The organism is Actinomadura sp. NTSP31 (assembly GCF_041951385.1).
In the GTDB taxonomy this organism is placed as follows: domain Bacteria; phylum Actinomycetota; class Actinomycetes; order Streptosporangiales; family Streptosporangiaceae; genus Spirillospora; species Spirillospora napierensis.
Map to the genome: position 1 here is coordinate 1 of NZ_JBGNUT010000028.1, position 112,431 is coordinate 112,431.

Below are 112,431 nucleotides of genomic sequence, written 5' to 3' on the forward strand. Positions count from 1 at the left end.
ACGACCACCACAAGACGGCAGGAGCGGCGCAAGCCGCTCCCACTCCGCATCAGTCAACTCGAACCGCCGCGTCACCGACCAACAACTACCGAACCGATAGATCAAGATCTATCGGACACGCCCTAGGGGGCGTCCGATAGCAGGTGGGGCGCGGCGACGGCGGAACGCCCGTACGTCCCGCGCCCCTCGTCCTCCGGCGCCTCGGCGGGGGGCGGGCCGACGAGGAACCAGCGGGCCGTCCGGACGGCGCCGACGAGGAACTCCGCGTCCGCGAGCCCGCCCACCGCGACCAGCGCGTCGAACCGCTCGTCCCCGAGCGCGGCGCCCACGCCGAGCGGCGTCCCGACGACCAGGTCCGCGGCGGGCAGCAGCGCGGCGCCGTCGGCCTCGCCGCCCTCCAGGAGCCCGCCGAGCTCCTCGATCCGCGCCATCGCGAGCCGCTGATGCCGCGCGATGGCGTCCGGGTCGTCCGCCGGGTCCGCGCCGCAGATCTCCCGGACGTTCCCGCGCGACCGCGCCTCGGCCTCCGCCGCCGACTCCAGCTCCGCGGCGTGCGCGGCGATCTCCCGCTCGCCGTCCGCGGTCCGCCGCTCCAGCGCGGCCCGCGCTTCGGCCTCCCGCGCCGTCGCCGCCTCCGCGTCCGCCCGGGCCCGCTCCGCCGCCGCCAGCGCCTCCCGCCGGGCCGCCGCGGCGGCCTCCACCCGCTCCTCGATCCCCCGCGCGGCCTGCTGCGCGGCGCGCGCCTCCAGCCCCGCCTGCGTGGCGCGGTCCACCGACTCCGCCGCGCGCCTGGCCTGCTCCTGGTGCTCCGCGCCCGCCGTCTCCCGCTCCGTCGCCAGCCACGCCAGCTCCGTCGTCAACCGCTCCTGCGCCTCCCGCGCCATCGCCAGCCGCGCCCCGCCCTCCGACACGAACCCCGCGAGCCCCTGCCGGTGCGCCTCCGCGCGCTCCGCCGCGTCCTTGGCCTCCTGCGCCCGCTTGGCCGCCTCGTCCGCGTCCCGCGTCCGCGCCCGCACCTCCGCCCGGACGCTCTTGAAGTCCGACGGCGGCGCCGCCACGTGCAGCCGCTGCGCCAGCGACATCTTCCGCCGCACCGCCGCCAGCGCCGACTCCGCCGAGACCAGCCGGTAGTAGGCCGCATGGCCCTCCGCCGACGCGTCCGCGTCCACGGCGGCCAGCCTGTCGGCCTCCTCCGCCGCCGCAGGCAACGCCTCCTGCGCCCGCGCCAGCTCGTCCTTTAGCGACGCCTCCACCTGTTGCGCGCCCTGCAACTCGTGCTGCGCGTTGCGGGCCCGCTCGTCCAGCTGCGCGCACCGCGCGTACGCCTCGTCCGCGACCCGCGTCAGCTCGCTCGCCTCGGCGCCCGCCGCGTCCGCGACCGCCTGAAGCCTGTCCGCCTCCGCCCGCGGGCCCGCGAGCTCGGCCTCCGCCTCCTGCTGGACCGCGACGAGCCGCTCCGCCTCGGCCTCCGCCTCGACGGCCCCCTGCTCCGCGCTGCGCGCCGCGTCCCGCGCCGCTTCGATGGCCCGCGCCAGCCCGTCCAGCTCCGCGTCGAGCGCCTCCTTGCGCGCGACCCCTTCCGCCTGGACCGCCGCCAGCGTCTCCGCGTCCCGCGGCCACTGCTCGAGCCACATCAGCCCGCGCCGCAGCACCCCCGCCTCGGCGCGCCACGACTGCGGCCAAGCCTCTCCGACCGGCCGCAACACCGCCCCGCGAACCCATGTCTCCGGCTGCTCGACGTCCAGCCCCGCACGCCCGCCCGTACCGTGCTCGTCGTCGTCGGGGAGCGGCGCCGTACTGCCCCCGGGCCCCGCCTCGCTACCCGGCCGGCCGGACAGTCCCTCGGGCCGCGTCACATCGACCGCGCTCCCGGCCTGCCCTTCCTCCAGACCCACCGGAGCGCTCAGGGGCGCGTCGGCGTCGCCCGGAGCATCGGGCCGATCGCCCGCCGAACCGGGCAGCGGCTGGGCGAGTGTCGTGTCGCTTGCGCCTGCTGCGGACGGCGTTTCGGCCATGTCCGAGGGCGGGACGGGTGGCGTCACGTCGGGCTGGTCGTCCGGGAGGACGGGCAGCGGTTGGGCGAGCGTCGTGTCGGTCGGGCCCGCTCCGGCTGGTGGTTCGGGCCGCGTTTCCGCCACGGCCGGCGCGTCGGGCTGATCGCCTGGCAGATCGGGGAGTGGCTCGGCGCGGGTCGCGTCCGGGGCGGCGCCCGCTCCCGGCTCGGGGAGTCCCGTCACGGGCTTGAACTCGATCGTGCCGTGGGAGCCGAAGTCCTCCCTGAACTGCACCGCCGGTCGGTCGTCCTCCGGTTCGGGCTCGGCCGGCGGCTGGTCCCGGACGACCGGCTGCACAGCCGGTGCGGCTTCGGGGACGGCCGGCAGTTTGAGCGTCCCTTCGGGTTCGGCCGGTGGGGCGAGGGGGCGGGTTTCGGCGAGGAGGGGGAGGAGGTCCGGGTCTTCCTGGAGGGTTTCGAGGAGGGCGGCGGCCTGCTCCGGGGTCGAGGTCAGGAGCAGGGTGCGTTCGCCGGCGGTCTTGAGGCCCCTGAGGAGGGCGTGAACGGTCTCGGGTTCGTCCGCCGTCTGGACGAGGCCGACCGTGCCGGTCACTTCGAGGGAGCCGGGGGCGACGAGGAGGCGGGCGAGGGTCTCCCAGTCGCCGGCGACGTGTCCGGCGCGGAGGGCGCGGAGCGCGGCGATCTGGGCGGACCAGCCGGGGCCGTCCTCGGTGAGCCGGGCCTGGAGCGCCTCGTACTGGTCGGTCAGCGGCCCGTAGACGCTCTCGACGAGTTCGCGGCCGCCCCAGGGGACCTGTTCCGTGCCGAGGGGCGGGGTCACCTCGGCGGGCGTGTCCGTCAGCGGGATCGTCTCCAGGTCGGGGCGGGCGTCGAGAGCGGTCTCGGGCACGCCGTCCGGCTCGTTGGGTTCCGTTGAGTGGTTCACCGACGCCATCCCGTCCCAGTTCGACCCCGGGGCCGTATGTGTCCCCTTCTGCCCGCGTCTAACGTCTCACATGGAAACGATCACCGGTGATCCGCGAGGACGGCGTGATGATCTTCACCGGGGCCGGGCCGCGGGTCGGGGTGGACGAGGGCGCCGGCCAGCCGGGGCAGGGCGTGCAGGAGGGCGTGCTCGGCGTCGACGGCGACGCGGTGGGCGCGGACGAGGGTGCAGGACGGGTCCACGGTGACGTCGCATTCGGCGCGGAGGCGGTGGCCGGTCCAGCGGAGCCGGACGTCGCCGACCGCGAGGACGCCGGGGGTGGCGGCCAGGGCCGTCTCGGCGCGGTCGACCAGGGCGGGGTCGACGGCGTCCATGAGGCGGCGCCAGACCTCGCGGGCCGTCTGGCCGAGGACGGCCAGGATCGCGGCCGTGATCAGCAGGCCGACGGCGGGGTCGGCCCACGGGAGGCCGAGGGCGGCGCCGCCGGCGCCGAGCAGGACGGCGAGGGAGGCGAAGCCGTCGGCGCGGGCGTGCAGGCCGTCGGCGACGAGGGCGGCGGAGCCGATGCGGCGGCCGACGCGGACGCGGTACCGGGCGACGAGCTCGTTGCCGGCGAAGCCGGCGAGGGCGGCGGCGGCCACGGCGGCGAGGTGGTCCACAGGCTGTGGATGGAGGAGGCGTTCCACCGCGGTGTACCCGGCGGCGACGGAGGAGGCGGCGACGGCCAGGACGATCACCACGCCGGCGAGGTCCTCGGCGCGCCCGTACCCGTAGGTGTAGCGGCGGGTCGGCGGGCGGCGGCCGAGGACGAACGCGATGCCGAGCGGGACGGCGGTGAGCGCGTCGGTGGCGTTGTGGAGGGTGTCCCCCAGCAGCGCCACCGAGCCGGAGAGCGCGACGACGGCGGCTTGCAGGACCGTCGTCGCGCCCAGCCCGGCGAGGGAGATCCACAGGGCGCGGATGCCCTGGGAGCTGGTCTCCAGCGCCCTGTCCGCCTCGCCCGCGTGCGAGTGCGGCCGCAGGAGGTGGCCGATGCGGTGCCGTAGCCCGTGCCGGTGCCCGTGTTCGCTCATGGGTCGAGGATGACCCGGAAATCCCGTTGCAGCACCTCGACAACAGCGACGTTCCCGCAGGTACGGGACGTGTGTCAGTGCGGGTTGGTCGCCAGTAGCTCCGCCAGCAGGTCGTCGAGGGTGACGATTCCCGTGAACTCGCCGCGCTCGCCGTTGACGACGGCGAGCTGGGCGCGGGCGCGGCGCATCCGGCTGACGGCGTCGAGGACGGTCGTCTCCGCGGTGAGGGCGGGCGCCGGGTAGGCGAGGTCCCCGGCGGGACGGTCCCCGTCCGGCTCGGTGATGGCGGCGCGGACGTGCACGATGCCGGTGGCGGCGCCGTCCGGGCCGCGCACCAGGAGGCGGCTGTGCCCGCTGGCGGTCGCGGTGCGGCGGATGTCGGCGGCGGACGCGCCCGTGTCGATGGTGGTCACCGATGAGGCGGGGATGACCAGGTGCCGGACGGTCGCCTCCCGCGCGGAGATCGCCCGCCGGAGCAGCTCGTGGTCGTGCCGCCCGATGAGGCCGAGGCGCCGGGACTCGCCGACGAGGTGGCTGAGCCGGGCCGGGTCGGTGTGGCTGTCGAGCTCGTCGCGGGGGGTGACCCGGACGAGCCGCAGCAGCCCGTTGGTCGTGGCGTTCAGCGCGGCGAGGATCGGGCGGGACACCTTCGCGAACGCGCGGAACGGCAGCGCCAGCAGCACGGCGGCCCGCTCCGGGTTCACGATCGCCCAGGACTTCGGCGCCATCTCGCCGACGACCATGTGCAGGAACGTGATGACGCCGAGGGCGCAGGCGAGGGCGGCGGCCTTCGCGCCGGCCTCGGGGACGCCGGCCGCGTGCAGCGGCGGTTCGAGCAGGTGCTCGAAGGCGGGCTCGGTGACGATCGCGAGGCCCAGCGAGCACATCGTGATGCCGAACTGGGCGCCGGCGAGCATCAGCGACAGTTCGCGGACGCCCGCGACGGCCGCCGCGGCGGGCCGGCCGCCCTTGGCGGCGGCGCGTTCGAGCTGGGACCGGTTGGCGGCGACCAGCGCGAACTCCGACGCGACGAAGAAGCCGTTCCCGATCAGCAGCAGGACGGTGATGAGCAGCGAGGTCAGCGGGTCCACGACACCTCCTCGGGGCGCGCGGCGCCGTCCGGCCCGGCGGACGCGGCGTCCGGGGACGGCGCTTCCGGGGACGGTGAGGCGGCGCAGGGCGGGTCGGAGATCTCGGGACGGTCCGCCGCGGCGGGCGCCGCCGCCGCCCGGATCCGGATCTTCTCGGCGACGCGCCGGGCGACGCTGACGACCTCCAGCCCGGCGTGCCCGGACGGGCCGCCGTGCTCGGTGTCCAGCGCGACGGTGAGGCGGTCGCCGGGGCAGGGCAGCCGGCGCAGCTCGGCCATGACGAGGCCGCCGAGGGTGTCGTAGGCGTCGCCCTCGGGCAGGTCGAGGCCGGTGAGCCGGCCGACCTCGTCGATCCGCATGCCGGCGTCGACCAGCCAGGACCCGTCGGGGCCGGTGGTCGGGGCGTCCTCGCGGGCGTCGGTCTCGTCGGCGATCTCGCCGACCAGCTCCTCGGCGACGTCCTCGAAGGTGAGGATGCCGGCGAGGCCGCCGTACTCGTCGACGACGCAGGCGAACTCCTCGCCGGACTCGCGCATCCGCTCGATGACGCCGTACAGCGGCTGGCTGCCCGGGACGAGCAGCGCGGGCCGGGCGATCTTCCCGACCGGGGTGGCCGGGTCGAGCGCGTCGTCGGCGACCTCGCGGGCGCCCGCGACGCCGATGACGTCGTCGACCTCGCCGTCGTAGACCGGGTAGGCGCTGTGGCCCGTCTCGCGGATCAGCGCGACGAGGTCGGTGGCGGGCGCGGCGGCGGGCAGCGTGCTGACCTGCGGGCGCGGCACCATCACCGCGTCGGCGGTGAGGTCGCCGAACGACAGCGCGCGGTCGAGCAGCCCGGACAGGTCGGCGGGCAGGTGGCCGGCGCTGTGCGACTTGCCGATGATGTCGCCGAGCTCTTCGAGGGTGGCGCCGCTGTGCAGCTCCTCGACGGGCTCGACGCCGACGGCGCGCAGCAGCCGTGTGGCGGCGCGGTCGAACAGCCGGATCAGCGGGCCCGCCACGGTCAGGTAGACCAGCGTGGACGCGGCCAGCGCGCGCGCCAGCGCCTCGGCGCGCGCCAGGGCGAGGTTCTTGGGGAACAACTCGCCCAGCAGCATCTGGATCAGCGTGGCCAGGACGAACCCGGTGGCCAGCGCGATCGCGCCGGTCGCGCCCGCCGGCACGCCCGCGGCGTCCAGCAGCGGCCGGATCAGCTCGGCGAGGGCGGGCTTGGCGATGAATCCGACGATCAGCGTCGTCATCGTGATGCCGAGCTGCGCGCCCGACAGCATGAACGACAGCCGGCCGATCACCTTCACGGCCCGGCGGGCGGACGTGTCGCCGCGCGCGGCGGCCTGCTCGAGCGAGGCGCGGTCGGCGGCGACGTAGGCGAATTCCTGGGCGACGAAATATCCGGTGGCGGCGGTGAGAACGATCACCGCGAGCACACCCAGCACCGCGGTCAGCATGGGGCACCGGGTCTATGACTGGGGTCCGACACCGCGGACTCACCACTCCTCTCATCTGGGCCTACCTGCGTAACGCCGCCTGGCGCGGCGAGGTTCCCGGCGCACCAGGGTACGGGCCCGGGCCGATCGTCCCACCGGCGCGCCGCCCTGTCCCGCCGGGACAGGCGCTTGTGTCGCCAAGTGTCACGGATCACACTAATTGGAGAGCGCGTGCCCGATACTTGAGCGGTCCTTTGCTCCCAGACCGCCGGAACGGGGGCGCGCACGGGGACCGAGAGAACCGAACGCGGGGCTGAGGTGGACGAGAGCGGGCCCGGGGCCGCCGCGCCCATGAGCCGGGAGGGGATCGACCATGCCCTCAGGACGCTCCAGACGGAGCGGGAGCGGATCGCGGCGTCGCTGCTGGAGCTCGACGGGCACACCGGCGTCCGGCTGCTGAGGGGCGCCCGGCTCGCCGGGGAGACGTGGCGGCGGTGGGAGGCGGTGCGGGCCCGGCTGACCACGCTGTGGCGGGTGTTCGACGCCTACCAGCTGGTGCTGGACGAGGCGTGCGCGCTGCGCGGCCGGTCGTCGCGCCCGGACGTGGCGGCGCTGGTGGAGCTGACCGGGCTGCTGTCGGGGCGGTCGGTGGAGCTGCCGGACGGCGAGATCCCGCTGGAGGACCGCACGCTCCTCGGCCCGCAGGACAGGCGCGCCACGCTGGACGAGGCGGTCGGGATGATGTCCGACGCGTACGCGTTCGTGGCGAAGGAGGTCGCGGCGGCGGACGCGGCGTGGTCGGCACTGCTGGAGCCGCTGGAGCAGGCGGAGAAGAGCTGGCGGCAGACGGCGCGGCTGGCGCACTCCCTCGACGGCACCCGCCACCCGGAGCTGGACCGGCTGGGCCGCGAGCTGACGGCGCTCGGCCGGCTGGTCCGCACCGACCCGCTGTCGCTGTGCCCCGGCGGGAGGCCCGACACGTCCCGGCTGGACCGGGTCCGCGCGTCGCTGACGTCGATCGGCGACGAGCTGGCCGGGGTCGCCCGGCTCCGCGACGAGTACGCCGAGCTGGTCGCGGGCCTCACCGAGGCCGTCGAGCGGGTCGAGGCGACCGAGCGGGCGGCGTGCGAGGCGCACGCGGCGGTGCTGCTGAAGATCCGCGCGCCGAACGTGCCGGAGCCGGCGCGCGGGCTCGGCGGCGGGCTGCGCGACCGGCTGGCCGCGCTGGAGCGGCTGCGCGAGGCGGGCCGCTGGGTGGAGATGGCCGGCGTCGTCGCCGCGCTGGAGAGCGCCGCCGCGCAGGCGCTGGAACGGGCCCGCGACGACCGGCGTCTCAGCCAGGGACTCCTCGACCGGCGGGGCGAGCTGCGCGGGCGGCTGGAGGCTTACCGCGCCAAGGCGGCGCGGCTCGGGCTCGCCGAGGACGAGGCGCTCGCCGCGCTGCACGGGCAGGCCCGGGACGTGCTGTGGACGGCGCCGTGCGACCTGCGCCGGGCGACCACGCTGCTGGCCGAGTACCAACGCGCGATCAGGGCGCGTGAGAACGGGACGGGGACCACGTGATGACCCGATGCACCCAGCCCGGCTGCACCGGCGAGGTCGGCGCGGACGGCTTCTGCGACGTCTGCGGGATGGCGCCGCTCGCCGAGCCGCCGCCCGCCGATCCGGTGAGCGCGGGGCCGGTGAGCGCGGGCCCGGTGGCCGCGCCGCCGGTCCCGGGTCCGTCCGCGCTCCCGGTCCCGGCTCCGGCTCCGGTGACGATCGTGAACGCGCCCGCGACGACGGTCGAGCGGCCGAACGGCGCGTCGGGCGCGCCCCCGGGCACCCGCCCGTCGGGCACTGGCGGGCCGGGAACGGGCCCGTCAGGCACGGGTCCGTCCGGCACGGGCCCGTCCGGCGGGTCGGGGAGCGAGCCGACCAGCGGGTCCGGGACCAGCGGGACGAGCGGATCCGGGGGCTCGGGCCGCACCGCGTCCCGGGGCGGGACGCGCGGGACGGGCTCCACCGGGTCCGCGCGGCGCGGGATGCTCGGCGCGGGCCTGGTCGAGGTGCCGCCGGTCCCGTTCCGCGACCCCGCGTCCGCGATCATGGAGAACCCGGAGGTCCCGGAGAACCGGCGGTACTGCAGCCGGTGCGGCGAGAAGGTCGGCCGCAGCCGGGACGGGCGGCCGGGCCGCACCGAGGGGTTCTGCGCGACCTGCGGGCACCGGTTCTCCTTCACCCCGAAGCTGAAGGCCGGCGAGGTCATCGGCGGGCAGTACGAGGTGCTGGGCTGCCTGGCGCACGGCGGGCTCGGCTGGGTGTACCTGGCCCGCGACCACAACGTCAGCGAGCGGTGGGTGGTGCTGAAGGGCCTGCTGGACACCGGCGACGCCGACTCCCTCGCCGCCGCGACGGCGGAGCGGGCGTTCCTCGCCGAGGTCGAGCACCCGAACATCGTCAAGATCTACAACTTCGTCCGGCACGGCGACTCCGGCTACATCGTGATGGAGTACGTCGGCGGCCGCTCGCTCAAGGAGATCCTGCTCGCCCGCCGCGAGGAGCAGGGCGACCAGGCCGCGCTGCCGCTCGGCCAGGTGCTCGCCTACGGCCTGGAGGTGCTGAGCGCGCTCGGCTACCTGCACGGCGTCGGCCTGCTGTACTGCGACTTCAAGCCGGACAACGCGATCCAGTCCGAGGAGCAGCTGAAGCTGATCGACCTCGGCGGCGTCCGGCGCGCGTTCGACGTGGACAGCCCGATCTTCGGCACGCCCGGCTACCAGGCGCCGGAGATCGGCTCGTCGGGGCCGTCGATCGTCTCCGACCTGTACACGGTGGGCCGCACGCTCGCGGTGCTGAGCTTCCCGTTCCGCGGCTACACGCGGCGGCATCTGCGCAGCCTGCCGCCGCGCGAGGAGGTGCCGCTGTTCCAGCGGCACGAGTCGTACCACCGGCTGCTGCGGCGGGCGACGCATCCCGATCCGGCGCGCCGGTTCCAGAGCGCCGCGGAGATGGCCGAGCAGCTGACCGGGGTGCTGCGGGAGGTGCTGTCGGCGGAGGACGGCCAGTCCCGTCCGGCGCCGTCGCCGCTGTTCGGGCCCGAGCAGCACACCGCCGGGACCGACATCATCGACCCCGATCCGGCGCGGAACGGGACGGCGCCGGTGCTGGCGCCGCTGGAGCCGGCCGCCGCGGCGATCGCGCTGCCCGTCCCGCTCGTGTACGGCTCCGACCCGGCCGCCGCGTTCCTCGCGGGGCTGACCGCCCGCGACCCGGGCGACCTCGCCGCGGCGCTGGCCGCCGCGCCGGTGGCCTCGCGGGAGGTGCGGTTCGCGCTGGTCCGGGTGCGGATCGAGCTCGGCGACCTGGACGTCGCCGGGCGGCTGCTGAACGAGCTGGACGCCGAGCAGCCCGACGACTGGCGGGTCGACTGGTACCGGGGCGCCCGCGCGCTCGCGGACGGCCGCGCCGCCGACGCCGCCGCCGTCTTCTCCGACCTGTACGACCTGATGCCGGGGGAGCAGGCGCCCAAGCTGGCGCTCGGGTTCTGCAAGGAGCTGCTGGGCGAGCACGTGACGGCCGGGCGCTTCTACACGACGGTCTGGCGCACCGACCCGACGCATGTCAGCGCCGCGTTCGGGCTGGCCCGCGCCTACCTGGCGGGCGGCGACCGGGCCAGCGCGGGACGCGTCCTGGACTCGGTGCCGCGCATCTCCAGCCACTATCTGGCCGCGCAGCTCGGCGCGGTCGGGGCGGCCGTGCGGGGCCGTCCGGCCGGGGAGCTGAACGCGGCGGCGCTGGTGGAGGCGGGCCGGCGGCTGCGGTCGCTGCGGCTGGACACCGAGCGGTACTCGGCGTTCGTCGCCGAGGTGCTGGAGGCCGCCCTCGGCTGGCTGCGCGCGGACCGGACGCCGGCGCAGCTGCGGCCGGAAAAGGACATCCTCGGCATCCCACTCGAAGAACCCCGACTGCGGGCGAAGCTGGAGGACACTTACCGGGTGCTCGCCAAGCTCGCGGACGGCCCCGAACACCGCCACGCGATGGTCAGACGCGCCAACGCCGTCCGCCCGAGGACGCTGTTCTGACGATGAACGCGGACAGGAACGCCGCCATGGATCCGGGCCGGGCCGTGGGCAGGTTCGCCAACGGAGCCGCGAACGGGCCCGCGAGCAGGTCCGCGAACAGGCCCGATAGCGGCGCCGGGGACCGGGACGCGGCCTGCGGCGACTGCGGGAGCTGGGCCGTCGCGGCGGACGGGTACTGCGAGGCGTGCGGGCTGCGGCAGCCGAGCGGGCACGAGCACGTCGAGGCGGAGCTGGTGGTGGACGGGCGCCCCGCCCTCGGCGCCGGCATCAGCGATCTCGGGCTGCGCCGCTCCCGCAACGAGGACGCGTTCGCGCTGGCGGCGCTGCCGCACGGCGCGTGCGGGGTCGTCTGCGACGGGGTGGCGACGGCGCCGGGGTCGGAGGAGGCGGCGCGGGCCGCGGCGCAGACGGCGGCGGCGGTGCTGCTCGACCGGATCGCGGCGGGCGCGGACGCCGGCGCGGCGACCCGCGCGGCGGCCGAGCAGGCGGGCCGGGCCGTCGCGGCGCTCGCGGACGGCGGGCGGGACGGGTCCGGGCCGGCGTGCACGTTCGTCTCGGCGGTCGTCGCCGCGGACCGGGTCACGGTCGGCTGGCTGGGCGACAGCCGCGCCTACTGGCTGTCGGCGGCCGGGTCGTTCCCGCTGACCAGGGACGACTCGTGGGCGGTGCGGGCGGTGGCGCGCGGCGAGCTGAGCGCGGAGGCGGCGTCGGCGGACCGCCGCGCGCACATGCTGACGGCGTGGATGGGCGCGGCGGCGGGCGCGTTCGACCCGCATCTGGCCTCGTTCGAGCCGTCCGGCCCGGGGCTGGTGATGATCTGCAGCGACGGGCTGTGGAACGGCGTCCCGGACGCGGCGGCGCTGGCGTCCCTCGCGCTGGCCGGTCCCGGAACGGCCGGTCCCGGAACGGCCGGTCCCGGAACGGGCGGGCCCGGGACGGGCGGGCCGGAGGCGGCCGGCGGGCCGATGGGGGCGGCGCGGCGGCTGCTGGGGGCGGCGCTGGACGCGGGGGGACACGACAACGTCACGGTGGTGGTCATCGAGTTCCCGCCGCCCGAGCCGACGACGAGGGAGCCCGGCAGATGAGCGAACGTCCCGAGTTCACGATCCGCGTGGACCAGAACCCCTACCTCCCGGCGGGCGGGCGGGAGATGCACGCCATCGTCACCGTCGAGGCGCGCTCCGCCGACGCCGACGCCGACGCCGACGCCGACGCCGACGCCGACACGGGCACCGGCACCGGCGCCGGCGCCGGCGCGGCCGGTTCGGACGCCGCGGAGGTCATCATCATCGACACCTCCGGGTCGATGTCCTACGGCGGCAAGATGGCCGCCGCCCGGCGCGCGGCGAAGGCGGCGGTCGGGGTGCTGCGGGACGGCGTGCGGTTCGCGGTCGTCGCGGGCGCGAACCGGCCCCGGATGATCTACCCGCAGGGGGAGCGGCTGGTCGAGGCGAACGCGTCCACGCGGCGCAGCGCGGCCAACGCGGTCGCGCGGCTCGACGCGGCGGGCGGCACCGCGATCGGCTCGTGGCTGCGGCTGGCGAACCGGCTGTTCGAGGGCCGGGACGGCGCCGTCAGGCACGCGATCCTGCTCACCGACGGCAAGAACCAGCACGAGAGCGACGAGGAGCTGGACGCGGCGCTGCGGGTGTGCGCGGGCCGCTTCCTCTGCGACGCGCGCGGCGTCGGCACCGACTGGGAGGTCGCCGAGCTCCGCAAGATCACCTCGGCGCTGCTCGGCGGGTTCCTGGACGTCCCCGACCCCAAGGACCTGGAGGCCGACTTCCTGGCGATGACCCGGGCGGCGATGAGCAAGCAGGTCGCGGACGTGGCGCTGCGCGTGTGGACGCCGCAGCAGGCCGAGCTGCGGTTCCTGAAGCAGATGGTCCCGGCCGTGGAGGACCTCACCGGCCGGCGGGCCGAGTCCGGGACGCAGACCGTCGACTACCCGCTCGGCGCGTGGGGCAGCGAGAACCGCGAGTACCACCTGTGCGTGGAGGTCAGGCCGGGCGACGTCGGGCGGCAGATGCGCGCCGCGTGGGTGAAGCTGGTCGCCCCCGGCTCGGAGGGCGAGGCCGAGCGGGAGCTGGCGTCCGGGAACGTCCTGGCGGAGTGGACCGACGACGAGGCCAGGTCGACGCGGATCAACGGGCGGGTCGCGCACCACACCGGCCAGTCCGAGCTCGCCGACGCCATCCAGGAGGGGCTGGAGGCCAGGCGCGAGGGCGACGAGGACACCGCGACCGCCCGGCTCGGCCGCGCCGTGGTGCTCGCCCGCGAGGTCGGCAACGAGCAGATCGCCGGGCTGCTGGACAAGGTGGTGGACGTCATCGACCCGGCGACCGGGACCGTCCGGCTGAAGGCGGACGTCGCCAAGGCCGACGAGATGTCGCTCGACACCCGCTCGGTGCGGACCGTCCGGACCCGCAAGGACGACCTCCCGCCGCACACCCCACCGGGCGCGCCGCCGGACGAGGCCGGGAGCTGAGGCCCATGCCGGTATGCCCGAGCGGTCACGTGTCCGCCGCCGACGACTACTGCGACGTGTGCGGCGACCTCATGGAGGGGGCGCCGCGCGCCGAGTTCACCATGGTCGAACGTGGCGGCGGGCCGATCGTCGAGCCCGCGGCGCGCGGCGGCGCGGCCGCAGCGCCGCCGCCGCCTCCGGAGGAGGAGGCCGAGTCCGAGACTTGCCCGGACTGCGATCTGCCCCGCAGCGGCCGGTTCTGCGAGAACTGCGGCTACGACTTCGCGACCGGCTCCGCCCAGGCCCCCGCCGAACCGGGACCCGAAGGCCCCGAAGCGCCCGGGTCGCCGGAGTCGCCGGAGCGGCCCGCGGCGTCCGGCTGGTACGCGTTGATCGCCGCCGACCGCGACTACTACGACTCGGTGATCGCGCAGGAGGGCCCCGACTCGGCGTCGCTGGAGTTCCCGCCGTACTGCCCCGAGCGCCGCGTCCCGCTGCGCGGCGAGCAGGTCAGGATCGGCCGGTTCAGCGCGTCCCGCGCGATCGCCCCGGAGATCGACCTCAGCGGCCCGCCGGAGGACCCGGGCGTCTCGCACCTGCACGCGGTGCTGCTCGCCCGGCCGGACGGCGGCTGGACGCTCGTCGACCCCGGCTCCACCAACGGCACGACGGTGAACGGCGGCACCGAGCCGATCGCGGTGAACGTGCCGGTGCCCGTCGGCGACGGCGACCGCGTCCACGTCGGCGCCTGGACGACCATCACGCTGTCCCTTCAGGAGGGCCCGCCATGACGATGACGACCGCGGATCCGGCGGCGGCGCCCCCCGAAGCCCCTCCGCCCGAGGCCGCCGCGGCGGTCGCCGCCCCGGCGCGCCGCGGCCGGCTCGCCACGTTCGCGCGCGGGCGCTGGCTGCGGACGATCCCGGGCCGGATCCGCGCGCACGTCGCGCTCGTCCTGGCTGCGCTCGTCGCGCTGCTGGCCCTGCTGACGGTCGCGGTCGGGAACGCGCGCGACTCCGTCCAGACGATCGGGCACGACGCCGGTCCGCAGGTCGTCGCGACCAGCACGCTGTACTTCGCGCTCAGCGACATGGACGCCCAGGTGTCCAACATCCTGCTGATCGGCCGGCAGCACGACCTCGGCATCGGCTACGACCGGACGCTCCAGCTGTACGAGCAGCGCCGCGCGGAGGCGGACGCGGCGGCGGTGCAGGCCGCGCAGCTCGCCGGGCGCGACCCGGCGCTGCGGCAGACCGTCCAGGACGTCCTCGACGGGCTCGGCCGGTACGAGCGGCTCGTCGGGTCGGCGATGCAGCTGAACGAGCAGGCCGGCCATCCGGCGGGGGAGGCGCCGAAGCAGGTCGTCGACGCCCACCGGCAGGCCACGGACCTGATGAAGCTGGAGCTGCTGCCGAAGGCGTACAACATCACGCTGGACACGGGCGCGCACGTCCGGCAGGCGTACGAGACGAAGCGGTCCGCGGTGCTGGCCGGGCGCGACCGGGTCGTCGCGGCCGGGGCGCTCACGCTGCTCCTGCTGGTCGTGACGCAGCTGTACCTGGCGCGGACGTTCCGGCGGCTGCTGAACCCGGCGCTGGTGCTGGCGACGCTCGGCACCGTCGCGTTCGCCGGTTTCGGCGCGGGGCTGCTGACGGCGCAGGCCGGGCACATCAAGAAGGCCAAGGAGGACGGCTTCGACTCCGTCCTGTCGCTGTCGCGGGCCCGCGCGATCAGCCACAACGCGTTCGCCGACGAGAGCCGCTACCTCCTCGACCCCGGCCGCGCCGACACCTACGAGCAGACCTACCTGGACAAGTCCCTGTCGGTCGTCTACCCCGACATCGGCGACAAGCCGCTGAACCTGGAGAACTACTACGCGGGCCTGGAGGCGAAGGTGGCGCCGTACCGGCCCGACAAGGGCCCGGAGCCGTTCCTCGGCTTCTTCGCCGACGCCGCCGGCGCCGCGTCGACCGCCCGGGAGGCCGGCGCCGTGCAGCGGACGCTGCGGGCCTACATCGTCGTCCAGCGCGACGACCAGCGGATGCGGTCGCTGGCGACGTCCGGGGACCGGTCCGGCGCCATCGCCCTGCGGATGGGGCGCACGTCCGGCGCGATCCACGACTTCGACGCCTACGACGCCGCGCTCGGCTCGCTGATCGCCGTGCACCAGGACGCCTTCACCAAGGCGATCGAGGACGCGGACGGGGGGCTGCGCGGCTGGAAGGCCGTCCCGCCGGCCGCCGCCGTCATCGCCCTGCTGATCATCGCGGGGGTCCGTCCCCGGCTGGCCGAGTTCCGCTGACCGGAGGAGACGACGACCCATGCCCGCCATCCGCGCCCGCAGGGGCACCGCCCTGGCCTGCACCGTCCTGTCCGCCGCCGGGCTGCTGTCGGCGTGCGGGCTCGGCGGCGCCGACAAGCCGACCATCGCCCACAAGCACTCGCTGACGATCGGCGTGAAGGCCGACCAGCCGAGCCTCGGCGTGAAGACGAAGAACGGGACGTACGAGGGCTTCGACGTCGACGTCGCCACCTACGTCGCCGCGCGGCTCGGCGTGCCGAAGGACCGGATCACCTGGCGCACGACGAACTCCTCGGTCCGCGAGAAGGCGCTCGCCGACGGCACCGTCGACATGATCGTCGCGACGTACTCGATCACCGCCAAGCGCAAGCGGGTCGTCACCTTCGGCGGCCCCTACTACGTCGCGCACCAGGACACCCTGGTCGCGCCCGGCGACGCCGCGGTCCGCGACGTCCGGGACCTGAAGGGCCGCAAGATCTGCGCGGTGACCGGGTCGAACTCCTGGCGGCGGGTGATCGAGGAGCGCAAGACCGCCGCGCTGCCGGTGCAGGCGCCGACCTACGGGGCCTGCATGGACGACCTGGCCGCCGGAAGGCTGGACGCGGTGTCCACCGACGACCTCATCCTCGCCGGGTTCGCCGCCGGCCACCCCGGCAAGATCATCAACGCGCCGTTCACGGACGAGAAGTACGGCGTCGGGCTGAAGAAGGGCGACCTGGAGGGCTGCGAGCGGGTCAACCGGGCGATCACCGCGATGTACCAGGACGGCACGGCCGCGCGGCTGCTGCGCAAGTGGTTCGGCGCGTCCGGGCTGAAGCTCACCACGAGCGTGCCGCAGTTCGAGGGCTGCAGCTGACCCGTCAGGACGTGGCGGACGGCAGCGCGCCGATCGCCTCCCGCAGCGTGTCGTAGATCGGGACGAACTTGTCGATCCCGGTGATCCGGAACACCCGCTGCACCCGCGGCGGCAGCGCGACCAGCGACACGGTGGTGCCGCGCTCCCCGGCGCGCCGGTTCGCCGCGACGATCGCGTTCAGCCCGGTCGAGTCGCAGAACGTGACCTGCCGCATGTCGACGACCAGGGGCTCGCCGGAGTCCACCACCTCGAACAGGGCCTCCTCGAAGCGCGCGCGGGACACCACGTCGATGTCGCCCTGCACCCGGACGAGGGTGCAGCGTTCGTCCTTCATCAGGCTGATGTCGAAGTCCATGGCCACCTCTCGCCCCGCTCCCACGGGCACCCAGGCCCGACTCAGGCGACTCCTCAGGATTGCGCACCCGTGCCCGCAATCCAAGCACTTCCCGGGATAAGGTCCGGGTCGCCCGCCCCCGTCCCGGACCGTAACACCCGGACCGGGCCCGGCGGGGGCCGGAGCCCGATGTCCGCCGGCGGTGCCGCGCGCCGGTGCCGCCGAATAACTTACCGCAGAGAAACCTACTGAGCGGTAAGAAATGGTTTCACGATTGCCGCACCACCCCAATGTGACCGAAGTCCCACCCTCGGATCAAGTCCCCCAATAGCCCGACGGCACCCACCGTGACCAGCGATTGAACCATTCCTTACCTCCGGGGCGGCAAGAAAAGCAGGTACTGACCGGGGCACGGATCGGGACAGAGGTTACAGTGGCGGTGCGAAATACAGGAGGCTGGGTGTTCTACACGTTCATGACGCGAGTGGTGCGTCCGATCCTCTGGCTGCTTTTCCGCCCCCGGGTGGTCGGCGGCGAGAACGTGCCCAGCTACGGGCCGCTCATCGTGGCCAGCAACCACCTGTCGTTCATCGACAGCTTCATCATCCCCCTCGCCGTCCCGCGCCCGGTGACCTACATCGCCAAGGCCGACTACTTCACCGGCGGCGGCCTCAAGCGCGGCTTCGTCCGCTGGTTCCTCACGAACCTCGGCCACGTCCCGGTGAAGCGCGGCGCCCGCCGCGCCGCGATGGGCGCCCTCGAACAGGCCGCCGAGGTCCTCGACAACAGCGGCGCCTTCGCGATCTACCCCGAGGGCACCCGCTCGCCCGACGGCCGCCTCTACCGGGGCCGCACCGGCGTCGGCTGGCTCGTCCTCGCCACCGGCGCCCGCGTCCTGCCCGTCGCGCTGGAGGGCACCGAGAAGATCCAGCCGATCGGCGCGTCCCGGCCCCGCGTCTTCGGCCCGCGGCCCACCGTCCGCATCGGCCCGCCGATCGACTTCTCCCACTACCTCGACCTCCCGCCCGCCAAGGCCCGCCGCGCCATCACCGACGAGATCGTCGAGACCATCCAGAAGATGTCGGGCCAGGAGTACGCCCCCGTCTACAACGAACGGGCCAACGAAGAGGAGCGGTAGCGCCGCCCTCGCTCCGCTCGGTCGGCGCGTGGGCCCCGCTCTACCCGCACGCGTGTCGATCAGCCTGCTTCCGGGGCCGAGGTCGCCGCTCGGTCAGCGTGCTTTCGGGGCGGGTCAGCCGCCGAGGCTGGGGGCCTTCTCCTTGATGTCGGCGCCCGCCTGGTTCTTGGCGTCGGACTTCAGGCCGTCGACCGCGGAGCCCACCGAGCCGATGTCCGACGGGTTCAGCTGCCCCGACTTGAACTTGCCGGCCAGCGAGCTGAACATCGCCGAGACCTTCTCCGCCGGGACCTTCAGCGCCTTGCACAGCTTCGGGTCGGCGCCGATCAGCTTGCGGGCCGCGTTCAGCCGGTTGGCGGCGAACAGCCCCGCCGCGGCGGCCTTCGCGAACGCCTTCGTCCGGCCGTCCGCGCCCTCCTTGAAGCCGCCCGCCTGGTACGGCTTCCAGATGTAGCGGTGGAAGGCGCCGAACGCCAGGCCGGCGTCCGCGGCGAACCGGGTCTTGGCGAAGTGCTTGGTCGTCTCGGTCGGGCAGGACGACGGCGACGCGGCCGGCGAGGTCGCCGCCGCGCCCCGGCCCGCGGCGACGTTGTCGGCGCTCTTGCCGTCGCCGCCGCACCCGGACGCGCCGACCAGCGTCAGCAGCAGGACGGGCAGCACCAATACTCTGCGGAACATTCTGTCTCTTCCCCCGGGTGTGCTCACGCGCCCGGTCCCGGACGCCACCCCGCGCCCTACCCAATGATCGCGGACAGTCACCGAGTGGACGCGGATCGTGGCGTCCGGGCGCCCGCCCGGTCAGCGGCGGCGGGCGGCGCGCAGGAGCAGCAGGCCCGAGGCGAACACGGCCACGGCGGTCGCCCCGTGGACGCCGAACGCCGTCGCCTTGGAGCCGTGGTGGGCGAGGACCGTCACCATGTCGCCGGCCGCGATCGTCGAGAACGCGAGCATCACCAGGCCGAGCGCCTCGCGCTTCCCGCGGGCCAGCAGCGCCAGGATGGCGAGGCCGGTGCCGAGGTCCCGGACGCCCTTGATGTTCAGCCAGGCGGCGGCGTCGCCGGACGGCACGGACGGCAGCCCGAAGCCCTGCGCGGTGCCGGTCGGGTCGAGGATGAACGAGAGCCCGACGTAGCCGATGCCGACGCCGGTGAGCAGGGCGATGCCGGCGCCGGTGCGGGACGTGCGGACGTCCTCGCGGAGCCGCCGCATCCGGGCGGCGTGGTGGCGTTCGCCGTAGAGCCGCCAGACCGCGCGGGCCGGGGCGGGCAGCCCGGAGAGGAACTCGGTGCGCTCCTCCGGCGTCGCGTCCTCCAGGACGACGCCGAGGAGCGTGAGGATCTTCGTCTTGGGGGTGTGCTCGGCGAAGTGGTCGCCTTGGGCGTTCCACTCGTCCTCGGTGAGGTGGCGCTCGGCGAGGGGCAGCAGGTGCGCCTCCTCGTCGTCCAGGTGCTCGACCAGGACGGCGCGGTGCTCGGCGAGCGCGGCGGCCAGGGCGTCGCGGCCGGCCGCGTCCGCCGACCGCGCCCAGGGCCCGGCGAGGTCGTGCAGGCGGGCGATGGTCGCGGCGACCTTCTCGTGCTGGGCCTCCATCCGCAGGACGACGTCGGCGTCCAGGTCCACCCGCGACAGCAGCAGCGGCCAGATCAGCTCGTCCTCGCCGTGGTGGTGGTTGTGCAGGCCGAGCAGGTAGTCGGAGAGGTGCGCGGTCAGCGCGCGGGCGCGGCGGCGGTCGCCGGGGCGGGTCGCGCCGATCAGCTCGGCGAGCAGGCGCGACTCGCGGCGCATGCCGCGGTGGATGACGATCATGGAGCGGGTGAAGGTGAGGGCGGTGCGGACGGTGTCGGTGCTCATGCCGGCAACGCTGCCCGCGCCGTCTTGGAACCGGCTTGGAGCACGTCTTGGAACGCGGCTTGGAGGCCGGCTCGCGTGCCGGTGGCTACGATCTGTCCGGGATGGTGCGGATTCGGGTGCTCGGGGCCTTCGAGGCCGAGGTGGCGGGCGTGCGGGCGGCGCTGGGCGGGCCGCGGCAGCGGGCGGTGCTGGCGCTGCTGGTCGCCGCGCGCGGCGAGGTCGTGCCGGTCGACCGCATGATCGAGGACCTGTGGCGCGGCGAGCCCCCGGCGCAGGCCGTCACGTCCCTGCAGGCCTACGTCTCCAACCTGCGCAAGCTGCTGGAGCCCGGGCGTCCGCCGCGCGCCCCCGCCCGGGTGCTGGTCTCCGCCGCTCCCGGCTACGCGCTGCGCCTGCCCGATGAGGCCGTGGACGCCTGGCACTTCGCCGCGCTCGCCCGGGATCCCGAGCGGCCGGCGGAGGCGCTGGCCCTGTGGCGCGGCCCGGCGTTCGCCGAGTTCGCCGACGAGGAGTGGGCGCGCGCCGAGATCGGCTACCTGAACGAGCTGCGCCTGGCCGCCCGCGAACGGCACGTCGCCGCCCTGCTGCGCGCGGGCGACGCCGCTGCCGCCGGGCCCGAGGCGGAACTCCTGACCCGCGACGAGCCGCTCCGCGAGGAGGGCTGGCGGCTGCTGGCGCTGGCGCTGTGGGGGGCGGGCCGCCAAGCGGACGCGCTCGCCGCGCTCCGCGAGGTCCGCGCAACACTCGCCGGCGAGCTCGGCCTCGACCCGACCCCCGCGCTGGCCGAGCTGGAGACGGCGATCCTCCAGCAGCGCACCGGAGCGTTCGACATCCCCGCCCCGGCCCCCGTCCCGATCCCTGAGCCCGCCCCTGGAGGGCCTGCCTTCCTGGGCCGCGACGGCGAGTTGGCCGCGCTCACCGGCCTCGCGGCCGAAGGCGGCGTGCGCGTCGCGCTCGTCACCGGCGAGGCCGGGCTCGGCAAGACCGCGCTGCTCACCCGGCTCACCGGCGTCCTGGAGCAGCAGGGCCGCCTGGTCGTGACGGGCCGCTGCCCGGAGAGCGAGAGCGCGCCCCCCGCTTGGGCGTGGACGGAGGCCCTCACCGCGCTCGACCGGCACGTCCCCGCGCCCGAGGAGGCGGCGCCGCTGCTGCGGGACGCGTCCGACGGCGAACCCCGCGACACCACCGCCGGGCGCTTCCGCCTCCACCGGGCCGTCTGGGCCTGGCTGAACGACGCGGCCCGGCGGCGCCCGCTGGCGGTCATGCTCGACGATCTGCACTGGGCCGACGCCGAGACCCTCGCCCTGCTGGCCGCCCTCTCCGGCGACGCGCCGCTGCTCGTGGTCGCCGCGTTCCGCGCCGACGAGGCCGGCACGCGCCTCACCGAGACCCTCGCGGTGCTGGCCCGCCGGGCGCCGCTGCGGCTGCCGCTGAGCGGGCTGCCGGAGCCGGCGGTCGCCCGGCTCATCGCCGCCGAGTGCGGCGGCGGTGTGGACGCGGCGACCGTCTCCGCCCTCGCAGAGCGGACCGGCGGCAACCCCTTCTACGTGCGGGAGAGCGCGCGGCTGCTCAGCAGCGAGGGCGCGCTCGTCGCGACCTCGGAGGTCCCCGAGGGCGTGCGGGACGTGCTGCGCCGCCGGCTCGCCCGGCTGCCCGAGCCCGCCGTCGCGGTCCTGCGGCTGGCCGCGCTCGCCGGCCGCGAGGCCGACGTGGACGCGCTCGTCCTGGCCGCCGACGCCGGCGAGGACGCGGTCCTCGACGCGCTCGACGCCGGGCTCGTCGCGGGCCTGCTCACCGAGCGGGCCCCGGGCCGGGTCCGGTTCGCGCACGCGCTCGTCCGGGACACGATGATCGCCGACCTCAGCGCGCTGCGCCGCACCCGCATGCACGCCCGGCTCGGCGACGCCCTGGAGCGGCTGGCCCCCGACGACGCGCCGGCGCTGGCGTACCACTTCCACCGGGCCGCGTCCGCCGCGACCGCCGCCAAGGCCGTCGAGTACGCCGTCCGGGCCGCCGACCTCGCGGAACGCCGGTACGCGCACGAGACGGCCGTCGAGCTGCTCACCCAGGCGCTGGAGTCGTTCGAGCGCCTGCCGGGCCGGGACGCCGCGGACCGCGTCGACCTGCTCGGCCGGCTGCTGCGCGCCCAGGCGCGCGCTGGCGCCGTCCAGGACGCCCGCGCCACCCGCCGGCGCGCCGTCGACCTCGCCGAGGAGGCCGGAAGCGACGACCTGCTGCTCGCGGCGTTCACCGCGTGGACGGAACCGGCCCCCTGGCAGCTGCGCCCGTACGGGGTCGTCGACGGGCACCTGGTCGGCCTGCTGTCCCGGCTCCTGGAGCGCGACGGCCTCGCACCGGACGTGCGGTGCCGCCTCCTGGACGCCTACGCCGCCGAGCTGACCGGCACCGGCGACGCGCGGGCGCGGGCCGCCGCTGAGGAGGCCGTCGAGATCGCGCGGAGCCTGGGCGACCCGAAGCTGCGCGTGCTGACGCTGTTCACGCTCTGCCGCGAGCACGACGACCGCCAGACCGGCGGCCTGGCGGCGCTCGCCCGCGAGCTCCGCGCCCTCGGTACCGAGCACGACATGCCCGCCGCGCTGTGGTCGGGCACGTTCAACCTCGCCGCCGCCGCCGTGTGGGAGGAGCGCCCGGCCGAGGTGCGCGCCCGCATCGCCGAGGCGGCGGGCCTGGCCCGCCGCTACCGGATGCCCGAGGCGGGCGTCGTCTGCGAGGTCGCCGAGGCCGCGCTCGCCGTCACCGAAGGCCGGCTGGACGAGGCGGAGCGCCGCTACGCCGCCGCCACCCGGGCCATGGCGGACCAGGGGTCGCTGCACACCGCCGGGTTCGCGCTGATCGCGCGCGCGGCGCTGGCGGTGTCGCGCGGCACGCTGGCCGGGTTCGCCGACGAGGCCGGCGACCTCGCGCCCGAGATGTCGCCGCTGACCGCCGACGTCCTCGCCGCCGCGCACGCCGCCGCCGGACGGTTCGGCGAGGCGCGCCGCCTCCACGCGTCCGCCCCGCCGATCCAGCCGGACTACTTCTTCACGATGTTCTGCACGTTCCGCGCCATGACCGTGGTCGCGCTGGGCGACGAGCGGGGCGCGGCCGAGCTGTACGAGGCGCTGCTGCCGTACCGGGACGATCCGCCGGCCGGGCTGGGGAGCCTGGCGGTCGCCCTGGCCCCGCCCGCCCGCACCCTGGCCGACCTCGCCCGCCTCGCCGGCGCGGACCCGGCCCCGCACGAGCGGCGCGCCGCGGAGCTCGCGTCCCTGTGGAATGCCCCGCAATGGGCGCCCGCGGGCTGATTCCCGCCCGGATGGGGTGCTCCTGCGGCCCGCACAGCGTGTCGTCCGGGCCGCCGGGCGGGCGTTCCGCCTAGGGTCGCGGGCATGGCGCACAGGCTCCTCCCGATCGCGGTGCTGGCGGCGGTCGCCGCCGCATCGGCCTGCGGCGGCTCCGGCGGCGCGGGCGCCGGACAGGTCCGCGGCACCGCCCGCGCCGCGCCGGCCGGCACGGGCTACACCTCCGACCAGCTCGGCCAGGCGCTGCTCCAGCAGGTCACCGGCTACCGGCGCGGCGAGCCCGACTCCGGCGAGTACGGCTCGCTGAAGGCGCTCCGCAACGCCGCCCAGGTGCGGCGGGAGACGGCGCTCGACAAGCCCGCGTGCGCGGACGCCCAGGCCGGCGGCGGGAAGGTCGCGGCGGACGTGCCCACCGCGCTCGTCACGTTCGCCAAGAGCGACGGCCAGACGGCCACGGAGACGCTGATGGGGGTCGCTGACGCCGACGCCGGGAAGCAGGTCGAGGCGCGCGTCCCCACCGGCTGCCTGACGTTCCGCACCCACCTCAGCGGCCAGTGGGCCGAGCACGAGGTCACCGAGGCCAGGCGCGGCGACGTCGGCGACGGCTCGCGGACGGTCGGCGTCGTCACCACCAGCGGCGACCAGCGCACGAATACCTGGTACGTGGTGTTCCAGGGCCGCCACTACCTCGGCACCGTCACCGTCTTCGGGCCGAACGCCACCCGCGCCGAGGCCGAGGGCCTCGCCCGCGCCTCCGTCACCCAGGCGCGCAAGATCCTCAGCTAGCCGCTTTCACCCGACCCGCGCGGACATCTAGTGTCGTGACCACGAGCGGAGGACAGGCCCCCGGGCCCGGCCGCCGAGGGCGAGGAAGACGAACACGAGCGGGGGAAGCCCTTGATCGGCAAGGAGGGCCGGGTGACCGGCAGGATCGGCCCCGGGCTGGTCGGCGAGGTCATGATCCCGATCCGCGGCGGGTCCGAGGCGTTCTACGCGCACCCGGTCGACCCGCGCGAGGAGATCACGGTCGGCACGATCGTCGTCGTGGTCGAGTACCACCCCCCGCGGACGGTGTACGTGGCGCACGCGTTCGGTTCGTGAATACTCCCCCGTAGCGGGGCGAACCGATTCCCGGTCCGCTGCGTCTACTGGGAAACGCGGACGGGACCCGCCTTCCCGGGCCGGCCGCCCGCCGAGGAGTGAGGAGGCCGCATGCCCATCTTCGCGGTGGCGATAGCCGTGGTCGTCGCCATCATCGTGTTGATCGTGCTGTTCAAGATGGTCTGGCGCGTCGCGGAGCCGAACGAGGCGCTGATCATCTCCGGTCTGGGCGCCCGGTCCAAGCCGATCGACGGGGTGGAGAGCCTCGGCTTCAAGATCATCACCGGCAAGGGCACCTCGGTGCTGCCGGGCTTCCAGACCTCGCGCCGGCTGCGGCTCGACAGCCGCGCCGCGAACCTCGAGGTCCACTGCGTGACCCAGCAGGGCATCCCGGTGAAGGTCCGCGGCGTCGTGATCTACAAGGTCGGCGACGACTTCGTGTCGATCGCCAACGCGGCCCGCCGCTTCCTGGAGCAGCAGAAGTCGATGGACGGCGCGATCCACGAGCTGTTCACCGGCCACCTGCGCTCGATCATCGGCAACCTCACCGTCGAGGACCTGATCCTCAACCGCGAGCGGCTCACCTCCGAGACCCGCGGCTCGGCCGCCGACGAGATGAGCAAGCTCGGCCTGGTCGTGGACTCGCTGCAGATCCAGGAGATCGACGACGAGACCGGCTACATCACGAACCTGGGCCGCCCGCACGCCGCCAGGGTCGCCTCGGAGGCGCGCATCGCCGAGGCCGAGCGGGACCAGGAGGCCACCCGGCGCGAGCAGGAGGCCATGCGCGAGAACGCCGCGGTGATCCGGGACACCGAGATGAAGAAGGCCGAGTACGAGGGCCAGGTGCAGCAGGCCGCGCAGCAGGCCCGGCAGGAGGTCATCCTCAAGGAGACCCGCAACGCCGAGCTGGAGGCCGAGCGGACCGAGAAGCGGCTGGAGAGCGAGGTCCGCAAGCCGGCCGACGCGCGCGCGTACGAGCAGGTCAAGCTGGCCGAGGCCGAGCGGGAGGAGCGCATCTCCTACGCGCAGGCCGCCGCGACCGAGGTGCAGCTGAAGGCGCAGCGGGAGGCGGAGGCGACCCGCATCCTCGGTGAGGCGCAGGCGGACGCGATCCGCAAGAGGGGCCTGGCGGAGGCCGAGGCGATCAAGGCGCGCGGGGAGGCGCTGGCGCAGAACACCGACGCGGTCATCGCCCAGCAGCTCGCCGAGAAGTGGCCGGAGATCGTCCAGGCCGGCGCGGGCGTGTTCGGCAACGTCGACAACATGGTCGTGCTGAACGGCGCGGAGGGCATCGAGGAGATGCTCGCCAAGGCGCTCACGCTCGGCGGCACCGGCCTCGGCGTGGCCCGCCAGCTGCTGTCCGGCATGAACGGGCAGAACGGGCACAACACGGTGAACGGGAACGGGCCGGTCCCGCCGGTCCCGCCGGTCGCGGCCCCGTCCGCACCCGACGAGAGCTGACGCGCGAGGCGAGAGCCGGCGCGCGAGAAGAGGGAGGCCCGGCCGCCGCGGCCGGGCCTCCGGCATGCCCGGGGCGCCCGCGGAGCCCGTCCGGGACGGGGGTTCCGGGGTGCCGCGCCCCAATAGACTCCAGGCATGTCCGTCCCGCGGCTCGCCGTCTCCGTCGATCTGGTCGTGCTCACCGTGCGTGAGCAGCGGCTGTCCGCGCTGCGGTGGCGGCGGGACCGGCCGCCCTACGAGGGCGCGTGGTCGCTGCCCGGCGGCTTCATCCAGCTCGACGAGGACCTGCCGGCCGCGGCGTCCCGGCTGATGGCCGAGCGGGCGGGGCTCGCGGACGTCCGGATCCACCTGGAGCAGCTCGCGACCTACGGGTATCCGGACCGTGACCCCCGGCAGCGCGTGGTCAGCGTCGCCTACCTCGGCCTCGCTCCCGACCTGCCCGCCTCCAGCCGCGCGCAGGTGCTGTGGACGGCGGTCGACGACCTGCTCGGCCACGACCGGGCCGCGTTCGACCACCGGCGGATTTTGTGCGACGGGATGGAGCGGGCGCGGGCCAAGCTGGAGTACACCTCGCTCGCCGCCGCGTTCTGCCCGCCCGAGTTCACCGTCGCGGAGCTGCGCCGGGTGTACGAGATCGTCTGGGGGACGGCCCTGGACCCGCGGAACTTCCACCGCAAGGTCACCGGCGCGGACCGGTTCCTGATCCCCACCGACCGGACGACGACGCGCGACGGGGGCCGCCCGGCGCGGCTGTACCGGCGCGGCGACGCCGAGCAGCTGCGGCCGCCGATGCTGCGCCCGCGCGCATGGCCGCGGGCCCGCGACCGCGTCCCGGAAGGTAAAAGATCGCCGGGTTGACCTGGGGTGATGTCGCGGGCATCCGGGCGGGATTGCTAGCTTGCGACCTATGAACGGTGACTCGTCCGAAGTGCTCGGCCTGCTCGTCAGGGACATCGGGGAGGCCGGCGTCGCGGAGATGGCGGGGTCCCCGGGGCTGGCGGCGGCGGTCGACCAGCACGTCGCGAGCCTGCGCGACGAGCTGGGCGAGCCGGACGAGGACGCGCTGATGGACTACCTGCGGGCGTTCGCGGAGGAGGCGTTCAACCGCGGCTGGTGGCCGGACAGCACCCGCGACTGGGAGTTCGTCCGGATCGTCGCGGTGTGCTGGATGATGCGCCAGGCGAGCACCCCCTGACGCTCCGCTGACGCCGCCCGGCGTCTCCCGCTTTGGCCGGGGACCTGGCGTATTCCGTAGTCTTGACCCCACCACCCCTGTGCATCTCTGGAGGACAACGGTGTCCGAGGCAACCACTCCGCGCTTCCGCTCCGTTCTCGACCGGTTCGTGGCCTACAAGCCGGGGAAGGTCGTGGTGTCGCCCGAGGGCCGCTCGTTCAAGCTCTCGTCCAACGAGTCGCCGGAGGGGCCGCTCCCCTCGGTGCTGGACGCGATCGGCGCGGCGGCGGCGAACGTGAACCGCTACCCCGACAACAACGCGACGGCGCTGACCGAGGCGATCGCCGAGTTCTGCGGCGTCCCCGCCGACCATGTCGCGGTGGGCTGCGGCTCGGTCGGCATGACGCAGATGCTGCTGGAGGCCGTCGCCGAGCCGGGCGCCGAGGTGGTGTACGCGTGGCGGTCGTTCGAGGCGTACCCGCTGCTGGTGTCGCTGTCGGGCGCGACGGGCGTCCAGGTGCCGCTGAAGGACGAGACGCACGACCTGCCCGCGATGGCCGACGCGATCACGGAGAACACGCGGCTGGTCTTCCTCTGCAACCCGAACAACCCGACCGGCACCGTGGTGGGGCGCGCCGAGATCGAGGCGTTCCTCGACCGCGTCCCCGCCGACTGCCTGGTGGTGCTGGACGAGGCGTACCGCGAGTACGTCCGCGACGACGCGGTCCCGGACGGGCTGACGCTGTACGGCGACCGGCCGAACCTGGTCGTCCTGCGCACGTTCTCCAAGGCCTACGGCCTGGCCGGGCTGCGGATCGGGTACCTCGTGGCGCAGCCGGAGGTGGCGGGCGCGATCCGCAAGACGTTCCTGCCGTTCAGCGTGAACTCGGTCGCGCAGGCGGCCGGCATCGCGTCGCTGGAGGCCGCGGACGAGCTGCTGGAGCGGGTCGAGCGGACGGTGAAGGAGCGCGACCGGGTCCGGGGCGCGCTGCTCGCGGACGGCTGGACGGTCCCGCCGACGGAGGCCAACTTCGTGTGGCTGCGGCTCGGCGACCGGACGATGGAGTTCTCCGCCGCGTGCGACGCGGAGGGTGTGAGCGTCCGCCCGTTCGACGGTGAGGGCGTCCGCGTCTCGATCGGCTCCCCGGAGGAGAACGACGCCTTCCTGGCCGTCGCGAAGTCCTTCCCCCACCGCAACTGACGCCGCGGACCGGGCCGTCCCGCCCCGGAGGGACGGAACGGCCCGGTCGCCGGATCAGCTCGCAGCCGCCCAGAGCTGCTCGCCGCCGCTGCCGACGAGCTGGAAGGCGGCGGTCACCGTGGCCGTGCCGGGGCAGAGGAACGATCCGCTCTGCTTGGACACGGTGCCGTTCGTGATCTGTGCCTGGGCCTGGGCGACCGAGGTGTCGGGCCGGTTCGGGTTGTCGGGGTTGTAGCCGTTGCCGGTGAGGGTTCCGGAGTAGACGCAGCTGAGACCGAAGACGGTGGCGCCGACGGTGTAGTGGGCGACCGTGATGGTGCCGTCCTTGCCGCCGGCGACGGGGGCGTAGACGACGGAGCCGCCGGTCCAGGGCAGGCTCTGCGCGGTCACGGTCACCGCGCCGAGGCTGCTGGTGCACCCGCTGAACGACGCGGACGTGACGTTCAGGGCGGTGCCGTCGGAGTTGATCGTGCCGTTCTGGATGGCCGAGGTGCAGGTGGCGTTGCTGAGCGAGGTGACGACCGAGATGTTCCCGAGGTTGGTCGCGGTGACGCCGCCGGAGTAGGCGGGCCCGGTGCTGCTGCCGCTGTGGATGGTGGTGCCGGCGGCGGACGCCGGCGCCATCGTCAGCGCGAGGACGGAGGCCGAAGCGGCTCCGACGACTGCGAGCTTGCGAATACGTGACACCAGGTGCTCCCTTCGCGTGGTGTCAAGGGGGTGGTACCGGAATTAAGCACATCTCTTCCGGCTCAAATCAAGAGCGTGACCAGATTGAGACACTCTCTGGTTTCTATTAGACCGGGAAGCCAATTAAAGAATTCGGGCATGCGAAATCACGCGCTCAGCTAATGGCGCGTTCAAGGAGGGGAGATGGCGGGGTCTGTCAATGGCGGGGTGGGAGTTCGGCCGGGCATGATGCCGTACGGCGATCACCTGCCCGGCGGTTCAAGGACCTCCGGAAGGCGTCCAGGGCGAGCGATGGCCCGTTCTGCAGGAGCCGGGCGGGGGCCGCGGACCGGCGCGGATCGGCGGCAGGCGCACCGCGGCGAACGGACCTGTCGAGTGCACGGCGCGCTCCCACGAATTCCGGATACGGCAGGAACCGTTATGTGGGCACGCGCCCAACACCGGAGGGTCGGCCGCTCGCGCGGCCGGCCTCGGCGTTGATGCCTCACGTGACCGCCATGATGAACGGCGAAAGATGATCGGTCAAGACCATCTCCGCCATGCCGGAACCCAGCACCCAAAAGCAAATTCCCGGATCCCCGCCGTCACCAGGCGAGATGCCGCTCCCCACCCCTGAAGAGCCGCCGAGCGCCAGAAAGGAAGCGCCGCCACGGACGGCCGGGCGGACGCAGGGGACTCCCGCAAGAACATCGCGGAGCGGCGGATGGGCCCCCGATCCGCCCGGGAAGTTCGAGCGGCTCCGTGCGGGCCAAGGCGAGGCGGAGGCGAATGCAGGCGATGAGCCCGTGCGGGTCCTTGAACTCGCGCAACTCTCCGTCGAGCAGCACCCAGTACGAACCGGTGAACTCGCCCGCCCACGCCGTGACGCCCGGGGAAAGGCGGCGGACCTCCGCGAGCACGATGTCCGGGTCGATCTGCGTCGCAGCCCAGGGGCTGCGGGCGCCGGCCGCGATCACGACCGCCCCCGACTGAAGCCCCGCGCAATCGCCTCGGCGAGCGCGACCCGCTGGAAGACCTGGTTCTGGACGTCGCAGAGGATCACCAGCTCCGCCACGGTCCCGGCCGTGATCTCCTCGAGGCAGCCGCATCCGAGCTGGTAGTCGGACACGCGGTCCAAGCGGCGCGCGACGAGCCGCCGCTCGATCCGCTCGGTATGCCATCCCGGGCACAGATCGCCCAGGACGCCGCCGCTGCTGCCGCCGTTCGCCTCGTCCGCCCCGACCGTCGCGTCTACCATGGCTAACGCCTCCTCCTACGTGGGGATGACGCAAGGTGAGAGCCCGACCGTCGGCCGCCTGCTCCTCGGCATCCGCTTGCGGGAGGTCCGGCAGCGAAAGGGCGTGTCGGCCGAAGAGGCGGCGGACCACATCACGCGGGCCGCATCAGCGATCACGAGGTTCGAGAAGGGGCGCACCAGCGTCCCGGCGACCGTCCTGCACAAGCTCCTGGACCTGTATGACGTGAACCCGGAGGAACGCGACGCGCTGACCCGGCTCGCTCGTCGATCCCGGAAACGCGGTTGGTGGCACCAGTTCGGAGACGTTCTCCCGATGGGCTTCGAGACGTACATCGGGCTTGAATCCGAAGCGCGCGAGTTGCGCAACTACGAATGCCAGGTTGTTCCGGGGCTCTTGCAGACCGAGCGCTATGCCGAGGCGCTGATGCGAGCCGAGCCGCACCTGGCGACAGAGGAAGAGGCCGGACGGCGCGTCCAGGCTCGCATGGCGCGCAAGGCGATCTTGACGCGTGACGAGCCCGCGCTTCTGTACGCGGTCCTCGATGAAGCGGTCCTGCGCCGACGGGTCGGCGGGCGGGAAGTCATGCACGAGCAGCTCGTCCACCTGGTCGAACAGGCGCAGCGGCGCAACATCATGATCCAGATCCTGGTGAACGAGGTCGGCGCCCATGCGGCGATGTTCGGGGCCTTCATGCTCCTATCGCTCGACCTGGGGGAGCCCGTTCTGTCTGAGTATGCTTACCTTGAGCACAGAACGGGTTCTCTGCTGCTCGACAAGCGGCAGGAGACCGCCGCGTACCGTTCCTGCTTTGACGAAGTGCGCGGCGAGGCGCTTGACCGCGACGCGTCGGTGAACCTGCTCGCGGCCATCGCGGACGAATACAGGGTCGAATAGGGATGGGGTCCGGATGTCGGCACAAGATCAGTCCCGGGCTGGCTGGCGGACGAGCAGCCACAGTTCCACGAACGGCGGGCAGTGCATCGAGGTCGCGGCGCTGCCGGGGCGCATCGGCGTACGGGACTCGAAGAACCCTGACGGTGCAAGGCTCGTCTTCGGGCTCGCCGAGTGGCGCGCGTTCATGCGACGGATCAGTTCCGGCGACCTGGACGGCTGAGCAGTCGCTAGAAGGACCCGTGTCCCGTGACCTGACCGGCGCCGTTTGGCGCAAGAGTCGCCGATCCCACCAGCAGGGCGAGTGCGTCGAGGTCGCCGGGCTGGCTGGTGCCGTCGCCGTCCGGGACTCGACAGACCCCGACGGGCCGAAGCTCGTCTTCGGCGCCGCCGCGTGGCGGGCGTTCGTGCGGGGGGTCGTGTCCGGCGGGGCGGGCGGCTAGGTCGGCCTCCGGGCGCTGGGGCGTGCATAGTTCGTCGCGCGAATTATGGGTGGCTTCCGGTGTTAATCTGGCCGGGTGGCTAAGGATGATGGTGGCGGGATCGGGATCGTGGCGGCGCTTGTGCGGTCCGCGTTCCTGGTGGACGCCGTGTACGCGGCGTCGGCGCGCGAGTACGGGCTGACCCAGCAGCAGGGGCAGTTGCTGTGCGTGCTGATGGGGCGGTCGTACGGCATGAGCGAGCTGGGCGCGACGCTGGGGCTGGCGAAGTCGAGCCTCACCGGCCTGGTGGACCGCACCGAGCGCAACGGCCTGGTGCGACGCGAGCCGGATCCCCGGGACACGCGCGCGGTGCGGGTCGCGCTGACCGCGCGGGGCGCCGCGCTCGTGGACGAGTTCTACACCGAGACGTGCCGGCGGATCGACGAGCTGCCGTCCGGGCTCGGCCCGCGGGAGCGCGCGACGCTCGCCGAGTTGCTCGGCCGCGTCGTGCTGGACAACGAGGTCCCGGTGGTCTTCAAGGAACCGGACGAGGGGGCCGCCGCCGGGCATCCGAGCTGACGCCGCGGAATAGCCGCTCTCCCGATGGCGCTTGTTGTTCGTAGTACGAACTGCTACCGTTCGTACTACGAACAACAAGTTTGTTGCTATGGGAGTGGTGTCATCATGAGCCGTACGGTCGCTGTCATCGGCGGAGGTTACGGGGGCGCGGCGGTCGCCAAGGCGTTGCAGTCCGAGGCCGACGTCGTCCTCATCGATCCGCGGGACGCGTTCGTCAACGCGGCGGCGTCGCTGCGGGCGCTGACCCGGCCCGACTGGGCCACCAGCATGTTCTTCCCCTACGAGACGCTGCTCACCGAGGGCGGACGGGCGGTCCGCGACCGCGCGGTCTCCGTCGATCCCCGCGGTGTCACCCTGGCGTCCGGCGGGCGTGTTGATGCCGACTACCTGGTCCTGGCCACGGGCTCCAGCTACGCCTACCCCGCCAAGCCCGGCTCCGACACGGTCGACGAGGCGCTGGACGACCTCCGTCGGACCCACAAGGAGTTGCGCGAAGCCGGCCGGGTGCTGATCCTCGGCGCCGGCCCGGTCGGCCTGGAACTGGCCGGGGAGATCAAGGAGGTCTGGCCGGACAAGCACGTCACCGTCGCCGACCCGGCCGCGGAGCTGCTGCCCGGTTTCCGTCCGGAGGTCGTCGAGGACCTGCGCCGCCAGCTCGACGGCCTCGGCATCGACCTGCGCCTCGGCACCGCCCTGGCCGCGCCGCCGAGCACCGGGCCCGGCGAGGCGGGCGCCTTCACCGTCACCACCGCGGGCGGTGAGGAGATCGCCGCCGACATCTGGTTCCGCGCCTTCGGCGTGAGCACCAACAGCGGCTACCTCGCCGACGGCCGGCTCACGACGCCGACACCGCAGGGCCAGGTGCCCGTGACGGAGTTCCTCAACGTCAAGGGCCACGACCACGTCTACGCGGTCGGTGACATCACCGACGTCGCCGAGGCGAAGATGGCCGGGTGGGCGATGCGGCACGCCGAGGTGGTCGTGCAGAACATCAAGGCCCAGCTGAACGGCGACCGGCCCACGGCCACCTACGAGCCGATGCCGTTTCCGATGATGCTGCTCCCGCTCGGCACGCGCGGCGGCGTCGGGCAGATGCCGTCGCCGGACGGCCCGTCCGTCGCCTCGCCCGCGATGGTCGCCGAGTACAAGGGCACCGACCTGTTCACCGGACGCTTCGTCAAGCAGTTCGGCCCCACCGCCTGAAACAGAAGGCCCGACCCCATCGAACGAAAGAAGGCAGAGCCATGTCCGCACACGACGTCGTCTTCGGTTTCGGCGCGCACAGCACCTTCGATGACCGTCCCGCGCTGATGCGCATGGTCCAGCAGGCCGACCGCGACGGGCTGGACCTCTTCTCGCTGTCGGACCACCCCTACATCGGCGAGCGCCTGGACGCCTACGCGACCATCGGCTTCCTCCTCGGCCGCACCGACCGCATCGCGGGCTTCGCCAATGTCACCAACCTGCCGACCCGGCCCGCTCCCATGCTGGCGCGGACGGTCACGACGCTCGCGGAGCTGTCGGGCGGACGCGTCGTCCTCGGCATGGGCGCGGGCGGGCTGTGGGACCGGATCTCCGACATGGGCGTGCCGCGGCTCTCCCCGGCCGCCGCCGTGGACGCGTTCGAGGAGGCGATCGTCCTGGTCAAGAAGCTGTCCGGGGGCGGCCCGCCCGTCACCTACCAGGGCGACCACTACCGGGTGAACGAGATCGCGCCCGCCCCGGCGGCCGCGCCGCCGGTGTGGACCGGCTCGGTCGGCCGCAAATCCCTGGCCGCCACCGGGCGGGTCGCCGACGGCTGGCTTCCCGGCCACGCGGCCGACTGGCTCAGCGAGCGGTACCGGACGTCGCGGCCGGTCATCGACGAGGCCGCGGCGGCGGTGGGCCGCGACCCGCAGGAGATCCGCACCGTCTTCAACTTTCCCGGCCGCATCACCGACCGGCCGCTGCCCGCCACCCGTGACGGCGAGGGCCGCTGGATCGGCGGGTCGGCGGAGCAGTGGGCCGAGGAGCTCACCGGCGCGGTGCTGGAGCACGGCGCGTCCGGCTTCATGCTCTTCTCCCCGCAGGGCGGCACGCCGGACGCGGGGTCCCTCGGCCGCTGGGGCGGGGAGATCGTCCCGGCCGTCCGCGAGGCGGTCGCGAAGGACCGGGCCTGAGCGGCCCGCCGGAGCGGGTCGCCCCCGTCAGCCGGACTTGGCGGGGTTGCCGAGCTTCTCGACGATCAGCCGGTAGAGCTGGCGGGGACGGCCCGGCTGCGGCGTGCGGTTCGGCGGCAGCGGCCAGGCGAGGCCCTCCTCGACCAGGGTGCGCAGCAGCCGGCGGGCGGTGCGCGGGGTGACGCCGAGCATCTTGCCGGCGTTCTCGGCGTCCACGATCAGCGGCTGCTCCTGGTCGCCGAGCTTGTCGGCGAGGCGCGCGAGGATCTCCAGGCCCTTCGGCTTGGCCTGCGGCTGGCTGCGCGGCGGGGTGCGCGGCGCCGGGACGAGGGCGCGGCCGTCCCGGTCGAGCGCGAAGCCCTGGGCGCGCTGGGAGCTCTGCGAGCGGGCGAGCGCGGCGCGCGCGTGGTTCTCCGCCTCGTGCGCGGTGCGCCCCATCCCGATGCCGACCTCGATGGCCAGGCCCAGCTCCTCGCGGACGCGCTCGACGAACGGCGGGGTCCGGAAGCCCTCGGTGGTCGAGGTGACCGAGCCGCGGGTGGCGATGACGAGGTAGCTGTGGTCGTCCAGCGGCCACACCGACGCGTTCATCCGGTGCGCCTCCTGGAGCAGGACGCGGTGCAGCGCGAGCTTCAACTCGTCGCGCCAGTAGCGGGGCGTGACGCGGCGCGGGGTCTCGCGGAGGGTCGGGACGTCCACCAGCACGACGACGAGCTGGGACTCCTCCAGCCGGTGGTGGGCGCCGAGGAGCGCGGCGGTCTGCAGGGAGCTGCGGATGGCGGCGCCGGTCGGGCGGACCCGGATGGTCGGCACCCCGGCCATCTCCATCCGCTCGGCGGTGGCGTGTACGCAGGTCATCGCGACGGTGGTCGCGCCGCGCCGCCACAGCCGCTCGTGGAAGGCGGCGAGCGTGCCGGGCCCGGCGGCCTCCTCGCGCAGGTGCACCTGCTCGGTGCCGAGGCTGATCTCGGCGTAGGCCTCCTCGACCTCGGCGCGGCCCAGCACGTCGATGCTGACCCGGGACGGGTCGAAGCGCTCGTCGAGGGAGGCGCGCAGCAGCGCGCCCTGCAGCGCGGCGCCGTTCAGCGGCACGTAGGTGGCGGGCATGGTGAGCACGCCGGCCTTGCGCGCGAAGTCGTACGGGACGGGGCTGGCGAACAGGCACACGTCCACCCCCGACCCCAGCCGGACGACCTTGTCGGCCGCCTCCTGCTCGTCGCGGTAGGCGGCGGCCACCAGCCGGCTCGGCACCGGAGTGGGGCCGTGCCCCATCAGCATGACCCGCTCGACCAGGTCATGGGGGCCGACGACGCCGATGGTGAGATCAGGCGTGACCGAGCCCGTTCGTGCCGCCGTCATCGATGATCGCTCGCTTCCGGTCCATCCTCTCGGGGGCACGGCCCCGGCCACGCGTTCGCGCACGCTCCGCCCAACGGTCGTCTCATGGCTTGTCGCCCCTGCCTTCTGACCCAGCACCGCAGTTCCCGTGCGATTCGTTCCTCAGTGGGCAGATCGGGTCAGGGCGGCGATGTGTGACGCCCAGACGCGAAATCGAATCAAGAGTGCGGCGAAAAAGTAACCTACGCGACCCCCTGGTCAGTAATTTGTCACCAATCGGTCAGTCTTGATCCTGCATCTTCGGACGTCCGAAGTTGAAAAACAAGACCCGAAAACACCGCAGGGGCCTCCTCGGGGCGCTAGGGCGCACTGAGGAGACCCCTGCGGAGTCCGTTTGGTTTACGCGCGGGCCGAAACCTGATCGTCCGGGTGCCGGCCGGCCCGGAAAGACGAGTGATCCGGGCGGAGGGCCCCGGCGGCCCGTTCCGGTGATTTTTTACCGGCCCGGGAAGGGGCCCGTCCTAGATCGTTCCATCGCGCTTTTCCGCTGATCAGCGGGCCGGCCGTCCCGGCAGGTGAGGAGCCGCCGCGAGGCTCTCCGTGACCGGGCGGTGACGGACAGCCCACCGGATTTCCCGTCATGCTGTGACAAGGACGGTCAGAGACCACTCCTGATTGGGTCAGGAGCGAGGCCACATGCGGCCGATCCGACCACCCGGAATGACCACTCAGTCAGCAGACCGGCCCGGCGGGAGTCCCGCCGGGCCGGTCGCATGCGCTGCCGTTTGCGAGGCGGCCGGTCCGCTTCGCGGCGGTGCCGGTCGGCCCGCTTCGCGAAGGTGCCGGTCAGTCCGCTTCGCGGACGGCGCCGGTCAGTCCGCTTCGCGGACGATGTCGGCGCCGAGCTGGGAGAGGCGCTCGGCGGTGTGCGCGTGCCCGCGGTCCAGGTAGTAGGCCGAGGTGATCGTCGTCTCGCCCTCGGCGGCCAGCCCCGCCAGCACCAGCGCGCTGCCGCAGCGCAGGTCGTGCGCCTCCACCTCGGCGCCGCGCAGCCCGCGCGGGCCGTTCACCTTCGCGCGGTTGCCGTCCACCTCGATGTCGGCGCCCATCTTGCGCAGCTCGTCGGCCAGCTTGAACCGGCCGTCGAAGATCCGCTCGTAGATGTAGGACGGGCCCTCGGCCAGGCAGGACAGCGCCATGATCGGCGACTGCAGGTCGGTGGCGAAGCCCGGGTACTCGTCGGTGATCACGTTGATCGGGCGGAGCGTGCGCTCCCGGCGCACCTGGAGGACCGCGCCCTGCTGGTGGAACTCCACGCCCATCTGCTCGAGCTTGTCGGCCGCGACGCCGAGGTGCTCCAGGGTGGCGCCGACGAGGTTCAGGTCGCCGCCGGTGATCGCGGCGGCCATCACGAACACGCCCGCGTCGATCCGGTCGGGCATCACGGTGTGCTCGACGGCGGTCAGCTCGTCCACGCCCTCGACGGTGATGAACCCGGTGCCGCCGCCGCTGATCTTCGCGCCCATCGCCTGCAGGATGGCGATGTTGTCCAGCACCTCCGGCTCCAGCGCCGCGTTCTTGATCAGCGTGGTGCCGTGCGCCAGCGCCGCCGCCATGATCAGGTTCTCGGTGCCGGTGTGCGACGGGGTGTCGCAGTAGAGCGTCCCGCCGCGCAGGTCGCCGGCCTTGATGTGGATGATGCCGTCGCCGTTGTCGGCCACGTGCTCGGTGACCGTGGCGCCCATCCGCTTGAAGCCGTTGTAGTGGAAGTCCAGGTTGCGGCTGCCGAGGTTGCAGCCGCCCACGCCCTCGATGACCGCCTCGCCGAGCCGGTGCAGCAGCGCCGGGACGAACAGGAACGAGCCGCGGAACCGGGAGGCGATGTCGGCCGGCAGCACCGGGCTGGTGAGCGAGGAGGCGTCGATCACGAGCGTCCGCTCGGTCTCGTGCAGTTCGGCCTTCGCGCCGATCGCCCGGGCGAGCTCCACCGCCCGCCGCACGTCCTCGATGATCGGAACGTTCCGGAGCACCGTGCGGCCCCGCGAGGCCATCAGGGAGGCGCCGATCATCGGCAGGACGGCGTTCTTGGCGCCCTGCACGAAGACGGTGCCGTGCAGCTGCCGGCCGCCGCGCACGCGATACCGAACCTCGTGGCCCATGCTCATTCCGCCATATCTCCTTCGAAACGCGGTTAAGGTGCCTGCCCGATGAAGGTGGGACCACGGGGGCCGGGCGCGCCGAACGGTCCCGATGCGCCAACGCGACCCCAGTAAACCACCGGACCGGGGATGGGGTGTCCGACTGCGCCACCCTCGCGCCAGTCTGCTCGGTGAGACCCCCAGAGCGTCCCAAAGGTTCGCATTCCACGGGAAAATCCGAGCCGAACCGGACCGCGGGACGGGTGCGGCCGGCGGGGTCTAGGGTGATCGTCCATGGACGACACGCCCGGCTGGGACGCCATCGACGCCGCGCTGCGCCCCCTCTACGGGGACGTCCAGCCGTACCATCTGGGCACCGTGGTCAAGTGGGCGCTGGGCGGCCCCGACCCGCTCGACGGCATCAGCGTCTACGCGCGGACCGAGCCGGTGCCGCACTGGCACTTCGTCTCGTACGGAATGTCCGAACTGTACGCCAAGGAGTCCCCCGACCCCGACGAGTCGGGCTGGGGATTCGAGTTCACGTTCCGGCTCGCCCGCGACCCGGCGGACGCCGAGCCGCCGGTCTGGCCGGCGAACCTGCTGCAGAACTTCGCCCGGTACGTCTTCGGCTCGGGCAACTGGTTCGAGCCCGGGCACCACATGGACGTCAACGGGCCGATCGCCGCCGACCGCGAGGACTCCGACATCCGCGCCGTCGCGTTCGTCACCGACCCGGAGCTGGGCGTGATCGGCACGCCGCACGGCCAGGTCCGGTTCCTGCAGGTCGTCGGGCTTGCGACCGAGGAGTACGAGGCCGTCCGGCAGTGGGACGCCACGGCGTTCCTGCGCGCGCTGGAGCCGTACCTGCCGCTGTTCGTCACCGACATCGACCGCCGCTCCCTGCTCGCCGACCCCGAGTTGGCCCGCACGGTCCGCGAGGGCATCGCGCGGGACGGGTCGAGCAGCGGCGCCCTGTACGTCACCACGGCGCACTGGGAGCTGGACGGCGGGTCCACTACGCTGCGCATCGGCGCGCTGCAGGCGGAGGCGATCGCGCAGTCGATGCTGGGGCGCCTGCCGTTCGGCCGGACGCTGCTCCTGCAGACCGAGGACACGCGGCTCACGTTCCATCCGGCCGACGCGTACGCGGTCGTGGAACCGGAGGAGGGCCGGCTGGAGGTCGGCGTCCCGCCGGAGGGGCTGGACGGCGTCGTCGCCGCGCTCCGCCCGGTCGCGGGCCGCACACCGGTCGCGTCGCTGCCCGGCCTGACCGTCGAGATCGTCCCGACCCGCATGCGCGACGGCTACGGCGACGAGACCGGCGAGGTCGTCGGCTAGTCCCGCCGCAGTTCGAGGATCTCGACCGGGTCGCCGAGCGTGAGCGTGCCGAGGGTGCGGGGGACGGCGTTCTGGCCGAACCGGATGCCCCGGTCGATGGTCCGGTAGGACGCCAGCGTCCGCAGCGGCTCCCGGCCGCGCTCGCCGGTCTCCTGGTCGGTCGTGGTGATGAGGCACCGCGCGCACGCCTTGACCATCTCGATGACGGTCCCGCCGATGCGCAGCAGCCGCACGGAGTCCTCCGCGTAGGCGCCGAGGCCCTCGACGACCAGGCTCGGACGGAACCGGTTCATCGGCAGCGGCTCGTCCAGCCGGGCGTTCAGATCGGCGAGGGACTCGGCGGAGACGACCAGCAGCGGGTACCCGTCGGCGAACATCAGCTCGCCGCCGCCCCGCGACGTCGCGCGGTGCCCGGTGAAGCGGACCAGCCGGCAGTCGGTGTCCAGCAGCGCCGAGAACCAGCCGGCGGCCTCGTCGCCCTGGTCGACGCCCCGCACCTCGTGCCGGTGCACCGTCACGTCGAGCACCTCGCCGCCGTCCACGGCCTTGTGGACGAGCGGCGAGGCGCCGGGCGCGTCCACCGTCAGGACCTCGCCGTCGTAGGACGGGCGCAACAGCGCCATCCCGGCGAGGTCCCGCTGCGACAGGAACCGGCCCGAGGGCGCGACCAGCATGAACTCCCGGTCGTGCGGGAGCCCCCGCGCGGTCAGCTCTGCGGTGCGCAGCGCGGTGCCGCCGCCGCTCTTGAGCGGGTAGGCGTTCAGCTCGGTCAGGGTCGCCGTCACGGTCGCTCCGGGGGTGCTACGCCAGCATGGCCAGGCGGTCGAAGACGGCGTCGAGGCGCTTCACGAAGCGCTCGGGACGACACACCTCGTCCAGCCGCGCCTCGTCCAGGGTGAGGCCCTTCTCGGCGGCGTGCTCGCGGAGCGTCTCGCGGAACGGGACGCCCGTCTCCCACGTCTCCATCGCGGCCCTCTGGACCAGCGGGTACGCCTCGTCGTCGCGGGACATGCCCGCCTCGACCAGCTCCAGCAGAACGGTCGAGGTGTAGATCAGGCCGCCCGTCGACTCCAGGTTCGCCGTCATCCGCGCCTCGTCCACGACGAGCCCGGACATCAGCCGGTTCGTCAGGTTCAGCATGTAGTCGAGCGCGATCGACGCGTCCGGCAGCGCGATCCGCTCCGTCGACGAGTGCGAGATGTCCCGCTCGTGCCACAGCGGGATGCCCTCCAGCACCGGGACGATCTGCGCCCGCACGACCCGCGCCATCCCGGCGAGCCGCTCGGAGATGATCGGGTTCTTCTTGTGCGGCATCGCCGACGAGCCCTTCTGGCCCTTGCCGAACGGCTCCCACAGCTCGCGGACCTCGGTGCGCTGCCCGTGCCGGACCTCCAGCGCGACCGCCTCGCACACCGTCGCCATGATCGCCAGCGACGACACCCACTCGGAGATGCCGTCGCGCATCACGACCTGCGTCGACACGTCCGCGCTCTTCAGCCCGAGCTTGCGCGCGACGTGCAGCTCGACGGCCGGGTCGATGTTGGAGTACGTCCCGACCGCGCCGGAGATCGCCATCACGCCGACGGCCTCGCGGGCGCGGCGCAGCCGGTCCCGCGACCGCGCCATCGCGAACGCGAAGTCGGCGACGCGGTGCCCCCACACGTCCGGCTCGCCGTGGATGCCGTGCGTCCGGCCGACCCGCAGCGTCGCCCGGTGCGCCAGCGCGTGGTCGCGCAGCGTCGCGACCAGCGTGTCCGCCTTCGCCAGCAGGATGTCGGTCGCCTCGACGAGCTGGAGCGCCAGCGCCGTGTCCAGCAGGTCCGACGACGTCATGCCGAAGTGGACGTACCGGGCCGCCTCGCGCGGCTCGGTGTTGTCCGCCCACGCCGACAGGAAGGCGATCACGTCGTGCTGCGTGACCGCCTCGATCGCGTGCACGGCCTCCGGCGTCGGCGGCGGCGCCTTCCGCACCGGCTCCACCACCTCCGGCGGGATCGTCCCGGCCTCGGCGTGGGCCTCGACCACCAGGGTCTCGACCTGACACCACAGCTCGTATTTGTGCGCGTCGCTCCAGACGCGACCCATCTCCGGAAGTGTGTACCGCTCGATCACGAAGTTGATTCTCCCATTTCCCCAGGGGGGCGACCCCCTGGAACCCCCGTCAACGGTTGGCAGGCTGTTTCCCGCTCCGCTGGCGCTCCGCGCGAAACAGCCTGCCAACCGGCGGGCAGGCCCGCTCCGCTCGCTGCACTCGCTCCGCGTGCCTACCCGTGTGATCGCTGGGTTGGCGGTCAGGCTTGGGCGGCTTTGAGGGCGATGTCGGTGCGGTGGTGCGCGCCGGGCAGGCCGATCCTGGAGACGGCCTCGTAGGCGGTGGCGCGGGCCGCGGTGAGGTCCGGGCCGGTGCCGACGACGTTGAGGACGCGGCCGCCGCCCGCCACGAGCCGCCCGTCCGCGCCGTACTTGGTCCCGGCGTGCAGCACGTAGGCGCCGTCGACCGCCGCGGCCTCGTCCAGGCCGGTGATCTCCCCGCCCTTCACCGGCGCCGCCGGGTACCCCTCGGCCGCCACGACGACCGTGACGGCCGCGCCCGGCCGCCACTCCAGCGCGGTCGCGGGGTCGAGGCCGCCGATGGCGCAGGACTGGAGCAGCACGCCGAGCGGCGTCGCCAGCCGGTCGAGGACGACCTGGACCTCCGGGTCGCCGAACCGCGCGTTGAACTCGATCACCCGGACGCCCTGCGAGGTGAGCGCCAGCCCCGCGTACAGCACGCCCACGTACGGCGTCTCGCGGCGCCGCAGCTCGTCCACGACGGGCTGGACGACCCGGGACATGATCTCGTCCACCAGGCCGGGCGGCGCCCACGGCAGCGGCGTGTAGGCGCCCATCCCGCCGGTGTTGGGGCCCTCGTCGCCGTCGTAGGCGCGCTTGAAGTCCTGGGCGGGCAGCAGCGGGACGGCGTGCTGGCCGTCGCACAGCGCGAACAGCGACACCTCGGGGCCGTCGAGGTACTCCTCGATCACCACGCGCCCGCAGGCGGCGGCGTGCGCGGCGGCGACGTCGCGGTCCCGGGTGACGACGACGCCCTTGCCGGCGGCCAGGCCGTCGTCCTTCACCACGTAGGGCGCACCGAAGGCGTCGAGCGCCTCCGCCACCTGCGCGGGGCTCTCGCAGACCCGGGAGTCGGCGGTCGGCACCGCGGCCGCCGCCATGATCTCCTTGGCGAACGCCTTGGACCCCTCGATCCGCGCGGCCTCCCGGTCGGGCCCGAAGCACGGGATGCCGGCCCGGCGCACCGCGTCGCCGACGCCCGCCATCAGCACCGCCTCGGGGCCGACGACGACGAGCTCGATGCCGAGCCGCCCGGCCAGCTCCGTCACCGCCGTCGGGTCCAGCGGGTCGAGCTGGTGGTTGTCCGCGATCTCGGCCGTGCCCGGGTTGCCCGGGGCGCAGTGGAGGGCGGTGACGGCAGGGTCGCGGTGCAGGGCGCGGGCGAGCGCATGCTCGCGGCCACCCGATCCAAGGACGAGTACTCGCACGTGACGCGAGCTTACTGGTCCGGACGCACCGGTGTGGGTCGCGGTAAGACGGGCATAAGGCCCGGGCGCAAAGGCGTTATGGGCAGTGCGCGCCCGGCCGGGACGCCGGTGAGGCGGCGGTCACACGCGTCGCGCGTGAACCTTGCCGAACCGACCGGCGTCCTAAATGTCGGCTGGTAAGCTGCGACGGGCTTGACACCCCGTAGTCGAGGTGCGTGGAAGGAGGTGGTCGGGATGAGTCCTGGTGATACTTGCAGTTCGCCAGAGAACCCTCACAGTCCGGACTGGACTGTCCATCCGTCCGCCTCCATCTGGCGTCCGGCCGTCGCCCTCGCGCGCTCCCCGCGCTGATCCCGCTCCACTGATCAGACCTGGGTAGAGCGCGCCCCTGCGCGCGTGGCCGGCGGGTTAGGAGCACCTCATGGCCATGACACGAGTCCGTCCGGCGCGCGCGACCAAGTCGCTGTTCAAGACGCGCGGGCGAACCCACGGGGCACAGGTACGGGGGCGCGCCCGCGATTCCGCCGTCATCGACTGGGCCGCCTACATCGACGGCCACCGCGCGTCCACCGGCACCGTCGAGGACGCCGTCCGCCTCATCCGCGACGGCCGCCTCACCCCCGACGGCGACAGCGCCGGCTTCGTCTGGGTCGGGCTGCACGAGCCGTCGGCCACCGAGCTGTCCGAGCTGGCCGAGGTGTTCGGCCTGCACCCGCTCGCCGTCGAGGACGCCATCCACGCCCACCAGCGGCCCAAGCTGGAGCGCTACGACGACGTCCACTTCGTGGTGATGAAGACCGTCGGCTACGTCTCCACCGGCCCGGACGCGGCCGAGGTCGTCGAGACCGGCGAGATCATGATCTTCTGCGGCCCGGACTTCGTCGTGACGGTCCGGCACGGCACGCACGGCGAGCTCGGCTCCGTCCGCAGGCAGCTGGAGAAGGACCCGGCCCGCCTCGCCATGGGCCCCGCCGCCGTCCTGCACGCCGTCGCCGACCGCGTCGTGGACGGCTACGTCTGCGTCGCCGACGCCGTCCAGGAGGACATCGACGAGGTCGAGGAGGCCGTCTTCTCGCCCGAGCGCACCGACGAGGCCCGCCGCATCTACCGGCTCAAGCGCGAGGTCATCCAGCTCAAGCGCGCCGTCGGCCCGCTCGCCGGCCCGCTGCGCAACCTGTCCGGCCGCCGCTTCGTGCCGGCCGAGATCAAGGAGTACCTGCGCGACGTCGAGGACCACCTCACCCGCGTCCGCGAGCAGGTCGAGGCCTACGACGAGCTGCTGAACCCGATCCTGCAGGCGCACATGACGCAGGTCACGGTCACCGACAACAAGGACATGCGCAAGATCTCCGCCTGGGGCGCGATCTTCATGGTGCCCACCGCGATCACTGGCGTTTACGGGATGAACTTCGACTTCATGCCCGAGACGCACTGGCACTTCGGCTACCCGATGATCGTCGGCGCCATCGCCTTCATCTGCCTGACCCTCTACCGAGGCTTCCGCCGCAACGGCTGGCTGTGAGGAGCGCCGAAACCCGGTCGGGGTAGTCGGTTACCAGGGCGTCTACTCCGTATTTGACGAGGCGGGTCATGTCCTCGGGTTCGTTGACCGTCCAGGCGACGACGGGCAGGCCGGCGGTGTGGGCGTCGTCGACCAGGCCGGGCGTGGTGATGGCGTGCTCGGGGGACAGCGCGGTGGCGCCGATCGCGCGCGCCGCCGCCACCGGGTCGCCGGGCGGCAGGCCGGCGAGCCAGCGCGTACCCGGGACGAGCGTCTTGCGCTCGATCAGCGCGGTGCGGCCGAGCGCCGGATGGCTGCGGCGGGCCTCCGCCAGGACGCGCCAGTCGAAGGCGAGGAGCCGGCTGCGGGCGGTCAAGCCCGCGGCGGCCAGGACGGCGGCGACGGCCGCGGTGAACAGCTCGATCTCCTCGGCGGTCCAGCCGGGGTCGGTCTTCAGTTCGACGGCCAGGCCGACGCCGGTCGGCGCGAGGAGCGCGCACGCCTCGGCGAGCGTGGGGATCGGGGTGCCGGGCAGCGGACGCTGCGTCCGCGCGAACGCGTCGTCGCGCTGCCGGACGCCCGCGTCGACCGTCTTGAGCTGCGCGAGCGTCAGCTCCCTGACGGGCCTGCCGACATAGGGGAACGCGGGGTCGTCCGGAAAGGCGGGCACCGTGTCGGCGAGGTTCGCCGGGGACAGCACCTGGTCGTGGCCGAGGACGACCGCGCCGTCCGCCGACAGGCCGACGTCCAGCTCGATCACGTCCACGCCGAGCTCGACGGCGTGCGCGAAGGCCGGCAGCGTGTTCTCCGGGCGCAGCCCCCGCGCCCCCCGATGACCGTGCAGCTCGACGGTCCCCCCGATGGTCGTCACCGGGGGGACGCTACAGCCCGTCACCGAACCCCAGATGGAGGTTCGGTGAGGTGCGGGGGAACGGCGGGTCAGGTGTTACACCAGGGGACGCAGGGAGAGGGTCTGGTCGCGGCCGGGGCCGACGCCGATCGCGGAGATCCGCGCGCCGGACATCTCCTCCAGCGCCCGGACGTAGGCCTGCGCGTTCTTCGGCAGGTCGTCGAAGGTCTTGGCGCCGGTGATGTCCTCCTGCCAGCCGTCCAGGTACTCCAGGATCGGCTTGGCGTGGTGGAAGTCGGTCTGGGTGGCGGGCAGCTCGTCGACGCGCTCGCCGTCGACGTCGTAGGCGACGCAGACCGGGACGCGCTCCAGCCCGGACAGGACGTCCAGCTTGGTGAGGAAGAAGTCGGTGATGCCGTTCACCCGGGACGCGTAGCGGGCGATCACCGCGTCGAACCAGCCGCAGCGGCGGTCGCGGCCCGTGGTGACGCCGTACTCGCCGCCGGTCTTGCGCAGGTACTCGCCCTGCTCGTCCAGCAGCTCGGTGGGGAACGGTCCAGAGCCGACGCGGGTGGTGTAGGCCTTGAGGATGCCGATCACCCGGGTGATCTTCGTGGGGGCGACGCCGGAGCCGACGCAGGCCCCGCCCGCCGTGGGGCTGGACGACGTCACGAACGGGTAGGTGCCGTGGTCGATGTCCAGCAGCGTGCCCTGCGCGCCCTCCAGCAGGACGACCTTGCCGCCGTCGAGGGCCTGGTTCAGCACGAGCTCGGTGTCGGCGACGAACGGCCTGATGCGCTCGCCGTAGGCCAGGTACTCCTGGACGATCGGGCCGGTCTCGATGCGGCGCCGGTTGTAGACCTTGGTGAGGACCTGGTTCTTCTCGCGCAGCGACAGGTCGAGCTTCTGGGTGAGGATGTTCGGGTCGAACAGGTCCTGCACCCGGATGCCCATCCGGTTGATCTTGTCGGCGTAGGCCGGGCCGATGCCGCGCCCGGTGGTGCCGATCCGTGCCTTGCCGAGGTAGCGCTCGGTGACCTTGTCGAGGGCCCGGTGGTGCGGCATGATCAAATGCGCGTTCGCCGAGATCAGCAGCCGTTCGCAGCCGATCCCGCGCTCCCGCAGCCCGTCGATCTCCTGCAGCAGGACGGCCGGGTCGATCACCACGCCGTTGCCGATCACCGGGACGACGTCCGGCGACAGCACCCCGGACGGCAGCAGGTGCAGCGCGTAGCTCTTGTCGCCGATGACGACGGTGTGGCCGGCGTTGTTGCCGCCCTGGTAGCGGACGACGTAGTCGACGTCGCCCCCGAGCAGGTCTGTTGCCTTGCCCTTGCCCTCATCTCCCCACTGGGCACCGACAAGAACGATGGCAGGCATGCCACTTTTCCTTCCCACGACGAAGGCCCCGGTCGCCGCAAGCGCGCGAAGGGGCCTCTTGCGATCAAAGCGTACCCGTACCCGGCCGTTAAAGAAACCGCACCTCACCGCCCGGGTACGGGCGCGACGCGTGGGTCAGCCGGCGAGGGCGTCCGCGGCGGCGGCGCTGCTGTCGCGCAGGAACGTCCGGCAGCGCTCGGCCTCGTCGTCCTCGCCGATGGCGGCGGCGGCGCGGGACAGGGCGTGCAGGGCGCGCAGGAAGCCGCGGTTGGCCTCGTGCTCCCAGGGGATCGGGCCCTGGCCCTTCCACCCGGCGCGGCGCAGCATGTCGAGGCCGCGGTGGTAGCCGGTGCGGGCGAAGGCGTAGGAGTCGATCACGCTGCCCTTGGCGAAGGCGCGGTCGGCCAGTTCGGCCCAGGCGCCCGGGTAGTCGGGGTGGCGCGCCGCGACCTCGAACGGGTCGACGCCGCTCTCCAGCGCCTCGCGGGCCTCGGTGTTGTCCGGCAGTTCGGTCGGAGGCGGGCCGCCGAGCAGGTTCTGGGTCATGCGGGTCATCGTAGGTCGACGGGCCGGGTCCGCATCAACCCGGGTCACGGCCGTGTCCCCGGCGCGCCGTGGAGCCGTCACCGGGCCGGGGCCACGGAGTGGCCCGCAAACCGTCCTGCGCGTCTCATGCTCCCGTGGTCGACCCGGGGCGGACGATCATCAGGATGGTGACCGTGGCCCACAGCACGTTGAAGACGCCGGTGAGCATGGCGATCCGGCTCGGCGGGACCAGGCGGGAGGCGGGCGTTCCCGTGGCGGCGAGCGCGCCCTCCTGGGCGGGGAGGATCAGCAGGGCCAGGACGCCGGCCGCGGCGGTGGTCAGCACGATCGAGGCGATCAGCCAGGCGTCGCCGAGCACGCCCATCGCGCTCGCGGTGGCGAAACCGAAGGCGGGGACCGCGATGCCGACCAGCGCGTAGACGCGGCAGATGCGGTTCAGCGTGCGCAGCGTCGTGAGGGCCTCGCGGTCGCCGGGCGCGCTCTGGGCGCGGCGCAGCGTCTTGGGGAACATGCTCGCGGCGACGGTGACCGGTCCGATGGCGATCACCGCGGCCAGCACGTGCAGGATGAGCAGGAACTTCGCCACGGTCAGCGCTCCGCCGCCGCACCGGCCGCACTTCCGGGACCGGCGGGCACCGGGCCGTGAGGGCGCCAGACGGTGCCGCGCCGCTCGTAGCCGAACAGGACTATCTGGGCATGCATGAGGGGCTCCTTCGGAAGCGGCGCGGCCGGTCGGCGCGGGGATCACAGCCGAAGCTAGACGGCCGCCGCCCCGGTCCCCAGTGGCATTAGTGCCAGCATCCAACGGATTAATGCCAGCACCACGCGAGCAGCCCTGAACTGGCCAGATAAGAGACTTTGCAAGGTCATCCAGCCCAGTGCGGAGGTAGGTTCCTGCCATGCACACCGTCGCCGTGCTCGCGCTGGACCAGGTGATCCCCTTCGACCTCTCCACCCCGATCGAGGTCTTCACCCGCACCCGCCTCCCGGACGGCCGCCCCGGCTACCGGATCCGCGTGTGCGCCGAGCGGCCGGAGGTCGACGCGGGCGCCTTCACCCTGCGCGCCCCGTGGGGGCTGGACGGGCTCCGGGGAGCGGACACGATCATCGTCCCCGGCACCGCGGACCCGCTCGTCCCGCCGACCCCGGGCGTGCGTGAGGCGCTGAGGGCGGCGGCGGAGGGCGGCACCCGCATCGCGTCCATCTGCTCGGGCACCTTCCCCCTGGCCGCCACCGGGCTACTCGACGGCCTGCGCGCCACCACCCACTGGCTCGCGGCCGGCCCCCTGGCCGCCGCCCATCCGGACGTCGACGTCGACCCGGACGTCCTCTACGTCGACAACGGGCAGATCCTCACCTCGGCCGGCGCCGCCGCCGGCCTGGACCTGTGCCTGCACATGATCCGCCGCGACTACGGCTCGGCCGTCGCCGCCGACGCCGCCCGCCTGTCGGTCATGCCGCTGGAGCGCGAGGGCGGGCAGGCGCAGTTCATCGGCCACGACCATGTGCCGACGCCGCGGGGCTCCGCCCTCGAACCGCTGCTCGCCTGGCTGCGGGACAACCTGGCCCGCGACCTGTCCCTCGCCGACATCGCCGCGCAGGCCGGGACCAGCACCCGCACCCTCATCCGCAGGTTCCGGGAGCAGACCGGCACGACCCCGCTCCAGTGGCTGCACCGCGCCCGCGTCCGCCAGGCCCAGCACCTGCTGGAGACCACGGACCACCCGGTCGAGCGCATCGCCGCCCAGGTCGGCTTCGGCTCGCCCACCGCGTTCCGTGACCGCTTCAAGAGGACCACCGGCGTCAGCCCCCACCTCTACCGGCGCGCCTTCAGCTGACAGGACGGCGCAGCCGGGGCTCGGACGGGGAGTCAGAGGTGCGCGGCGGCCTGCGGCGGGGGGAGGGGGAGGTGGAAGCGGGCGGCGCCTTCCTCGGTGCGGGCGCGGGCGGCGGGCCAGCCGTTCCGGACGAACAGCAGCGCGCAGCGGTTGCTGAGGATGACGTCGGCGCCGAACTCGGTGATGCCGCGGCGGACGGCGAGCTGGGTGAGGTAGCCGACGAGGTGGCTGCCGAGGCCGCGGCGCTGCCACGGGTCGGCCACCAGGACGGCGATCTCCGCGTGCCCCGGCGCGCGGACGTCCCGGACGTACTCCGCGATCCCCACCATCTCGCCGTCCACCAGGCCGACCATGGCCTCGCGGTCCCAGTGGTCGAGGCGGTCCATGGCGGCGAGGTAGTGGTCCGGGATGCGCGGTGTGCCGGAGAAGAAGCGCGTGTAGAGGCTGGCCTTGGAGACGCGGGCCGACATCCGGAGGAGCCGGTCGCGGTCGGTGGTGCCGTACGGCCGGATGCGCACGTCGTCCAGCGTCGCCCCGGCAATGTGGGCCACGCCGCGCACATTGAGTTGCTTCATGAAACCCATTGGACCGCAAGCGGGTTTCATGAAGCAACTATTATCCCGGTGAACGGCCGGTGGATTCTCGGCCGGACCGCCTACGCGCCCGGGCCCGGGCGGGGATCGACGTCCGCGGGGCCCAGCGCGGCGCCGCAGGAGTCGCAGGTGAAGCGGGTGGTGAGGGTGCCGTCGCAGCCGCGGTGCCCGATGATCGCCGGGGGCCCGTCCGGCGCGTAGTGCCGGTCGCCCCACATCAGCAGCGTCATCATCGCCGGCCACAGCTCGACGCCCTTGCGGGTGAGCCGGTACTCGTGCCGCTCGGGCCGCTCCTGGTACGGGACGCGGCGCATGATCCCCTCGTCGCACAGCCGGGTCAGCCGGTCGGTGAGGACGTTGCGGGCCACGCCGAGGGCGTCCTGGAAGTCGTCGAAGCGGCGGACGCCCTCCAGCGCGCTGCGGATCACCAGCAGCGTCCAGCGATCGCCGACGACCTCCAGCGCGCGGGCGATCGAGCAGTTCTGGCTCTCGTAGGTGCGGGGCAGTGCCACACCCCGAGCCTACCGAGGTTTCGTCACAAAACGCGCGAACCACTTCGCCTGTCGACCGCGACGGCTGTTCTTCCCAGGGGTCGCCCCCTGGGAAGAACAGCCCCTGGGCTAAGCCAGCTTCTTGCCCGCCGACTGGAGGTTCTCGGCGGCCTCGACGATGCGCGCGGCCATCGCGGTCTCGGCCGCCTTGCCCCACGAGCGCGGGTCGTACTGCTTCTTGTTGCCGACCTCGCCGTCGACCTTCAGGACGCCGTCGTAGTTGCGGAGCATGTGGTCGGCCACGGGGCGGGTGAACGCGTACTGGGTGTCGGTGTCGATGTTCATCTTGACGACGCCGTAGGACACCGCCTCGCGGATCTCCTCCAGCGTGGAGCCGGAACCGCCGTGGAAGACCAGGTCGAACGGCTTGTCCTTGCCGTACTTGGCGCCGACCGCGTCCTGGATCTCCTTGAGCACCTCGGGACGCAGCTTCACCGAGCCCGGCTTGTACACGCCGTGGACGTTGCCGAAGGTGGCGGCGAGGATGTAGCGGCCCTTCTCGCCGACGCCGACGGCCTCGGCGGTCGCGATCGCGTCGCCCGGGGTGGTGTAGAGCTTCTCGTTGATCTCGTTGGCGACGCCGTCCTCCTCGCCGCCGACGACGCCGATCTCCATCTCCATGATGATGCGCGCCTTCGCGCACTCCTCCAGGAGCCCGGCGGCGATGTCGAGGTTCTCGTGCAGCTCGACGGCGGAGCCGTCCCACATGTGCGACTGGAACAGCGGCTCCTCGCCGCGCGCCACCCGCTCCTGGGAGATCTTGATCAGCGGGCGCATGAACCCGTCCAGCTTGTCCTTCGGGCAGTGGTCGGTGTGCAGGGCGATGTTCACCGGGTACTTGGCGGCGACGACCCGCGCGTACTCGGCGAGGGCGCTGGCGCCGACGACCATGTCCTTGACGGTGGACCCGGACAGGTACTCGGCGCCCCCGGTGGAGACCTGCACGATCCCGTCGCTCTCCGCCTCGGCGAAGCCGCGCAGCGCCGCGTTCAGCGTCTGGCTCGACGTCACGTTGATGGCGGGGAAGGCGAAGCCGTCGCGCTTGGCCTTGTCGAGCATCTCCGCGTAGACCTCGGGCGTTGCGATGGGCATTGTCAGCGTCCTTTCATACGCAGGGTGCCGCCGGGCATCCGGCCGGGCGGTAGCACCCGAACGACCGTCTACCCAGGTGAGCGGCCCGGGTCACACGGTCTCCGGTCTGGCATGCCGTCCGCCCCTCAGTATCCCGTCGGGGCCCGCGTTCCGCCTAATCGCGACGTGCGGAAAGGTACGCTCGCGGTGTGGATCTCACGACGATTCCCCTTGACATCACCGAGTGGCTGCACCCGACCGCGTGGCTGCAGCTGTTCGGCACGTTCGCGACGATCGGGGTGCTCGCGATCATCTTCGCGGAGACCGGGCTGCTGATCGGCTGCATCCTGCCGGGCGACTCGCTGCTGTTCACGGCGGGGATCCTCACGGCGGTCTCGACCGTCAACGGGCAGGAGTTCCAGTCGCTGTCGCTGCCCTGGCTGCTGGTCGGCGGTCCGGTGGCGGCGATCGCGGGGGCCCAGCTCGGGCACTTCCTCGGCGCCCGCTACGGCCGGCGCCTGTTCGACCGGCCCGACTCCAAGCTGTTCCGCAGCGAGTGGGTGGACAAGGCCGAGTACTACTTCAACCGGTTCGGCCCGGCCCGCGCGGTGCTGCTGGCCCGGTTCATCCCGATCGTCCGGACGTTCCTGAACCCGCTGGCCGGGATGCTCGGGATGGACGCCCGCAAGTTCCTGGTCTGGAACGTCATCGGCGGGGTCGTCTGGACGGACGCGCTGTTCCTGCTGGGCCACTTCCTCGGCTCCGAGGTGCCCGACATCGAGAAGTACATCCTGCCGGGCGTCGCCGTGATCCTGGTCCTGTCGGTCATCCCGATCGTGCGGGAGATCATGAAGGGGCGGCGCGGCGGTGGCAACGGTCCGAATAAGAATGAGCGTGAAGAGTCACGTCCGTCGCTCAGCAGTGACAGTTATCGCTAACCTCCCCATGTGGGACGTCATCGGTCGGACCCTATAGGTCTCGCGCGCATCGTGATCGCGGCCATCGCCGTGGTCTTCGCCTTAGCGCTTCTCGTCGTCGGCGGCATAGCACTGGTGAACGCGGTGGCCGGGTCGCCCGACAAGGAAAGTCCCTCGACGGCCGCGCCTCCGAGCGGCCAGAGCACCCCCTCCTCCCCCGGCGCGTCCCCCTCCCGGAAGACCCCCGCGGCGAACGTCCCCCTGCTGATCGAAGTGACCGGCCAGCCCACGAAGGTGGTCATCCGGGTGCCCGACACCGGCACGGTGGTGCGTAGCGGCGTGCTGAACACCGGCGACACCCTCCAGTTCGACGAGAAGACGCTCGACGTCGTCGCGAACAACGGCGGCTCGCTGCAGGTGACGATCTACGGGAAGGTGCAGCCGCCGCAGCCGGCGGGGCAGCGCGCCACCTGGTACGTGCGCCCGAAGAGCTGAGCCGGTCCGGCTAGGAGAGGCCGAGGTCGGCGACCTCGTAGGGGTGCCGGTAGGTCAGGCCCTCCTCGGCGATGCGGGCGGCGGCGCCGCGCTCCAGGATCGTCGCGACCGCCACGACCTCGGCGCCCGCCTCGCGCAGCGCCTCGACGGCGGTGAGCACGGACCCGCCGGTGGTGGAGGTGTCCTCGACGGCGAGGACGCGGCGGCCCGCCACGTCGGGGCCCTCGATGCGGCGCTGGAGGCCGTGCGCCTTGCCGGCCTTGCGGACGACGAACGCGTCCAGCCGGCGGCCGCGCGCGGCGGCGGCGTGCAGCATCGCGGTGGCGACCGGGTCGGCGCCGAGGGTGAGGCCGCCGACGGCGTCGTAGCCGAGGTCGGCGGTCTCGTCCAGCATCACCCGCCCGACGAGGGGCGCGACGGCGCCGTCCAGCGTGACCCGGCGCAGGTCGACGTACCAGGACGCCTTCTTGCCCGAGGACAGCGTGAAGTCCCCGTGCACGACGGCCTTGTCCTTGATCTCTCGCAGCAGCTCATCACGATCGCTCACGAGAGAACCCTATTCATCCGGCGCCGGGCCGCCGCAGCCGCCATGTACCGTGGCGGCGGGAAGGGGGGCCATGACGCCGGGAACCGTGGTGCTGCTGCACGCGCCGGGCGCCGCCGCCGCGTCGTGGGGCGACATGCCGGAGATGCTGCGCTCCTACGGGATGGACGTGATCGCGCCGGACGTCGCGGACGGCGCCGGGGCCCGCTACGTCGCCCGCGTCTCGCTGATCATCTCGGCGGCGGGGCCGTCGGTGCCGCTGGTGCTGGCGGCGCACGGCGCCGCGGGACCGCTGGTGCCCGCGATCGCCCTCGCGCAGCGCGCCGCGCACCGTCCGGTCGGCGGGTACGTCTTCGTGGACGCCGATCTGCCGCGCCCGCCCGGCCCGCACGACCACGACATGCCCGCGGGGCCCCCGGACTGGCCGGAGGCCCCTTGCGGCTACCTGCGCACCCATGCGGACCAGGCGGCCTTCCCCGGCCGCGACGAGACCGTCAGGGCGGCCCGCCTGCGCGGCTGGACGGTCATCGAGCACGAGCCGCCGGCGGCCGCCGCCCAGGCCCTCAGCGAGCTGATAGCGACCCTGTAGGGGACGTCAGGGCGCGTCCACCGGGGTCTCGCCACGCTTCGACCCGCGCAGCGTCGCCAGGGTGAGCAGGGCGGACGCCAGCGCCGCGGCCCCGCAGACGACGAAGCCGATGGAGTAGCCGTGGCCGACGGCGTCCAGCGCCAGCGAGTGGACGGGCTTGAGCGGCGGTGCGGCCGACGACGCGCTGTTGATGCCGAGCGGCCCGCCCTCGTTCAGGACCTCCGTCGCGGCGTGCTTGAGCCCGGCGGGGAGGGACGAGGCGTTCAGCGAGTCGGTGAACCCGCTGCTCGCGCGGCTCAGCGCCACGGCGCCGATGACGGCCGGGCCGAGGGTGAAGCCGAAGTCGCGCAGCAGGTTCGTGGTCGCGCTGGCCATGCCCTCCAGGTGGTGGGGGACGGTGTTGACGGCGGTCGCGGTGATCGAGGAGACGGTGACGGCGAAGCCGATGCCGACCAGCCCGAGCGGCAGGATCAGCGAGGTCATGGCGCGGTCGCTGATCGGCAGGGTCGCGGTCCAGAAGTCGCCGGCGGCGATGAGGATCAGCCCGCCGCCGGTGAGCAGGCCGGGCGGGACCCGGTGCAGCAGCCGTTCGGTGATCGGCAGCAGCACGAGCGCGAGGCCGTTGAGCAGCAGGAACGCCATCGCGGTGTGCATGGGCGGCTGGTCCTGCGCCGGGCCGAGCCGGATGCTCACCGAGTAGGCGGTGCCGAGGAAGCTGAACATGCCGACGACCGCGACGATCGCGGCGACGGCGAACGCCCGGTTGGCGAACAGGTCGAGCCGCAGCAGCGGGGAGCGGACGCGCAGCTCGGCGACCACGAACGCGGCCAGGAACAGCGCGGCCAGCACGAACCCGCCGACGACGGGCGCGGAGCCCCAGCCGTCCTCGGGGCCCTGGATGATCGCGAAGAGCAGCGCGAACAGGCCGAGGCCGATGGTGACCTGCCCGGCCGGGTCGAGGGACCGGCCCTCCGGCGCGCGGGAGTCGCGCGCGAGCACGATGCTGATCACCGCGCTGAGCACCGCGGCGATCGTGACCACGACGAACGACCAGCGCCACGATCCGTACGTCGCGGTGATGCCGCCGAGCAGCGGGGCGAGGAAGCCGCCGGTGGACAGGGACGCCGCCCACAGCGCGATGACCCGCGCCCGCTGGGTGGCGCCGCTCGTCCCGGCGGCGAGCATCGCCAGCGACGTCGGGAACAGCGCGGCGGCGCCGAGGCCGGCCAGCGCCTGCCCGGTCCACAGCTGGTGGACGCCGGAGCTGGTGGTGCTGACCAGCTCGCCGACCGCCATCAGCCCGGCGCCGCCGATGAGCAGCCGCTTGCGGCCGAACAGGTCGCCGAGCACGCCGAAGGTCAGCTCCAGCACGGCGACCGGCAGCAGGAACGCGTCGGAGATCCAGGTGAGCTGGGAGCCGACGGGGTGCAGGTCCTTCTGGAACAGGCCGTTGAGGGTCGCCGGGATCGCGATGCCGATCTGCGCCAGGCAGACCGCGACGCAGCCGGCGACCAGCGTGCCGAGCGCGAGGGCCGTGCCGGGCGCCGGCGTGGAGCGGGACGAGGTCTCCGCGGTGGTGGACACGTGAACTCCTGAGGGGGTGGATGGTGCGGGATTCAGCGGCGCGCGCCGACCAGGACGCCGGGCCGGTACCGGACGAAGGCCGCGCCGTCCAGGCCGAGCGCGAGCGCGCTGCGTTGGAGCCCGGCGGCGGTCGTCCCGGTCCAGCGGCCGGTGGTCACCCGGTGCTGGACGGCGTGGACGGCCGCGACGGTCTCCGCCGTGGTGAAGTTGCAGTGGCTCTGCCGGGCCACGTACGCCTGGCGCAGCAGTGCCGAGTCGCCGGCCGCCCGGACCCGCGCGCCGAACGCGCTCTCCTGCTCGACCGGCACCAGCTGGTCGGACGTCGTGTGCACGTCCAGCAGCGGGACGCCGAGGCGCTGGCCGGCGGTGGACGTCCGCCGCAGCGACCGGACGGCGGCGGGGTCGGCGGTGACGTCGGCGCCCTTGGTGAGGCCGGCCAGGTCGGCCTGGAGGTTCAGCCCGGCGGACCGGTACAGGGCGCTGACCTGCTTGGCGTGCGCGGATCGCCGCAGCAGGGCGGTGTAGTCCACGCCCCGGTTCCACGAGGTGTTGCCGCCGGCGGACAGTTCGACCTGGTACCGCGCGGTCGTCAGGAAGGACAGCAGGCCCTGCGCGAACCAGGCGTACTGCTGCTGCTCCTGGCCCGCGTAGTCGTCCTTGGCGGGCGGCTGCCGGTCCGGGGCCCAGTCGGCGAGGTTGAGGTAGGCGGCGGCGAGCGCGATCCGGGCCCGCCCCTGCGGGGTGGCCTGCGCCTTGGTGACCGCGTCGGTGAGCTTCACGCCGAGGGCGGCGGCCTCGGCGGCGTCGGAGAAGCCGACGAGCTTGTTCCGGTCGCCCGGGGCGAGCAGCGCGGAGATCGCGTACTCGGCGTCGAGCTGGTAGTCGTCCAGGTCGACGCCGCCCGCGACGAGGCCGCAGAGGCCGAGCGCCCCGTCGACGCGTCCGGCGCCGTCCCGGGCGATCTGCGCGTTGATCAGCCCGCCCATGGACTGGCCGACCGAGATGACCTGCCGGGGCCGTCCGGCGGCGGCGCGGAAGGCGTCGATCGTCGCGAACTGGTCGCGCTCGGCCGACTTCAGCGCCCACATCGAGCCGTTCGGGTCGTAGGACGAGCCCGCCAGCGCGTAGCCCTCGGCCAGCAGTGCGGTCCGGGCGCCGGGGCGCGGCGCGTCCTGGGCGACGAGCGGGCCGAAACCGTGGCTGAACAGCAGGAGCGTGCCGTTCCAGCGGGCGGGCACCTCGGCGGTCCAGGTGGCGCCGTCGGCGAGCTTGCCGGAGTGCGCGACGGTGCCGTCCGCCGGAGCGGACGACGGCGTGGCGGTGGACGCGGCGGCGGCCGGGGTCGCGGGGGCGACGAGGGCGGGCGCGAGGGCGAGGGCGGCGCCGGCGACGGCGAGCCTGCCGGGACGGCCGCCAGGGCGAAGCAGGGACATGGAGGCTCCTGACGAGGGGGAGCGAGCCGGACGGTCGCCGCGAATGTACGTCTGAATCTTGACGGCTGTCAATAATGTGACGAACATCGGCGCAGGCCGGACCCCATGCCGATCACCAGGGGTTTCAGGGGTTCCAGGCGTCTCAGCCGAGCGGGAGGGTGTCCAGGATCCGGGCCGCCTCCGCCGCCGCCGGCGGCGCCCACCGCTCGGCGAGGTCCCGGAACACCGCCTCCGCCCGCACCGCGGGCCAGTCCGCGGGCAGGTGCTCGGCCGGCAGGTGCGGGTCCCGGCGCACCAGTTCGAGCCAGTCGCTGTGCAGGACGAGTTGCCGGGCGAGGTCGTCGGGCAGCCCGGACGCGGCGTCCGGTGCGTCCCAGCGGTCGACGAACGCCTGGTAGCGCGCGCCCATCACGGACACGTCGAAGGCCTGCTCCAGCACGTCGCGCACCTCCGTCGGCGCCAGCACGCTGCCGCCGAAGACCCGGATGTGGGATTCCAGGCCCAGCCCCGCCACCGCCGCGGCGACGTCGACCAGGCCGGGCGCCACCCACAGGCCGTTCTGCAGGGGACCGAAGCCCGCCCAGATCAGCCGGGACCGCAGGTCGTGCCGCTCGCGCCGCCAGTCCTCCGGGAGCGAGAACCCGACCAGCGTCCACTGGCCGTCCCAGCGCCGGTTGACCACGCCCGCGCGCCAGATCCGCTCGCGGCCGTCCTCCAGCACCCCGACGGCGTGCGGGGTCAGCGCGAAGTACATCTTCCGGCCCTGCCGGTGCCGCTCCAGGAGCCCGCGCTTGACCATCCGGTTCAGCGACGTCCGGACCGCGTGCTCGCCGATCCCCACCCGGTCGAGCACCGTGATGACGCTGCCCGCGGACACCGCGACGGGCCGGCCCAGCAGGTGCACGCCGAAGAACGTGAGCATCACCGGCTGCGCGCGCGCTTCGGCCGCGGCGGATTCAGGCATCCCCACAGGGTAAGGGGCCGCCCGGATCCCCGGTCGCGCGCGCCCGCCCCCCGCTCTCGCGCGGGGCCGTCAGCTCCCGCGCAGGTCAGCTCTTGAGCAGGTCGTCGAGGAGGGCGTCGTAGTCGTCCTCCTTGCGGCCGAGGTCGACCCGGGCGCGGTACCGCAGGCGCAGGAGCGCTTCGAGGCTGTCCTCGGCCAGGGCGACGTCGTCGGGCCCCGGCGTGAGGGACTCCTCCTCGGCGACGGGCGGCTCCTCGGGGTCGCCGATGCCGGTGCCGACGGCGCGGTCGCGCAGCGCGAGCACCACGTCGGCGCCATTGGTGGCCCAGTCGTGCGCGCCGGACGCGTCGCCCTGCGCGTAGAGCACCTCGGCGACGGTGCGGTACACCTCGGGGTCGCGCGGCCGGTCGGCGCGGATCTGCTCGACGAGCGTCCGCGCCTCGTCGGCCCGGCCCAGCTCGAACAGCGCGTCGGCCAGGTAGGCGCGCGGGTCGCCGTACACCTCGCCGCCGTCCTCCAGGGCCCTGCGGTAGGCGTCGGCGGCCTTGGCGTGGTCGCCGGCGTGCTGCCACTGCTCGCCGGCGCGCAGCAGCACGTTGGCGCGCGACACCCCGCCCGTCACCGACTCGGCCAGCTCGGACAGCCGCTTGGCCGCCGAGATGTGATCGCCGGTGCGCAGGGTGTCGAACTCCAGGTCGTCGAGATCGTCTTCCGTCACATGCGTCACGGTTCAACGCTACCCGCCGGGGCCCGGCCGAAGCGGGCGAATCACTGATGATCGTGCATTACCCGCCCGTATGTGGTCGGCGGGTGCCCGGTGGGCGCGGCGCTCACCTGCGGGAACGTTCGAGGGCGTCCCAGAATCCGCGGCGCAGCGCGTGCCGGACCTCGTCGTGGAGCAGGAAGTCGATGGGCAGTGAGGAGCCCTGCAGCAGCCGTGCCTCCAGGTCGGACGGCATGCGCGGCTTGCGGGCGAGGACGGCCTCCAGCCACAGGGCGGGCGCGTCCCGCGCGACGGACTCGCCGAAGTCCTGGCCCTCCTGGTGCGCGGCCTTCACCGCGTCCGAGAGCGTCGGGGTGTTCTGCTGCGCCGGGACGGGCGCGATCTGCTGCGGGCCGGTGTAGGGGCCGTGCGGGCGGCTCGACGGCAGCGGCGACGGGCCGGACGACTGGGGCGGCAGCGTCTGCGGCGGGGGCGGTGGCGAGGGGGACGGCACCGGCGAGGACGAGGTGTACTGCGGGCCGCTCAGCGGCGGCTGGCCGCCCGCCGGCGCGGGCGCCGGGGCTTGCGCCGGCGACGGGCCGGACGACGGCGGGGCCTGCAGCGGCGAGGACGGCAGCGGCATCCCGCCGGAGTTCAGCGAGGACGACGAGCCGTACGAGGACGACTGTGAACCGTACGACGGGCCGAGGCCGCCACCGCCGCCGGGAAGGGGCAGCGGGCCGGTGGGCACGCCGGTGCCGCCGCTGCCGCCGCCCAGCCCCCCGCCGGACGAGCCCGACGAGCCCGACGAACTCGACGAACCGGACGAGCCGAAGCCGGACGAGCCCAGGCCGGACGAGCCCAGCCCGGACGCGGCGGGGCTCAGCGGCGGCTGCCCGCCGATCGGCGACGAGGGCGGCGGGCCGTTGTGCGCGGTGGTGTGCAGCGGGCCGAGCGGCGCGCCGGCGCCGCCGGGGCCGTGGCCGTTGGAGCCGTGCCCGTTGGACAGCGGGCCCGCGCCGAGGGCGTGCGTCCCGGTGGAGGAGCCGGACCCGGTGTCGATGCCGGTGAGCAGGTTGACGTAGGGGCGCAGGTGGCCGGAGCCGATCTCGATGAGGTCGTCGCACTCCTGGCGCAGCACCCGGGAGATCGTCCAGTTGCCGTCGACGGCGACGTGCACGACGGTGACGCGCAGGCCGAGGTCCTGGGCGTCGGAGACGACCTGGGCGAGGTCCTCGTCGCCGCTGACCACGACGGCGTCGGCGAGCGCGCCGTTGCGGGCGAGGGTCATCAGGTCGCGGTGGATCTCGGTGTCGACGCCCTCGCGGCGGCCGGGCCGGACGCGCCCGAGGCGCAGCTTGAGGCCGGGCAGGTCGGCGAGCGCGTCGTGCTCGGGGGCGCGGCGGCCCTCGACGGTCGCCTCGTACCAGTAGCAGCGCAGCAGGGGCATGCCGGTGCGTTCGCGTGCCAGGTTGCTCAGCAGTTGCAGCAGCCCGCCGAAGTCCCACGAGACGGTCTCGCGATGGCGGGTGCCGTGCACCGCCATGGCGCCGTCCGCCAGCAGGTAGCCGGCGTCTACGAACAGCGCGCAGCGATCCATGCGACACCGCCCTTCCTCTACACGGGAGCTCACAGGCCGGCGTAGTGACCTCGGGCGCCTATAGCGTAGTGAAGCCCGTCAGCCCCGTAGGCCAATACGGCGATTCGCACTCTTTCATGGCATACCGCCGGTTCGCGACTCCCCAGTAACGACAAACTGGGAACCGCGGCGGACGCTACCAGCCGGTGCCGCCCCGCCCCGCCCTTCTTCATGATCTTTACGGGAAGGAGCAGGTCGCCGGTTCAGCCGTAGGGCGACCGCGACCGTGTCTTCAACCGCCCATGGGGCCGGCCGTCCGCGAGGACGGGCGCCATCACCTGTGGCGGGATGCCCGCGGGCGGCCCGGCACCGACCTCGACGCGCACCCCGCCGCCGGCCCCGCCGCCGATCCCGGCGCCGACGTCGACCCGGACCTCGCGGCCGACCCGGACGTGCACCCCGGCGCCCGGCGCGCCGGACCCGACCACGACACGGACGAACAGGCCTTTCGGGTGCTTGTGCACATGAGGTGCCGGCGGGCGCGCGTGCGGGTGCTTCTTCGGCGGCCTGCGGACGGGCTGCGCCGGGACGTGCGGCTTCGGCCGCGGCGCGGGCCGCTGCGCGACGGGCTTCACCACCGGTGGCGGCACGGCCGGGTGCGGCGCGGGACGTTTCGCGGGTGGTCTCGCGGGTGGTTTCGCCGCCGGTTTCGGGGCGGGCGGCCGCGGGCCGGCCTGGACGGCGGCGGGCGGGTCGTGCGCCGGCCGGAGCGGCTCCTCGCCGGACACCAGCATCATCGCGGCGGCCACCGCGGCCGCCACCGCCACCGCGCCGCCGCCGGCGAGCGCCTGCTGCTGCCGCTTCGGCAGATGGCGCAGCCAGGTGAACATGCCGGCCTTGGACGCCAGCGCCATGCCCGCCGCCGCCCCGAGCACCAGCGGGCCGAGGGCCTCGCGCAGCGCCGCGTTCACCTCGGCGAGCTCGGCGCACGCCGCCTTGCAGCCGGCGCAGCCGTCCAGGTGCCGCCGGACCCGGCGGGCCTCGCGCCCGGCCAGGCCGCCGCGCACGTACGAGCCGAGCTTCTCCAGCACCGGGCGGCACTCGCGGCGCGCGTCCGGCAGGGCGTCCATGTGCATCTGCAGGTACGCCTGGCGGAGCCCCTCGCGGGCCCGGTAGGCGAGCGCCGCCGCGCCGTTGGCGGTGAGGCCGAGCAGCGGCGCGACCTCGGACGGCTTCGCGCCCTCCACCTCGGTGTGCCAGAGCACCTCCTGCCAGCGCTCCGGCAGCGACCGGTACGCCCGGACGATCATCGACCGCTCCAGCGCGGCGACGGCCGGGTCCTCGAAGGGGGCGCCCTCGTCGAACTCCTCGATCCGGTCGGTGCGGTGGACGCGGCGGTCCGCGCGCGCCCGGTCGTACACCGACCGCCGCACGGCGGTGAGCAGGTAGGGGCGGAACCCGTTGTCGGGGCCGCCACCGCGCCGCAGCATGCCGAGGACCTTGGTGAACGCGTCCTGCACGGCGTCCTCGGCGGCCATCGCGTCGGCGCCGCCGGTCAGGTGCCGGGCGAGGCGGCGCGCCGCGTCGACGTGCCGCTCGTAGAGCGTCGCGTACGCCGACACGTCGCCGTCCCGGACCCGGGAGATGAGCGTCGCGTCGCCGGATCCGGTCGTGGCGGGCTCCTCCACCGTGGCCTCCTCACCGGCGCGCCGTCATTGGCGGGCTTTTCGCTCCACCGATGCTAGCTCATTGTGATGCCTTGACCACACATTGTGGCTCACGTGGGCACGCGGCACGTCCGATTCGCGGAACCGCGTCATGGACGGCCCGTTCCGGCGTTGGAGGGGCGTGGGCCGGTTCCCCAGCCGCCCACCCGGGGTGCGCCCGTTCCGGCGAGGGGGCTGAACGGGTGCACCCCGCTCCGTGCGCAAGTGCGGGTAGGGCGCCTGGTCAGCGCGTGATGGAGGCGCGGCCGAGTTCGGTGAGGGCGGTCTCGGCGTGCGGCGTCTCCCACCGGACGGTGCAGTTCCTGCCGCTCAGCTCGACCGTGGCGATGGCGTTGTCGAACCACGGGCCCTCGGTCATCCGCCACCGGAGCGGCGGCGCGGGCACCTTGGCGAGCTTCGCCAGCGCGCGGAACGGTCCGCTCACGCCCCGCAGGGACGCGATGCGGTTGGCGCGGCGGAACGTGCCGATCAGCGGGTTGCGCAGCGGCGAGCACACGATCTGCGCGATGTCCGACGCCGTGCCGGGGGTGGTGACGCGGGAGAGGTAGGAGTAATGGATGTCGCCGGAGAGAAAGGAGATGCTGGCCGGCGCGGGGCCCCGCTCTCCCCTCCCGACGGCGATGACGTCCTCCGCCACCTCGCGGAACGAGCGCTCGAACGCCGCCCAGTGCTCCAGGTCGGCGGCCTGCCGGATCTTCTCCCCGACCGCTGCGGCGCGCCGCCCCCACGCGCCGCCCGCGACGGCCTCGTTCCACGACTCGGCGTGGTGGATGGTGCGGGGCAGCAGGAAGGGCAGCGAGCTGGCGATGAGCAGGTGGTCCACGCCGCCCTGGCACTGCTCGTTCAGCCAGCGGAACTCCTCGTCGTCCAGCATCCCGCGCCGGTCGGGCGTCAGCAGCCGGGAGCAGCGGCTGTCGACGACGATCAGCCGGGTGTCGCCCCAGTCGTGCGCGTAGCTCCACCGCATGGTGCCGGGCTGCTTGTCGGCGCGCTCGGCGAACTCGTCCAGGACCTTGCCCGCGTCGCCGCCGCCCTCGGACGCGGCGCGCACGGCCGCGAAGAGCGGGTCGGACGCGCGTTCCTGCGGCGACATGTTCCCGAGGTGCTGGTAGATCCAGTACGAGCCGATCCCGCCGGTGATCCGGGCCCGCCACCACGGCTGCGCCCACATCTCCTGCCGCCAGGCGTACGAGGTGTTCCAGTCGTCGCGGATGTCGTGGTCGTCGAAGATCGTGAAGGTGGGGACGGTGGACAGCAGCCAGCGGACGGCCGGGTCGTGCCAGGCCAGCTTGTACAGGTGGGTGTAGTCCTCGAAGTCGGCGGCCTCGTCGACGGGCGGCTCGTCCTCGGCGCGCCGGCTGTTGATGAACGCGCGCATCTCGTCGGTCAGCTCGTCGGCGTAGACCTGGTCGCCGACCATCAGCAGGACGTCCGGCCAGGCCGCGTCGTCGCCGCCGGTGCGGAGCCGGTGCGCGAACGCGGCGAGCGCGTCGTGCCCGAACTGCTCGGCGGTGCCGGGGGAGCGGCGGCACGATCCGAACGAGATGCGCAGCGTCCCGTCCAGGTCGAGCGTCCTGATCTGGCCGGGCGGGTGGTCCGATCCGGGTTCGGGCCAGACCGTCTCGCCGTCGATGACCACTTGGTAGGGGATGCGCGCGCCGGGCTCCAGGCCGTCGATCTCCACGATCGCGTAGTGGTGGCCGTGCGCGGTGAACGTGCGGGCGCCCGCGTCCAGCCCGTGGTCGGCGTTGACCACGCGGACCTCGCACGGGCGGTCGGTCTCCACCCAGATCGTCGCCGTGCGGTCGCTCACGTGCCGGAGGTGGGGGCCGAGTGCCAAAGCGGTCATAGAAGGTCTCTCTAGCGGAACCCGGCACTTCGCGTCCACCCGGTTGCGGTTAGTGCCGGCCGACCTCCAGGAACGCCGACTCCGTCTCGGGGGATAGTCCCACCGTGGGACGGTCGGGACGCTGCGGTGCGCGCCCGCCTATGGATTGCAGCCACGTCCAGGTGTCTTCCACCGTCTCCTCTATGGGACGGCAGTGCAGGCCGGTTCCGAGCGCCTTGTCGACGTTGCCCTGCTGCAGGGTGTCGTAGGTGTCGCCGGGCGGAAGCCAGATCGGGAGCTCCGTCCACGGCTCGATCCCCGCTTCGAGGATCGCCTCAGGGGACGCCCATACGAATTCGGCGTCCGATCCCGTCGTGCGGGCGCACGCCGCCAGCAGTCCGGCCATCGTCGTGTGCCCTGGCGGACTGATCAGGTTGTAGGGGCCGTTCAGTTTCCGCTCGATGGCGTCAAGCGTCCAGATGGCGAGGTCGCGGCCGTCGATGTACTGGATCCCCTGGTCGCGCGGGCCGGGTGCCAGTACGCGCCCGCCGCGCGCGATCCGGGTCAGCCACCACGGCAGGCGCCCGATGTTCTCGTAGGGGCCGAGTATCAGGCCCGCGCGCGCGAGCAGTGCGCTATCGCCGAACGCGTCGAGCGCCGCCAGTTCCCCGCCGCGCTTGGCTTCCGCATAGGGGACGTCGCCGTCGTCCATGGAGCCCTCTACGACGGGAGCGTTCTCGTCGGCTCCGGCCGGTGTCGGGAACGGGTGGACGGACCGGCTGGAGATGTAGACGTACTGCCCGACCCGTCCTTTCAGGAGCCGCGCGGCGTCGCGGACTACGGACGGCGCGGCCGACCACGTGTCGATGACCGCGTCCCACTCGCCTTGGGTGAGCGCCTTGAGCCCGTCTTCCGTGGTGCGGTCGCCGTGCAGGGCGGTCGCGCCCTCCGGCGGCTCGTGGTGGCCGCGGTGGAAGACGGTCACCTCCCAGCCGCGTGCCAGCGCCTCCTCGGTCGCGGCGCGCCCGACGAACTCCGTCCCGCCCAGCATCAGAAGCCTCATGGCAGGAACTGTACGAGCTGTACGTTATGTACGGAAACTCGGCCTGCTCTGAGCGGAATCACACGCCCCGCTCGGGATGCATGGCGAAGCCCCGCAGCAGCGTGTCCACGACCTGCGTCGCCAGGGCGCCCGGCTCCTTGCCCTCGTCCCCGGTGCTGGCCTCGTGGATCAGCGCGTAGTAGACGCGCCGCGCCCACGCCAGATCGGTGTCCGGGCGCAGCGCGCCCGCGTCCCGGGCCCGCCGGAAGAGCCGCTCGCACCTGGCCTGGACGTCGGCGTGCACCCGGGCGACCTCGGGGTCCGGCGAGGCCGAGGCCCGGGTCATCCCGAACCCCCAGCCGATCTTGACCTCCAGGACGCTCGCGGTGACCTGGTACAGCGCCACCAGCGGCGGCGCGTCCTCGACCGGGACCGCGTCCACGGCCTCGGCGAACCGCCGGGTGGCCCAGGCGCCGAGCGCGTCGACCAGCGCGTCCCGGGTCGCGAACCGCCGGTGCACGGTCGTGCGGGCGACGCCGGCCGCCTCCGCGATCTGCTCCATCGTGGCGGCCGGATCGGCGGACAGGACCCGCTCGGCCGCCTCCAGGATCGTCCGGACGGTCCGTTCCGCATCCGCACGCAACGCTCTGCTCACACCGAAACAGTACAGCAAAGTTCCAACTAACGAACTACTTGCAACATCGATGATGCATCTACTAGCTTGGCCGCATCACCAGTGATGCATGAAGGAGTTCTCATGGACCTGCGACTGACCGGCAAGACCGCCGTCGTGACCGGCGCGAGCAAGGGCATCGGCCTCGCCACCGTCGAGGCGCTGACCGCCGAGGGGATGCGCGTCGTCGCGGCGTCCCGCACCATCACCCCCGGCCTGAAGGAGACCGGCGCGATCACCGTCGCGGCCGACCTGTCCGAGCCGGACGCCCCGGCCCGCCTGATCGAGACCGCGCTCGGCGAGCTCGGCGGCATCGACGTGCTCGTCAACAACGTCGGCGGTGGTGACGGCGGCGGCATGGCGGGCGGCTTCCTGTCCTTCGACGACGCCGCATGGCAGGGCACGTACGAGCTGAACCTGTTCGCCGCCGTCCGCACCACGCGCGCCGCGCTGCCGAGCCTGCTGGAGCGCTCGGGCGCGATCGTCAACGTCTCGTCCAACGGCGCCCGGACGCCGCACGTCGGCCCCGTCCCGTACACGACCGCGAAGGCGGCGCTGACCGCGTTCGGCAAGGCCCTCGCCGGGGAGTTCGGGCCGCAGGGCGTCCGCGTCAACACCGTCTCGCCGGGCGCCACCCGCACCGCCATGTGGGAGTCCCCGGACGGCTACGGCGCCGAACTGGCCGCGGCCCTGGGCGTGGAGCAGCAGCAGCTCATCGGCGTGCTCCCGGACCGGATCGGCATGCTCACCGGCCGTCTCGTCGAGCCCGCCGAGGTCGCCGCGCTCATCGCCTACCTGGCCTCGCCGCTCGCCGCGAGCACCACCGGCACCGACCACCTGATCGACGGCGGCGCGGTCAAAACCGCCTGAGGAGCGATACCGTCGAAGTGTGGGCTTCGACATCGTCCGCGACCTGCCGCCGGCACTCCACGACCGGGCCGCAACCTGGACCTACCTCACGGGGTTCGCCGAGAGCTGGGGAACGCCCCTCGGCGCGGACGACGGCGCGCCCGAAGCCGAGCTGGCCGGGGCCGAGGAGCGCCTCGGCCTCCGGCTGCCCGCCGCCGTCCGCGAGGCCTACACGCTGCTCGGCCGCCGTCCCGACCTGCACAGCAACTCCAACACGCTGCTCGGCCCGGGCGAGCTGGCCGTCGAGCACGGGGCGGTGATCTTCCGGGAGGAGAACCAGGGGGCGGCGCGCTGGGGCGTCCTCCTGGACGATCTCGGCCAGGAGGACCCGCCCGTCCACGTGCGGGAGGACCTGGCCGACAAGTACCTCGAACTCTGGGAGCCGTGGCTCGACCGCTTCTCGGTGACCGTCCTGGACATCGTCCTGTCCGAGTCCACGCAGGGCCCCGAGGAACTGTGCGACTTCCGCGAGCTCCACGAGGGCGAGGACGACGAGCTGACCCGCCGCTTCACCCTCCTGCCGTTCCCGGCGGAGTACCAGAACTTCTACTTCGAGCGGGACGTCCTCATCTCCGACGGCGGAGGCGACATGCTCTGCGTCCGCGCCCGCGACGCCGAGACCCTCGACCGCTTCCGCGCCGAATTCCCGGGCCACTGGCTCAACGCCTGACCACCGCCGTTCCCCACCGTCCGGATGTGGACCGCTGCCGCGGCGGCCCGCCGGGGTGATAGTGGGGTGATGGACCGGAGACTGCAAGCGGATCTGTTGCGCCGGGCCGCGCGCGACCAGAGGGTCCGCGAGTCGACCCCGCGGGCCTTCCTCTCTCCCTTCAAGGCCCTGCGCTTTCTCTGGGTCGACGACAGGAACGCCGCCTGGCTCGATCGCGTCGTCCGGCGGCGCGGGTGGCCGGGGATCTCGCTGGTCGGAACGGAAGCGGCCCATGCGGCCTGGCTGCTCGCCCAACACGCCGACCGGCGGCGGCGGGCGCAACGCCGTTTCCTCGGCGCCCTGCTGAAGGCGGTCGAGCGCGGCGACGCCGACCCCAAGGACCTCGCCTACCTGGAGGACCGCGTCCGGATCAACGCCGGCCGGCCCCAGCGGTACGGCACCCAGTACGGCATGACCGCGGCGGGATTCGGCCCGCAGCCCGTCGAGGAGCCCGACGGCGTGGACGACCGCCGCGCCGAGGTGGGCCTGCCGTCCATGGCCGAATACGACGCCGAAATGCGCCGCTGCCTCGCCGACCGTCAGTCGTCGAGGTGACGGGCGGCCAGCGCGGTGACCTGGGCGTGACCACCCGTCCGCACGGGCCCGCCGCCGCGGGCGGTCCCGCTAGTGCTCCGAGACCGCGCAGGAGCCGGGCCACAGGGGGTCGTCGCCCTCGTGCGCGAGGTGCTCCTCGTAGATGGCGACCTTGTGGGAGATGAGGTCGAGACAGTGGTGGAGTTCCTCGATCTGGGCGGTCACGCGCTTCTGGTGGTCGCGCAGGAGGGACAGCCGCGCCTCCACGGTCGCCGTCCCCTCCCGCACCAGCGCCGCGTACTCGCGGATCATGTCCAGGGGCATGCCCGACGCCCGGAGCCGTGTGCACAGGTACAGCCACTCCAACTCGGTCTCGCCGTAGACGCGCTGCCCGCCGACGCGGCGCACCGGCATGGCGAACAGCCCTTCCTTCTCGTAGAAGCGCAGGGTGTGGACGCTGAGACCGGTGCGTTCGGCGGCCTGTCCGATGGTGAGGGACATGCGTCCGAGGCTACGGGCTTGCCCTGGAGCCGACTCTAGGACCTAGCGTCCGGGCCCATGAACGTCACACTGATCACGGGCGGCTCCAGCGGGATCGGCGCCGCCGCGGCCCGCCTGCTGCTGGAGCGCGGCCACCGCGTCGCCGTCACCGGACGCGACCGGGACCGCCTCGACCGCTTCGCCGAGAGCTGCGGAAACCCCGGCACGCTCCTGCCCCTCGTCGCGGACGCCGCCGACCCCGACGCCATGCGGTCCGTGGTGGACGCCACCGTCGAGCGGTTCGGGCGGCTCGACGCGGCCGTGGCCAACGCGGGATTCGCCACCCCCGACAGCGTCGTCGACGGCGACCCCGCCCGATGGCGGGACATGGTGCTGACCAACGTCCTCGGCCCGGCGGTGCTCATCCGGTCCTCGGTCGGCGCGCTGAAGGCCACGCGCGGCCGGATCGTCCTGGTCGGCAGCGTCGCGGGCTTCATCCACACCCCCGGTAACCTCTACGGCGCTACGAAATGGGCTCTGACCGGCCTCGCCGAGAACACCCGCCGCGCCGTGACCGCCGACGGCATCGGCGTGACGCTGATCGCGCCGGGACGCGTCGGGACCGCCTTCTGGGACGACCTCGGCGGCCCGCCCGAGGGCGGTACCCTTACCGCCGACCAGGTCGCGGAGTCGATCGCCTGGGCCATCGGGCAGCCGCCCGGCGTGGACGTCAACACCGTCACGATCCGTCCTATCGGCCAACCGGTCTGACCGGGTCGTCGAGCCACAGCCACTGGCGGTCCGGTGCGACCGTGAGGCCGAACCGGCCGAGCGGGGGACGTCCCCAGCGCAACCACTCGAAATAGGCGGCCTCCGCCTCGTCCCACAAACGCCGCGCGCCGGCCTGCTCGACCGTGAACTCGACCTTTCCGGGGACGAAGTCGACCGACGCCCACGAACCGCCCGGGCCACTGGCCTCCAGCAGCCACAAGGTCGCCTCGCCCGTCGGTTCGGTGTCGAAGCACAGGTCGGCGCGCACGCCAGGGACGAGCCCGGCCATCGCGGCCTCCAGCCCGCCGCCGGGGGTGTGCAGCAGCAGCCGCGGGTCCAGCCGCGTCGTGGAGGACGCGACGCCGGTGACGGCCTGCGTCCACTCCCGCGTGCGCGTGGTGCGGTGGCCGCGCTGCGACCGCAGCATCATGTAGCCCGCCGAGCCCGCGAGACGCCCGATCGCCGTGCCGTCCGGCAGCACGTCCAGCCGGACCTGGTAGCCGTACGAGAAGTCCGGCATCCACGGGAACACGATCGCGCCGCCCGGCCTCGCCCGCTCCACCCACCCGTACGGCAGCGTCGTCACCCCGCACGTCACATGCACCAGGTCGAACGGCCCTTCCGGGGCGTCGGTGGCGGCATCGCCCACGAGCAACTCCGGGCCGAACCCGGCCTTGTCCAGGTTCTCCGCTGCCCGCCGCGCGACCTCTTCATCGATCTCGATCGAGGTCACATGGTGCTCACCGGTCCGCGCGCACAACAGCGCCGCCGTCCACCCGGTACCGGTGCCGACGTCCAGGACCCGCTGCCCGCCGAACGGATGCAGCAACTCCAGGAACGGCAGCACCACGTTCGGCGCCGACAACGACGACGTCGGAGCACTCGGCCCGCCGTCGACCTGCGTGATGATCGCCGCGCCGGGATCGTAGACCGCCCGCCACCACCCGTCCGGGTCCTTCCGCAGGTCGATCTCGCGGCGCGGACCGTCGTAAGGCGAGGCCCACGCCACCTCCGGCGCGAAGACGTGCCGGGGAACCCGGTGCAGCACGGCACGCCAGGAGTCGTCCGTCATGTCGCCGCTGGCGGCGAGCCGGTCCGCCATCGCGTCGATCCGTCCGTCGACGTCCATCACTTCCCCCGCTTCCCGGTGCCCTTGCCCGGGTCATCCGGCGGGACCGGACGGCCCTTCTGCTGCCCGTCGCTCTCGATTTCCTTCTGGTCCTTGCTCTCGCGACCGCCCATCAGAGCCGGTCCTCCCGTCCCGTCGAGGGCCGGCCCGATGGCCGCACCCAGCATGAACCCGAACGCCAGCGACACCGTCATGGCGCCTCCGATGATCAGCGCCATGGACTCGAGGTGGTCCGGGGTCATGCGGCCCCGCCCAGCTCGACCCGCACGATTTTTCCCTTTCCAGGCCTTTTCTCCACCGTCCATCCCCCGGAAAGGCAGGCCACCAGCGGCAGCCCCCGCCCTCCGAGGTCGCCGAGCGCCGGATAGCGCATCTCCGGAAGCTCGTCGCTCCCGTCCCACACCTCAATTACCGGACATTCTCCGGATAGGCGGCAAACGACCTTTATCGCGAGGTCGCCGCCCGCCTTCCCGGACGCGGTGATCGCGTTGGTGACCAGCTCGGACACGACCAGCCGCGCCATGTAGTCGTCGCCCAGCTCCCAATGCGCCCACGCCACCGAGACGAGCTGCCGCGCCTCCCGCGCCGACTCCGGAACCGGTTTGAGGCAGCACTCGAAAGCGTCCGCCAAGCCGTCCACTTCCCGATCACCGCCTTTTCTGTGATTCTTTCGGTGTTCGACTCCAAGAGTGAACGGCCGCCGTTACCTTGGCCATGGATCCGCAGACATCGGATACAAGATCGAAAACGGGGAGTGCGCGATGCTTCGCAGGGAGACGCTCGAACCACGATCGTCGATGTGGGACTTTCTGGCCTCCCACCTGCACTTTCTTCGGATGAAGCACGACTACTCGTGCGCCTACGTCGGCAAGATCACCAAAGCGGCCCGGCAGACCGTCTCCCACTGGGAGAGCGGCTACCGGAAGCCCGACGAGAAGCAGGTCGCCCTGCTCGACGAGCTGTACGGCACCGGCCAGCTGCTCGCGACGATCCTCTACTGGGCCAAGGCCGGCCACGAGGCCAACTGGTACGAGGAGCAGGTGGCGCTCGAGGCCATCGCCTCCGAGATCCGCATCTACGAATCCGGCCTGGTACCCGGCATCTTCCAGACGGAGTCTTACGCCCGGACGCTGTTCCGTCAGGCCGGGGCGGCCGACGTCGAGGCCGAGGTCCGCAAACGCATGGCACGGGCTGAGATCCTGACCCGCTCCGACCCGCCTCGGGTCTGGGCTCTCCTGGATGAGAACGCGGTGGACCGCAAGGTCGGAGGCGCCGACGTGATGCGTGAGCAACTCCATCGGCTTCTGGAGCTCTCCGAATACCCCAACGTCATCCTCAACGTCGTCCCCCGGTCGGTCGGCTACCACCTCGGGCTTCAAGGCTCGCTCAAGCTGCTCACGGTGGGGCGGCGGATCTTCGCCTACACGGAAGCCGCGGCCGGTGGAAGACTGATGCAAGATCCCGCGGAAGTCGAGCAGATGAGGCTCCGGCACGACCTGATCGCGGCCGACGCCCTCTCCCGCCAGGCTTCGCGCGACTTCATCAGAGAGATACGGGAGTCGATGGCATGACCGCTCAGCGATGGCGCAAGTCGAGTTACAGCGGAGGCACATCGGGGTCTGACTGCGTTGAGGTGGCTGCGCTGGCGGGCGGTGTGGGGGTGCGGGATAGCAAGGATCCGGGCGGGGGTCATGTCGCCGTGGATCGTGCGGTGTTCGCTGCGCTCCTCGCTCGCGTCCGCTGCGGAGCCCTCGACGTGAAGTGAGGGCGAGATGCACCCTGTCAGGGACGTCATCAGACGAGCATCGGAGTCGTTGACATGGCTCAGTGGCGCAAGTCCAGCCATAGCGGCGGTTCGTCCCAGACCGACTGTGTCGAGGTGGCCGATCTCGAATCCGGTGTAGGCCTGCGGGATAGCAAGGATCCGGGCGGTGGTCACGTCACCGTGGATCGTGCGGTGTTCGCTGCGCTCCTCGCTCGCGTCCGCTCCGGAGCCCTCGACGTGAAGTGACGGCGAGGCGCACCCTGTCAGGGACATCGTCCGACGAGCATCGGAGTCGACGGGATGACCCAGTGGCGCAAATCCAGCTATAGCTCGGGTGACTCCGGGACGGAGTGCGTCGAGGTGGCCGCGGTGGCGGACGGTGTTGGAGTGCGGGATAGCAAGGACCCGGGCGGTGGTCATGTCGCCGTGGATCGTGCGGCGTTCGCCGCGCTCCTCGCTCGCGTCCGCTGCGGAGCCCTCGACTTGACGTGACGCCGCCAGGCCGCTGACGGGGCGTCAGGTGTTGTCGGGTGGTGAGGGTGGGGTGAAGGCGCCGGCCGAGGCGGCCAGGGTGGCGGTTCTGGCCGCGTGGGCGGGCAGGGCGGGGTCGGGCTGCGTGCGGAGGAGCACGAGCTGGTGGTACAGCGGCGCGGTGGCGGCGATGAGCAGCCGCCGGGCCTCGGTGCGCGGCGGGAGCTCGCCGCGCCGGACGGCCCGGTCGACGATCGCCTCGCAGCGGGCGTACCGGTCGTCCCAGAGCCGCCGCTGGGCGCGGTCGGCCTGCTCGGAGCGGAACGAGGCGGCGATCAGGGCCGCCACGACCGGCGGCCGTGCGGTCAGCGCGTCGTGGATCTCCTGGTTCAGCGCCGCGAGGTCGCCTTCCAGCGAGCCGGTGTCCGGTGGCCGCCAGTCGTCGTCGCCCGCCGCGTCGAGGACGTCGGCGAGCAGGCCGCCGACGTCCCCCCAGCGCCGGTACACCGTCGCGCGGTGCACACCGGCGCGGGCGGCGACGACCTCCACGGTGAGCCCGTCGTAACCGTGCTCTCCGAGCTCCGCGAGGACCGCGTCGAGCACCTGCCTGCGGATACGGGCGCTGCGGCCGCCGGGGCGGCGCCGGGTCGGCGGAGCAGATCCGGGACCTGGGGTTTCGGAGGTCATCGCTGGTCATCCGTTTGCTCAGGGGGCGGCGGCTGTGGCAGCATCTTAATGCATCAGTTGTCGCAATAGTGGCGAAGGCGATCACCGCCGGCGGCGCGGCGGCAGACGACCCCTCTGGAAGGAGCCGATCGGCGATGCCGCCTGTCCCCGCCGACCCGACCGTGGTGCACCCGATGCCCGGCCAGCCGCGGGTGGTGCTGCTGAAGCCGCTCGTCACCTCGCCGCTGATCGAGGTCGGGGAGTTCTCCTACTACGACGATCCGGACGACCCGACCGCCTTCGAGACCCGCAACGTCCTCTACCACTACGGGCCGGAGAGGCTCGTCATCGGGAGGTTCTGCGCGCTGGGCGAGGGCGTGCGGTTCATCATGAACGGCGCCAACCACCGCATGGACGGCCCGTCCACGTTCCCGTTCCCGATCATGGGCGGTTCCTGGGCCGAGCACTTCGACCTCATCACCGGCCTGCCCGGACGCGGCGACACCGTGGTGGGCCACGACGTCTGGCTCGGCTACCGGACCCTGGTGATGCCCGGCGTCCGCATCGGCCACGGCGCGATCATCGCCTCCGGGTCCGTCGTCGTCGACGACGTCCCCGACTACGGCATCGCCGGCGGCAACCCGGCCCGGCTCCTGCGCCGCCGCTACAGCGACGCCGACGTCGACCGCCTCCTGGCGCTGGCCTGGTGGGACTGGCCGCTCCCGCACCTCACCGAGCACATCCGCACGATCATGTCCGGCGGCATCGACGAGCTGGAGGCCGCGGCCCCGCGGCCCTGACCGCCCGTATCCCCGCACCGAGAAACGAGCCGCCTCCATGCCCGTTCCGTCGCACGGCGACCCGTTCGCCGACTGGCTGCACTCCCACGCCGTCCCGCTCGCCCACCTCGACCCCGATGCGCCGCTCGACGACCTGGAGCCGCTGCGCGGCATCATCGGCGGCGCACGCGTCGTCGCGATCGGCGAGCACTCCCACTTCGTCCGCGAGTTCGCGCAGCTGCGGCGGCGCGTCCTGCGGTTCCTGGCCGAACGCTGCGGTTTCACCGTCCTGGCCTTCGAGTACGGCTTCAGTGAGGGCTTTCCCCTCGACGCCTGGGCTCAGGGGGAGGGCGCGGACGACGACCTGTCGGCCCACCTCGCCGGGACGATCCCCATAGGACTCGAAGAGCCCTTGCGCTGGGTCCGCCGGCACAACCGCACGGCCCCGTCGCCGGTGCGTTTCGCCGGCATCGACATCCCGGCGGCCGGCGGGTCGCTGCTTCCCGCGCTGGAGCCGGTCGCCGGCTACCTGCGCCGGGTCGATCCCGACGTCCTTCCGGCGGTCGAGACGGCGATGCGGATCGCCGAATCGTTCGCCGGCGGTTCCGGGGCCGTGGCCGCACCGGCGTGGGCGCGACTGGCCGCCGCCGAGCAGGACGCCCTCAGCGCGATCCTGGCACGCCTGCTCATCCGGTTCCGCGCCGTCCGGCCGCTGTACGTCTCGCGCGGCGACCGGCACGACTACGACGTTGCGCTCCGCAGCCTCGAAGGCGCCTGCCACGCCGACTACAGCTTCCGCGCCATGGCCGACCTCTTCGCCGGGACGGGCCTGACCGCCGACACCTCGGCCCGCGACGCCTACATGGCCGGGTCGGTCCGCTGGCATCTGGAGCGTTCCGAGCCCGGCACCCGCATCGTCCTGGTCGCGCACAACGCCCACATCCAGAAGGCGCCGATCTCCTTCAACGGGCGGCTCACGGGCTTCCCGATGGGGCAGTACCTGCGCGAAGCCCTCGGCGACGAGTACTTCGCCCTCAGCCTGACCAGCACCGCCGGGCACATCGCGGAAATGCGCCGCGACGAGAACGCCCGCTTCGGTTTCACCCTCGACGACACCGCGCTGGAGCCGCCCGAGCCGGGAAGCGTCGAGGCCGCCTTCGCCGACGCCGGCCTCGGACTCGCCATGGCCGACCTCCGCCGGGCGCACCGCGAGGTCACCGGCGGCCCCGACCGCATCCGCATGCAGAGCACCTACCTGCACACCCCCGTGCTCGACGCGTTCGACGGCATCATCGACACCCCGGCCTCCACGGTGGCCGGCGACCTGGAAGGCGCACACGCATGACGTTCACCCGAGCCGAGCTCGACTACCTGGCCACGCAGCCCATCGGGCGGCTGGCCACCGTCACGCCCGACGGGCAGGTGCAGAACAACCCGACGAACTTCTTCGTCGACGCCGACACCGGCACCATCGTCATCGGCGGCGGCGCGCTGGGCGCGTCCAAGAAGTTCCGGAACGTCCAGCGGGGCAGCACGGTCGCCTTCGTCGTGGACGACCTGGCGACGGTCGACCCGTGGGCGCCCCGGGGCATCGAGATCCGGGGCACGGCGGTGGCGCTGACCGACCAGGAGCCGCCCCGTCCCGGCCTCTCCCGGGAGATCATCAGGATTACCCCGGCCAGGATCGTCTCCTGGGGCCTGGACGGCCCGCGCACGAGCCGCGCCGTCGGCTAGGGGCGCACCGGGGCGGGCGGGATGCGGTTCAGGCAGGACGTGTCGGGGACGCGCAGGTCCCGAATGAAGCCCGTCTGGACGGCGGCCACGCAGCCGCTGGGTTCGTGTTCGGCCACGTGGCCGACGTTGGGCACCTCCACGACGGTGGCGCGGCGGAACTGGCGTGCGGCCTGCCGTCCCGTCTCGGTCGGGGTGTTGGCGTCCAGGTCGCCGGACGTCACCAGGACGGGGACGTCGGGGAACGGCCCACCGGTCGGCTGGCTCGGGCCGTGGCGGTCGGGCCAGCGGATGCAGGTGTCGCCCTGGTCGTAGCTCATGCTCGTCCAGGCTCGCTTCCCGAACGGCCGGAAGTCCTGCTCGGGCAGTGCAGCGCGTCCCGCCGAGAACTGCCGGAGCCGGGCCGACGGCGGTGCTTTGCGGTTCCACAGCGTCGGGTAGTCGTTGCAGACCACGGTCGCGGCCAGTTCCGGGTTGAAGGGCTGCGGGTCGTCCTGGGGCAGCGACGACCCGCTCATCGGGGCCGCCTGCTTGGCGGCGTCGATCAGCAGCGCGTTGTCGGAGTGCAGGGCGCCGCGGACCATGGCGGGCACGTCGCCGATGCCGGCGGGCGCCGTCTTGGCCAGGCCGTAGACGATGGAGGCCAGCGCCGTGTCGTCGAGCCGCCGCTGCTGACCGTCGAGGGTGTAGGGGATCGGCCGGGCGCGCAGCCGCTGGGAGAGTCGCTCGATGTCGCGCAGTACCTGGTCGCCGTCGCAGGCGCCGGCGCTGCGTTGGCAGACCAGTCGCAGCGCCCGGCGGGCGGCCCGCGCGTTGGGGCGCCCCCACATGTCCACGGCGAGCGGGTAGGCGCTGGACAGCACGAGCGAGCGCACCCGCTCGGGGTGCCGTTGGGCGTAGACCGTCATCAGGTAGGTGCCGTAGGACTCCCCGAACAGGTCCAGCCGTCCGATTCCCAGCGTGGCCCGGACGGCGTCGATGTCGTCGGCTATCTCAGCGGAGGTGTAGCCGCGCGCGCGAGCGCCCAGCTTTCGGCCGCATTCACCGACCGCCCGCACGAACACCTCACGCGTCGCGGGCAGCGAAGTCAGCGTCCCGCAGCTGACGGGATCGGACCGGTTCACCCCGCGCGGATCGACGAGCAGCAGGTCGTGGTCCTTCAGCAGATCGCCGAACATCCGCGCGTACGTGGCGGCGGAGGTGATCGCCGAGTCGCCGGGTCCGCCGGGATTGATCGTCACGGTTCCCCGGGCGGGCCGGGACGCGTCGCGGTGCCCGATCAGCGCATAGGCCACGGTGGTGTCGCCCAGTCCCGGATTCGCCCGCACCAGCGGCACCCGCACCGTCCCGCACACCGCACCCGACACCGGCACGCACCCGCCCGATGTTTCGGCCCGTCCTGCCGGCACGGCAATCAGCCCGCCTGCCGTCACCGTGGCGAGCCCGGCCACCAGAATCCCGCTGCCCTTCGAGATCGACTTCATACGGGGCAGCTTGGACGGCGCGGGATCGGCCGCGCATCGTCCTGGACGGGGAACCCGCAACCCACACCTGAGAGGGAGACCGGTCAACGGCACATCGGTGCGCCCGGCGTGCCGCCCGCTGTTACGGGGACGGGGGCGGCGGTGTCCTGTGCTCGACAAGTTCGAGTGAAAGGCCACCTCATGAACCTCGCGCTGTGGATCGTCGCCGGAGTGCTCTGCGCCGTCATGCTGTTCGGCGGCGTCACGAAGCTGGTCGTGCCGAAGGAGAAGCTGGCCGCGGCGCCCGCCGGGGGCTGGACCGGCGACCGGAGCGCCGGGTTCGTCAAGACGCTCGGTGCCCTCGAGGTCCTCGCGGCGGTCGGCATCGTGGTGCCCGCCGTCGTCGACGTCGCGCCGGTCATGGTGCCGGTGACCGCCGTCTGCTGGGTGCTGCTGATGGTCGGCGCGATGGCCACCCACCTCCGCCGCAACGAGCGCACGGCCGTCGTGGCGAACGTGGTCTACCTGGCCATGGCCGCCTTCGTCGCCTGCGGCCGCTTCTGACCGGGCAGGCCGGTCCGGCGCTCAATGAGGCAGCAGCAGGACGCCGAGCACGAGCAGGGCGAGACCGATGGCGAACGCCGCCGCGCCGGTGAGGAGCCTGCGCATGGGCCACGGCCGTGCGTCGCGCCAGGTCGGCGTGGACGGTGGAGTCGCCGCCGTGCCGGGCACGGCGGCCGGCGCTTGCGGCTTGACGGGGCCGCCGGGGCCCGGACGCGGGTCGAGACGTGTCGCGGCGGCCAGGGACGCGGGCGCGGCGTCACCGCCGGTGAGCGTGAGCAGCAGGCTCCGCGCGGTCGGCCGCCGTGCGGGGTCGGCCGACAGCGCGGACCGGACGGCGCCCGACAGCCCTTCGGGCAGGCCGTCCAGATCCGGCTCGGCGCGCAGCATCCGCTCGCCGACGGCGAGGAGGCCGCCGGTGCCGTACGGGTGGCGGCCGAGCCCGGCCCAGGCCACCAGGCAGCCCCAGGCGAACACGTCGCACGCCGGGTCCGGGCCGGCGCCGCGCAACTGCTCGGGCGCCAGCCAGCCGGGAGTGCCGAGGACCACCCCGCGAGCCGTCAGGGCGGGACCGTCCACGGCCCGGGAGATGCCGAAGTCGATGACGCGGGGGCCGGTGATCGACAGGATGACGTTCTGCGGCTTGACGTCGCGGTGGACCAGCCCGGCCGCGTGCACGGCGGTCAGCGCGGCGGCCACCCCCACGGCGAGGCTGTGCAGGGTGCCGGGCGGGAGCGGGCCGGTCTCGGCGACGTGGTCGTTGAGCGTGGGGCCGTCGATGTACTCGGTGGCCAGGTACGGCTGGTCCTCGTGCGCGCCGTGGCCGAGGACGGCGGCCGTGCAGAACGAGGCCACCCGCCGGGCGGCGTCCACCTCGGCGGCGAAGCGGCGGCGGAAGCCCGGGTCGGCGGACAGGTCGGGGCGGATGAGCTTCACGGCGGCGTCGCCGCCCCCGGCGGTGCGGCACAGGTAGACGGTGCCCATCCCGCCCTCGCCGAGCCGCCGCACCACCGTGTACGGGCCGATGGCCACGGGGATCGGAGGGTTCACGGTCGTGTCCATCGACCTTCCCATGACTCGGCGGTGCCGGTGCGGCGACGCGGCGGTGCGGTGCGGCGTGCGGTGCGGCGGTGCGGTGGTCGGAGTGCCGGGTCACAGCCGGAGGACGGTGATCGGCGCGGTCGTCGGCTGCGGGGAGCCGCCGGCCGGTTCCACGGTGACACCGACCCGGTCGGCGCCCGGCGGTACGGCGACGACGCGCGGCGCGATGCGGCCGGCGGAACCCGGGCGCACCAGACCGGCGGGACGCACGCCGCGCGCGCCCATCGTCCACAGCTCGTACGTCCTGGACCCCGGCAGCGCGGCCACGCCCGAGCCCGCCACCACCGCCCTGCCCCGCGCGGCGGAGGACACCACCGTGAAGGTGCCGCCGGACCCGGCCGGCCCGGCGACGGTCCGGGCGTCGCCGGCCGACAGGACGGCGGCGATCGCGCCGGCCCGGTCGCCGGCGCGGTCGAGGCTCCGCCGCGTCTCGAGCGCGTAGCCGCCGGCCGCCACGGCGACCAGCAGGCACGCGGCGGCCAGCAGCGGCGCGACGCGCAGGTGCGGACGGCGGCGGACCCGCGGCGCGGGCTCGTCCGCGCCGTCCTGCGGGGTGCGGGCGATCTCGGCCAGGACCAGCCCGCGCAGCCGCGGGGGCGGCGGCGCCGCGACGGCGCGGCCGAGCACGGCCGAGGTCGCCAGCAGGCCGCCGACCTCCTCCGCGCACGGCTCGCAGCGGGCCAGGTGCGCCTCGAAGGCGGACCGCTCGTCGCCCGTGAGGGAGTCCAGCGCGTACGCGCCGGCGAGGGCGTGGACGTCGTCGCTCACGACGCCACCCCCAGGCAGTCGCGCAGCCGGATCATCCCGTCCCGCATCCGGGCCTTGACCGTGCCGAGCGGGATGCCTATCCGGTCCGCGACCTCGCGGTAGGTGTGGCCGTCGTAGTAGGCGAGCGTGATGGACTCGCGCTGCGCGCCGGTCAGGTGGTCCATGCAGTCGAGCAGCCGCTGCCGGTCCAGGCGGTCCATGACCAGCTCGGCCACCCCGTCGTGCGCGGCGGGCGGCTCGAGGCGGGCGGCGCGGTCGTCGCGGGCGGCCGCGGCGTGCTCGGAGCGGACCCGGTCGACGGCCCGGCGGTGCGCCATCGTCATGATCCAGCCCATGGCGCCGCCGCGGGCCGGGTCGTAGCGGCGGGCCGTCCGCCACACCTCGACCAGAACCTCCTGCGCGACCTCCTCGGACTGGGCCGGGTCGCGCAGCACCCGCAGGACCAGCCCGTGGACGGTGGCCGCGGTCGCGTCGTACAGCTCCTCGAACGCGCCGGCGTCGCCCCCGGCGACGCGGCGGAGCAGCGCGTCCAGCCGGGCGCCGCGCAGGTCCTCGCGCCGTCCCGCCATCGCCCCGCGCGGACGGCGCGCCGTCCTGGACGGGTCGTGCGGTCCCGTCGTCATGGCCCAGCCCCTCTCCGGAAGTCCGGCCGTTGCTATCCGAGTACGGCGGGCAGGTTCCGCAGCGTCAAGCCCAAACCGAGAATCACGACCAGGACCGCCGATCCGGTCGGCACCAAATGTGCGGGAATGCGCGGCAGCCGCGGGATCCGGGCGCGCAGCCGCGGCAGGCCAGCGGCCAGCCGCCGGCCGATCCCGGTGACGAGCACGCCCACCGCGGTGAGCGTCAGCGCCAGCCCGAGCCCGTAGGCGAGCACCAGCAGGAACCCGAACCACGCGTGGCCCACGGCCGCGGCGCCCAGCAGGACGACGACCGCCGACGGGCTGGGCAGCAGCCCGCCCGCGAACCCCATGAGGACCACGGTCCCGCGCCGCGGCATCGCCGCTGCCGCGTGCCCATGCCCGTGCCCATGCCCATGCCCATGCCCGTGCCCGTGCCCATGCCCGTGTCCGTGCGAGTGCCCGTGGGTGTGGTGGTGGCGGTGGTCGCGGGCGCGGCGGAGGAGGGCGACGCCGGCGAGGACGACGAAGAGGCCGCTGGCGATGCCCAGCCAGCCGAAGGCGGACGGCCCGGCGAGGGTGGAGCCGCCGGCGACCAGGAGGGCCAGCCCCAGCACGCCCGCGGTGTGGGTGACCGTGACGGTGAGGCCGAGGACCAGGATGTCGCGCCGGCTCCGGCGCCCCCGGCCGGCGGCCTGCGCCGCCATGATCGTCTTGCCGTGGCCGGGGGCCAGCGCGTGCGCGGCGCCCAGCACGACCGCGAGCAGCAGGGCGACCAGCGCGAACCCCGGGGTCAGCGGGCGGCGCGCGATCAGGCCGGTGAACGACGAGGTCAGCCGGTCCACGCCGCGCGGCAGCACCCGCGACGCTGCGGGCGGCTGCACCGGCGACGCCGGGACGAGTGCGGGGCCGCCGGGGACCGCCCGCAGCGTGGCCGCGCGCCGGTCCGGCGGCGAGCTCAGCATGTCCTGCGGGTAGGAGGTGAGCCGGGCGCTCTGCGACGCGGCGGGGACGTCCGGGGACCGCAGCGTCGTCCGGTCCCCGGCGGCGGTGATCTCGTGCCAGCCGGCCCGGTCGGCGGCGCCCGCGTCCCGGAAGGCGATCACCGAGCCCGCCGGGCGCAGCCGCAGCGGTGCGCTCAGCGCGCATTCGAGGCGCAGCGTCGGCAGCCCGGCCTGGCCGGGCCGGGTGCGGGCGGTGGCCGACCGCACGGCGGCCCGGACCGGCGTCCCGTCGACGGTGACGCGCAGCGCCCCCGCCGCGGCCGCGCACTCCCGTCCGGCCCACCGGCCCGGATCGGTGCCGCCCTGCAGTACCTGCGCGGCCGGGATCTCGGCGAGGTCCTGCACGTGGTCGACGCGCAGTTCGCGCGCGGCCACCACGAGCCCGTCGTAGCGGTTGACGGTGAAGTTCCCCAGCGGGTGCGCCGGGTGCGCCGGCTGCACCGGTTGCAGCGGCCCGGCCGCGAGCGCGGCGGCGGCCAGGGCGGTCGCGGTGATCACGAGGCACCCCCGAGCGCGGACAGCGCCGCCCTGGCCTTCGGGGCGTGCAGCGGCGAGAAGTACGGGTCGAGTCCCAGCGCGGAGGCCAGGTCGCGGCGCGCGGCGGACCGCTTGCCGAGCGACTTCTCGATCATGCCGAGGTGGTAGCGGAACGACGCGTTGCGGTAGCCGGTCGCCAGGGCCTTCCGGGCGTACGGCAGCGCCTCGGCGTCGCGCCCGCTCGCGTGCAGCGCCCAGCCGAGCGCGTCGGCGACGTGGACGCTGTGCCGCCGTCCCCATTCGGCGCGCGCGGCCGCCACGGCCGTCGCGGCGTCCCCGTGGTCGGCCTCGAACAGCGCGGTCTCCAGGTCGGTGGCCACCCCGCTCGCCCGCGCGAGCGTCGACCAGCTTCCGGCGACCGCGTACTGCCGCCGGGCGTCGGCGGTCCGCCCGCGCGCCTCCAGCAGCTCCCCGTAACCGGTGAGGTATTGCGGCAGCGGCAGCGCGGCCACGACCCGGGCGTGGCCGGCGAGCGCCCGCGCGGTGCGTCCCCGCGCCGCCTCCACGCGGGCCCGGCCGTCGGCGGCCGGCAGGTGGCCGGGGTCGTGGCGCAGCGCGAGGCCGAACTCCCGGCCGGCCGCGGCGAGGTCGCCGCCGTTCCAGGCCAGCTCGCCGAGCTGGTCGTGGACGTAGGCCTGGTCGGCGGGGCCGGTGGCCGACGACGCGGCGAGGGTGAGGATCCGGCGCGCCTCGCCCGTCCGGCCGTACAGCTCGTTCACGTAGGCGAGCCGCGTGAAGACCGGCGTCCCCGGACGGACCGCGTCGGCGTGCTTCGCGGCGGCCATCGCCTCGGGGTAGCGGCCGAGCTCGACCAGCGCGTCGATCCGCACCGCCAGGGCGCTCTGGCCGTAGGGGTTGACCGCGAGCGACGCGTCCGCCTCGGACAGGGCCGTGCCGAAGTCGTGCCGGGCGGCGGCCAGCGCGGCGAGCCCGGCGTGCGCGCCGTCGTTGTCGCCGGGCCGGACGGCGAGCGCCCGCTTCAGCGCCGCCGCCGACTTCGGGTAGTACGACGGGTCGGCCGTCGTCCGGGCCCGCTCGACGTAGGCCAGGCCGAGCGTCGTCCAGCTCTCCGCGTCGCGCGGCTGCGCGCGCAGGTGCCGCTGCAGCCGGCCGATCGCGGCCGCGGTGTCGCCGCCCGCCGCCTGCCCGTACGCCTGCGGGGCCGTCCCGCCCTCGCCGGGCCCGGGATCGGCCGGGCGGCCGAGGACGCCGCCGGCGACCGCGGCGGCGATCGTCAGCGCTACCGAGAGCCCCGCGACGATCGCCGCGGCGGTGAGCCGGGTCAGGGACGGCGGCCATGGAACCCGCCGCCGGGTCGGCACAGCACGCATGACATCTCCAGAAGGCTAGGAAGAACAAGGGGAGGGGTCGGGAGTCCGGCCGCGCCGCCAGGGGCGGTGCGGCGCGGCCGGACCGGCTTCTCAGGTCACGGCACCGGTTTCGTCAGGCCCGGCGGCGCAGCCACCAGACGGCGCCGCTGCCGCCCAGGAACAGCGCACCGGCGCCGATCGCGGCGATCGGCAGCAGCCGCGAGGAGCCGCCGTCCGCAGGCTCCGAGTCGGCGGCGTTTCCGGCGTTGAGTTGGGTGGTGCGGTTCCCGCTGCCCTTGGCACCGGCGTCCCTGGCCGGTGCGCCGCGCGTCGCGGACCCGGAGTACGGCAGCGCGAGGTAGGGGAACGAGGAGCCGACCGCGCGGTCCGGCGCGTCGACGCCGTCGCCGAGGTCGGTCTTGGCGCCGAGCAGCTTGCCCTCCGTGACCTGCAGCGACGCGTCCACCACGTCGTCGCCGAGCCGGCGCCCGTTGGGGAACCCGGCCTTGTCGCCGGCCAGCACCCCCATCCGGTTCGGAGTGTGCGCGGGCGGGATCGAGGTGTTGAGCCGCAGCTCCTCCGCCGGGCGGACGTTCGGCGGCTGGTTCAGCCCGGGCACGCCCGTCAGGAACACCTGGACGAGGTCCTTGCGCGGCGCCGCCGGGGCGGGGGTCTTGTAGACCTTCTGGATGACCTTCGGCAGGCCCGGGTCGGTCACGTAGGGCAGGAACCGCGCGTCCTCCCACGGGACCGAGGCGTTGAACCGGTCCTTGTCCTTCACACCGATCACGACCTCGTTGACCAGCGGGTTCCCGAGCCGCGAGACCTGCGTGTACCAGCCGCCGGCATTGCCGCGCTCGGTGCTGGACCAGACGCCGACGATCGGCTGCCCGGCCCCGGTGAGCATCTTGGTGGGCACCTGCAGGGCCACGCTGTTGACGTTGTAGCCGCGCAGCGTGTCGTTGCCGACCTCCGACAGGTTCCCGCCGTACAGCAGGTCGAAGACCCGCAGGTCGAGGAAGAACGGGTCGGCGGCCTGCCCGGCGAACACCTGCCCGCCGTCGGACCAGCCGCCGGCGCCGCCGGTCAGCGGGTGCAGCGCCTGCCTGCGCAGCGCCGCGTAGTCCGGCATCGACGCCCGGCCGGCGTCCGACGGCGCGACGGGCACCCCGCGCGCGAGGGCCGTCCGCGACACCACGGTGCCGTTCGACTTCTTCAGCAGCGTCAGGTCGTAGGTCTGGAGGACGTTGAGGTTCGGGTCGGTGAGGCTGCGGACGGGCCCGGTGTTGTAGAGGAACGTGCTCCCGTCGCGGATATGGTCCTGGAACGTCCACCGGAACGTCAGGTCTGCCTGGGCGTTCCCGTCGGTGTCGACGTTGATGTCGTAGTGGGCGTCGGTGGCGAACTTGTAGAAGTTCGGCCCGCCGGCCGGCTCCTCGAACGGCAGCCAGTTCCCGATGAGCGTCGTGGTGTCGGGCCGGTCGGGGCTGACGAAGGCGTACACGTCGGTGTTGTCGTACTGCGGCTGCCCCGAGATGAGCGGGGCCTCCCGGTGGCTGCTGGCGGTGGCCGCGCCGGGCGCGAGGCCGGCCAGGCCCCCCGCGACGAGCGCGGCCCCGGCGGCCAGCAGGACGGCGACCCTGGAGCGGGCCGAAGCGATCCCTGGCATTGCGGTACTTCCTTCTTCGCGACGGTGGCGCGCTCTGGGCGCCGCTTGCGAAGACCATTCGGACCGGCCGGCCGTCCGGATGGAACGCTGGCCATATCGGGTCAAACCGTCTCGAACCCCGAACCGCACCGCCCGACCGAGCGTCCAAGCGCCCCGCGTTTCCTGCCGGGACCGCCGCCGCGATCGTGCGGATTCGCCTACCCGGCGAGGCGGTAGCGGCGGCGGGCGTTGGCGGAGAACAGCGCGCGCCGCTCGGCCCCGGACAGCGGCGCGGTGATCTCCTGGTAGGCCGCGAGCAGCTCGGCGTAGGTGCCGCCGACGCCGTCCACCGGGAAGTTGCTGCCGAAGAAGCAGCGGTCGACGCCGAAGAGTTCGAGGCAGCTCTCGACGTACGGGCGCAGGTCCCCGACGGCCATGGTGCGCAGCGCCATGCCGAGGCCGGAGATCTTGCAGTGGACGTTCGGGAGCGCGGCGAGCCGGGCCATCCCGTCCCGCCAGTCCTGGAACGGCTCCTGCCCGTCGGGCCATCCGGTGTGCGCGGCGACGACCGCCAGATCAGGGGTCCGCCGGAGGAGGGGCAGGTAGGCGTCCGCCTCGGCGGGGCGGATGATCTGGTCGAACCCCAGGCCGCGGTCGGCCAGCAGCCGCAGCATGTGCGCCGCCGCCCCGGTCGACGGGTCGAAGCCGCTGATCACCCGGACTCCGCGGAAGGCCGGGGCGGCCGCCTGGACGTCCAGGTCCCGCTCGATGGTGTCCGGGGACGACCGCGGGTCGAGCGCTCCGATGATCGCCGCGGGACGGGTCGGGTCGGCCCGGTGGAGCGCGTCCAGCCAGCTCGTCTCGTCGAGGTAGTCGAGGGCGACCTCCGTCGAGCAGACGTGCGACGGGTGGTGGGACGGCCGCAGGTAGGCGCGGCTCTCCAGCAGCAGCGACCCCAGCCCGACGATGTGAGGAGGGCACCGCGAGCCGACGGGCGAAAAATCTTCCGGCCCGGGTGTCGATTCCGGCCGTCCCCGTTTGTCGTCCCTGTGCAAGGCATCGGACGAAAGAGGGGAGGACCTGATGGCGGAGCCGGATCCGCGCAGGTGGAGGGCGCTGGCGCTGCTGTGCGCGGCCAACTTCATGGTGATCCTGGACTCGCAGATCGTGCTGCTGGCCGTGCCGTCGATCCGGCGGGACCTCGGGTTCGCGGCGGGCGGCGCGCAGTGGGTGCTGAGCGCCTACCTGCTGGGCTTCGGCGGGCTGCTGCTGCTCGGCGGACGCGCCGCCGACCTGGCCGGGCGCCGCCGGACGTTCCTCGCCGGGACGTCCCTGTTCCTGGTCGCGTCGCTGGCCTGCGGGCTGGCCTGGACGGGCGGGCTGCTGGTCGGCGCGCGGGTGCTGCAGGGCGTGGCGGCGGCGCTGATGGCGCCGAGCGCGCTGTCGATCGTGACGGCGACGTTCGGGGAGGGGCCCGAGCGCAACCGGGCGATCGCCGTGTGGGGCGGCGTCGGCGGGTTCGGCGGCACGGCGGCGCTGCTGGTCGGCGGGCCGCTGACCGACCTGCTGGGCTGGCGGGCGATCTTCTTCCTGAACGTGCCGATCGCGGTGCCGCTGCTCGTGCTCGGGCCGCTGCTGCTGGCCGAGAGCCGGGGTACGGCGCGGGCGTACGACCCGGCGGGCGCGGTCACGGTGACGCTGGCGGTGTCCGCGGCGGTCTACGGGGTCGACCGCGGACCGGAGCAGGGCTGGTCGAGCCCGTGGACGGTCGGCGCGTTCGCCGTGGCGGCCCTCGCGGGCGCGGCGTTCGCGTGGATCGAGTCGCGGTCGGCGGCGCCGCTCGTCCCGCTGCGCACGTTCCGGTCCCGCGCCCTGACCGGCGGGAACGCGGTGACGCTGGCGGCGGCGACGGCGGTGTTCGGGACGTCGTTCGCCGTGTCGCAGTACGCGCAGGACGTTCTCGGGTACTCGCCGCTGGCCTTCGGGATCGCGACGGCGGTGCTGCCGGTGCTGGCGGTCGCCGGGTCGTACGCCGCGCAGGCGGCGCTCGGGCGGTTCGCGGTCCGGCCGGTCGCGGTGGCGGCGCTCGCGGTCATGGCGGCGGGCTGCCTCGTGCTCGGCCAGGTGAGGGCAGACGGCGGCTACGCGATCGGGCTGCTGCCGGGCCTTGCCCTGCTCGGGTTCGGGCTCGGCGCGGCCGGGGTCGCCGGGTCGGTCGCCGCGCTCGCCGGGGCCGGCGACGGGGACGCGGGCCTGGCGTCCGGGATCAACACCGCCGCGTTCCAGCTCGGCGGCGCGTTCGGCGTCGCCGCCGCGTCCACCGCCATCCTGTCCTGGACGGACGGGACCGGCGCCGCCGCCCTCACCCGGGGGTTCCGCGGCGCGTTCGACGTGTCGGCCGGGATCGCCCTGGCCGGCGCGCTGGTCGCGGGCGTCCTGCTCGCGGCCCCGGCCCGGCGCACAGTTCCGGAGCCGGAACGAGTCACAGTGAAGTAGGAGGAGGAACCATGCGGTACATGCTGTTGATCTGCGGTGTCGAAGGCGGCCCCGAGCCGGCGCCGGAGGAGCGGGCGGCGATGATCGCCGCCACCGAGAAGTGGGTCGCGGAGATGGATGGCCGGGGCGTCCGCAGGTTCGGCGACCGGCTGCGCCCGACCGACACCGCGACGACCGTCCGGGTCCGCGGCGGCGAGACGCTGCTGTCGGACGGCCCGTTCGCCGAGACCAAGGAGCAGATCCTCGGCTTCGACCTGATCGAATGCGCCGACCTGGAGGAGGCCCTGGCGGTCGCGGCGGCGCACCCGGCGGCGAGCGGCGGGTCGATCGAGGTCAGGCCGCTGTGGCCGTGGCAGGAGGACTGACGGGCATCGAGGGGGCGGTCGCGGCGGCCTACCGCGAGGAGTGGGGCCGGGTCGTCGCGACGCTCATCCGCATGACCGGCGACTGGGACCTCGCGGAGGAGTGCGCCCAGGAGGCGTTCGCGCGCGCCCTGGAACGCTGGCCGGACGAGGGCGCGCCGCGCCGGCCGGGCGCCTGGCTGACCACCGTCGCCCGCAACCACGCGCTGAACCGGCTGCGGCGCGGCGCGGCCGAACGCGAGAAGCTCCGGGAGGCGAGCGTGCTGACGGGCCCGGACGGGCCGGCGGACACCGGCGGCATCCCCGACGACCGGCTCCGGCTGGTCTTCACGTGCTGCCATCCGGCGCTGCCGATGCAGGGGCGCGTCGCGCTGACGCTGCGCACCCTGCTCGGGCTGACGACCGCGGAGATCGCGCGGGCGTTCCTGGTCGCCGAGCCGGCGATGGCGCAGCGGATCGTCCGCGCGAAACGCAAGATCCGGCAGGCGGGCATCCCGTACCGGGTGCCGCCCCCGCACCTGCTGCCGGAACGCACCGCATCGGTGCTCGGCGTGGTCTACCTGCTGTTCAACGAGGGGTACGCGGCGACGGCGGGCGAGGACCCGGTCCGCGCGGACCTGTGCGCCGAGGCGATCCGGCTGGCCCGCGTCCTCGCCGGCCTGATGCCGGACGAGCCGGAGGTGCGCGGCCTGCTCGCCCTCCTGCTGCTGCAGGACTCGCGCCGCGCGGCCCGCCAGGACGCCGCCGGGGACCTGGTCCCGCTCGACGAGCAGGACCGCGCGCGCTGGGACGGCGCGCGGATCGCGGAGGGCGTCCGGCTGCTGGACGAGGCGCTGCGCCGCGGCGAGCCGGGCCCGTACCAGGTGCAGGCGGCGATCGCGGCGTGCCACGCGACCGCCGCGACGGCGGCGGACACGGACTGGCCGCAGATCGCTGCGCTCTACGGGCGGCTGGAGGCGATGAACCCGGGGCCGGTCGTCCGGTTGAACCGGGCCGTCGCGGTGGCGATGGCGGACGGCCCGGAGGTGGGCCTCGCGCTCGTCGACGCGATCGGCGGGCTGGACGGCTACCACCTGCTGCCGGCGACCCGCGCGGACCTCCTGCGCCGGCTCGGCCGGTTGCCGGAGGCCGCGCAGGCGTACCGGGACGCGCTGGCCCTGGCCCGCGCGGAGCCCGACCGCCGCTTCCTCGCGGGCCGCCTGGCGGAGGTCGAGCGGCGCCGCGACTGACCATTGCGGTCAATACACAACGGGCGGGAAGGCTCTGTCCGCTGACAAGTCTCCGGGCATATTTCGCATCCTGGACGACGCTGACCGGTCCCCATACTGGACGGTATTCATATCCCGTCGCGCGCCCGGTGTGAAGCATTAACGCTTTCGCAGTACGAGCGACAAAGACCGGGTTATGGTGGTTTTCCTGCAACTCTCATTCGGCGGGGGGAATGAGTGGCCGGTATCGACGACTGCCTGGCACGGATGATGACGATCCCCGGGGCGCAGCGGGTGACCCTGATCGACTGCGCGAGCGGCCTCGCCGTCGCGAGCGCGGGCCGCGAAGACCTCGTCGACCAGCACGAGGACGCCGCCGGCGCCACCGACGTCGTCCGCGCCGTGCTCGCCTCGCCCGCGCTCAGCGCCACCGCCGCCGGCGACGACGTCGAGGAGATCATCGTTTGCGGCAGCGGCGGATACCACCTGCTGGCCCTCACCGGAGCCGACCTCGACGGGCACCTGTTCGTCCATTTGCTGATCGACCGCGACAAAGGCAACCTCGCGCTGGCGCGGCTGCGCATGCAAGGACTCGTCGATGAAATGACGGGCCGCTGACATGGAGGACCAATTCCTGGAAACCGGTGAGGAACGCCTCGCCCGGACCCTCGGCACGCTGGAACGCGAACGCGCCACCGGCCTGCTCCGGATCGGCGGCGACGGCGCCTTCCACCTCGACGGCGGAGCCGTCACCCACGCCACGAGCCGGCACGCCCCCGGCCCCGGCGACCTGCACGGGGCCCTCACCGGCCCCGACCCCGAACTGCCGGCGCTGCTCGCCGTCTTCGACGCCGCCTTCTTCCTGCTCGGCTCGCAGGCCGAGCCGGTGTTCACCGAGGGGCCCGCCGAGCGCGGGCCCGTCCGGCCGATCACCGCGGCGACGCTCGTCCACGAGCGGCGCCGGCGCCGCTCCCTGCTCGACTCCGCCTGGCCCTGCCCGGACCTGGACGCGGCACCGGTGATCCCGGTGCGCCGCGTCCGGCGCCAGCGGGTCATCCTCACCGGGCTCCAGGCGGAGATCCTGCTCAACGCCGACGGCCGGCGCACCCCCGCCGACCTGGCCGGCGACCTCGGGCGGACGGCCTTCGCCTGCCTGCTCGCCGTGCGCGGCCTCGCGGCGGCGGCGCTGGTCCGGACGGCCCGGCCGCGCGACCCGGCACCGCCCGCCGCACCCGGCCCCCCGCCACCGGACGGCCCGCCCGAGGAGTGGGCGCCGGCCGACCACGACCTGCTCGCACGCCTCCGGACCGCCCTGGTGGAGCTCGGCTGACGTGCGCCGGCGCTTCGGGAAACCGATCGAAAGGCTGATCAAGGTGGCAGTACCAGCCGGGACCGCGACCGCGCGGACGCTCGAACCGGACGTCATGACCGAACTCCGGACGCTGCGGGCGCGCGTCCCGCGGCTCACCGGAAGCCTGGTCGCGTCCGTCGACGGCCTGCTGATCGCCGCGGACCTGCCCCCGTCCGTCGAACCGTCCACGATGGCGGCGGTGACCTCGTCCGGGCTGTCCCTGGCGCACCGCATCGCGCAGACCGCGCACGGCGGCGCCTTCCACGAGGTCGTCATCCGCGGCGTCGACGGCTACGTCGTCACCTACTCCGCGGGCCCGACCGCGTCCCTCACCGTCCTCGCCGAGGCCGGCGTCAACGTGGGCCGGCTCCACCTGGAGGCCCGGCCCGCCGCCCGCGGCATCGCCGCGCGCCTGGAGACCCCGCGCCGCGCCCGCACCTGACCGCGCACCACGACGTACCGAGAACTCGACGTACCGAAAAGGAGACCCATGTCCAACCTGGACCTGTCACTTAAGGACATGATGACGATCGACGGCGCCCTCGGCGTGGCCGTCGTCGACTACAACAGCGGCATGGCCCTCGGCCAGCTCGGCAGCAGCAAGACCCTCGACCTGAACGTCGCCGCTGCCGGGAACACCGAGGTCGTGCGGGCCAAGCTCCGCACCATGGAGCAGCTGGCCATCAAGGAGGACATCGAGGACATCCTCATCACCCTGTCCGCGCAGTACCACATCATCCGGCCGGTGACCGGCCGGAAGGGCAAGGGCCTGTTCCTCTACGCGGCCCTCGACCGGGGGCGCGCCAACCTCGCCCTCGCCCGCCACCGCCTCCGCGAGATCGAGGAGAACCTCGAAATCTAGGCCACGGGCGCACCACCGGCGGCTACCGGACGCCGGTGGCGCGCGCCGCGCCCTCGGCGAGCAGCCGGGTCGGTGCCGGGGCGTCGTGGCCGATGAGCCGCAGCAGCACGTCCCGCGCCGCCGGCCGCTCCCCGGGCGCGGTCCGCAGCCCCTCGCGGACCAGCGCGCGCAGGGCCCCGGACGCCCGCTGCGGGAAGTCGCCGAGATCGGCCTCCCCGCGCAGCTTGCGGTACATGATCTGCGGGATCGAGTCCGTCCCGTGCGGCGGCCGCCCCGTCGCCGCGTGCACCATGGTGCAGGCCCAGGCGTACACGTCGGCGGCCGGTCCGACGTGCCCGCCCTCGAACTGCTCGGGCGCCATGTAGGCGGGGGTGCCGATCGCCTGCCCCGTGACGGACGAGCCGGCGTCGGTGATCCGGGCGATCCCGAAGTCGATGACGCGGGGGCCGTCCGGACCGAGCAGCACGTTGTCGGGCTTGAAGTCGCGATGCACGATGCCCGCCTCCGCGATCGCGGCGAGCGCGGTGATGGTGCCGATCGCCAGCCGGTCCAGGGCGCCGCCCGAGCGCGTCCCCTCCTCGGCGACGGTCCGCCGCAGCGACGGGCCCGTCACGTACTCGCTCACCACGTACGGCAGCTCGCCCGCGAAGTCGGCGTCCAGGACCTGCGCCGTGCAGAACGACGCGACCCGCCGCGCCGCCTCGATCTCCCGGACGAACCGCTCGCGCGCGCGGGGATGCTCCAGCGCGGCGGCGTGCAGCACCTTGACCGCGACGCGCCGCCCGTCGGCGTCCTCGGCGAGGTACACGACGCCCTGGCCGCCCTGCCCGAGCCGCCGCAGAATCCGGTAGTCGCCGAGTGCCCGCGGATCGGCGACGCCAAGGGAAGACCCCGCCGTCTCCGCGTCCGCCTCCTCCGCCCCCTTCGCCTCCGGCTCGGGCGGTGCCTTGTCGTGCTGGACGTCCTGGAATGCGGGGACGGGGCGCGGCCGCAGCAGCCGCGCCACCGCGCCGAGCGGACGGGGCTCCGCGCCGGTGACCTCCTCGACGGGGACGTCCAGGGCATCGGCGACCACGCGCGCGACGTCGTCCTCGCGCAGCTCGGCGCGGTCCGGCGTGCCGGCCGCCGCGGCCCGCTCGGCGGCCTCCGCGAGCCGCCGCTCCAGCTCGGGCAGCTCCCCGTACAGCAGCCGCGCCGCCGTCTCGAGGTCGCCGTCGCGCTGCGCCCGCTCCACCTCGGCCCGGACGTCCTCGACCCGGCGCCGCAGGTCCGCGGACCGGTCCCGGTCGTCGCGCGCGCGGTACCAGCGGTCCCGCAGCGCGCGCTCGTCGGACCGCACGCCCGCCAGCCTCCGGTCCAGCTCCGCGAGCCGCTCGCGGGACGCGGCGTCGTCCTCCTCCAGCAGCGCGATCCGCTCGACCTCCAGCCGGGTGACCGTGCGCTCCAGCTCCCGCAGCTCCTCCGGTGCGCCCTCCGCGTCGACCTGCAGCCGCGTCGCCGCCTCGTCCAGCAGCTCGACGGCGCCGCCCGGCCGGACGCGGCCGCCGGCGCGGTCCGCGAGGCGTGCCGCCGCGACCAGCGCCGCGTCCCGGATCGTGATCCCGTGATGCTCCTCGAACCGCGCGCGCAGCACCCGCAGGACCATCGCGGTGTCCTCGACGGACGCCTCCGCCACCGGAAGCCGCTGGAACAGCCGGCGCAGCACCGGCAGGTCCGCGAGGCGCTCCCGCTCCCCGGCGGGCGTCGCGGTCGCGATCACCCGGGGCGCGTCCGGGTCGGTGAGCCGGCCGAGCGCGGCGAGCACCGGGGAGCCGGGACGGGCCGCCGCGTGCAGATCGTCCAGCACGAGGACGACGCCGCCGCGCCGGGCCGCCGCCACGATCCGGTCGAGCTCGCCGTCCGGCATCGCCGCGAGGTCGAGCGCGACCACGCGGACGCCGCGCAGCGCGGCCGGGACGTCGCCGGCCGCGACGCGGTGCGCGAGGCCCGCGACCAGGGCGCTCTTGCCCGCGCCGCGCTCGCCGACCAGCAGCGCGTTCCCGCCGTCGCGCCGGGAGAGGATCTCGACCAGCCGGCGCGACTCCGCCGCGCGGCCGACGAGCGGTTCGAGCGTCCCCTGCCGGGCCCGCAGCGTCAGGTCCCGCGCGTACGGCGACCGGACGACCTCCCGCCCCGCCCGCTCGCTCAGCAGCCGCTGCCGGGTCAGGTCCCTGGCGCGCAGCAGCCGCCCCACCGGGTCGTCCCCGGCGGCCAGCTCGGCGAGCAGATCGACGGCCGACAGCTCGTCGCCGCCGGCCTCCGCGGACGCCGCCGCGACCGCCCTGACCAGCGCGCTCGACATCCGCGGCGCCGCGCTCCCCGCACCGGGCTCCGCCGGGAGCCGCGCGAGCAGCGCCTCCGCCTCCTCCCGCAACGCCGTGGCGCCCGCACGGACGGACGCGAGCAGCGCGTCGACCTCGGCATCGTCCAGCAGCGCCGCCAGTGCGTGCGGCGTCCCGACCTCGCCGTGGCGCGCGCCGGCAGCCCGGTTCACCGCCGCCCTCAACGCGTCCTGGCCCTGCTCTGAAATCCTGTGTTCCACGCGCGACGGCTCCGCTCGGGGGGTGGCGACTTCCGCCGCCATTGTGCCCCCGAGCGGAGCCGTCGCGAGATCCCTACTTGGTGAGCGTCAGCCCGCGGGACGGCAGGACCGTGAGCTTGTCGGCGGCCTCGTCGAGGTCGACGACCACCTCGTCGCCGTCGCGGACGTCGCCGGCGAGCAGCTCGCGGGCCAGCTGGTCGCCGATCGCGGTCTGCACGAGGCGGCGCAGCGGGCGCGCCCCGTACAGCGGGTCGTAGCCGGTCAGCGCCAGCCACTCGCGCGCCGCCGCGGTGACCTTCAGCGTGAGCTGCCGGTCGGCGAGGCGGCCCGCGAGCCGGTCGACCTGCAGGTCCACGATCCGGGTCAGCTCCTCGGTGGACAGCGCGTCGAACAGGATCACGTCGTCCAGCCGGTTCAGGAACTCCGGCTTGAAGGAGTCGCGGACCGCGGCCCACACCGCCTCCCGCTTCGCCCCGTTCTCCAGCCCCGGGTCCACCAGGAACTGCGACCCGATGTTGGAGGTGAGGATCAGGATGGTGTTGCGGAAGTCGACCGTGCGGCCCTGCCCGTCGGTGAGGCGGCCGTCGTCCAGCACCTGGAGCAGCACGTCGAACACCTCGGGGTGCGCCTTCTCCACCTCGTCCAGCAGGATCGCCGAGTACGGGCGGCGCCGGACGGCCTCGGTGAGCTGGCCGCCCTCCTCGTAGCCGACGTACCCGGGGGGCGCGCCGACGAGCCGCGCGACGGAGTGCTTCTCGGAGTACTCGCTCATGTCGATGCGGGTCATCGCCCGCTCGTCGTCGAACAGGAACTCCGCGAGCGCCTTCGCCAGCTCGGTCTTGCCGACGCCGGTCGGGCCGAGGAACAGGAACGAGCCGGTCGGGCGGTCCGGGTCGGAGATGCCCGCGCGCGCACGGCGCACCGCGTCCGACACCGTCTTCACCGCGGCGGTCTGGCCGATGAGCCGGTGCCCCAGCTCCTCCTCCATCCGCAGCAGCTTGCCCGTCTCGCCCTCCAGGAGGCGGCCCGCCGGGATGCCCGTCCAGGACGCGACCACGTCCGCGACGTCGTCCGGGCCGACCTCCTCCTTGACCATCGTGTCGCGGTTGTCGGTCGCCTCCGCCGCCGCCTCCAGCCGCTTCTCCAGCTCCGGGATCTCCCCGTACACCAGCCGGGAGGACGTCTCCAGGTCGCCGTCGCGCTCGGCGCGCTCGGCCTCGCCGCGCAGCTGGTCGATCCGCTCCTTGATCTCGCCGACCCGGTTCAGCTCCGCCTTCTCCCGCTCCCAGCGGGCGTTCAGGCCGTTCAGGAGCTCCTGCTTGTCGGCGAGGTCGGCGCGGAGGCGTTCGAGGCGCTGCCGGGACGCCTCGTCGGTCTCCTTCTCCAGGTTCATCTGCTCCATCTTCAGCCGGTCCACCGCGCGCAGCAGCTCGTCGATCTCGACGGGCCGCGAGTCGATCTCCATGCGCAGCCGCGACGCGGCCTCGTCCACCAGGTCGATGGCCTTGTCCGGCAGGAACCGGGACGTGATGTAGCGGTCCGACAGCGTCGCCGCCGCGACCAGCGCCGAGTCGTTGATCTGCACCTTGTGGTGCGCCTCGTAGCGGCCCTTCAGCCCGCGCAGGATCGCGATCGAGTCCTCCACGGACGGCTCGCCCACGAACACCTGCTGGAAGCGGCGCTCCAGCGCCGGGTCCTTCTCGATCCGCTCGCGGTACTCGTCCAGCGTCGTCGCGCCGATCATCCGCAGCTCGCCGCGCGCCAGCATCGGCTTCAGCATGTTGCCGGCGTCCATCGCGCCCTCGGCCGCGCCCGCCCCGACGACGGTGTGCAGCTCGTCGATGAACGTGACGACCCGCCCCTCGGCCTCCTTGATCTCGTTCAGGACGGCCTTCAGCCGCTCCTCGAACTCGCCGCGGAACTTCGCGCCCGCCACCATCGCGCCGAGGTCCAGCGAGACCAGCCGCTTGCCGCGCAGCGACTCGGGCACGTCGCCCGCGACGATCCGCTGCGCGAGGCCCTCGACGACGGCCGTCTTGCCGACGCCGGGCTCGCCGATCAGCACCGGGTTGTTCTTCGTCCGCCGCGACAGCACCTGCACGACCCGGCGGATCTCCGCGTCGCGCCCGATCACCGGGTCCAGCCGGCCGTCGCGCGCCGCCTCCGTCAGGTCGACGCCGTACTTCTCCAGCGACTGGTAGGTGCCCTCGGGGTTCTCGCTGGTCACGCGGGCGTGCCCGCGCACCTTCTCGAACGCGTCCAGCAGCGCCTGCGGCGTCGCCCCGAACTCCTTCAGCAGGCCCGCCGCCGGGCCGCCGTCCGCCGCGAGGCCCACCAGCAGGTGCTCGGTCGAGACGTACTCGTCCTCCAGCTGCTGCGCCCGCGCGCCCGCCGTGTTCACCGCCCGGTTCAGCTGCCCCGACAGCCGCGGCGTCGCGACCGTCGAGCCCTGCGCCTTCGGCATCGCCGCGAGCTGCTCCTCGGCCCGCCGCCGGATCGCCTGCCAGTCCGCGCCGACCGCCTCCAGCAGCGGCACCGCGGTGCCCTCCGGCAGGCCGATCAGCGCCACCAGCAGATGCTGCGGCTCCACCTCGGGGTGCCCCTCGGCCGCCGCCCGCCGGGCCGCGACCGACACCGCCTCCTGGCTCTTCTGCGTCAGCTTGACGTCCATGTCCCCGTACTTTCCCTGGGGCGCGGCCCCAGCTCCTACTCCCGGTTGCGCTCGTGCCACACCACGACGCTGGTGTGCCTGATCGGCACCAGGTCGGAGCCCGGAGTGCCGCCCGGGTCCCCGTGCCGCCGCTGCTGCGCCAGGCGCGCCGCGACCGACCGGGTCGATTCGAGTTCGTTCGCGAGCTCCTCCAGGGCGGCGTGCGCCTTGGCGAGCTCCTCGCGGAGCCGCACGTTGTCGCGCTGCAGCTCCAGGATGTGCTTGATGCCGGAGAGGTTGACGCCCTCCTCCTGGGAGAGCCGCTGGATCTCGCGCAGCATCACGATGTCGCGCATCGAGTACCGGCGGCCCCGCCCGGCCGTGCGGCCGGGGCACACCAGCCCCATCCGGTCGTAGGTGCGCAGCGTCTGCGGGTGCAGCCCGGACAGTTGCGCCGCCACCGAGATCACATAGACCGGAGTGTCGTCGCCGAACGGTTCCACTGGCTCACTCCGTTCTCGCCTGCTGGAGCAGCTCGCCGCGCAGGTCCTCGCCGGCGCCCGCGTCGCGGAGCCGCTCCAGCGCCTCGCGGGTCTGGTCGTCCAGCTTGCTCGGCACCTGCACGTCCACGGTGACGAGCAGGTCGCCCTTGGTGCCGTCGCGGCGCGCCGCGCCGCGGCCCCGCACCCGGAACGTGCGGCCGTTCGGGGTGCCCTCCGGCAGGCGCAGCGTCACCGGCTGGCCCTGGAACGTCGGCACCCGGATCTCCGCGCCGAGCGCCGCCTCCGGGAACGTCACCGGGACGGTCATCGTCAGGTTGTCGCCGGCGCGGCCGAACACCTTGTGCGGCAGGACCTTGATGTTCACGTACAGGTCGCCCTGCGGGCCGCCGTTCTCGCCCGGCGCGCCCTTGCCCTTCAGCCGGATCCGCTGCCCGTCCGCGACGCCCGCCGGGACGCGCGCCTGGATGGTGCGGTCGGACTGCTTGCGGCCGCTGCCGTGGCAGGTCGGGCACGGGTCGTCCACGACCAGCCCGCGGCCGTGGCACTCCCGGCACGGCTCCTGGAAGCCGAAGTTGCCGAGGTTGCGGGTCTCGTGCCCGGTGCCCTCGCAGTTCGGGCACACCCGCGGCACCGTGCCGGCCTTCGCGCCGGTGCCCCGGCACGACGGGCACGCCGCCTCGCTGGTCAGCTTGATCGGGACGGTCACGCCGTTCATCGCGCGCCCGAACGACAGCGTCACGTCGGTCTCCACGTCCGCGCCGCGCCGCGCCCGCCGCGTCCCGGTGCCGGTCGTGCGGGTGCCGCCGCCGCGGTTGAACAGGCCGCCGAACAGGTCGCCGATGCGCTCGCCCGCGCCGCCCGTCTGGGTGCCCCCGGTCTGCCCGAAGATGTCCCCGAGGTCGAAGGGGAAGCCCCCGCCGCCCTGCTGGCCGCGGAAACCGCCCGGCATGGACCGCACCGCGTCGTACTCCTTGCGGCGCTTGTCGTCCGACAGGACGTCGTACGCCTCGGAGACCTCCTTGAAGCGGTCCTCGGCGTCGGCGTCCCCCTTGTTGGCGTCCGGGTGGTACTTGCGCGCCAGCTTCCGGTAGGACTTCTTGATCTCCTCCTGCGAGGCCGACTTCGAGACACCGAGGACCTTGTAGTAGTCCTTCTCCAGGTAGTCCTTGGTGCTCACGGCGCCCCGCTCTCTGCTATCGCCACTTGCGTCGAATCTTCGTCCGCCCGGCCCCGGGCCCGTCCCCGCGGGGACGGGCCCGGGCGGGCGTCTTCGCTCCGCCCGGAGGCGGGATCACTCGTCGCCGTCGTCGCCGCTCTCGTCGTCGACGCCGGCGTTCGGGTCGGGCTCGGCCACCGCGACGCGGGCGGGCCTCAGGACCCGCTCGCCGATCCGGTACCCGGGCTGCAGGACGTCCACCACGCTCGTCTCCTCGACGTCCGCCGAGTAGGAGTGCATGAGCGCCTCGTGGACGGTCGGGTCGAACGGCTCGTTCTTCTCCCCGAACTTCTCCAGGCCGAGCTTGCCGGTGACCGCCTCCAGGCTCTCCGCGACGGACTTGAAGCCGCCGGTGAGCTCGTCGTGGTCCCGGGCGCGGCCGATGTCGTCCAGCACCGGGAGCAGTTCGGACAGCACCTGCCCGAGGGCCTGCTCGCGGACCGCGACCCGGTCCCGCTCGACCCGCTTGCGGTAGTTGTCGTACTCGGCCTTGAGCCGCTGGAGGTCGGCCAGCCGCTCGTTCAGCTGCGTCTTCAGCGAGGAGACCTCCTCGTCGGATGCCCCGGTGTCGCCCGCGGCCGGGGCCTCCGGGGCCGGCTCCTCCGCCGGCTCCCGGAGCTTGCCCGTCTTCGGGTCGATGCGCCGCCTGTCGCGGATCACCGGGCCCTCCTGCTCCTCGCCCTCGCGGGGAGGGGTCACGAGGCCTCACCCTTCGGCTTGTCGTCGTCCACGATCTCGGCGTCGACGACCTCGTCGTCCTGCGCGTCCTGGGCGTCGGCCGTCGGGCCGGCGTCCTCGGCGCCCGGCTGGGCGCCCTCGGGGTTCTGCGCGTACATCGCCGCGCCCATCTTCTGGGAGACCTGCGCGAGCTTCTCGGCGCTGCCCTTGATCGCCTCGACGTCGGTGCCCTCCAGGGCCTTCTTCACCTCGGCGACCGCGTCGCCCACCTCGGTCTTCAGCTCCGCGGGGACCTTCTCGTCGTTCTCCCGCAGGAACTTCTCGGTCGAGTAGGCGAGGGTGTCGGCCTGGTTGCGGACCTCGGCCTCCTCCTTGCGCCGGCGGTCCTCCTCGGCGTACTGCTCGGCGTCGCGCATCATCTTCTCGATGTCGTCCTTGGGCAGCGCGCTGCCGCCCGTGATGACCATCGACTGCTCGCGGCCGGTGCCCTGGTCCTTCGCGCTGACGTTGACGATGCCGTTCGCGTCGATGTCGAAGGTGACCTCGATCTGCGGGACGCCGCGCGGCGCCGGCGGCAGGCCGGTCAGCTGGAAGGTGCCGAGCTTCTTGTTGTACGCGGCGATCTCGCGCTCGCCCTGGTAGACCTGGATCTCCACGGACGGCTGGTTGTCGTCGGCGGTGGTGAACGTCTCCGACCGCTTGGTCGGGATCGTGGTGTTCCGCTCGATGATCTTGGTGAAGATGCCGCCCTTGGTCTCGATGCCGAGGCTCAGCGGGGTCACGTCCAGCAGCAGGACGTCCTTGACCTCGCCCTTCAGCACGCCGGCCTGCAGGCTGGCGCCGATCGCGACGACCTCGTCGGGGTTGACGCCCTTGTTCGGCTCCTTGCCGCCGGTCAGCTCCTTGACCAGCTCGGACACCGCGGGCATCCGGGTGGAGCCGCCGACCATGACGACCTGGTCGATGTCGCCGACGGTGATGCCGGCGTCCTTGAGCACCGAGTTGAACGGCGCCTTGGTCCGGTCGAGGAGGTCGGAGGTCATCCGCTGGAACTCGGCCCGGGTGAGCTTCTCGTCCAGGTGCAGCGGGCCCTCCGCCGAGGCGGTGATGTAGGGCAGGTTGATCTGCGTCTCGGACGAACCGGACAGCTCGATCTTCGCCTTCTCCGCGGCCTCGCGGAGCCGCTGCAGCGCCATCTTGTCCTTGGCCAGGTCGACGCCGTTGGCGTTCTTGAACTTCTCCACCAGCCAGTCGACGACCTTGTTGTCCCAGTCGTCGCCGCCGAGGTGGTTGTCACCGCTGGTGGCCTTGACCTCGACGACCCCGTCGCCGACCTCCAGCAGGGACACGTCGAACGTGCCGCCGCCGAGGTCGAACACCAGGATGGTGGCCTCGTTCTCCTTCTCCAGGTGGTACGCCAGCGCGGCCGAGGTCGGCTCGTTGATGATGCGCAGGACGTTCAGCCCCGCGATCTGGCCGGCCTCCTTGGTGGCCTGGCGCTGGTGGTCGGAGAAGTAGGCGGGCACGGTGATGACCGCGTCGGTGACCGTCTCGCCGAGGTAGGACTCGGCGTCCCTCTTCAGCTTCTGCAGCACGAACGCGCTGATCTGCTGCGGGGTGAAGTCCTTGTCGTCGATCTTGGTCTTCCAGTCGGTGCCCATCTCGCGCTTGACCGACCGGATCGTCCTGTCGACGTTGGTCACCGCCTGGCGCTTGGCGACCTCGCCGACCAGGACCTCGCCGTTCTTGGCGAAGGCGACGACGGACGGCGTGGTCCGCGACCCCTCCGCGTTGGCGATGACGGTGGGCTCGCCGCCCTCCAGGATCGCGACGACCGAGTTGGTCGTCCCGAGGTCGATGCCGACCGCACGTGCCATGTCTCTCGTCCTCCGTCGTTTCCGGTGTTATCGCGCCCCGGTCGCCCCCGGGGTGCGGCCGGTCGATGTCTTGTCTGTCCGCAAGCGTGCCCGCTCGCCGTCTCGTTGTCAAATGACTTGAGTCGGGCGGACTCAACTTTGCTGACGTCCTCTACAACAGGACGTATGAGCGACCTATTCCAGTTCCCGGCGGCGGCGGGAAACCGGGAAAGGAGGACCGGGTTGCGGGTGATACCTGTGTGACCGCCATCCGCGCCACGGAAAGGCACCACATGACAGCGGACCCCCTCGCCGCGACGCCGGGCCGGGCCGGCGCCGGCCCGCCGCCGCGGCCGTCCCTGCACGACCCGGAACGCTTCGGCGAGGTCTTCGACGCCCACTTCGCCGAGATCCACCGGTACGCCGCGAACCGCCTCGGCCCGGACGCCGCGCCCGACATCGCGTCCCAGACCTTCCTGGAGGCGTTCCGCGGCCGGCACCGCTACGACCCCGCGCGGGCGAACGTCCGGACGTGGCTGTACGGCATCGCGACGAACCTGATCGGCAAGCACCGGCGCGGCGAGGTCCGGGCGCTGCGGGCCCGCGAGCGGATGGGCCCCGGCCTCGTCCGCGCCGCCGAGGGCCACGCCGACGTGGTCGACTCCCGCGTCAGCGCGCAGGGCCTGCGCGGACGGCTCGCCGGCGCCATCGCCGGGCTGTCGAAGGGCGAGCGCGACGTCCTGCTGCTGGTCGCGCTCGCCGAGCTGAGCCATGAGGAGGTCGCGGCGGCGCTGGGCGTCCCGTACGGGACGGTCGGCTCCCGGCTCAGCCGGGCCAGGAAGAAGGTGCGCGAGGCACTCGGCGGGACGAATCCGATGCGTGACGGGGAGTATGACCATGGATGAGCTGCGGACCGTGCGGGACGCCTACGGGGAGCCGGCACCGCCGACCATGACGGAGATCGCGCAGGCCCGCGCGCTCTGGGAGGAGAAGACGCCGCGGAGGTTCCGGCTCGGACGGCCGTTCGGGATCGGCCTCGGCCTGGTCGCGGCCGGTGCCGCGGCGGCCGTCGCCATCGCGGCCACCGGCCAGGGCGCATCGGACGCGCCGGGCTCGCCGAAGGCGCCGGGGAACATCGACCTGGGCCGGCAGGCGGTGCTCGCCGCCGCCACCAAGGCGGAGCAGGTGCCGATCGGCAGGTACTGGTACACCGACCGGGTCTCCGGCCAGTCCTACATCGTCCGGTCGAAGTCCGGCGCGCCGTACGCGATCGCCGGCGCGGCCACGGAGATGTTCGGCTGGCAGGGCGTGAAGGCCGGCATGGGCGAGATGTACTACGACCGCGACCTCCCGGCCCGCCCCCTGACCGCGCAGGACGCCGCGGTGTGGCGCAAGGACGGGTCGCCGTCGAGATTCCGCGTCTGGTCCGGCGACCACCACGCCACCTACACCACCAAGGCGACGAAGTGGCGGTCGGACGTCCAGGGAACGGGCCTCGACCCCAAGGGCGGCGGCAGTTTCTCCCTGGGCCTGTCCGCCCGCGAGCTGCAGGACCTGCCGACCGACGCGGCGGCCCTCGCCCGCAGGTTCCTGGACGAGAACGGGACCTCGAAGCACGCGCGCCTCCTCCAGGGCCTCGCCCGCTACCGCCCGCAGGTGCTGCCCAACATGAAGATCCAGGCGGTGATGGCGCTCCTGTCCGCCCCGACGCCGCCGAAGGTCCGGGCCGGGCTGATCCGCGCGCTGGCCGCCCAGCCGGGCGTTCACGCGATCGGCCGCGTCACCGACCCGATGGGCCGCGCGGGGGTCGCGCTCGCCGCCGACCCCCAGCCGGTCACGGACGGCGGGCAGGGGAGCTACGGCGCCCGCTTCGTGATCGTCTTCGACGAGCGCAGCGGCGCCCTGCTGTCCATGCAGCGTGAGCTGGCCACCCCGGGCGGGCTGTACCGGACGCAGAAGCCCGGCTTCGTCATCTACTACGACGCCTTCCGCGCGTCCGGATGGTCGGACGGCAGGCCGAAGCCGCCGGCCGGACTGCCCTTCCCCGCCCGCTGATCCGGGATGCTTCGGTAAGAACCGGCGGTCCCCGATCACTACCCGGGTGACGGAACTCCCCGGACGAAGGGCTCGGACCTTGTCGGACCCCGAAGACATCGCCCGGTTCACGGCGCTGTACGACGCGCACCATCCGCGCGTCCACGCGTACGCCGTGAGCCGGGTCGGCGTGCAGGCCGCCGAAGAGATCACCAGTGAGACGTTCTGCGTCGCGTGGCGGCGCGTCCGCGACCTGCCAGACGAGCCGCTGCCCTGGCTGCTCGGCATCGCCCGCAACCTGCTGCGCGAGTCGTACCGGGCGCGGGACCGGCAGGACGCGCTGGCCCGCGAGCTGCGCACCTGGGCGGCCGGCGAGCCGCCCGCCGGCGACGTCGGGGAGGCGGTGGCCGAGCGCGCCGGGATGCTGCGCGCGCTCGCGTCCCTGCCCGACGCCGACCGCGAGCTGCTGACGCTGGTCGCCTGGCACGGGCTGTCGCCGGGCGAGGCCGCGAAGGTCGCCCGGTGCTCGAAGGCGTCGTTCTACGTGCGGTTGCACCGCGCGCGGCGGCGCCTTGAGCGCGCGCTGGCCACCGAGGCGCGGACGCCGGACCCCGGCCTGCCCGCGCGACGCCCGTCCCTGGTCACCCCCGAAAGGAAGGCCGTCCGATGAAGCACGACGTGATGGAGGCGCTGGCCGCGGCACGGCCCGCGCAGCTCGACCCGCAGGCGGACCCGGACGCCGCCCGCGCGCGCCGGGAGCGCGACCTCGGCCGGGCGTTCCGGGCGGACCCGGAGGCCGCGTCCGCCGTGGGACGGCCGCGGGGGCGCCGTCCCGTCCGCTGGGCCGTGACCGGCGTGGTCGCCGCCGGAGCGGCGGCCGCCGTGGGGATCGCGACGGTCGGCTCGTCGGGTTCCCCCGATGCGCCCGGCGGGTCCCGGCCGTCCCAGAACATCGACCTCGACAAGCAGGCGGTGCTCGCGGCGGCCACCAAGGCGGAGCAGGCGCCGATCGGGAAGTACTGGTACACCGACCGGATCGACGGCCAGTCCTACGTCGTGCCCGCCAAGACCGGCGCGTACGCGATCGTCGGCGCGCAGAGCGAGTCGTTCGGCTGGTTCGGCGTGAAGTCCGGGACGGGCGAGGCGTACTACCTGCGCGACCTGCCGGCCCGTCCGCTGACCGAGCGGGACGCGGCGCTGTGGCGCAAGGCCGGGTCGCCGTCGAGCTTCCGCGTCCGGACCGACGGCGGCTTCACCACGTACGGCACCAAGGCGGCGAAGTGGCGGTCGAGCGGCCCGGAGGCGGGCACCGACGCGCGCGGCGGCGGGGAGTTCCTCGGCATGTCGGCCGAGCAGCTGCGGAACCTGCCGTCGGACCCGGCGGCGCTCGCCCGGAGGTTCCTGTCCGAGGCGGAGGCGGGCCGTGCCATGGGGATGGACCCGAAGAGCGGCCGGGCCCCGAGCCCCGAGCAGGCCGCGGCCTCCAGGATCTGGCGGGTCGCGTCGCTGCTGGGCGGCGCGCCGGTGCCGCCGAAGGCGCGGGCCGGCCTGATGCGGGCGCTGGCCGCGCAGCCGGGCGTCCAGGCGATCGGGCACGTCACCGACCCGGTGGGCCGCCGCGGCGTCGCGCTCGCCTCCACCGAGCGCACCACGACGATCACGGACGGGCCGAAGGCCGAACGCGGCACGTACCGCTCGCGCCAGGTGATCGTGTTCGATGAGCGCACCGGCGCGCTGCTGTCCGTCCAGGACACGCTGACCCGGCCGGGCGGGGAGTACGCGCAGATGAAGCCGGGCTTCGTCATCGACTACTCGGCCACCCGCTCGTCGGGCTGGACCGACGGCAAGCCGAAGCCGCCCGCGAAGCTGCCCTTCTGACCCTCGCCACCGCCCCCGCCGCCCCGCCCCCGGCCGCCCGTACGGCCGGGGGCGAAGGCGTTCCGGGGGTTCGGTTGAGAACGGGGTGACCTTCCCTCCCCCGACAGCGAGGATCCCCCCATGGCACACGACCGCCCGCCGGAGCGCGGAGCCCCGCCGGGGCCCGGCTCCGACGCGGAGGTGATCGCCCGTTCGCGGCGCGAACCCGACGCGTTCGCGGAGATCTTCCACCGCCACTTCGCCGAGATCCACCGCTACGCGGCCCGCCGGCTCGGCTCCGACGCGGCCGACGACATCGCCGCCGAGACCTTCCTCATCGCCTTCCGCAAGCGCGGCCGGTTCGATCCCGGGCGCGGGACGGCCCGCCCCTGGCTGTACGGGATCGTCACCCGGCTGGTCGGCACGCACCGGCGCGCGGAGGGCCGCCGCTACCGGGCGCTCGCGCGGACGCCCGCCGAGAACGTCCAGGACGGGCACGAGGACCGGGTCGCGGCGCGCGTCACCGCCGGGGACGCCGGCGCCGACATCGCGGACGCGCTGGCCCGGCTGCCGCGCGGGGAGCGGGACGTCCTGCTCCTGGTGGCGCTGGCCGACCTGTCCTACGAGGAGGTCGGGCAGGCGCTCGGCCTGAAGACGGGCACGGTCGCGTCGCGGCTGCACCGTGCCCGGCGCCGCCTGCGGGAGGCGCTCGGCGCAGACCATCCGGCCCTGATCGCGGAGGAGGCGACGGCGTGAGCGGAATCGACGAACTGGACGGCGTGCGGCGGCTGCTGGCCGAGCCCCCGGAGCCGTCGCCGGAGGCGTCCGAGAAGGCGTTCGGGATGCTGGCGGACGAGATGTCCGGCGGCCGGCGCGCCCGGACGCCCGGTGCGGGCCGCCGCCTGCGGTCCAGGTGGCCGCTCGGCCTCGGTGCGGGCCTGGTCGCGGTCGGCGCGGCGGCGGCCGTCGCCGTCGTCGCGACGGGCCAGGGGGCGCCGGAGCCGAGGAAGGCACCGTCCGGAGTGGACCTGAACAAGCAGGCGGTCCTCGCGGCGGCGGCGAAGGCGGCGCTGGCGCCGACCGGCAAGTACTGGTACACCGACCAGATCCAGGGCCAGTCCTACATCGTGCGGCCGAAGACCGGCGCGTACGCGATCGTCGGCGCGCACAGCGAGACGTTCGAGTGGTCCGGCGTCCGTTCCGGCCTGGGCACGGCGTTCTTCGGCCGGGACATCCCGTCCAGGCCGCTGACGCCGGCGGACGAGCGGCTCTGGCGGAAGGCCGGGGCGCCGTCGAAATTCCGCGTGTGGTCCAACGACCACTACTACACCTACGACCGGCACTCGTCCTCGTGGGAGGTCGACGACCCGGACCCCCGGGGCGGCGGCACCTTCCTCGACGGCATGACGGTCGAGGAGCTGCAGAACCTGCCCACCGACCCCGCGCGGCTCGCCGCGATGTTCTTCAAGCCGCAGCCGTCCAGGGACGAGCTGGCCAAGAAGAACATCGAGGCGCTCCTGGCGAAGGAGAACGCGAAGCCCGTTCCGAAGGACCGCGGCGGCAGGGCCGAGCGCGCGTCGCGCATCAAGGAGCTGGAGAAGGCCCTGGGGCGCGTCGGGAAGCGCCTGGAGCGGACGCCTTCGGAAGGCGCCCGCGAGAAGGTGCTGCAAGCCGAGGACCTGATGATGGGCGCGCCGCTCCCGCCCGCCGTGCGTGCCGGACTGATGCGGGCCCTGGCCGCGCAGCCCGGAGTCAGGGCGATCGGCTCCGTGACGGATCCGCTGGGCCGCACCGGGGTCGGCCTCGCCGTCGACGAGGGCACCACCAGCGTCACCGGCGAGTTCGGCGAACCCGCCGCCGAGCGGGGCTCCTACGCCTCCCGCGAGGAGATCATGTTCGATCCGCGGACCGGTGAGCTGCTCGGCGGCCGGGACGTGCTGACCAGGCCGGGCGGTGCCTACCGGTCGCAGCGGCCGGGCTTCGTCATCAACTACTGGCTGGTGCGGTCGTCCGGCTGGACGGACGCCAAGCCGAAGCCGCCCGCGAAGCTCCCCTTCTGACCCGCCCCTTCCGTTGACGTGCGGCGCGGCGCCGCACGTCAACGGGGGCGGTGGGCTTCGATGCCGGCGAGGACGCAGGACAGGCCGTAGTCGAAGCGCTGTTCCAGCACGTCGGCGGTCTCCCGGACCCAGATCTCCCGGACGTGGGCGGCGAGCCGGGGGTGGCGGTCGGCGATCTCGGCGAGGTAGGGGGCGAGGGTCTCCAGCCAGTCCTCGCCGGCCGCGGCGTCGCGGGTGTTCTGCCAGCTCGCCTCGCTGCCGGCCGCGCCGATGACGTAGTCGGCGAGCAGCGACATCGCGTTCTCCAGGTCCATGCCGGTGAGGCCGGCGCCGTCGAACGCGCCGATCACCCCGTCGAGGACGCGGGTGGCGTTCGGGCCGATCATCGGCTGGACGCCGAACAGCGGCACCGTCCACGGATGCCGGTGGATCATCGTGCGGAGGCTGCGGGCGTAGCCGGCGACGGCGTCCCGCCAGCCGCCGCCGTCCGGGAGCGGGGCCGGGGCCGGGACGCGGACCTCGCCCATCACCCGGTCCAGCGCCAGTTCCAGCAGCTCGTCCTTGTTGGCGACGTGCCAGTAGACGGACGTGGCGCCGGAGTTCAGCCGGGTGCCGAGCCGCCGCATGCTGAGCCCGTCCAGGCCCTCGGCGTCGAGCAGCTCCAGCGCCGCGTCGACGATCTGGTCGCGGCCGAGCGACGGTTGCTCGCGCCTGGCCCGCGGCGGCCGTGTCCACACCGACTCGGGCTTCCTCTTCGCCGCCTTCTTCGTCTCCGCCATCGCGCGCCTCCCCGCCTCGCGTTCTCGTACAGAGTACTGGGGCTTGAACGGTGTGCGAGTCGCATCGTACAGTGTGCGAGTCAACTCGAACACTGTACGAGGAGCCCTCGATGAACGCAGCCGCCCCGGCGCCGCACCCCCGGCGCTGGCAGATCCTCGGCGTCCTGTGCCTGAGCCTGCTGGCCGTGACCGTGGACAACACGATCCTCAACGTGGCGATCCCGTCGCTGCTGAAGGACCTGCACGCCACGATGTCCGACGTCCAGTGGACGATCGACGCCTACTCGCTGGTCTTCGCCGGCCTGCTGCTCACCGCCGGCGGCCTCGGCGACCGCTTCGGCCGGCGCCGCGCCATGCTGGTCGGCTTCGCGCTGTTCGGCGGCGGCTCGCTGCTCGGCGCGTTCGCCGCGAACCCCGGCGAGCTGATCGCGATGCGCGCGGTCATGGGCCTCGGCGGCGCCTTCCTGATGCCCGGCACCCTGTCGATCATGGCGCAGGTGTTCGGCCCGGACGAGCGCGCCAAGGCGTTCGGGATCTGGGGCGCGGCGTCCATGATCGGCGTCGCCGGCGGGCCCGCGCTCGGCGGGCTGCTGCTGGAGCACTTCTGGTGGGGGTCGGTGTTCCTGGTGAACGTCCCCGTCACCGTCGCCGCCGTCATCGGCCTGCTGGTCCTGGTGCCCGAGTCGCGCGGGCCGCGCCGCCGCCCCGACGTCCTCGGCTCCGCCCTGTCGACCATCGGCATGGCCTCGCTCGTGTGGGCGATCATCTCCGCGCCCGAGCACGGCTGGACCGGCGCCCGCACCCTGGTGGGCCTTGCCATCGGCGTCGCCGCCCTCGCCGCGTTCGTCCACTGGCAGCGCCGCAACCCCGAGCCGATGCTCGACCTGGCGCTGCTGCGGCAGCGCGCCTTCTCCGGCTCCGCCGCCGTCATCGCCGTCCTCGGCTTCGTCATCGCCGGGACGCTGTTCGCCCTCACCCAGATGCTCCAGCTCGTCCTCGGCTACGGCCCGCTCAAGGCCGGGCTCGCCCTGCTGCCCTGCGCCGCCGCCGCCGCGATCGGCAACGGCCTCGGCGCCGCCCTGGAGCCCCGGCTCGGCGGACGTCCCACCCTCGTCACCGGCCTGACCGTCATCGCCGCCGGGTTCGGCGTCCTCGCCCTCGCCGGCACCGGCTTCGGACCCATCATCACCGGGCTCGTCGTGGTCGGGTTCGGCATGGGCCTCGGCTCGCCGCCCGCCTACAACCTGCTGATGGCGGCCGTCCCCGTCGAGGAGGCCGGCGTCGGGTCCGCGGTGAACGACGCGGGTCAGGAGCTCGGCAACGCGCTCGGCGTCGCCGTCCTCGGCAGCGTGATCTCCGCCGTCTACGCCCGCGGCCTGCCGGACGGCGCGCCCGCCGCCGCGAAGCACTCGCTCGGCGAGGCCCTCGCGCTCGGCGACCCCGCCCTCGCGCACCAGGCCCGCGACGCGTTCGTCCACGCGGTGTCCGCCGGGTCGCTCGCCGGCTGCGGCGCCACCCTCGCCGCCGCCCTTTTCGCGGCGCTCGTGCTACGCGGCGTCCCGCGTCTGGCCGCCGCCCCCGCCGAGGCGGAGCAGGTCACCGAACCCGCGTGAAAGCCGATCGGGCCCCGGGCGGAGTAGAAGTGACGACCATCCCCCGGAGGTGCCTGATGCCGGACCCCACGGAAGGGGCGGCCGAGTGACCGCCCCGCCCGACACGGCCCCGACGGACGCGGACCTGCTCGCCGCGTCCGTCCGCGACGGCGACCGCTTCACCGCCGTCTATGACCTGTACTACGCCGACATCCACCGCTACGTCGCCGGACGCCTCGGACCGCAGGCGGCGGACGACGTCGTCGCCGAGACGTTCCTCGCCGCGTTCCGCCGCCGCGCCTCCTTCGACCCGTCCCGCGGGACGGTCCGGCCCTGGCTGTTCGGTATCGCGACCAACCTCATCAACCAGCACCGCCGCACCGAGACCCGCCGCTACCGGGCGCTCGCCCAGGTCGGCGTGGACCGCGACCCCGACGGCCACGACGACCGTGTGGCGACCTCGGTGTCCGCCGAAAGCCTGCAACCCTCACTGGCCCGCGCGCTCGCCGCGTTGTCGCGCAAGGACCGCGACGTGGTGCTCCTCAAGGCCCTCGCCCAGCTCTCCCACGAGGAGATCGCGGGCGTCCTCGGCATCCCGTACGGCACCGTCGGCTCCCGCCTCAACCGCGCCCGCCGCAAGCTCCGCGCGGCCCTGCCCGCCGGCTCGGAAGGAATGTGACCATGGACGAATTCCAGATGATCGCCACGATGCTGGACGAGCCGCCCGCGCCGGAGACCGAGGCCGCCGTCCGGCGACGCCTCGCCGCCGGCATGCGGGAGCCGGGAGGTCCGGCGCCGGCGCGCAGGGTGTGGCGGCGGCCCGCGTTGTGGGGCGGCTTCGGCGTCGCAGCCACGGCCGCCGGCGTCGCGGGCGCGGTGGCCCTCGCCTCGGGGACCACGCCCCGCGCGCCCGACCCCGTCGACGCGCGGCCCGTGTCCGCGCAGACGGTGCTGCTGGCCGCCGCGAAGCAGGCCGACGCCGCCCCCGCCGCCGGCGAGTACTGGCACGTCCGGGCGCTTCAGGCCCTTCCCACCCAGGTCGGGCCGAAGAGCAACCGGTACTGGATGGACAAGCTGGTGGTGAACGAGACCTGGACGAACGCGGCGGGCGTCGCCTGGTCCGGCCACCGGGAGGTGGGCGCACGCCCCCACTCGGCCGCCGACGAGGTCGCCTGGCGGCGGGACGGGGCGCCCACCCGGTGGGATCTCGGGACCGCCGACACTCCGGGCGGCGGCCGCGTCGTCCTGTCGGCCTCCCCTCGTCCCGGTGACGTGGTGAAGGTGAAGGGCCCGCACACCGTCGCGGTCTGCGACAAGGAGATGTCGTTCCAGCAGGCGCAGGCGCTCCCGGCGCAGCCCGACGCACTGAAGAACGCGCTGCGGAACGCGATGCTCGGCAACGACGACGGCCCGGTGCCGGGGAGCGCGCGGAACGGCTTCCTGCAGCAGTGCCTCGCCGGGCTGCTGGCCGAAGTGCCCACCCGGCCGAAGGTGCGCGGCGCCGCCTACCGCGCCCTCGCCTCCCTGCCGGGCGTCACGTCGGCGGGCCCGGCGACCGACGGGGGAGGCCGCAGGGGCGTCGGGCTGGTCCTCCAGTCCGCCCGCGGGCCGCTCTACCGCCTGGTCATCGACCCGAAGACCTCGCTGGTCCTGTCGGAGTCGGTGGAGCAGACCGGCGCCGCCGCCAAGGTGAAGTCCAAGTTCCGGCAGACGCGGTACCTCGCGGCGGGATGGACCGACTCTGGCCCGAAGGCCCCCGCCGTCCCCTGACCGGCACCGGACTCGCCGCGACTCAGCCGAGCAGGTCGGACGGGCTGGTGCCGGACTCGGTGAGGGGGAGGCCGCCGCCCGAGCGCTCCACCAGCCACTGGCTCGGCCGGTAGCGCGGGTCGCCGGTGTCCACGTGGAGGAGCTCCAGGACGTCGAGGACGCGCTCCGCGCCCACGTGGTCGCCCCACTCCAGCGGCCCGCGCGGGTAGCCGAGGCCGAGCCGGACGGCGGTGTCGATGTCCTCCGGGCGGGCCAGCCGCTGCTCCGCGATGCCGCAGGCCACGTTCACGATGGACGCGAGCAGCCGCGCGGCGACGGGGACGGGCGCGTCCCGGACGACGCTCACCGACCGTCCGGCGGCCAGCAGCGCGGCGAGCCCGGCACGTCCCGCCTCGGGGTCGAGGTGGGGCCTGACGATGAGGGTGATCCGGCTGAAGAGCCCGAAGAACGTGTCGATGCCGAGCGTCCGCTCCGGGTGGGGGGCGCCGCGCAGGCCTCTCCAGCCGACCAGGACGACGGCCCCGCCGGACGGCTCGTCCCCGGTCTCGACCTCCACCCCGGTCTCGGACAGCAGGACGCCGAGGGTCTCCCGCAGCTCCGGGTCCAGCCAGATCGGCCGCGGGTCCACGGCCGGGGCGGTGGCCTCCGGCGGTTCCTGCTTCACGCCGTCCACGTACGTGTAGAAGCCCTCGCCGGTCTTGCGGCCGAGGAGCCCCGCCTCCATCCGGGCGCGGCCGATGCGCGACGGACGGTACCGCGGCTCGGTGTAGAAGCCCGTCCAGATCGACTCCATCACCGGGTGCGACACGTCCATCCCGGTGAGGTCGAGCAGCTCGCATGGGCCCATCTTCAGGCCGAGGACGTCCCGCGCGATGCGGTCGATGTCGACCGGTTCCGCGATGCCCTCGGACAGGATCTGCAGCGCCTCCGTCACCAGCCCGCGCCCGGCGTGGTTGACCAGGAAGCCCGGCGCGTCGGGCGCGATCACGGGCTCGTGGCCGAGCCGCCGCACCAGGTCGGCCAGCGCGTCCGGGATCCAGCCGGCCGTCCGCGCGCCCGGGATCACCTCGACGAGCCGCATCAGCGGGACGGGGTTGAAGAAGTGCAGCCCCGCGAGCCGCGACGGGTCCCGCAGCGCCGCGCCGATCGCCGTCACCGGGAGCGAGCTGGTGTTCGTCGCGAGGACCGTGTGCTCGGCGGCGGCCTTCTCCAGCGCCGCGAACAGTTCCCGCTTGGTGTCCAGGTCCTCCCGGACGGCCTCGATGACCAGGTCGCAGCCCTGCAACGGGGTCAGCGGCTCGCCGACCGGCTTCAGCCGGCCCTTCGCCGCCGCCGCGTCGTCCGCGGTCATCCGGCCCTTCGCGACCTGCTTGTCGAACATCGCCTCCACGTGCTCGACCGCGCTCACCACGGCCTCGAACCGGATGTCCGCCAGCTCCACGGTCAGCCCGCCGGCCGCCGCGAGCTGCGCGATCCCGCGCCCCATCGCGCCCGTCCCGATGACCCGGACGGTCGCCGCCCGCTCTGCCCACTGATGCATCGCGCCTCCTCGCTCGCCTGCCCTGCATTCAACCCCCCGCCGGACGCGGGCCCGGACGCGGGTCGCGGCCGCCGACGGCATAACCTGCGAAGTGCCCGCCTTGCCTGGAATGAGGAGCGACCACCATGCGCGACGCGGTGATCTGCGAGCCGCTGCGGACCCCCATCGGCCGTTTCGGCGGGGTGTTCAAGACCGTCCAGCCCGTCGACCTCGCGTCCACCGTCATCCGCGCCGTGGTCGAGCGCGCCGGGCTGCCCGGCGACGCGGTCGACGAGGTCTTCCTCGGGCAGTGCTATCCCAGCGCCGACGCCCCCGCCATCGGACGCGTCGCCGCCCTCGACGCCGGGCTGCCCATCGAGGTCGGCGGCCTCCAGGTCGACCGCCGCTGCGGCTCGGGGCTCCAGGCCGTCCTCAACGCCGCGATGCAGATCCAGACGGGCGTCAGCGAGCTGATCATCGCGGGCGGCGCCGAGTCCATGAGCAACGCGCCGTTCTACACGACCTCCGCCCGCTGGGGGCTGCGCGGCCCGTCCCTCGAATTGCACGACACCCTCGCGCGCGGCCGCACCACCGCGGGCGGCGTCAACTACCCGGTGCCCGGCGGCATGCTGGAGACCGCCGAGAACCTGCGCCGCGAGTACGGCATCGGCCGCGAGGAGCAGGACGAGCTGTCTGTCCGCTCCCACCAGCGCGCCGTCGAGGCGCAGCGCTCCGGCCGGTTCGCGGAGGAGATCGTCCCCGTCACCGTTCCGTCCCGCAAGGGCGACACGGTCGTGGACACTGACGAGCACCCGCGGCCCGACACGTCCATGGAGACCCTCGGGAAGCTGCGTCCCGTCCTCGGCAAGAGCGACGGCGAGGCCACCGTCACCGCGGGCAACTCCAGTGGCCAGAACGACGCCGCCGCCGCGTGCATCGTCACCACCCCTGAACGCGCCGCCGAACTGGGGCTGCGCCCGCTCGTCCGGCTGGTCTCGTGGGCCCGCGCGGGCGTCCCGCCCCGCACGATGGGCATCGGGCCTGTCCCATCGACGGCCAAGGCCCTCGCCGCCGCCGGGCTCACCCTCGCCGACATCGACCTCATCGAACTGAACGAGGCGTTCGCCGCGCAGGTCCTCGCCGTCACCCGCGAATGGGACGTCAAGGACGCCGACTGGGACCGCATCAACGTCAACGGCTCCGGCATCTCCCTCGGCCACCCCGTCGGTGCGACCGGCACCCGCATCCTCGCCACCCTCGCCCGCGAGATGCACCGCCGCGAGGCCCGCTACGGCCTCGAGACGATGTGCATCGGCGGCGGCCAGGGCCTCACCGCGATCTTCGAACGGGTCTGACCGCCGCCATGTATCCCGCTTCCGCACTCGGCGAGTTCCTCCGGTCCCGCCGCGCCCGGCTCCGTCCCGAGGACGTGGGGCTGAGCCCCGGCGTGAGGCACCGGCGGGTCGCCGGGCTGCGCCGCGAGGAGCTGGCGCCGCTCGCCGGGGTCAGCGTCGGGTACTACACGCGGCTGGAGCAGGGGCAGAGCCCGAACGTCTCCGACGAGGTCCTCGACTCCCTCG

Annotated in this window: 109 protein-coding genes (1 of these 109 only partly in view); 57 read left to right on the forward strand and 52 right to left on the reverse strand. The window is 73.8% G+C overall.

Going from position 1 to position 112,431, the window contains the following annotated elements; genetic code table 11:
- Positions 1–122 precede the first annotated feature (122 nt).
- From ACA514_RS35685 to ACA514_RS35700, 4 genes are all read right to left on the reverse strand, one after another.
- The gene (locus ACA514_RS35685) at positions 123–2,939 is read right to left on the reverse strand and encodes a hypothetical protein (protein ID WP_375045689.1); all 2,817 of its coding nucleotides are present in this window, start codon (positions 2,937–2,939) and stop codon (positions 123–125) included.
- Between the two features lie 80 nt (positions 2,940–3,019).
- The gene (locus ACA514_RS35690; RefSeq protein ID WP_375045690.1) at positions 3,020–4,012 is read right to left on the reverse strand and encodes a cation diffusion facilitator family transporter; all 993 of its coding nucleotides are present in this window, start codon (positions 4,010–4,012) and stop codon (positions 3,020–3,022) included.
- A 74-nt stretch (positions 4,013–4,086) separates the two neighbouring features.
- Complete coding sequence (locus tag ACA514_RS35695) at positions 4,087–5,103, reverse strand: hemolysin family protein (RefSeq protein WP_375045691.1); 1,017 nt, start codon at positions 5,101–5,103, stop codon at positions 4,087–4,089.
- The gene (locus tag ACA514_RS35700) at positions 5,091–6,551 is read right to left on the reverse strand and encodes a hemolysin family protein (RefSeq protein WP_375045692.1); all 1,461 of its coding nucleotides are present in this window, start codon (positions 6,549–6,551) and stop codon (positions 5,091–5,093) included. Before ACA514_RS35700 ends, ACA514_RS35695 begins: the two co-directional genes overlap by 13 nt.
- Positions 6,552–6,848: 297 nt before the next feature.
- Here ACA514_RS35700 and ACA514_RS35705 point away from each other — a divergent pair, with 297 nt between their 5' ends.
- Genes ACA514_RS35705 through ACA514_RS35735 form a run of 7 tightly spaced genes read left to right on the forward strand, consistent with a single transcriptional unit; the run spans position 6,849 to position 16,219 of the window.
- Positions 6,849–8,093, forward strand: coding sequence for a hypothetical protein (locus tag ACA514_RS35705; protein WP_375045693.1), 1,245 nt, complete (start codon positions 6,849–6,851; stop codon positions 8,091–8,093).
- Positions 8,093–10,594, forward strand: a complete 2,502-nt coding sequence (locus ACA514_RS35710) for a tetratricopeptide repeat protein (RefSeq protein WP_375045694.1) — start codon at positions 8,093–8,095, stop codon at positions 10,592–10,594. Before ACA514_RS35705 ends, ACA514_RS35710 begins: the two co-directional genes overlap by 1 nt.
- A gap of 2 nt (positions 10,595–10,596) precedes the next feature.
- Complete coding sequence (locus ACA514_RS35715) at positions 10,597–11,679, forward strand: PP2C family protein-serine/threonine phosphatase (protein ID WP_375045695.1); 1,083 nt, start codon at positions 10,597–10,599, stop codon at positions 11,677–11,679.
- On the forward strand, positions 11,676–13,082 hold the full coding sequence (locus ACA514_RS35720; protein WP_375045696.1) for a VWA domain-containing protein: 1,407 nt from the start codon (positions 11,676–11,678) through the stop codon (positions 13,080–13,082). The genes ACA514_RS35715 and ACA514_RS35720 overlap by 4 nt, the downstream gene beginning before the upstream one ends.
- Positions 13,083–13,087: 5 nt before the next feature.
- A complete protein-coding gene (locus ACA514_RS35725) occupies positions 13,088–13,852 on the forward strand; it encodes an FHA domain-containing protein (protein WP_375045697.1) in 765 nt (254 codons plus the stop codon).
- A complete protein-coding gene (locus ACA514_RS35730) occupies positions 13,849–15,363 on the forward strand; it encodes a hypothetical protein (RefSeq protein WP_375045698.1) in 1,515 nt (504 codons plus the stop codon). Before ACA514_RS35725 ends, ACA514_RS35730 begins: the two co-directional genes overlap by 4 nt.
- 19 nt (positions 15,364–15,382) lie before the next feature.
- A complete protein-coding gene (locus ACA514_RS35735; RefSeq protein ID WP_375045699.1) occupies positions 15,383–16,219 on the forward strand; it encodes a glutamate ABC transporter substrate-binding protein in 837 nt (278 codons plus the stop codon).
- Between the two features lie 4 nt (positions 16,220–16,223).
- Here ACA514_RS35735 and ACA514_RS35740 read toward each other — a convergent pair whose 3' ends face one another.
- Positions 16,224–16,574 (reverse strand): STAS domain-containing protein, encoded by a 351-nt coding sequence (locus ACA514_RS35740; RefSeq protein ID WP_375045700.1) that lies wholly within the window; start codon positions 16,572–16,574, stop codon positions 16,224–16,226.
- Between the two features lie 439 nt (positions 16,575–17,013).
- Between ACA514_RS35740 and ACA514_RS35745 the strand changes: the two genes are divergently transcribed.
- Positions 17,014–17,691, forward strand: coding sequence for a lysophospholipid acyltransferase family protein (locus tag ACA514_RS35745; protein ID WP_375045701.1), 678 nt, complete (start codon positions 17,014–17,016; stop codon positions 17,689–17,691).
- Positions 17,692–17,805: 114 nt separating this feature from the next.
- Here the strand turns inward: ACA514_RS35745 and ACA514_RS35750 are convergent, their stop codons facing one another.
- Both ACA514_RS35750 and ACA514_RS35755 read right to left on the reverse strand, forming a co-directional pair.
- Positions 17,806–18,369, reverse strand: a complete 564-nt coding sequence (locus ACA514_RS35750) for a hypothetical protein (RefSeq protein WP_375045702.1) — start codon at positions 18,367–18,369, stop codon at positions 17,806–17,808.
- 120 nt (positions 18,370–18,489) lie between these two features.
- The gene (locus ACA514_RS35755) at positions 18,490–19,542 is read right to left on the reverse strand and encodes a DUF4267 domain-containing protein (protein ID WP_375045703.1); all 1,053 of its coding nucleotides are present in this window, start codon (positions 19,540–19,542) and stop codon (positions 18,490–18,492) included.
- Between the two features lie 101 nt (positions 19,543–19,643).
- Here ACA514_RS35755 and ACA514_RS35760 point away from each other — a divergent pair, with 101 nt between their 5' ends.
- From ACA514_RS35760 to hisC, 7 genes are all read left to right on the forward strand, one after another.
- Complete coding sequence (locus tag ACA514_RS35760) at positions 19,644–22,847, forward strand: BTAD domain-containing putative transcriptional regulator (protein WP_375045704.1); 3,204 nt, start codon at positions 19,644–19,646, stop codon at positions 22,845–22,847.
- Positions 22,848–22,931: 84 nt separating this feature from the next.
- Positions 22,932–23,630 (forward strand): hypothetical protein, encoded by a 699-nt coding sequence (locus tag ACA514_RS35765; RefSeq protein WP_375045705.1) that lies wholly within the window; start codon positions 22,932–22,934, stop codon positions 23,628–23,630.
- Positions 23,631–23,762: 132 nt separating this feature from the next.
- A complete protein-coding gene (locus ACA514_RS35770; protein ID WP_375045706.1) occupies positions 23,763–23,945 on the forward strand; it encodes a hypothetical protein in 183 nt (60 codons plus the stop codon).
- A gap of 111 nt (positions 23,946–24,056) precedes the next feature.
- Complete coding sequence (locus ACA514_RS35775; protein WP_375045707.1) at positions 24,057–25,409, forward strand: flotillin family protein; 1,353 nt, start codon at positions 24,057–24,059, stop codon at positions 25,407–25,409.
- 135 nt (positions 25,410–25,544) lie between these two features.
- Positions 25,545–26,267 carry an NUDIX domain-containing protein gene (locus ACA514_RS35780; RefSeq protein WP_375045708.1) on the forward strand — a complete coding sequence of 241 codons (723 nt, stop codon included), beginning with the start codon at positions 25,545–25,547 and terminating at the stop codon, positions 26,265–26,267.
- Between the two features lie 49 nt (positions 26,268–26,316).
- Complete coding sequence (locus tag ACA514_RS35785; protein WP_375045709.1) at positions 26,317–26,604, forward strand: DUF6401 family natural product biosynthesis protein; 288 nt, start codon at positions 26,317–26,319, stop codon at positions 26,602–26,604.
- Between the two features lie 100 nt (positions 26,605–26,704).
- Entirely contained in the window at positions 26,705–27,784 is a 1,080-nt protein-coding gene (gene hisC / locus ACA514_RS35790; RefSeq protein WP_375045710.1) for a histidinol-phosphate transaminase, read from the forward strand.
- 54 nt (positions 27,785–27,838) lie between these two features.
- Here the strand turns inward: hisC and ACA514_RS35795 are convergent, their stop codons facing one another.
- A complete protein-coding gene (locus ACA514_RS35795) occupies positions 27,839–28,471 on the reverse strand; it encodes a hypothetical protein (protein ID WP_375045711.1) in 633 nt (210 codons plus the stop codon).
- Positions 28,472–29,423: 952 nt separating this feature from the next.
- On the reverse strand, positions 29,424–29,708 hold the full coding sequence (locus ACA514_RS35800; protein ID WP_375045712.1) for a hypothetical protein: 285 nt from the start codon (positions 29,706–29,708) through the stop codon (positions 29,424–29,426).
- Positions 29,709–29,733: 25 nt separating this feature from the next.
- On the opposite strand from ACA514_RS35800, the gene ACA514_RS35805 reads away from it, so the two are divergent.
- The 6 genes from ACA514_RS35805 (at position 29,734) to ACA514_RS35830 (ending at position 33,760) form a co-directional block, all read left to right on the forward strand.
- A complete protein-coding gene (locus ACA514_RS35805; RefSeq protein ID WP_375045713.1) occupies positions 29,734–30,603 on the forward strand; it encodes a helix-turn-helix domain-containing protein in 870 nt (289 codons plus the stop codon).
- 13 nt (positions 30,604–30,616) lie between these two features.
- Positions 30,617–30,823, forward strand: a complete 207-nt coding sequence (locus ACA514_RS35810; protein WP_375045714.1) for a DUF397 domain-containing protein — start codon at positions 30,617–30,619, stop codon at positions 30,821–30,823.
- A gap of 19 nt (positions 30,824–30,842) precedes the next feature.
- A complete protein-coding gene (locus ACA514_RS35815; RefSeq protein ID WP_375045715.1) occupies positions 30,843–31,043 on the forward strand; it encodes a DUF397 domain-containing protein in 201 nt (66 codons plus the stop codon).
- Between the two features lie 75 nt (positions 31,044–31,118).
- A complete protein-coding gene (locus tag ACA514_RS35820) occupies positions 31,119–31,601 on the forward strand; it encodes a MarR family winged helix-turn-helix transcriptional regulator (protein ID WP_375045716.1) in 483 nt (160 codons plus the stop codon).
- Between the two features lie 105 nt (positions 31,602–31,706).
- Complete coding sequence (locus ACA514_RS35825; RefSeq protein WP_375045717.1) at positions 31,707–32,804, forward strand: NAD(P)/FAD-dependent oxidoreductase; 1,098 nt, start codon at positions 31,707–31,709, stop codon at positions 32,802–32,804.
- A 41-nt stretch (positions 32,805–32,845) separates the two neighbouring features.
- The gene (locus ACA514_RS35830; protein ID WP_375045718.1) at positions 32,846–33,760 is read left to right on the forward strand and encodes an LLM class flavin-dependent oxidoreductase; all 915 of its coding nucleotides are present in this window, start codon (positions 32,846–32,848) and stop codon (positions 33,758–33,760) included.
- A gap of 27 nt (positions 33,761–33,787) precedes the next feature.
- Here the strand turns inward: ACA514_RS35830 and ACA514_RS35835 are convergent, their stop codons facing one another.
- Together ACA514_RS35835 and murA are read right to left on the reverse strand one after the other, a co-directional pair.
- Positions 33,788–35,119, reverse strand: coding sequence for a transcriptional regulator (locus ACA514_RS35835; protein ID WP_344264254.1), 1,332 nt, complete (start codon positions 35,117–35,119; stop codon positions 33,788–33,790).
- A gap of 851 nt (positions 35,120–35,970) precedes the next feature.
- Positions 35,971–37,257 carry a UDP-N-acetylglucosamine 1-carboxyvinyltransferase gene (gene murA, locus ACA514_RS35840; RefSeq protein WP_375045821.1) on the reverse strand — a complete coding sequence of 429 codons (1,287 nt, stop codon included), beginning with the start codon at positions 37,255–37,257 and terminating at the stop codon, positions 35,971–35,973.
- Positions 37,258–37,530: 273 nt separating this feature from the next.
- Between murA and ACA514_RS35845 the strand changes: the two genes are divergently transcribed.
- Positions 37,531–38,574: a suppressor of fused domain protein gene (locus ACA514_RS35845; RefSeq protein WP_375045719.1), complete on the forward strand. Its 1,044-nt coding sequence runs from the start codon at positions 37,531–37,533 to the stop codon at positions 38,572–38,574.
- On the opposite strand, the gene ACA514_RS35850 is transcribed toward ACA514_RS35845, so the two are convergent.
- From ACA514_RS35850 to purD, 3 genes are all read right to left on the reverse strand, one after another.
- The gene (locus ACA514_RS35850; RefSeq protein ID WP_375045720.1) at positions 38,571–39,359 is read right to left on the reverse strand and encodes an MOSC domain-containing protein; all 789 of its coding nucleotides are present in this window, start codon (positions 39,357–39,359) and stop codon (positions 38,571–38,573) included. The two genes, ACA514_RS35845 and ACA514_RS35850, sit on opposite strands and share 4 nt — an antisense overlap.
- Positions 39,360–39,375: 16 nt before the next feature.
- Positions 39,376–40,686, reverse strand: coding sequence for an adenylosuccinate lyase (purB, locus tag ACA514_RS35855; RefSeq protein WP_375045721.1), 1,311 nt, complete (start codon positions 40,684–40,686; stop codon positions 39,376–39,378).
- Positions 40,687–40,865: 179 nt separating this feature from the next.
- Positions 40,866–42,113: a phosphoribosylamine--glycine ligase gene (gene purD, locus ACA514_RS35860; protein ID WP_375045722.1), complete on the reverse strand. Its 1,248-nt coding sequence runs from the start codon at positions 42,111–42,113 to the stop codon at positions 40,866–40,868.
- Between the two features lie 421 nt (positions 42,114–42,534).
- On the opposite strand from purD, the gene ACA514_RS35865 reads away from it, so the two are divergent.
- The gene (locus ACA514_RS35865; protein ID WP_375045723.1) at positions 42,535–43,635 is read left to right on the forward strand and encodes a magnesium and cobalt transport protein CorA; all 1,101 of its coding nucleotides are present in this window, start codon (positions 42,535–42,537) and stop codon (positions 43,633–43,635) included.
- Here ACA514_RS35865 and ACA514_RS35870 read toward each other — a convergent pair.
- The 4 genes from ACA514_RS35870 to ACA514_RS35885 form a co-directional block, all read right to left on the reverse strand.
- Positions 43,586–44,485, reverse strand: coding sequence for a glycerophosphodiester phosphodiesterase family protein (locus tag ACA514_RS35870; RefSeq protein WP_375045724.1), 900 nt, complete (start codon positions 44,483–44,485; stop codon positions 43,586–43,588). The genes ACA514_RS35865 and ACA514_RS35870 overlap by 50 nt on opposite strands.
- A 75-nt stretch (positions 44,486–44,560) precedes the next feature.
- A complete protein-coding gene (locus ACA514_RS35875) occupies positions 44,561–45,844 on the reverse strand; it encodes an adenylosuccinate synthase (protein ID WP_375045725.1) in 1,284 nt (427 codons plus the stop codon).
- Between the two features lie 135 nt (positions 45,845–45,979).
- A complete protein-coding gene (locus ACA514_RS35880) occupies positions 45,980–46,399 on the reverse strand; it encodes a DUF3151 domain-containing protein (RefSeq protein ID WP_375045726.1) in 420 nt (139 codons plus the stop codon).
- 115 nt (positions 46,400–46,514) lie between these two features.
- Complete coding sequence (locus ACA514_RS35885; RefSeq protein WP_375045727.1) at positions 46,515–46,976, reverse strand: hypothetical protein; 462 nt, start codon at positions 46,974–46,976, stop codon at positions 46,515–46,517.
- 313 nt (positions 46,977–47,289) lie between these two features.
- Here ACA514_RS35885 and ACA514_RS35890 point away from each other — a divergent pair, with 313 nt between their 5' ends.
- Positions 47,290–48,228, forward strand: coding sequence for a GlxA family transcriptional regulator (locus ACA514_RS35890; protein ID WP_375045728.1), 939 nt, complete (start codon positions 47,290–47,292; stop codon positions 48,226–48,228).
- 32 nt (positions 48,229–48,260) lie between these two features.
- On the opposite strand, the gene ACA514_RS35895 is transcribed toward ACA514_RS35890, so the two are convergent.
- From ACA514_RS35895 to fbaA, 3 genes are all read right to left on the reverse strand, one after another.
- A complete protein-coding gene (locus tag ACA514_RS35895; protein ID WP_375045729.1) occupies positions 48,261–48,803 on the reverse strand; it encodes a GNAT family N-acetyltransferase in 543 nt (180 codons plus the stop codon).
- A gap of 80 nt (positions 48,804–48,883) precedes the next feature.
- Positions 48,884–49,333, reverse strand: coding sequence for a winged helix-turn-helix transcriptional regulator (locus ACA514_RS35900; RefSeq protein WP_375045730.1), 450 nt, complete (start codon positions 49,331–49,333; stop codon positions 48,884–48,886).
- A gap of 108 nt (positions 49,334–49,441) precedes the next feature.
- The gene (fbaA, locus tag ACA514_RS35905) at positions 49,442–50,464 is read right to left on the reverse strand and encodes a class II fructose-bisphosphate aldolase (RefSeq protein WP_375045731.1); all 1,023 of its coding nucleotides are present in this window, start codon (positions 50,462–50,464) and stop codon (positions 49,442–49,444) included.
- 188 nt (positions 50,465–50,652) lie between these two features.
- Here fbaA and ACA514_RS35910 point away from each other — a divergent pair, with 188 nt between their 5' ends.
- Together ACA514_RS35910 and ACA514_RS35915 are read left to right on the forward strand one after the other, a co-directional pair.
- Positions 50,653–51,381, forward strand: coding sequence for a DedA family protein (locus ACA514_RS35910; protein WP_375045732.1), 729 nt, complete (start codon positions 50,653–50,655; stop codon positions 51,379–51,381).
- A gap of 9 nt (positions 51,382–51,390) precedes the next feature.
- Positions 51,391–51,855, forward strand: coding sequence for a hypothetical protein (locus tag ACA514_RS35915; RefSeq protein ID WP_375045733.1), 465 nt, complete (start codon positions 51,391–51,393; stop codon positions 51,853–51,855).
- A gap of 10 nt (positions 51,856–51,865) precedes the next feature.
- Here the strand turns inward: ACA514_RS35915 and pyrE are convergent, their stop codons facing one another.
- The gene (pyrE, locus tag ACA514_RS35920; RefSeq protein WP_375045734.1) at positions 51,866–52,402 is read right to left on the reverse strand and encodes an orotate phosphoribosyltransferase; all 537 of its coding nucleotides are present in this window, start codon (positions 52,400–52,402) and stop codon (positions 51,866–51,868) included.
- A 70-nt stretch (positions 52,403–52,472) separates the two neighbouring features.
- On the opposite strand from pyrE, the gene ACA514_RS35925 reads away from it, so the two are divergent.
- A complete protein-coding gene (locus ACA514_RS35925; protein ID WP_375045735.1) occupies positions 52,473–52,988 on the forward strand; it encodes a hypothetical protein in 516 nt (171 codons plus the stop codon).
- Positions 52,989–52,994: 6 nt separating this feature from the next.
- Here ACA514_RS35925 and ACA514_RS35930 read toward each other — a convergent pair whose 3' ends face one another.
- The 9 genes from ACA514_RS35930 to ACA514_RS35970 all read right to left on the reverse strand — a co-directional run bounded on the left by ACA514_RS35930 (position 52,995) and on the right by ACA514_RS35970 (position 64,503).
- Complete coding sequence (locus ACA514_RS35930; RefSeq protein WP_375045736.1) at positions 52,995–54,572, reverse strand: MFS transporter; 1,578 nt, start codon at positions 54,570–54,572, stop codon at positions 52,995–52,997.
- A 32-nt stretch (positions 54,573–54,604) separates the two neighbouring features.
- Entirely contained in the window at positions 54,605–56,005 is a 1,401-nt protein-coding gene (locus ACA514_RS35935) for a hypothetical protein (protein WP_375045737.1), read from the reverse strand.
- Between the two features lie 142 nt (positions 56,006–56,147).
- Positions 56,148–56,969 carry a PaaX family transcriptional regulator C-terminal domain-containing protein gene (locus ACA514_RS35940; protein ID WP_375045738.1) on the reverse strand — a complete coding sequence of 274 codons (822 nt, stop codon included), beginning with the start codon at positions 56,967–56,969 and terminating at the stop codon, positions 56,148–56,150.
- Positions 56,970–57,054: 85 nt separating this feature from the next.
- Positions 57,055–57,696 (reverse strand): tetratricopeptide repeat protein, encoded by a 642-nt coding sequence (locus ACA514_RS35945; RefSeq protein WP_375045739.1) that lies wholly within the window; start codon positions 57,694–57,696, stop codon positions 57,055–57,057.
- Between the two features lie 103 nt (positions 57,697–57,799).
- Positions 57,800–59,272, reverse strand: coding sequence for an NYN domain-containing protein (locus ACA514_RS35950; RefSeq protein ID WP_375045740.1), 1,473 nt, complete (start codon positions 59,270–59,272; stop codon positions 57,800–57,802).
- Between the two features lie 242 nt (positions 59,273–59,514).
- The gene (locus tag ACA514_RS35955) at positions 59,515–60,939 is read right to left on the reverse strand and encodes a sigma-70 family RNA polymerase sigma factor (protein WP_375045741.1); all 1,425 of its coding nucleotides are present in this window, start codon (positions 60,937–60,939) and stop codon (positions 59,515–59,517) included.
- Positions 60,940–61,201: 262 nt separating this feature from the next.
- Positions 61,202–62,791, reverse strand: a complete 1,590-nt coding sequence (locus tag ACA514_RS35960) for an alkaline phosphatase D family protein (RefSeq protein ID WP_375045742.1) — start codon at positions 62,789–62,791, stop codon at positions 61,202–61,204.
- An 85-nt stretch (positions 62,792–62,876) separates the two neighbouring features.
- Entirely contained in the window at positions 62,877–63,869 is a 993-nt protein-coding gene (locus tag ACA514_RS35965; RefSeq protein ID WP_375045743.1) for an NAD-dependent epimerase/dehydratase family protein, read from the reverse strand.
- A gap of 58 nt (positions 63,870–63,927) precedes the next feature.
- Positions 63,928–64,503 (reverse strand): TetR/AcrR family transcriptional regulator, encoded by a 576-nt coding sequence (locus tag ACA514_RS35970; protein WP_375045744.1) that lies wholly within the window; start codon positions 64,501–64,503, stop codon positions 63,928–63,930.
- A 102-nt stretch (positions 64,504–64,605) separates the two neighbouring features.
- Between ACA514_RS35970 and ACA514_RS35975 the strand changes: the two genes are divergently transcribed.
- From ACA514_RS35975 to ACA514_RS35985, 3 genes are all read left to right on the forward strand, one after another.
- Positions 64,606–65,391, forward strand: coding sequence for an SDR family NAD(P)-dependent oxidoreductase (locus tag ACA514_RS35975; protein WP_375045745.1), 786 nt, complete (start codon positions 64,606–64,608; stop codon positions 65,389–65,391).
- Positions 65,392–65,410: 19 nt separating this feature from the next.
- Entirely contained in the window at positions 65,411–66,100 is a 690-nt protein-coding gene (locus ACA514_RS35980; protein ID WP_375045746.1) for a hypothetical protein, read from the forward strand.
- Between the two features lie 69 nt (positions 66,101–66,169).
- Entirely contained in the window at positions 66,170–66,694 is a 525-nt protein-coding gene (locus tag ACA514_RS35985) for a DUF6624 domain-containing protein (protein WP_375045747.1), read from the forward strand.
- A 69-nt stretch (positions 66,695–66,763) separates the two neighbouring features.
- Here ACA514_RS35985 and ACA514_RS35990 read toward each other — a convergent pair whose 3' ends face one another.
- Positions 66,764–67,174, reverse strand: a complete 411-nt coding sequence (locus ACA514_RS35990; RefSeq protein ID WP_375045748.1) for a MerR family transcriptional regulator — start codon at positions 67,172–67,174, stop codon at positions 66,764–66,766.
- Positions 67,175–67,231: 57 nt separating this feature from the next.
- Between ACA514_RS35990 and ACA514_RS35995 the strand changes: the two genes are divergently transcribed.
- Positions 67,232–67,924: an SDR family oxidoreductase gene (locus ACA514_RS35995; RefSeq protein WP_375045749.1), complete on the forward strand. Its 693-nt coding sequence runs from the start codon at positions 67,232–67,234 to the stop codon at positions 67,922–67,924.
- On the opposite strand, the gene ACA514_RS36000 is transcribed toward ACA514_RS35995, so the two are convergent.
- The 3 genes from ACA514_RS36000 to ACA514_RS36010 are packed head-to-tail and all read right to left on the reverse strand — an operon-like array spanning position 67,905 to position 69,693.
- Entirely contained in the window at positions 67,905–69,053 is a 1,149-nt protein-coding gene (locus tag ACA514_RS36000; protein WP_375045750.1) for a methyltransferase domain-containing protein, read from the reverse strand. The genes ACA514_RS35995 and ACA514_RS36000 overlap by 20 nt on opposite strands.
- The gene (locus tag ACA514_RS36005) at positions 69,053–69,295 is read right to left on the reverse strand and encodes a hypothetical protein (RefSeq protein WP_375045751.1); all 243 of its coding nucleotides are present in this window, start codon (positions 69,293–69,295) and stop codon (positions 69,053–69,055) included. Before ACA514_RS36005 ends, ACA514_RS36000 begins: the two co-directional genes overlap by 1 nt.
- Complete coding sequence (locus ACA514_RS36010) at positions 69,292–69,693, reverse strand: ATP-binding protein (RefSeq protein WP_375045752.1); 402 nt, start codon at positions 69,691–69,693, stop codon at positions 69,292–69,294. Before ACA514_RS36010 ends, ACA514_RS36005 begins: the two co-directional genes overlap by 4 nt.
- A 121-nt stretch (positions 69,694–69,814) precedes the next feature.
- Between ACA514_RS36010 and ACA514_RS36015 the strand changes: the two genes are divergently transcribed.
- The 4 genes from ACA514_RS36015 to ACA514_RS36030 are packed head-to-tail and all read left to right on the forward strand — an operon-like array spanning position 69,815 to position 71,310.
- On the forward strand, positions 69,815–70,624 hold the full coding sequence (locus tag ACA514_RS36015) for a helix-turn-helix transcriptional regulator (RefSeq protein WP_375045753.1): 810 nt from the start codon (positions 69,815–69,817) through the stop codon (positions 70,622–70,624).
- Complete coding sequence (locus ACA514_RS36020) at positions 70,621–70,818, forward strand: DUF397 domain-containing protein (protein WP_375045754.1); 198 nt, start codon at positions 70,621–70,623, stop codon at positions 70,816–70,818. The genes ACA514_RS36015 and ACA514_RS36020 overlap by 4 nt, the downstream gene beginning before the upstream one ends.
- 54 nt (positions 70,819–70,872) lie before the next feature.
- Entirely contained in the window at positions 70,873–71,064 is a 192-nt protein-coding gene (locus tag ACA514_RS36025; protein ID WP_375045755.1) for a DUF397 domain-containing protein, read from the forward strand.
- A gap of 54 nt (positions 71,065–71,118) precedes the next feature.
- Positions 71,119–71,310, forward strand: coding sequence for a DUF397 domain-containing protein (locus ACA514_RS36030; RefSeq protein ID WP_375045756.1), 192 nt, complete (start codon positions 71,119–71,121; stop codon positions 71,308–71,310).
- 24 nt (positions 71,311–71,334) lie between these two features.
- Here the strand turns inward: ACA514_RS36030 and ACA514_RS36035 are convergent, their stop codons facing one another.
- Positions 71,335–71,892 carry a TetR/AcrR family transcriptional regulator gene (locus tag ACA514_RS36035; protein WP_375045757.1) on the reverse strand — a complete coding sequence of 186 codons (558 nt, stop codon included), beginning with the start codon at positions 71,890–71,892 and terminating at the stop codon, positions 71,335–71,337.
- A gap of 218 nt (positions 71,893–72,110) precedes the next feature.
- On the opposite strand from ACA514_RS36035, the gene ACA514_RS36040 reads away from it, so the two are divergent.
- From ACA514_RS36040 to ACA514_RS36050, 3 genes are read left to right on the forward strand one after another with little or no spacing between them, the layout of a single operon-like run.
- A complete protein-coding gene (locus tag ACA514_RS36040) occupies positions 72,111–72,755 on the forward strand; it encodes a CatB-related O-acetyltransferase (RefSeq protein WP_375045758.1) in 645 nt (214 codons plus the stop codon).
- A gap of 37 nt (positions 72,756–72,792) precedes the next feature.
- A complete protein-coding gene (locus tag ACA514_RS36045; protein ID WP_375045759.1) occupies positions 72,793–74,079 on the forward strand; it encodes an erythromycin esterase family protein in 1,287 nt (428 codons plus the stop codon).
- The gene (locus ACA514_RS36050) at positions 74,076–74,468 is read left to right on the forward strand and encodes a PPOX class F420-dependent oxidoreductase (protein WP_375045760.1); all 393 of its coding nucleotides are present in this window, start codon (positions 74,076–74,078) and stop codon (positions 74,466–74,468) included. Before ACA514_RS36045 ends, ACA514_RS36050 begins: the two co-directional genes overlap by 4 nt.
- On the opposite strand, the gene ACA514_RS36055 is transcribed toward ACA514_RS36050, so the two are convergent.
- The gene (locus ACA514_RS36055) at positions 74,465–75,949 is read right to left on the reverse strand and encodes an alpha/beta fold hydrolase (protein WP_375045761.1); all 1,485 of its coding nucleotides are present in this window, start codon (positions 75,947–75,949) and stop codon (positions 74,465–74,467) included. The two genes, ACA514_RS36050 and ACA514_RS36055, sit on opposite strands and share 4 nt — an antisense overlap.
- 180 nt (positions 75,950–76,129) lie before the next feature.
- On the opposite strand from ACA514_RS36055, the gene ACA514_RS36060 reads away from it, so the two are divergent.
- The gene (locus ACA514_RS36060) at positions 76,130–76,492 is read left to right on the forward strand and encodes a DoxX family protein (protein WP_375045762.1); all 363 of its coding nucleotides are present in this window, start codon (positions 76,130–76,132) and stop codon (positions 76,490–76,492) included.
- Positions 76,493–76,513: 21 nt separating this feature from the next.
- Here ACA514_RS36060 and ACA514_RS36065 read toward each other — a convergent pair whose 3' ends face one another.
- The 7 genes from ACA514_RS36065 to ACA514_RS36095 form a co-directional block, all read right to left on the reverse strand.
- Positions 76,514–77,539, reverse strand: coding sequence for a serine/threonine-protein kinase (locus ACA514_RS36065; RefSeq protein ID WP_375045763.1), 1,026 nt, complete (start codon positions 77,537–77,539; stop codon positions 76,514–76,516).
- 102 nt (positions 77,540–77,641) lie between these two features.
- Entirely contained in the window at positions 77,642–78,358 is a 717-nt protein-coding gene (locus ACA514_RS36070) for an anti-sigma factor domain-containing protein (RefSeq protein ID WP_375045764.1), read from the reverse strand.
- Positions 78,355–78,981, reverse strand: coding sequence for an ECF RNA polymerase sigma factor SigK (gene sigK / locus ACA514_RS36075; protein WP_375045765.1), 627 nt, complete (start codon positions 78,979–78,981; stop codon positions 78,355–78,357). The genes ACA514_RS36070 and sigK overlap by 4 nt, the downstream gene beginning before the upstream one ends.
- Positions 78,982–79,013: 32 nt before the next feature.
- Positions 79,014–80,480, reverse strand: coding sequence for a High-affinity nickel-transporter (locus ACA514_RS36080; RefSeq protein WP_375045766.1), 1,467 nt, complete (start codon positions 80,478–80,480; stop codon positions 79,014–79,016).
- Positions 80,477–81,850 carry a hypothetical protein gene (locus tag ACA514_RS36085; protein ID WP_375045767.1) on the reverse strand — a complete coding sequence of 458 codons (1,374 nt, stop codon included), beginning with the start codon at positions 81,848–81,850 and terminating at the stop codon, positions 80,477–80,479. Before ACA514_RS36085 ends, ACA514_RS36080 begins: the two co-directional genes overlap by 4 nt.
- 112 nt (positions 81,851–81,962) lie before the next feature.
- Complete coding sequence (locus tag ACA514_RS36090) at positions 81,963–83,498, reverse strand: DUF4331 domain-containing protein (protein ID WP_375045768.1); 1,536 nt, start codon at positions 83,496–83,498, stop codon at positions 81,963–81,965.
- 197 nt (positions 83,499–83,695) lie between these two features.
- On the reverse strand, positions 83,696–84,532 hold the full coding sequence (locus ACA514_RS36095) for an amidohydrolase family protein (protein WP_375045769.1): 837 nt from the start codon (positions 84,530–84,532) through the stop codon (positions 83,696–83,698).
- A 28-nt stretch (positions 84,533–84,560) separates the two neighbouring features.
- Here ACA514_RS36095 and ACA514_RS36100 point away from each other — a divergent pair, with 28 nt between their 5' ends.
- The 7 genes from ACA514_RS36100 to ACA514_RS36130 all read left to right on the forward strand — a co-directional run bounded on the left by ACA514_RS36100 (position 84,561) and on the right by ACA514_RS36130 (position 89,756).
- The gene (locus tag ACA514_RS36100) at positions 84,561–85,973 is read left to right on the forward strand and encodes an MFS transporter (RefSeq protein WP_375045770.1); all 1,413 of its coding nucleotides are present in this window, start codon (positions 84,561–84,563) and stop codon (positions 85,971–85,973) included.
- Between the two features lie 11 nt (positions 85,974–85,984).
- Positions 85,985–86,338 (forward strand): YciI family protein, encoded by a 354-nt coding sequence (locus ACA514_RS36105; RefSeq protein WP_375045771.1) that lies wholly within the window; start codon positions 85,985–85,987, stop codon positions 86,336–86,338.
- Entirely contained in the window at positions 86,323–87,564 is a 1,242-nt protein-coding gene (locus ACA514_RS36110) for an RNA polymerase sigma factor (protein ID WP_375045772.1), read from the forward strand. The genes ACA514_RS36105 and ACA514_RS36110 overlap by 16 nt, the downstream gene beginning before the upstream one ends.
- 216 nt (positions 87,565–87,780) lie before the next feature.
- Positions 87,781–88,161: a hypothetical protein gene (locus ACA514_RS36115; protein WP_375045773.1), complete on the forward strand. Its 381-nt coding sequence runs from the start codon at positions 87,781–87,783 to the stop codon at positions 88,159–88,161.
- Between the two features lies 1 nt (position 88,162).
- On the forward strand, positions 88,163–88,873 hold the full coding sequence (locus ACA514_RS36120; RefSeq protein WP_375045774.1) for a hypothetical protein: 711 nt from the start codon (positions 88,163–88,165) through the stop codon (positions 88,871–88,873).
- A 43-nt stretch (positions 88,874–88,916) separates the two neighbouring features.
- Positions 88,917–89,336 carry a roadblock/LC7 domain-containing protein gene (locus ACA514_RS36125; RefSeq protein WP_375045775.1) on the forward strand — a complete coding sequence of 140 codons (420 nt, stop codon included), beginning with the start codon at positions 88,917–88,919 and terminating at the stop codon, positions 89,334–89,336.
- 48 nt (positions 89,337–89,384) lie between these two features.
- Positions 89,385–89,756, forward strand: coding sequence for a hypothetical protein (locus ACA514_RS36130; protein ID WP_375045776.1), 372 nt, complete (start codon positions 89,385–89,387; stop codon positions 89,754–89,756).
- Between the two features lie 22 nt (positions 89,757–89,778).
- Here ACA514_RS36130 and ACA514_RS36135 read toward each other — a convergent pair whose 3' ends face one another.
- The 6 genes from ACA514_RS36135 to dnaK all read right to left on the reverse strand — a co-directional run bounded on the left by ACA514_RS36135 (position 89,779) and on the right by dnaK (position 99,261).
- Positions 89,779–92,289 carry a protein kinase gene (locus ACA514_RS36135; protein WP_375045777.1) on the reverse strand — a complete coding sequence of 837 codons (2,511 nt, stop codon included), beginning with the start codon at positions 92,287–92,289 and terminating at the stop codon, positions 89,779–89,781.
- 121 nt (positions 92,290–92,410) lie between these two features.
- Positions 92,411–95,008 (reverse strand): ATP-dependent chaperone ClpB, encoded by a 2,598-nt coding sequence (clpB, locus tag ACA514_RS36140; RefSeq protein ID WP_375045778.1) that lies wholly within the window; start codon positions 95,006–95,008, stop codon positions 92,411–92,413.
- Between the two features lie 35 nt (positions 95,009–95,043).
- Positions 95,044–95,490: a heat shock protein transcriptional repressor HspR gene (locus ACA514_RS36145; protein WP_344264410.1), complete on the reverse strand. Its 447-nt coding sequence runs from the start codon at positions 95,488–95,490 to the stop codon at positions 95,044–95,046.
- 4 nt (positions 95,491–95,494) lie between these two features.
- Entirely contained in the window at positions 95,495–96,667 is a 1,173-nt protein-coding gene (dnaJ, locus tag ACA514_RS36150; protein WP_375045779.1) for a molecular chaperone DnaJ, read from the reverse strand.
- Positions 96,668–96,781: 114 nt separating this feature from the next.
- Entirely contained in the window at positions 96,782–97,405 is a 624-nt protein-coding gene (gene grpE / locus ACA514_RS36155) for a nucleotide exchange factor GrpE (protein ID WP_375045780.1), read from the reverse strand.
- Positions 97,402–99,261, reverse strand: coding sequence for a molecular chaperone DnaK (gene dnaK / locus ACA514_RS36160; RefSeq protein ID WP_375045781.1), 1,860 nt, complete (start codon positions 99,259–99,261; stop codon positions 97,402–97,404). Before dnaK ends, grpE begins: the two co-directional genes overlap by 4 nt.
- 272 nt (positions 99,262–99,533) lie before the next feature.
- Between dnaK and ACA514_RS36165 the strand changes: the two genes are divergently transcribed.
- The 6 genes from ACA514_RS36165 (at position 99,534) to ACA514_RS36190 (ending at position 105,191) form a co-directional block, all read left to right on the forward strand.
- Positions 99,534–100,145 (forward strand): RNA polymerase sigma factor, encoded by a 612-nt coding sequence (locus ACA514_RS36165; RefSeq protein ID WP_375045782.1) that lies wholly within the window; start codon positions 99,534–99,536, stop codon positions 100,143–100,145.
- Positions 100,138–101,295 (forward strand): CU044_5270 family protein, encoded by a 1,158-nt coding sequence (locus tag ACA514_RS36170; protein WP_375045783.1) that lies wholly within the window; start codon positions 100,138–100,140, stop codon positions 101,293–101,295. The genes ACA514_RS36165 and ACA514_RS36170 overlap by 8 nt, the downstream gene beginning before the upstream one ends.
- A 79-nt stretch (positions 101,296–101,374) precedes the next feature.
- The gene (locus ACA514_RS36175) at positions 101,375–101,944 is read left to right on the forward strand and encodes an RNA polymerase sigma factor (RefSeq protein WP_375045784.1); all 570 of its coding nucleotides are present in this window, start codon (positions 101,375–101,377) and stop codon (positions 101,942–101,944) included.
- Positions 101,941–103,152 (forward strand): CU044_5270 family protein, encoded by a 1,212-nt coding sequence (locus ACA514_RS36180; protein WP_375045785.1) that lies wholly within the window; start codon positions 101,941–101,943, stop codon positions 103,150–103,152. Before ACA514_RS36175 ends, ACA514_RS36180 begins: the two co-directional genes overlap by 4 nt.
- Positions 103,153–103,272: 120 nt before the next feature.
- Positions 103,273–103,887 (forward strand): RNA polymerase sigma factor, encoded by a 615-nt coding sequence (locus ACA514_RS36185; protein WP_375045786.1) that lies wholly within the window; start codon positions 103,273–103,275, stop codon positions 103,885–103,887.
- Positions 103,884–105,191, forward strand: a complete 1,308-nt coding sequence (locus ACA514_RS36190) for a hypothetical protein (RefSeq protein ID WP_375045787.1) — start codon at positions 103,884–103,886, stop codon at positions 105,189–105,191. The genes ACA514_RS36185 and ACA514_RS36190 overlap by 4 nt, the downstream gene beginning before the upstream one ends.
- Positions 105,192–105,229: 38 nt before the next feature.
- Here ACA514_RS36190 and ACA514_RS36195 read toward each other — a convergent pair whose 3' ends face one another.
- Positions 105,230–105,970 (reverse strand): TetR/AcrR family transcriptional regulator, encoded by a 741-nt coding sequence (locus ACA514_RS36195; protein WP_375045788.1) that lies wholly within the window; start codon positions 105,968–105,970, stop codon positions 105,230–105,232.
- 110 nt (positions 105,971–106,080) lie between these two features.
- On the opposite strand from ACA514_RS36195, the gene ACA514_RS36200 reads away from it, so the two are divergent.
- The 3 genes from ACA514_RS36200 to ACA514_RS36210 all read left to right on the forward strand — a co-directional run bounded on the left by ACA514_RS36200 (position 106,081) and on the right by ACA514_RS36210 (position 109,332).
- Positions 106,081–107,583 carry an MFS transporter gene (locus ACA514_RS36200; protein WP_375045789.1) on the forward strand — a complete coding sequence of 501 codons (1,503 nt, stop codon included), beginning with the start codon at positions 106,081–106,083 and terminating at the stop codon, positions 107,581–107,583.
- 85 nt (positions 107,584–107,668) lie between these two features.
- Positions 107,669–108,241: an RNA polymerase sigma factor gene (locus ACA514_RS36205; protein ID WP_375045790.1), complete on the forward strand. Its 573-nt coding sequence runs from the start codon at positions 107,669–107,671 to the stop codon at positions 108,239–108,241.
- Positions 108,242–108,243: 2 nt separating this feature from the next.
- Entirely contained in the window at positions 108,244–109,332 is a 1,089-nt protein-coding gene (locus ACA514_RS36210; protein WP_375045791.1) for a CU044_5270 family protein, read from the forward strand.
- A 22-nt stretch (positions 109,333–109,354) separates the two neighbouring features.
- Here the strand turns inward: ACA514_RS36210 and ACA514_RS36215 are convergent, their stop codons facing one another.
- Entirely contained in the window at positions 109,355–110,872 is a 1,518-nt protein-coding gene (locus ACA514_RS36215) for a 3-hydroxyacyl-CoA dehydrogenase (RefSeq protein WP_375045792.1), read from the reverse strand.
- Between the two features lie 125 nt (positions 110,873–110,997).
- Between ACA514_RS36215 and ACA514_RS36220 the strand changes: the two genes are divergently transcribed.
- Both ACA514_RS36220 and ACA514_RS36225 read left to right on the forward strand, forming a co-directional pair.
- Positions 110,998–112,206: an acetyl-CoA C-acetyltransferase gene (locus ACA514_RS36220; RefSeq protein WP_375045793.1), complete on the forward strand. Its 1,209-nt coding sequence runs from the start codon at positions 110,998–111,000 to the stop codon at positions 112,204–112,206.
- An 8-nt stretch (positions 112,207–112,214) separates the two neighbouring features.
- Positions 112,215–112,431: the 5' portion of a helix-turn-helix transcriptional regulator gene (locus ACA514_RS36225; RefSeq protein ID WP_375045794.1), read on the forward strand. 629 nt of this gene lie beyond the right edge of the window; only the first 217 of its 846 coding nucleotides appear in the window; it begins with the start codon at positions 112,215–112,217; its stop codon lies off the right edge, out of view.

Coding starts and splice junctions, on each gene's coding strand:
- ACA514_RS35690 (WP_375045690.1), bottom strand. CDS start 4,012: ATGAGCGAACACGGGCACCGGCACGGGCTACGGCACCGCATCGGCCAC.
- ACA514_RS35700 (WP_375045692.1), bottom strand. CDS start 6,551: ATGCTGACCGCGGTGCTGGGTGTGCTCGCGGTGATCGTTCTCACCGCC.
- ACA514_RS35710 (WP_375045694.1), top strand. CDS start 8,093: ATGACCCGATGCACCCAGCCCGGCTGCACCGGCGAGGTCGGCGCGGAC.
- ACA514_RS35715 (WP_375045695.1), top strand. CDS start 10,597: ATGAACGCGGACAGGAACGCCGCCATGGATCCGGGCCGGGCCGTGGGC.
- ACA514_RS35720 (WP_375045696.1), top strand. CDS start 11,676: ATGAGCGAACGTCCCGAGTTCACGATCCGCGTGGACCAGAACCCCTAC.
- ACA514_RS35725 (WP_375045697.1), top strand. CDS start 13,088: ATGCCGGTATGCCCGAGCGGTCACGTGTCCGCCGCCGACGACTACTGC.
- ACA514_RS35730 (WP_375045698.1), top strand. CDS start 13,849: ATGACGATGACGACCGCGGATCCGGCGGCGGCGCCCCCCGAAGCCCCT.
- ACA514_RS35735 (WP_375045699.1), top strand. CDS start 15,383: ATGCCCGCCATCCGCGCCCGCAGGGGCACCGCCCTGGCCTGCACCGTC.
- ACA514_RS35740 (WP_375045700.1), bottom strand. CDS start 16,574: ATGGACTTCGACATCAGCCTGATGAAGGACGAACGCTGCACCCTCGTC.
- ACA514_RS35750 (WP_375045702.1), bottom strand. CDS start 18,369: ATGTTCCGCAGAGTATTGGTGCTGCCCGTCCTGCTGCTGACGCTGGTC.
- ACA514_RS35755 (WP_375045703.1), bottom strand. CDS start 19,542: ATGAGCACCGACACCGTCCGCACCGCCCTCACCTTCACCCGCTCCATG.
- ACA514_RS35760 (WP_375045704.1), top strand. CDS start 19,644: ATGGTGCGGATTCGGGTGCTCGGGGCCTTCGAGGCCGAGGTGGCGGGC.
- ACA514_RS35765 (WP_375045705.1), top strand. CDS start 22,932: ATGGCGCACAGGCTCCTCCCGATCGCGGTGCTGGCGGCGGTCGCCGCC.
- ACA514_RS35775 (WP_375045707.1), top strand. CDS start 24,057: ATGCCCATCTTCGCGGTGGCGATAGCCGTGGTCGTCGCCATCATCGTG.
- ACA514_RS35780 (WP_375045708.1), top strand. CDS start 25,545: ATGTCCGTCCCGCGGCTCGCCGTCTCCGTCGATCTGGTCGTGCTCACC.
- ACA514_RS35785 (WP_375045709.1), top strand. CDS start 26,317: ATGAACGGTGACTCGTCCGAAGTGCTCGGCCTGCTCGTCAGGGACATC.
- ACA514_RS35800 (WP_375045712.1), bottom strand. CDS start 29,708: ATGGTAGACGCGACGGTCGGGGCGGACGAGGCGAACGGCGGCAGCAGC.
- ACA514_RS35805 (WP_375045713.1), top strand. CDS start 29,734: ATGACGCAAGGTGAGAGCCCGACCGTCGGCCGCCTGCTCCTCGGCATC.
- ACA514_RS35810 (WP_375045714.1), top strand. CDS start 30,617: ATGTCGGCACAAGATCAGTCCCGGGCTGGCTGGCGGACGAGCAGCCAC.
- ACA514_RS35825 (WP_375045717.1), top strand. CDS start 31,707: ATGAGCCGTACGGTCGCTGTCATCGGCGGAGGTTACGGGGGCGCGGCG.
- ACA514_RS35830 (WP_375045718.1), top strand. CDS start 32,846: ATGTCCGCACACGACGTCGTCTTCGGTTTCGGCGCGCACAGCACCTTC.
- ACA514_RS35835 (WP_344264254.1), bottom strand. CDS start 35,119: ATGACGGCGGCACGAACGGGCTCGGTCACGCCTGATCTCACCATCGGC.
- murA (WP_375045821.1), bottom strand. CDS start 37,257: ATGGGCCACGAGGTTCGGTATCGCGTGCGCGGCGGCCGGCAGCTGCAC.
- ACA514_RS35845 (WP_375045719.1), top strand. CDS start 37,531: ATGGACGACACGCCCGGCTGGGACGCCATCGACGCCGCGCTGCGCCCC.
- ACA514_RS35865 (WP_375045723.1), top strand. CDS start 42,535: ATGGCCATGACACGAGTCCGTCCGGCGCGCGCGACCAAGTCGCTGTTC.
- ACA514_RS35875 (WP_375045725.1), bottom strand. CDS start 45,844: ATGCCTGCCATCGTTCTTGTCGGTGCCCAGTGGGGAGATGAGGGCAAG.
- ACA514_RS35880 (WP_375045726.1), bottom strand. CDS start 46,399: ATGACCCGCATGACCCAGAACCTGCTCGGCGGCCCGCCTCCGACCGAA.
- ACA514_RS35890 (WP_375045728.1), top strand. CDS start 47,290: ATGCACACCGTCGCCGTGCTCGCGCTGGACCAGGTGATCCCCTTCGAC.
- ACA514_RS35895 (WP_375045729.1), bottom strand. CDS start 48,803: ATGAAGCAACTCAATGTGCGCGGCGTGGCCCACATTGCCGGGGCGACG.
- fbaA (WP_375045731.1), bottom strand. CDS start 50,464: ATGCCCATCGCAACGCCCGAGGTCTACGCGGAGATGCTCGACAAGGCC.
- ACA514_RS35925 (WP_375045735.1), top strand. CDS start 52,473: ATGACGCCGGGAACCGTGGTGCTGCTGCACGCGCCGGGCGCCGCCGCC.
- ACA514_RS35935 (WP_375045737.1), bottom strand. CDS start 56,005: ATGTCCCTGCTTCGCCCTGGCGGCCGTCCCGGCAGGCTCGCCGTCGCC.
- ACA514_RS35940 (WP_375045738.1), bottom strand. CDS start 56,969: ATGCCTGAATCCGCCGCGGCCGAAGCGCGCGCGCAGCCGGTGATGCTC.
- ACA514_RS35950 (WP_375045740.1), bottom strand. CDS start 59,272: ATGGATCGCTGCGCGCTGTTCGTAGACGCCGGCTACCTGCTGGCGGAC.
- ACA514_RS35965 (WP_375045743.1), bottom strand. CDS start 63,869: ATGAGGCTTCTGATGCTGGGCGGGACGGAGTTCGTCGGGCGCGCCGCG.
- ACA514_RS35975 (WP_375045745.1), top strand. CDS start 64,606: ATGGACCTGCGACTGACCGGCAAGACCGCCGTCGTGACCGGCGCGAGC.
- ACA514_RS35985 (WP_375045747.1), top strand. CDS start 66,170: ATGGACCGGAGACTGCAAGCGGATCTGTTGCGCCGGGCCGCGCGCGAC.
- ACA514_RS35990 (WP_375045748.1), bottom strand. CDS start 67,174: ATGTCCCTCACCATCGGACAGGCCGCCGAACGCACCGGTCTCAGCGTC.
- ACA514_RS35995 (WP_375045749.1), top strand. CDS start 67,232: ATGAACGTCACACTGATCACGGGCGGCTCCAGCGGGATCGGCGCCGCC.
- ACA514_RS36000 (WP_375045750.1), bottom strand. CDS start 69,053: ATGGACGTCGACGGACGGATCGACGCGATGGCGGACCGGCTCGCCGCC.
- ACA514_RS36005 (WP_375045751.1), bottom strand. CDS start 69,295: ATGACCCCGGACCACCTCGAGTCCATGGCGCTGATCATCGGAGGCGCC.
- ACA514_RS36015 (WP_375045753.1), top strand. CDS start 69,815: ATGCTTCGCAGGGAGACGCTCGAACCACGATCGTCGATGTGGGACTTT.
- ACA514_RS36020 (WP_375045754.1), top strand. CDS start 70,621: ATGACCGCTCAGCGATGGCGCAAGTCGAGTTACAGCGGAGGCACATCG.
- ACA514_RS36025 (WP_375045755.1), top strand. CDS start 70,873: ATGGCTCAGTGGCGCAAGTCCAGCCATAGCGGCGGTTCGTCCCAGACC.
- ACA514_RS36030 (WP_375045756.1), top strand. CDS start 71,119: ATGACCCAGTGGCGCAAATCCAGCTATAGCTCGGGTGACTCCGGGACG.
- ACA514_RS36040 (WP_375045758.1), top strand. CDS start 72,111: ATGCCGCCTGTCCCCGCCGACCCGACCGTGGTGCACCCGATGCCCGGC.
- ACA514_RS36045 (WP_375045759.1), top strand. CDS start 72,793: ATGCCCGTTCCGTCGCACGGCGACCCGTTCGCCGACTGGCTGCACTCC.
- ACA514_RS36050 (WP_375045760.1), top strand. CDS start 74,076: ATGACGTTCACCCGAGCCGAGCTCGACTACCTGGCCACGCAGCCCATC.
- ACA514_RS36055 (WP_375045761.1), bottom strand. CDS start 75,949: ATGAAGTCGATCTCGAAGGGCAGCGGGATTCTGGTGGCCGGGCTCGCC.
- ACA514_RS36060 (WP_375045762.1), top strand. CDS start 76,130: ATGAACCTCGCGCTGTGGATCGTCGCCGGAGTGCTCTGCGCCGTCATG.
- sigK (WP_375045765.1), bottom strand. CDS start 78,981: ATGACGACGGGACCGCACGACCCGTCCAGGACGGCGCGCCGTCCGCGC.
- ACA514_RS36085 (WP_375045767.1), bottom strand. CDS start 81,850: ATGCGTGCTGTGCCGACCCGGCGGCGGGTTCCATGGCCGCCGTCCCTG.
- ACA514_RS36090 (WP_375045768.1), bottom strand. CDS start 83,498: ATGCCAGGGATCGCTTCGGCCCGCTCCAGGGTCGCCGTCCTGCTGGCC.
- ACA514_RS36100 (WP_375045770.1), top strand. CDS start 84,561: ATGGCGGAGCCGGATCCGCGCAGGTGGAGGGCGCTGGCGCTGCTGTGC.
- ACA514_RS36105 (WP_375045771.1), top strand. CDS start 85,985: ATGCGGTACATGCTGTTGATCTGCGGTGTCGAAGGCGGCCCCGAGCCG.
- ACA514_RS36120 (WP_375045774.1), top strand. CDS start 88,163: ATGGAGGACCAATTCCTGGAAACCGGTGAGGAACGCCTCGCCCGGACC.
- ACA514_RS36130 (WP_375045776.1), top strand. CDS start 89,385: ATGTCCAACCTGGACCTGTCACTTAAGGACATGATGACGATCGACGGC.
- clpB (WP_375045778.1), bottom strand. CDS start 95,008: ATGGACGTCAAGCTGACGCAGAAGAGCCAGGAGGCGGTGTCGGTCGCG.
- dnaK (WP_375045781.1), bottom strand. CDS start 99,261: ATGGCACGTGCGGTCGGCATCGACCTCGGGACGACCAACTCGGTCGTC.
- ACA514_RS36165 (WP_375045782.1), top strand. CDS start 99,534: ATGACAGCGGACCCCCTCGCCGCGACGCCGGGCCGGGCCGGCGCCGGC.
- ACA514_RS36170 (WP_375045783.1), top strand. CDS start 100,138: ATGGATGAGCTGCGGACCGTGCGGGACGCCTACGGGGAGCCGGCACCG.
- ACA514_RS36180 (WP_375045785.1), top strand. CDS start 101,941: ATGAAGCACGACGTGATGGAGGCGCTGGCCGCGGCACGGCCCGCGCAG.
- ACA514_RS36185 (WP_375045786.1), top strand. CDS start 103,273: ATGGCACACGACCGCCCGCCGGAGCGCGGAGCCCCGCCGGGGCCCGGC.
- ACA514_RS36195 (WP_375045788.1), bottom strand. CDS start 105,970: ATGGCGGAGACGAAGAAGGCGGCGAAGAGGAAGCCCGAGTCGGTGTGG.
- ACA514_RS36200 (WP_375045789.1), top strand. CDS start 106,081: ATGAACGCAGCCGCCCCGGCGCCGCACCCCCGGCGCTGGCAGATCCTC.
- ACA514_RS36210 (WP_375045791.1), top strand. CDS start 108,244: ATGGACGAATTCCAGATGATCGCCACGATGCTGGACGAGCCGCCCGCG.
- ACA514_RS36215 (WP_375045792.1), bottom strand. CDS start 110,872: ATGCATCAGTGGGCAGAGCGGGCGGCGACCGTCCGGGTCATCGGGACG.
- ACA514_RS36220 (WP_375045793.1), top strand. CDS start 110,998: ATGCGCGACGCGGTGATCTGCGAGCCGCTGCGGACCCCCATCGGCCGT.